Raw genomic sequence first — 115,343 nt, forward strand, 5'->3', positions numbered from 1 at the left:
GGTCAAATGACAAAAATGGACTCATGGGTCTCTTTTATCCTTGGTTTAGTAGAAGCAAGAACATACATCAAGCTAACTTCAAAGCAAACGACAAAGGTCGAAGTTTACTTTAAAAAAGCCAAGTTTGTACGAATTTGCAGCAAACGAATCTAAAAAATCGAATTTTATGATTTTTTTTAAAATTACTATTGCAACCTCGAAAATCATTCAATAGAATGCGCACCACTTATGCCGACTTAGCTCAGTAGGTAGAGCAACTGACTTGTAATCAGTAGGTCACCAGTTCGATTCCGGTAGTCGGCACCATTCTTTCCTTTAGTAGTCTGAATGGCTTGAAAATTTGGAGGGGTTCCCGAGTGGCCAAAGGGAGCAGACTGTAAATCTGCCGGCACTGCCTTCGATGGTTCGAATCCGTCCCCCTCCACCATATTCTTTAGGAAATAGCTCTCAGAGTTACGTGTTGCGGGCATCGTATAATGGCTATTACCTCAGCCTTCCAAGCTGATGATGCGGGTTCGATTCCCGCTGCCCGCTCCACTCTAATTTGAGTGCTGATATAGCTCAGGTGGTAGAGCGCATCCTTGGTAAGGATGAGGTCGGCAGTTCGAGTCTGCCTATCAGCACCAGCTCTCAAGTTTATTTCCTTTTGATATTAGATTTACCAATTATCTTTTTTTGGTTGCGTGGTCAATTTGGGCCACCTAAATCCGTACCTAGAGGGACCACTCATGTCTAAAGAAAAATTTGAACGTACGAAACCGCACGTTAACGTTGGTACTATCGGCCACGTTGACCACGGTAAAACAACTCTAACTGCAGCTATCTGTACTACTCTTGCTAAAGTTTACGGCGGTGTAGCTAAAGACTTCGCATCTATCGATAACGCTCCAGAAGAGCGTGAGCGCGGTATCACAATCGCAACTTCTCACGTTGAGTACGACACTCCAACTCGTCACTACGCACACGTTGACTGTCCAGGACACGCGGACTACGTTAAAAACATGATCACTGGTGCTGCACAGATGGACGGTGGTATCCTAGTTGTTGCTGCGACAGATGGCCCAATGCCACAAACTCGTGAGCACATCCTACTAGGCCGTCAGGTTGGTATCCCATACATCATCGTATTCATGAACAAATGTGACATGGTTGACGATGAAGAGCTACTAGAACTAGTAGAAATGGAAGTTCGTGAACTTCTATCTGAATACGATTTCCCAGGTGATGACCTACCAGTTATCCAAGGTTCTGCACTAGGCGCACTAAACGGCGAAGAGCAGTGGGAAGCGAAAATCGTTGAACTAGCTGAAGCGCTAGATACTTACATCCCTGAGCCAGAGCGTGCGGTAGATCAGCCATTCCTAATGCCTATCGAAGACGTATTCTCAATCCAAGGTCGTGGTACAGTAGTAACTGGTCGTATCGAGCGTGGTATCCTAACTGTAGGTGACGAAGTTGCTATCGTAGGTATCAAGGAAACAACTACTACAACATGTACTGGTGTAGAGATGTTCCGTAAGCTTCTAGACGAAGGCCGTGCAGGTGAGAACGTTGGTGCACTTCTACGTGGTACTAAGCGTGACGAAGTTGAACGTGGTCAAGTACTAGCGAAGCCTGGTTCAATCACTCCACACACTAAGTTCGAATCAGAAGTATACGTACTGTCTAAAGATGAAGGTGGTCGTCACACTCCATTCTTCAAAGGCTACCGTCCACAGTTCTACTTCCGTACAACTGACGTAACTGGTGACATCCAGCTACCAGAAGGCGTAGAAATGGTAATGCCAGGTGACAACGTACAGATGACTGTTGAGCTAATCGCACCAATCGCAATGGACGAAGGTCTACGTTTCGCGATCCGTGAAGGTGGCCGTACAGTAGGTGCTGGTGTTGTTGCTAAGATCTTCGACTAATTCATAGCGAATTAGCGATGCTTTCGGAAAATCTTGAATTAGATTTGACGAACCAGTAGCAAAAAGGGCATCATTTGATGCCCTTTTTCTGCACTCAACATTATTTTTGCTGTTTTCTTGTTCAGAAGTGGGTTGGGCGCAGAGCAAGATTAAGCAAAGATGCTTAATCTTAAGAAGAGTACGCTGATTTTTTCAGCGATATGGAGTTTGCCCTGCAACAGCGGGGTTGTTGTCGTCTATATTAAGACTTGTAACAGGTTGGTTTTATGAAAGCAAATAATGCTGAAACTCCTGATAGCTCAAACGCAGCAGATACGTTTAAGTGGTTAGCCGCTTTCGTATTGGCAGCTGCCGCTGTTGTGGGTAATTACCTGTATGGTGAAATGTCTGTAGTGGTTCGTGCTGCAGGCGTTGTTGTTCTTATTGCAGCTGCCTTAGGCGTTGCAGCAACAACGACTAAAGGTAAAGCAGCGATCAGTTTTGCAAAAGAATCGCGTATGGAAGTACGTAAAGTTGTTTGGCCTACTCGCCAAGAAACCATGCAAACAACACTGATCGTTTTAGCTGTAAGTATTGTAATGGCTCTAGTGCTATGGGGTATTGACGGAATTATGGTTCGTCTAGTAGCTCTAGCAACTGGGGTATAGAGGGTTTTTATTCATGAGTGAAGCTCCAAAAAAACGCTGGTATGTGGTTCAAGCCTTCTCTGGATTTGAAGGTCGTGTAGCTCAATCTCTGCGCGAGCATATCAAAATGCACGGCATGGAAGAGCTATTCGGTGAAGTACTGGTTCCTACTGAAGAAGTAGTAGAAATGCGCGCGGGTCAGCGTCGCAAATCTGAGCGTAAGTTCTTCCCAGGTTACGTCCTTGTTCAGATGATTATGAACGATGAATCATGGCACCTAGTACGCAGTGTGCCGCGTGTCATGGGCTTCATTGGTGGTACCTCAGATCGTCCGGCACCTATCACGGATAAAGAGGCTGACGCGATTCTTAATCGTCTTGAGAAAGCGAGTGAAGCGCCTCGTCCACGTACAATGTACGAAGCGGGTGAAGTGGTACGTGTTAACGAAGGTCCATTTGCTGACTTCAACGGTACTGTTGAAGAAGTGGATTACGAGAAGAGCCGCCTGAAAGTGTCTGTCTCGATCTTTGGTCGTGCGACACCAGTTGAGCTTGAATTTGGTCAGGTTGAAAAGCTGGACTAAGACTCTTTGTTAAAGAGTATAAAAAATCACCTTTTTAGGGTTGTATAAGGCGCGGATTATGACTATAATTTCGCGCCTTTTTACTTCAAGTGAAGTAAAAAGTTTCTTACACAAACGGGGAGCTGATCCGCGATTAGCGTTTGTACCCAAACTTAGGAATTATCATGGCTAAGAAAGTTGAAGCTTACATCAAGCTACAAGTTGCTGCTGGTATGGCTAACCCTAGTCCACCAGTAGGTCCTGCACTAGGTCAACACGGTGTGAACATCATGGAATTCTGTAAAGCGTTCAACGCAAAAACAGAATCTATTGAGAAAGGTCTACCAACTCCAGTAGTTATCACAGTATACAGCGACCGTTCTTTCACGTTCGTAACTAAGACTCCACCTGCTGCTGTTCTTCTTAAGAAAGCTGCTGGCGTTAAGTCTGGTTCAGGTCGTCCAAACACTGAAAAAGTTGGTACTGTAACTGACGCTCAAATCCAAGAAATCGCAGAAACTAAAGCTGCTGATATGACTGGTGCTGACATCGAAGCGATGAAGCGTTCTATCGCTGGTACTGCTCGTTCAATGGGCCTAGTGGTAGAGGGTTAATAAGATGGCAAAACTAACTAAGCGCATGCGCGTAATCCGCGAAAAAGTTGACGTAACTAAAGAATACGAAATCAACGAAGCTGTTGCTCTTCTTCAAGAACTAGCGACTGCGAAATTCGTTGAGTCTGTAGACGTTGCTGTTAACCTAGGCATTGATGCTCGTAAATCTGACCAGAACGTACGTGGTGCAACTGTACTACCTCACGGTACTGGCCGCGAAATCCGCGTTGCAGTGTTCACTCAAGGTGCTAACGCTGAAGCAGCTAAAGAAGCTGGCGCAGATATCGTAGGTATGGAAGATCTTGCTGAGCAAGTTAAGAAAGGCGAAATGAACTTTGACGTAGTTGTTGCTTCTCCAGATGCAATGCGCGTTGTAGGTCAACTAGGTACTATCCTAGGTCCTCGCGGTCTTATGCCAAACCCTAAAGTTGGTACTGTAACTCCTAACGTTGCTGAAGCAGTTAAAAACGCTAAAGCTGGTCAGGTTCGTTACCGTAACGACAAAAACGGCATCATCCACACTACTATCGGTAAAGCAAACTTCTCTGCTGAGCAGATCAAAGAGAACCTAGAAGCACTTCTAGTTGCTCTGAAGAAAGCTAAGCCATCTTCAGCGAAAGGTACTTTCCTGAAGAAAGTAAGCATCTCTACTACTATGGGTGCTGGTGTTGCTGTTGATCAGGCTAGCCTGAACACTCAAGCATAATTTATTTGCTTAGGCGCAAAATTAGTGTATAATTTTGCGCCTAATATTTGTGGTTGGGGCTGAACTTTGGTTCTTTGAACTGTCTCCTAGTTCGAAATGAATTAAGACCCAGTCTCCGTCCAAGACCGTAGGTGTTTGTGTAAAAGCAAACTTAATTATCCTACGTAGATGGTGCCCGAACTGACAGAAAGCTCTATGTAATATAGTTAACTTTCTTCTGGGGAAGCACCTCAATAGCTCTCACTGTCGTGATGATAGTGAGTGGTGTAACGACAACCAGGAGTAAATCCAAGATGGCTTTAAACCTTCAAGACAAAAAAGCAATTGTTGCTGAAGTCAACGAAGCTGCCAGTGGTGCACTTTCTGCAGTTGTAGCTGATTCTCGTGGCGTTCAAGTTGGCGCGATGACTTCTCTACGTAAACAAGCTCGTGAAGCTGGCGTTTACATGAGAGTTGTTCGTAACACTCTTGCTCGTCGTGCGGTTGAAGGTACTGAGTACGAGTGTCTAACTGACACTTTCACTGGTCCTACACTAATCGCATTCTCTAACGAGCACCCAGGTGCTGCAGCGCGTCTTTTCAAAGACTTCGCTAAAGAGAACAAAGATTTCGAGATCAAAGCTGCTGCTTATGAAGGCGCTTTAACTGACGCTGAAGTACTAGCAACACTACCAACTTACGACGAAGCAATTGCACGCCTAATGATGTGCATGAAAGAAGCTTCGGCTGGCAAGCTGGCGCGTACTATCGCAGCTATCCGCGATCAAAAACAAGAAGCAGCGGCATAAGCCTTGCTTTTTACTGGTTGCTTAATAAACTTATTGTTGACTTAAAAGAGAATTGTTATGTCTATTACTAACGAGCAAATCCTAGACGCAGTTGCAGAAATGTCTGTAATGCAAGTTGTTGAACTAATCGAAGCAATGGAAGAGAAATTCGGTGTTTCTGCTGCTGCTGCTGTTGTAGCTGGCGGCGCTGCTGGCGGCGAAGCTGCTGCTGAGCAAACTGAATTCGACGTAATCCTAGAAGCTGCTGGCGGTAACAAAGTTGCTGTAATCAAAGCAGTACGTGGCGCAACTGGCCTAGGTCTTAAAGAAGCTAAAGCTCTTGTAGACGGCGCTCCAGCACCTCTTAAAGAAGGTGTTGAGAAAGCAGAAGCTGAAGCTCTTAAAGCTCAGCTAGAAGAAGCTGGTGCAACTGTTGCTGTTAAGTAATTATTGCATAGTTTCTTAGCCTAACGGCTAATTGGCTGGTGGTTTTTTAACCACCGGCCTTTTTGCGCTGTAGGGTATAGGCGAATTTTCCCGCTGTTTAAGCGCCTGATATCCATGCAAAAAACATTTCATTCTTACGAAATGAAATGTCACTACAGTAAACAGCTATATTAGTCACTGTCCCTTACCCCCCTTAAGTAACTAGGAGCGGGCGGACAGTTTGGGTCACTTATCAGCGAGCTGAGGAACCCCATGGTTTACTCTTATACCGAGAAAAAGCGCATCCGTAAGGACTTTGGTACTCGTCCACAAGTTTTGGACATTCCATACCTGCTATCGATCCAGCTCGATTCGTTCGACAAATTCATCGAACAGGATCCTGAAGGTCAATACGGTCTTGAAGCCGCTTTCCGTTCTGTATTCCCGATTCAGAGCTACAACGGCAATTCTGAGCTGCAATACGTTAGCTACCGTCTTGGTGAGCCAGTTTTTGACGTTAAAGAATGTCAAATCCGCGGTGTAACTTACTCAAAGCCACTACGTGTAAAACTACGCCTAGTTATCTTTGATAAAGACGCGCCAGCAGGTACTGTAAAAGACATTAAAGAACAAGAAGTCTACATGGGTGAAATTCCACTCATGACAGACAATGGTACCTTCGTAATTAACGGTACCGAGAGGGTTATCGTATCCCAGCTGCACCGAAGCCCAGGCGTGTTCTTCGACAGCGATAAGGGTAAGACCCACTCTTCAGGTAAAGTTTTATACAACGCACGTGTTATTCCTTACCGTGGTTCATGGCTTGATTTCGAGTTTGATCCTAAGGATAACTTGTACGTTCGTATCGACCGCCGTCGTAAGCTACCAGCATCGATCATCCTTCGTGCACTAGGTAAGTCGACAGAAGAAATCCTAGATCTCTTCTTCGAGAAAGTGAACTTCGAAGTGAAAGACCAAACTCTATTGATGGAGTTGGTTCCAGATCGTCTACGTGGTGAAACTGCGTCATTCGACATCGAAGCGAATGGTAAAGTTTACGTTGAGCAAGGTCGTCGCGTAACAGCTCGTCATATCCGCCAACTAGAAAAAGATGGTGTTGATCACATCGAAGTACCAGTTGAGTACATCGTAGGTAAAGTTGCATCAAAAGATTACATTAATGAAGCAACTGGCGAGATCATTGTTAACGCTAACCAGGAAATCAGCCTGGAAGCACTAGCGAACCTATCTCAGGCTGGCCACAAAGCGCTAGAAGTTCTATTTACGAACGATCTAGACCACGGTCCATTCATGTCAGAAACGCTACGTATCGACAGCACGGTTGATCGTATTTCTGCATTGGTAGAAATCTACCGCATGATGCGCCCTGGTGAGCCGCCAACAAAAGAAGCTGCAGAAGCTCTATTCGAAAGCCTATTCTTCTCTGAAGAGCGTTACGATCTATCGACTGTTGGTCGTATGAAGTTCAACAGCTCTATCGGCCGTGAAGATGCTCAAGAGCAAGGCACACTTGATGAAACTGATATCATCGAAGTGATGAAGAAGCTGATCGCGATCCGTAACGGTAAGGGCGAAGTGGACGATATCGACCACCTAGGCAACCGTCGTATCCGTTCTGTAGGCGAAATGGCTGAGAACCAGTTCCGTGTAGGTCTAGTACGTGTTGAGCGTGCAGTTAAAGAGCGTCTAAGCCTAGGCGATCTTGACGCAATCATGCCTCAAGACTTGATCAACGCGAAGCCAATTTCTGCGGCAGTTAAAGAGTTCTTTGGCTCTTCACAGCTTTCACAGTTCATGGACCAAAACAACCCGCTATCAGAAGTAACGCACAAGCGTCGTATTTCTGCATTGGGTCCTGGCGGTCTAACTCGTGAACGTGCTGGCTTCGAAGTACGTGACGTACACGTAACGCACTACGGTCGTCTATGTCCTATCGAAACGCCTGAAGGTCCAAACATCGGTCTGATCAACTCTCTATCTGCGTTTGCGCGTTGTAACGAGTACGGTTTCCTAGAGACACCATACCGTCGCGTTGTAGATGGCGTAGTAACAGACGAAGTAGATTACCTGTCTGCAATCGAAGAAGGCCAATTTGTTATCGCTCAGGCGAACGCTAAGCTAAACGAAGATGGTACTTTTGCAGATGAGCTGATCACAGCTCGTCAGAAAGGTGAATCTGGTCTACACCCTCGTGAGCACGCTCAGTACATGGACGTTGCGACAAACCAGGTTGTATCTATCGCTGCATCGCTTATCCCGTTCCTAGAACACGATGATGCGAACCGTGCATTGATGGGTGCGAACATGCAACGTCAGGCAGTTCCGACACTGAAAGCTGACAAACCGCTTGTTGGTACTGGTATTGAACGTAACGTAGCCGTTGACTCAGGTGTAACTGCAGTTGCGAAACGTGGTGGTGTAATCCAGTCAGTAGATGCTTCTCGTATCGTTGTTAAAGTAAACGAAGAAGAGCTAGTACCAGGTGAAGCTGGTATCGATATCTACAACCTGACTAAATACACACGTTCTAACCAGAACACATGTATTAACCAACGCCCATGTGTGATGCCAGGTGAACCTGTATCACGCGGTGACGTGCTTGCTGATGGTCCTTCGACAGACCTAGGTGAGCTAGCGCTTGGTCAAAACATGCGTATCGCGTTCATGCCTTGGAACGGTTACAACTTCGAAGACTCGATCTTAGTATCTGAGCGCGTAGTTCAAGAAGACCGCTTCACGACAATCCACATTCAAGAACTTACTTGTGTGGCGCGTGATACTAAGCTGGGCTCTGAAGAGATTACAGCTGATATTCCAAACGTAGGTGAATCTGCTCTGTCTAAACTAGACGAGTCAGGTATCGTTTACATCGGTGCTGAAGTTAAGGGTGGCGACATCCTAGTTGGTAAAGTAACACCTAAAGGTGAAACTCAGCTAACGCCTGAAGAGAAGCTACTACGTGCTATCTTCGGTGAAAAAGCATCTGATGTTAAAGATACTTCACTACGTGTACCTAACTCTGTATCAGGTACGATCATCGACGTTCAAGTCTTCACTCGCGATGGCGTAGAGAAAGACAAGCGTGCGCTTGAAATCGAACAGATGCAGCTTAAAGAAGCGAAGAAAGACCTAACTGAAGAATTCCAGATTCTTGAGGGTGGCCTTCTAAACCGTGTTAAAGCTGTATTGATTGAAGGCGGTTACTCTGAAGCGAAACTAGACACGACTGATCGTAAGAAGTGGCTAGAGCTAACGCTAGAAGATGACGCACTACAAACTCAGCTTGAGCAACTTGCTGAGCAGTGGGACGAGCTAAAAGCTGACTTCGATAAGAAGTTCGAAACTAAACGTCGTAAGATCACTCAAGGTGATGATTTAGCACCTGGCGTACTGAAGATCGTTAAGGTTTACCTAGCGGTTAAACGTCGCATTCAGCCTGGTGATAAGATGGCGGGTCGTCACGGTAACAAGGGTGTAATCTCTAAGATCAACCCTGTTGAAGACATGCCATACGATGAAAAAGGTCAGCCTGTAGACATCGTACTTAACCCACTGGGTGTACCTTCGCGTATGAACATCGGTCAGATCCTAGAAGTACACTTAGGTCTGGCAGCGAAAGGTATCGGTGACAAGATCAACCAGATGGTTAAAGAGCAGCAAGAACTAGCGAAATTCCGTGAGTTCCTACAAAAAGTTTACGACCTAGGCGACACTCGCCAGAAAGTAGACATTGCTTCTCTATCTGATGATGAAGTACGTACTCTGATCAAGAACTTGCGTGGCGGTCTACCTATCGCGACTCCTGTATTTGATGGTGCTCCAGAAGAGTCAATCAAAGCACTTCTTGAGCTAGCAGATCTACCAACATCAGGTCAGCTAACGCTATTTGATGGTCGCACAGGTGATGCGTTTGAGCGTCCTGTAACTGTTGGTTACATGTACATGCTGAAACTGAACCACCTTGTTGATGACAAGATGCACGCTCGTTCAACTGGTTCGTACAGCCTAGTAACTCAGCAGCCACTAGGTGGTAAAGCTCAGTTCGGTGGTCAGCGTTTCGGTGAGATGGAAGTATGGGCACTAGAAGCATACGGTGCTGCTTACACGCTACAAGAAATGCTAACGGTTAAGTCGGATGACGTTAACGGCCGTACTAAGATGTACAAGAACATCGTAGACGGTAACCACAGCATGGAACCTGGCATGCCAGAATCGTTCAACGTACTGTTGAAAGAGATCCGCTCGCTAGGTATCAACATCGAGCTAGAAGACGAAGAGTAATCCTTTCTCTCTTGATGAAAGTCGAGAGAATCAAAGCGATTATTTGGAAGAAGGTGCTCACTTTAGCGAGTGAGCTCCTTTTAACTCCTTACAGGAGCTGATTGTGAAAGACTTATTAAACTTTCTAAAAGCACAGCATAAGACCGAAGAATTTGATGCAATCAAAATCGGTCTATCTTCACCAGACATGATCCGTTCATGGTCTTTTGGTGAAGTTAAAAAACCTGAAACGATCAACTATCGTACGTTCAAACCTGAACGCGATGGTCTGTTCTGTGCGCGTATCTTTGGTCCAGTTAAAGACTACGAATGTCTTTGTGGTAAGTACAAGCGCCTGAAGCACCGTGGTGTTATCTGTGAGAAGTGTGGTGTAGAAGTTACACAAACTAAAGTTCGTCGTGACCGTATGGGCCACATTGAACTGGCTTCACCAGTAGCTCACATCTGGTTCCTAAAATCGCTACCGTCTCGTATCGGTCTACTGATGGATATCCCTCTACGTGATATCGAACGTGTTCTTTACTTCGAAATGTACGTAGTAACAGAACCAGGTATGACTGATCTAGAAAAAGGTCAGATGCTTACGGAAGAAGAGTATCTAGATCGTCTAGAAGAGTGGGGCGACGAGTTCACTGCTAAGATGGGTGCGGAAGCTATCAAGGACCTACTAGGTTCTATGGATATGCACGCTGAAGCAGAACAAATGCGTGAAGAGTTAGAGACAACAAACTCTGAAACTAAGCGTAAGAAAGTAACTAAGCGTCTTAAGCTGGTAGAAGCGTTCATCGCATCGGGTAACAACCCAGAGTGGATGATCCTAACAGTACTTCCAGTACTTCCGCCAGATCTACGTCCTCTAGTACCTCTAGATGGCGGTCGCTTTGCGACTTCTGATCTTAACGATCTATACCGTCGTGTGATCAACCGTAACAACCGTTTGAAGCGTCTTCTAGAGCTAGCTGCTCCGGACATCATCGTACGTAACGAAAAACGTATGCTGCAAGAGTCTGTTGATGCGCTACTAGATAACGGTCGTCGTGGTCGTGCGATCACAGGTTCTAACAAGCGTCCTCTGAAATCTCTTGCTGATATGATCAAGGGTAAACAAGGTCGTTTCCGTCAGAACCTTCTAGGTAAACGTGTAGACTACTCTGGCCGTTCTGTAATCACAGTAGGTCCATACCTTCGTCTGCACCAGTGTGGTCTTCCTAAGAAGATGGCACTTGAGCTATTCAAACCATTCATCTACAGCAAGCTAGAGACTCGTGGTCTTGCGACTACAATCAAAGCTGCTAAGAAAATGGTAGAGCGTGAAGAAGCGGTCGTTTGGGATATCCTAGACGAAGTAATCCGTGAACACCCAGTACTATTGAACCGTGCACCGACACTTCACCGTCTCGGTATCCAGGCGTTCGAACCAGTACTAATCGAAGGTAAAGCGATTCAGCTACACCCACTTGTATGTGCGGCGTACAACGCGGACTTCGATGGTGACCAAATGGCGGTTCACGTACCTCTAACTCTAGAGGCACAGCTTGAAGCTCGTACTCTGATGATGTCGACAAACAACATTCTGTCGCCAGCGTCAGGTGATCCGATCATCGTACCTTCTCAGGACGTTGTATTGGGTCTGTACTACATGACTCGTGAAAAGATCAACGTGAAAGGTGAAGGCATGTACCTTTCTGGCCCAGAAGAGGCTGAGAAAGCATACCGCACTAAACAAGCTGAGCTTCATGCACGCGTTAAAGTACGTATTACAGAAACCGTTGTAGACGAAGACGGCAACAGCACTACTGAAACTAAGATGGTAGATACCACTGTTGGTCGTGCAATGCTATGGCAAATCGTGCCAGCTGGTCTACCGTACAGCATCGTTAACCAAAAGCTAGGTAAGAAGCAAATCTCTAACCTACTTAATGAGGCGTACCGTAAACTAGGTCTGAAAGACACGGTAATCTTCGCTGACCAAATCATGTACACAGGTTTCGCATACGCGGCACTTTCTGGTGTATCTGTTGGTATCGACGATATGGTTGTACCAGCAGCTAAGTACACTGAAATCGCTGAAGCGGAAGAAGAAGTACGTGAAATCCAGGAACAGTACCAATCAGGTCTTGTTACTGCGGGCGAACGCTACAACAAAGTTATCGATATCTGGGCATCGACCAACGACCGTGTTGCGAAAGCAATGATGGAAAACCTTTCATCTGAAACGGTAGTTAACCGTGATGGTGAAGAGGAACAGCAAGAGTCATTCAACAGCATCTACATGATGGCGGACTCGGGCGCTCGTGGTTCTGCAGCACAGATTCGTCAGCTTGCGGGTATGCGTGGTCTGATGGCGCGTCCAGATGGTTCAATCATCGAAACGCCGATCACAGCGAACTTTAAAGAAGGTCTAAACGTACTTCAGTACTTTATCTCAACGCACGGTGCTCGTAAGGGTCTTGCGGATACGGCACTGAAAACAGCGAACTCGGGTTACCTAACTCGTCGTCTAGTAGACGTTGCTCAAGACGTTGTTGTAACTGAACATGACTGTGGCACTCACGAAGGTGTCGACATGATGCCTCACATCGAGGGTGGTGATGTTAAAGTTGCACTTTCTGAGCTTGCTCTTGGTCGTGTTGTTGCTGAAGACGTACTAAAACCTGGCACTGAAGACGTTCTTATTCCACGTAACACCCTAATCGATGAGAAGTGGTGTCAAATCATGGAAGAGAACTCAGTAGACAGCATGAAAGTGCGCTCTGTAGTAACGTGTGATTCTGACTTCGGTTGTTGTGCACAGTGTTACGGTCGTGACCTAGCACGTGGCCACCTAGTGAACCAAGGTGAAGCAGTAGGTGTTATCGCTGCTCAGTCTATCGGTGAACCAGGTACACAGCTTACCATGCGTACGTTCCACATCGGTGGTGCGGCATCGACAGCAGCGGCAGAGAACAGTGTTCAAGTTAAGAACAACGGTTCTATCAAGCTACACAACGCTAAATCTGTACTGGCAGATGACGGTAAGATCGTTATCACTTCTCGTGCGACAGAGCTAACTATTATTGATGAGTTTGGTCGTACGAAAGAGAAACACAAACTGCCTTACGGTACGCTACTAAGCAAAGGCGATGGCGATACAGTTCAAGCTGGCGAAACAGTTGCAAACTGGGAAGCACACACACTACCTATCATTACTGAGGTAGCAGGTCGCATCCAGTTCGTAGACATGATCGACGGCGTAACAGTATCTCGTCAAACCGATGACCTAACAGGTCTATCTTCAAGCGAAGTAACTGACCCAGCAGCTCGTCCTTCAGCAGGTAAAGATATGCGTCCAGCTATCAAACTTGTTGATGAGCAAGGTAACGATGTAATGATCCCTGGTACTGATATGCCAGCTCACTACTTCCTACCTGGTAAAGCGATTGTGAACATCGAAGATGGCGCAGCAGTAGGTGTTGGTGCGACACTAGCACGTATTCCTCAGAAGTCTGGCGGTAACAAAGATATCACCGGTGGTCTTCCACGAGTTGCTGACCTATTTGAAGCACGTAAGCCGAAAGAGCCTGCAATCCTTGCTGAGCACACAGGTACTGTGAGCTTCGGTAAAGAGACGAAAGGTAAACGTCGCTTAGTGATCACACGTGAAAGCGGTGAAGCTTACGAAGAGATGATTCCTAAGCATCGTCAGTTGAACGTATTCGAAGGTGAAAAAGTTGAACGTGGTGACGTGATCGCAGATGGTCCAGAGTCTCCACACGACATCCTACGTCTACGTGGCGTACACGCGGTAACGCAGTACATTGCTAACGAAGTACAGGAAGTTTACCGTCTACAAGGCGTTAAGATTAACGATAAGCACATTGAAACTATCGTTCGTCAGATGCTACGTAAGTGTACTATTACTCACTCTGGTGACTCTGAGTTCCTACCTGGTGAGCAGATTGAGTACTCACAAGTTAAGATTGCTAACCGTAACCTAGAAGCTGAAGGCAAAGAGCCTGCACGTTTCGAACGTGAACTACTAGGTATCACTAAAGCATCTCTAGCGACTGAGTCGTTCATCTCTGCGGCATCGTTCCAGGAGACAACTCGCGTACTAACAGAAGCAGCGGTTTCTGGTAAGCGTGATGACCTACGTGGTCTGAAAGAGAACGTAATTGTTGGTCGTCTGATCCCAGCTGGTACTGGTTTCGCATACCACCAAGAGCGTCAAGCTAAACGTTCTGAAGCGCAAGATGGTCCTTCTGCTGAGCAAGCAACGGATAACCTAGCGGCACTTCTAAACGCTGGTTTCTCTTCTGAAGAGTAAGCCATTTAACGAGTAATCGTTAGAAGCTTAAGAAAAAAGGCACCTTCGGGTGCCTTTTTAGTTTTTATCCTGCCTTTTTCTTCGAGAGGGTTCTTAGAGAAGGTAATAGTGATAAGGCTAGAAACAAAAAAGACCGACGATGATCGTCAGTCTTTTCTATCCTTCAGTCTCTGAATATTCGCAAACACTAAGCCCCTGGGGGCATAGACAGACTTTCTGCGATCTGCTGTATCAGATAGTCCTCGACTTCAAATCGAGTCTCAAGAATTTCGCCAATGAGACACATATCAGAATCGAAATCATCTAATTCATCATCTTCAGTAACTTCTGAGTACTTATCGTTAAAGTTCAATAGTGGTTCAGTTGTCAGGACTATTTGACCATAAGTTTGATTGATTTCATTGGTCACGACAAAGCCAGTCGCTTTCCAGCGATCCATAACCATGTCGTAGATTTTAAAATGGCCCTCGGAGATGTAATCAACGAGATGCTGACAGAAATCCTGCAATTCGGAAGGAGATGGGAGTTCAATAACATTGGTTTTCGAACAAGGTTGCAGTGCTGCAAGCTTACAATATTCAACAATCAGGGATTGTCTTGTCTCTAACCAGTGATCAATGACATCACTTGAGCCACCCCACTGATCTTGTGTTTGTTTGAATTTTTTTAGCATGACCATGCCCTCATGATCTGATCGCCTGTTGGCGAACGTATCCTTTGCAAAGCAAAGTTAGTAAAGTTATTACAAACTCTTGTCCTTACTAGAATTTAGAGTGCAAATTTACTTAACGACAAACTCTAGTATGAAATTAGATTGCCAGTAAAATGAACGAACTTCAAGCAAAGGGATGGTGTAATGTTAAGAAAAGGTGATGTTAACCGCGCGATAAATGCATACTGGTGTGTTGTTGCAGGAAGTGAAATTTGGCTGGTGGATGGTGCTGTGCCTTTCGGGTCTGCAGAGCAGTTATCACTGCCTGAAGTGAGTGCAAGGACCATTGGTGAGTATTCAGGTTCGCCCGTCATGTGGCTTAATTTGTCTGATCTGGAGCATGATCTACCATTAGTCTCACTACGCGACTGCCTGCATTTTCCTGAGCCATTATTTATGTTGTTAAGTAAAGCGGTCCAGTATGGGCACATGACGCAAAGTCTGCGTTTTTGCCCACAGTGCGGTGGAAGAAACTTTCTTAATAATAACCAGTTAGCTATGCAGTGTGGCGAATGCCGTACCCTCCATTATCCTCGAATATTTCCGTGTATTATCGTTGCTGTGCGTAAAGAGAATCAGATCTTATTGGCTCAACATCCAAGGCATCGAAATGGTATGTATACGGTTATTGCTGGCTTCTTAGAAGTCGGTGAGACATTAGAAGAGTGTGTGGCTCGAGAAATTCATGAAGAAACAGGAATTCTCGTTAAAAATATTCGTTACTTCGGCAGCCAGCCTTGGGCTTTCCCATCGAGTATGATGATGGGGTTTTTAGCTGACTATGAATCTGGAGAGTTAAGTCCAGACTACACTGAGCTGTCTGATGCACAATGGTTTGGTATCGACGAGATGCCGCCTGTTGCGCCTAAAGGAACGATTGCAAGAGCACTTATCGAACAAACGCTGAAAGATATAGACACTAATTATCTGATAAATAGATAAAAAAAACCCTCCGAGAGGGAGGGGGTAAGTAAGATGTCGTTATGAGATGCTGAGTACTGAGTACTCAGTTTATAATTGTAGTTTTCGCTAGCGAACAAATTTTTAACACTGATACCGATTGGGTGCAAATTAAGCATTGATTTAAAAGTTAATAACTTGATCCAGGTTGCAAAGCACACAGCTATTGGACTTAAATCAGTGATAGAATACCCTCTTTCACAGAAAGCCTAACAGTTGGAATTACGGAATGACTGAATTAAAAAATGATCGTTATCTGCGTGCGCTTTTAAAAGAGCCGGTAGATTACACGCCAGTATGGATGATGCGCCAGGCAGGTCGTTACCTACCAGAATACAAAGCGACTCGTGCAGAAGCGGGTGATTTCATGTCTTTGTGTCGAAATGCAGAATTAGCATCCGAAGTGACACTTCAACCATTACGCCGTTTTCCTCTTGATGCCGCGATCTTATTCTCGGACATCTTAACGATTCCAGATGCAATGGGGCTTGGTTTACGTTTTGCTGCGGGCGAAGGACCTGTTTTTGATAACCCAATTACATGCAAAGCTGACGTGGAAAGAATTGGTTTGCCAGATCCAGAAGGTGAACTGCAATATGTAATGAACGCAGTACGTCAGATCCGTAAAGACCTTAAGGGTGAAGTGCCGTTAATTGGCTTCTCTGGTAGCCCGTGGACTCTTGCTACGTACATGATCGAAGGTGGCAGTTCTAAAGCCTTCACCAAGATCAAGAAAATGATGTACGCGGAACCACAAACTCTGCACTTACTTCTAGATAAGCTGGCAGACAGCGTTATCGAGTACCTAAACGCGCAAATTAAAGCAGGCGCGCAGTCGGTAATGGTATTTGACACATGGGGTGGCGTATTAACGCCTCGTGATTACAATCTGTTCTCGCTACAATACATGCACAAGATCGTTGATGGTCTGATTCGTGAAAACGACGGTCGCCGCGTGCCAGTAACACTATTTACTAAGAATGGCGGCATGTGGCTTGAGCAAATCGCAGCAACGGGCTGTGATGCAGTTGGTCTAGACTGGACAATCAACATTGCAGACGCGAAAGCACGTATCGGTGATAAAGTGGCGCTGCAAGGTAACATGGACCCATCCATGCTTTACGCTTCGCCAGAGCGCATCCGTGAAGAAGTAGCGGATATCCTAGAAGGATTTGGTGATACGGGGACTGGTCATGTGTTCAACCTAGGTCACGGTATCCACTTGGATGTGCCGCCAGAAAACGCAGGCGTGTTTGTGGATGCGGTACACGAGTTATCTAAGCCATACCACAAGTAAGTTAGATTTTTTGAAATCAAATGCCGGCATTCAGTGCCGGTATTTTTTTACCTAAAATTCAGTTTTTCTATCTGAGACTCAAGGCTGTACAGCTCTAGTAGTATTTGGCCTACTATGATCTAATTGCTATTTAGTCTGTACGCTTATTTTTTAATTTTATTATAAACAATAGCTTAGCGGTTTGTGTTTGTGTGCTCATTTTCTTGTACAGATACAAAAGCAATTAGATCATGGGTAACCTAAAGCATCGAGTGAACGCGTTTTTTAAGGTATGGTACGACGTCAGATTCAAACCAAGGATTCTTCTTTAACCACAATGTATTGCGTGGAGATGGGTGAGGGAGCGGGATAAAGTCCGGTTCCCAATCTTGCCATTGCTGAACGGTTTGCGTGAGCGTCTTTGGTTTGTTGGTGAGATAGTACTGCTGCGAGTACTGACCAATTAGTAGAGTGAGCTCTATATTGGGCAGCTGCTCAAGAATCTTTCTATGCCAAGTGGGCGCACATTCTTTGCGAGGCGGTAAATCACCAGAGTTCCCTTTGCCTGGATAACAGAATCCCATTGGGACAATGGCAATTTTATTTGGGTCGTAGAAAACGTCTTTGTCGATATCGAGCCATTGGCGTAATCGATCACCACTTGGGTCATTCCAAGGTATCGAGGTTTTGTGTACACGTGTGCCAGGGGCCTGACCGATGATTAGGATGCGTGCCCCTTTTGCTGCTTGTACGACAGGGTTTGCGCCCAAAGGTAAATTATCCGCGCAGATCTGGCAGGCCCTCACTCGCTGCAATAGCTCGTCTAACGACATTCTTAGTAACCCTTTTCGAAATCCACTTGATAATTTAATGAAAACCCATCGCGCCAGCGTAGATAGTTGTCAGCAAAAATCTCGATGACTTGCTCGGGAAAACTCAGCGCAGCAATGTGTGGAGTGATGGTGACTTGCGGAAGTTTCCAAAACGGATGTTCTACCGATAACGGTTCTTGCTCAAACACATCTAAGAAGGCGTGTTCTACCCAACGGTTTTTCAGAGCGAAGAGCAATCCAGCCTCATCCAGTACGTCGCCACGACCTACGTTAAACAATAATGCCTGACTTAGTTGGCTGAGTGTTTGACGATTGAGTAACTGTTGCGTCTCCGGTGTACTTGGTAGGGTATTCACAACAATGTCGGCTTGTTCTAATGCCTTACTTAGTTCACTGATATGAAAGGTCTGATGAAACTCACCACCTGAGGTCGGAATACCTGTGCGGTTCATACCGATGGTTTTTATTCCCATTGCTTTAGCGGCATTGCCCAAATAACACCCAATACTACCAGTACCGAGAATCACCATGGTTTTACTTTGTAATGATGTATAGAGGTGAGGCTGCCATCGTTTGTTTTGTTGTTGCTGGTGGTATCGGTTGAAGTGGCGGTAATGGGCAATACTGTAACCCAGCACATACTCGGCAATTAATGGGCCGAAAATACCGCGTACGTTGGTCAGTGTGTAATCTTGGCGCAGATCCGGTGACATTAAAGCGTTCACCCCCGCAAATGTGGATTGCACCCACTCAATCTGTGAAAACTCGTCTAATCTATTGGATAGTAATGGCGGATCGGCAAGAACTATTTGAGCTTCCTCTGGCTTATCAGTGATGCTCAGATCTGGTAGCTTTCTCTCCGTCAATAACGTTTCGTAGGTGTCACGATGCTCTGAGAGCAGGAAAATCTGATTTGAATGCGGCATTAACTTTTTTCCCTGTGATGAATCAAGTACACTTTCGCTGTTTTTTTCTTCAATGATTGAGTGACTATGCTTAAGAATCCTCTTCAGGTTCGTTTAGAAAAACTAGAACCTTGGCAACAAATTACCTTTATGGCGTGTCTGTGTGAACGCATGTATCCAAACTATGCGATGTTTTGTGAGAATACAGAATTTGCTGACCCGCGTGCGTACCGAGCGATTCTTGATAGTGTATGGGAAATTTTGACAGTTAAGAACGCGAAAATTAACTTCGAACGTCAATTAGAGAAGTTAGAAGAGTTGTTCCCAAGTGCGGATGAGTTCGATTTTTACGGGGTTTATCCAGCGATGGACGCTTGTCAGGGTTTGTCTACGTTACTGCATGGTCTATTGGACCGCGACTACCTTTTCGATTCAATGCTTAAAGTGAGCCAACAGTCGGTACAAACCGTTGCTGATCTAGAGCAAGCGCAAGGTGCAGAGCTAATAACCAACGACAACCAGAAAGAAAATGAAGCCGTATGTGAAGAATGGGACGTGCAGTGGGCTATTTTCCGTCCACTGCGTGAAGCGGTAGAGCGTGACATCAGCTTGATTAAAGATTTACGTGAAGAGTTACGTGAAGAAGGCGTGAGCAACATCGGTATCGCACTTTAATCGTTGAATAGATAGAAAAAAGGCATCCTAAATGGATGCCTTTTTGTTTGCGGCGTTTGAGCGGTTATGCCCAATGCTGATTACGATTCTTTAGAGTCTGGTTTTGTCACTTCTTGAGTTTCTGGCTCCTTGTGATGCTTCTCCAGGTCTTCCTCTTCATCATCATCGCGGCTTTCGATTACGCCGTGCATTTCTTTCCAGCTTTCCCAGCGTTGGTAAGCCAGCTCTTGCATGTCGGTACTTTTATCCGCTTCATCGATGATTTCTTCACCCACGAGGTGTTCAAAAATATCCTCCAACGTCACCAAGCCTTGCACAGTACCGTATTCGTCAACGACAAGGGCTAGCTGTAGGCGATGAGTCATCATCTGGTCAAACACTTTCGGTAAAGTCGTGTTGTTTAGCACCACTTGAATCGGGCGCATGATTGCTCCCAGTTGTTTCTGTCCACAACCTGATTGTTGTAGTTTGAACAACTCAAGGCGGTGCACAAAACCAATGATGTTGTCCTTTTGTTCGCTATAAACCAATGGACGTGAGAAAGGTGTATCCTTGTGTTTTTCTAGGAACTCATTGATGGTCATCGTGGCATCGATACGGAATACCACAGGACGTGGCGTCATAACCTGCGTTACAGGTACATCTTGGATGCCAAGCAAGTTGCTTAATATTTTTGATTCACCCTCGGCAAATTCACCGCTTTCACGTGCCAGAATCGCCATTGCAGACAGTTCATCACGCATTTTCGGAGCTTCGTGGTTACGAGCAAGACGCTTGGTGATTTGCTCTGAAAACCATACGAATGGCGTGAGCGCCCATACCATCCAACGTAATGCGACTGCCGCGGTTGGCGCCAATTGACGCCAGTAAGTTGCGCCAATTGTTTTCGGTACGATCTCTGAAAGTACCAAGATCGCCAGTGTGAGCACTGCCGAAAAGATACCTAACGCTTCGCTACCAAATACCACCGCAGCTTGTGCACCAGCAGTGGCCGCGCCGATGGTATGAGCAATGGTATTTAGAGTTAGAATGGATGCCAATGGTCGGTCGATATCTGATTTTAGCTTAGCCAGTTGCCCAGCTGCGGGATGCCCCTGTTGATTGAGCTGCGCAATGTAGCTCGGACTGATACTCAGCAGTACCGCCTCCAGCACCGAACAGATAAACGAAATGCCGATTGCAATAGAGATATAAATGGATAACAGCAGCATAGTTGCCCTTGAATGTAGTTTGATAATGGTTATTTGCAGCTATTATAACCGCAAAAGTGCCTTATAAATTGGTCCAAATACCTTGGAAAGCAAGGGTTTTCAGGGGGTATGTGGTAACAAATTGTGAGTTATTACTCATATTATGGCTAAAAGTACGTCAGAAAATCGAAAGATCGCTTACAAACCTTTGCCAGATGGGGCATTTATGTTTTAGAGTGAGACGAATTCGATAACCTATGAGAAGGGAAACCTAATGAACAAGACCCAATTAATCGACTTTATCGCAGAGAAAGCAGACCTATCAAAAGCACAAGCAAAAGCTGCTCTTGAAGCGACTCTTGATGGTGTAACTGGTGCACTTAAAGAGGGTGACCAAGTTCAACTAATTGGTTTTGGTACATTCAAAGTAAACCACCGCGCTGCACGTACTGGTCGTAACCCTAAGACTGGTGACGAGATTCAAATCGCAGCAGCTAACGTACCTGCATTCGTAGCAGGTAAAGCGCTGAAAGAATCAGTAAACTAAGTTAGAATGCACCGAGGTATCCTGCCTCGGTGCAACTTCATGAAAAAACATCTACTCGCTTCACTTCTCTTATCTAGCTTTACCCTTTTTGGCTGTTCGTCGGTTGAAACTCCTAATTTAGAACAATTCACTCACTTCTCTGGCGGCAAAGTTGCTGGAGACGCAAGTAGCTTGTACTGGATGACCGAGAAACTCACTCGCGTGAGTACGGCTGCTGATTACGTGACGATGGGGGATAATGGCTGGTTTCAAAGTGACTACCGTTGGGATGACGGTGAGCTTCGAGAGTTGATTCGAAAAGGTGAGCAAGTTGATACCAAGCAAGAGTTGGTGCCTTTTCAAATCCACATCCGTTTTAATAAAGATGGCGAAGCGGTTTACCAACAATATCGCGTTAATCGTAAAGTCTTACCACTTCAGCATGAACAATTAGAACGTTACAAGACAGAAGCGAATGATGTAGTGGCGTCGGTTAAGGCGCAGTCTCGTAACAGTCAGAGCCTCATTCAAGGTTATTGGAATGGCCAATCGTTTGAAACCTGCAAAGGTGAAGCGTTCTCGACACTCGAGTTTAATCAGACGTTGCCAAAATTTATTATCGAGCGTCTCTCATCTGTAGACAGTTACGTGGCTTTTGTCGGCAAGCAGTCACGAAATAAAGCAACGGTTGATGAACTGTTGATGCTCAATGATGATGACTTTGATTGTGTACCACGACCAGCATTACTCGCTGAGTAAGCTTGGTGAGACTTACTTGCTGACAGAGTAATAAAAAAGGCGCTGAATGCGCCTTTTGTTTTTTAGCCAACTTAAGTTGTTTTTATTTTTCTTGCTCACGTGCAATCGCACGGTAGCCGATGTCACTGCGATGGAACATGCCGTCCCAACTGATCTGTTTTGCAAGCTCGTAAGCGCGTTGCTGCGCTTCTGATACGCTATTGCCAAGTGCGGTTGCACAAAGAACACGACCGCCGTTTGTTACGATGTTGCCATCTTTATTGTCTGTACCCGCGTGGAAGACTTTCTCGCCTTCAATTTCAACTTGTGGCAGACCAGAGATCACATCGCCTTTGTTGTACGCTGCTGGGTAACCACCGGCTGCGAGCACGATACCAATCGACGCACGTGGATCCCATTTTGATTCCACTTGATCCAGTTTTTGGTCAATCGCAGCCAAGCAAAGATCAACCAGATCCGATTCCATACGCATCATGATTGGTTGTGTCTCTGGATCACCGAAGCGGCAGTTGTACTCGATCACTTTAGGCGTACCATCTTTGTCGATCATCAGACCCGCGTATAGGAAACCTGTGTATGGGTTACCTTCAGACGCCATGCCACGTACCGTTGGGTAAATGACTTCTTCCATGATGCGGTTGTGAATTTCTGGTGTTACCACAGGAGCTGGCGAGTACGCGCCCATGCCACCAGTGTTAGGACCTGTATCTTTGTCACCTACGCGTTTGTGATCTTGGCTGGTGGCCATTGGCAGAACGTTCTCACCATCCACCATCACGATGAAGCTTGCTTCTTCGCCATCTAGGAACTCTTCGATAACCACGCGGCTGCCTGCGTCACCAAATGCGTTGCCTGCTAGCATGTCTTTGATTGCGTCTTCGGCTTCTTCTAGCGTCATTGCCACAATCACGCCTTTACCAGCCGCAAGGCCGTCGGCTTTCACCACAATCGGTGCACCTTGCTCACGTACGTAAGCAAGCGCTGGTTCAATTTCTGTGAAGTTTGCGTATGCACCGGTTGGGATTTGGTGACGAGCAAGGAAGTCTTTAGTAAATGCTTTAGAGCCTTCAAGCTGCGCTGCGGCTTGGGTAGGACCAAAGATTGGTAATCCCGCTTCGCGGAACGCATCCACCACACCAATAACCAATGGTGCTTCTGGGCCAACGATAGTCAGTTCAATCGCCTTCTCTTTGGCGAAAGCAACAAGGCCAGCGATGTCTTCTACATCGATGTTTACGTTCTCTAGTTTTGGCTCTAGTGCTGTACCTGCGTTGCCTGGAGCAATGAAAATAGCCTCAACATTTGGGTTTTGCGCTGCTTTCCAGCCTAGCGCATGTTCACGACCGCCTGAACCAATGATTAAAACTCGCATATGAAAATCCTTAATCTTATAAATACCGTTTGCTCAAACTCAGATATTTCGCAAAGACCTGAGTATGGCCTCTCTAATTCAATGGGACGAGGACAAGGCGACAAGTGAACTTATTCCTATGAGCATAGTATGCTATGTGATTAGGATAAGTGAACGCCGTCAACGCAGTTATCGTCCCAGTGAAGACGAGAGGATTAGTGGCGGAAGTGACGCATACCGGTAAAGATCATCGCCATGCCGTGTTCGTCTGCCGCTGCGATAACTTCGTCATCACGCATAGAGCCACCTGGCTGAATTACGCACTTAATGCCGGCTTCTGCTGCGGCATCGATACCGTCGCGGAATGGGAAGAAAGCGTCAGATGCCATTACGCTACCGGAAACTTCTAAGCCTTCATCTGCGGCTTTGATGCCGGCAATTTTCGCTGAGTAAACGCGGCTCATTTGGCCTGCGCCTACACCGATAGTCATGTCGCCTTTCGCGTAAACGATCGCGTTAGATTTCACGTATTTCGCTACTTTCCAGCAGAATAGGGCGTCTTTTAGCTCTTCTTCTGTCGGCTGACGTTTAGACACGACTTTAAGATCGTCTAGGCTTACCATGCCTTGGTCGCGGTCTTGAACCAGTAGACCACCGTTGACGTGTTTTACGTCAAAGCCCGTTGTCTTCGTTGACCACTCGCCACACTCTAGTAGACGTACGTTCTTCTTCGCTGCAACGATTTCAATCGCTTCAGCAGAAACAGAAGGTGCGATAATCACTTCAACGAATTGACGCTCAACGATAGCGCTAGCCGTTTTTGCATCTAGCTCTTGGTTGAATGCAATGATGCCGCCGAACGCTGACGTTGGGTCAGTTTGGTAAGCGCGGTTGTACGCTTCGAGGATGTCTTTACCTAGCGCAACGCCACATGGGTTGGCGTGTTTTACGATTACACATGCAGGCTCGTTGAACTCTTTCACACACTCAAGTGCTGCATCAGTGTCTGCAATGTTGTTGTAAGAGAGGGCTTTACCTTGGATTTGGCGAGCAGTAGAAACAGATGCTTCTTGTGGGTTTGCTTCAACGTAGAATGCGGCTGCTTGGTGGCTGTTCTCACCGTAGCGCATGTCTTGTTTTTTCTCGAATTGCTGGTTGAAAGTACGTGGGAATTTAGACTCTTCATCACCTTCTTTGTTCTCACCGTAAGATGGAACCATAGTGCCGAAGTAGTTTGCGATCATGCCATCGTAAGCAGCAGTGTGCTCGAATGCTGCGATAGCAAGGTCGAAACGAGTCTCTAGTGTTAGAGATTTCTCGTTCGCGTCCATTTCAGCGATAACGCGATCGTAATCATGAGCGTTCACAACGATAGTCACGTCTTTGTGATTTTTCGCTGCAGAGCGAACCATCGTTGGGCCGCCGATATCGATGTTTTCAACCGCGTCAGCTAGTGTACAGCCTTCTTTTGCAACGGTTTCTGCGAATGGGTATAGGTTAACAACGACCATGTCGATTGGATTGATGCCATGTTTTGCCATCACGTCGTCATCTTGACCACGACGACCAAGCACACCACCGTGAACTTTCGGGTGAAGCGTTTTAACGCGGCCGTCCATCATTTCTGGGAAACCTGTGTAGTCAGAGACTTCTGTTACTGCGATGCCTTGTTCGGCAAGTAGGCGTGCTGTACCACCAGTAGATAGGATATCGACACCGCGCTCAGCAAGAGCTTGTGCAAACTCAACAATACCTGTTTTGTCTGATACGCTGATAAGCGCACGGCGAATAGGACGAGCGTTATTCATGCTTCCATTTTCCTCAAATTCACGGAGTTAAAGATGTTTGCCAAAAATGAACTTGTTTTTACCTCTTGGGGTAAAATATTGGCCAGTTTTGGTAAAGACCTTTGCCGGATGTTTTCTGGTTAGAAAACAGTCTCCACATTTGATGGCGCGTATTCTAACCAATTTATTACAAAAAAGCTCGCGCAATCGTTTGGCATCTCAAAAATAATTGTGAAAAAGAGGTTCTTTAGCTTTAAAAGTAACGAGATAGTTAATAGGGAAAGTTATGTTTCAGATAGGTGAACTGGCAAAACGTTGTGGTGTGACGGCAGATACGCTGCGTTTTTATGAGAAAAACGCGCTGATAAAGCCCGCAGGTCGAAGTGAATCAGGTTATCGTCTCTATAATGAAGAGAATCAAAAGCAGGTACACTTCATCCTTAAAGGTAAAGAGCTGGGCCTGAGCCTGGATGAGATTAAAGAGCTACTAGAAATCAAACTAGAAGCGACAGAACACAGCTGTGCAGAGGTTAAAGCTATTACTTCTGCTAAGTTAGAGCTGATTGATGGAAAAATTAACGAGCTAACGAAAATTCGTCGAGCTTTGAAGAAGATCAATGATGCTTGCTGCGGTCATACGGACGATGATGCTACTCATTGTTCTATCCTTGCAGCACTTGAGTAGTCTCATTTCTGCATCACTTAACTTAAGTTTGCATTTTTGGCGGCTTGCTTTTCTAGGTGCACGCCGTTTTCCCACCTATAATCTCGCCTTTAGTTACCTGTAGGAATTGACCATTGTTTGATTCCTGCCGTAGCGCTGTCTGTAGATACGAGAGTTTTCATACATGGTTGGAGTCTATTTTCAAATCAATGACTGGGTTTTAAGCGTTGATGAAAATAAGCTGTATCGACAAGATAGGGAAGTTACTGTTGAGCCACGCTTAATTAATCTTCTGCATTTCCTAGCGGAGCATGCGAATGAGGTGTTCAATCGTGAGGAATTGATCCAATACGTTTGGGCAGGGGCGATTGTGACCGATCAAGTGGTGACTCAGTCCATTTTTGAGTTGCGTAAATTACTGCGGGACGGTCGGGAAGAAAATACCAGCTACGTCATTACAGTGCCGAAACGTGGTTACAAGCTGGTGGCGAATGTGACCCCAATGACACTAGAGGAATTCCTCGCAAGTCGTCATTGTGATTCAGAAACTCTTCCTCCTATTGTTGAAGAATCAGAAGAAGATACTCTACCTATCGCACCTGCCGTCACCTTTCCTGCTGGCCCTCTGACTCGCGCGGTCTGTGAGATGTCTAAAGAGAAAAAGGCCCCTCAGAAAAAAAATAAAATCAGTCCGTGGCGCCTTGGGATCATGAACTTCATCTGGATCAGTGTCTTGGTTGTGGTGATGGGCGTGTTTACCTACAAGCAATCGGAAGTGCGTATTACTCAAGCCATCGATACTCACCTTATCGAATTCAAGTTTCAAGATAACTTCACGAGCGAAGGGTTAAGCTACGACTTGGCAGACGGGTTTGCCCAAAAGTTGATGTCCGACATTGCTCAAGTGAGCGATTACCGAGTCATGCTAAAGAAGGCGTCGTTTACCTCGGGTATTGTGCCGGGCAAATCGGTTGTGGTGCGGGTTCGTGAAAATGAGGGTGGCAGCTTTTTAGAGGTGGAATATCGCAATAACTCATCTGAAAAGGTGTTGTTTAGTCGTCAATACGCGTTAACCAGCAGCCATTTAAAGACTGTGCTTCAACAAGCGTCGTTAGACTTGATGCAAGTCCTGAAAGTACCGGATGCCAAGCTGAAATCCACGATGCTGGTGGCGGGAATGCCGATAAACCCGGATGCTTTGGAGCTGTTTGTTCAAGCTAACCATTATCTCAATGTCTCGGATGCCAAGCAGTTTCGCCAAGGCGTCAACTTGATGGAAAACATTTTAGAAATTGAGCCAGATAACGCTTACGTTCAGGCAGAGTTATTAATTGCTTACCACGTGCAGAAGGTGCTCGATTTTTCACAGGAGTTGAAGAAAGGGCGAGTGCAGCAGTTGAGTGACGCACTAGAAACTAACGTAAAAATGATGGTTGGGCCAATTCAACCGCGAATTTATGAAGCTTTAGCCCTGCACGAAACCATTATTGGTGACATGGCCTCAGCCAAGCAGCATCTTGGGCAGGCTTTGAGGTTACGTGATTCGGTGCTGTCTTATGTGATTCGTGGTAAACACGCTGAATTGGATGGTGATCTGGATTTGGCCAGTGAGTCTTACAGCGAAGCTTTCTATATTGATACGTCGGTTGAGACGTACCTGCTGTGCGAAAACTTGGTCTTCCCAAGTAACATGAAGGCGATTGATTACGCCATGTATCGCGCTGTTCACCCTTCTGTCGTTCGAATGCTTTAATTCTCTCTCACTCTACGTCAGTTTAATACTAGCCCCTCATTTCGGTGAGGGGCTTTTTTGTAGCTGTCGAAAAGTGAAAAGGGTGGGCGGTGGGGTAATGACTTACGAAGGAGCCAGTAACGCAAGCTTGCAACGGGAAGACATATCCGGTTTTCTTCTCTATCTCTATCTCTATCTCTATCTCTATCTCTATCTCTATCTCTATCTCTATTGATTGTATGGAGTGTCTGGCTGAGTTATGTGGCGAGAATGATTTTGATGCTTTCTTGCAGGCGAGATGAATATTGATGTGGGTCAAAAAGCGCGATCAGGGAGAGATTTATGGAATCAACAGGTTCAGGGAATCAACCCTTCGGGACGGGGAAGTTGATTGAGGTTGATAATTTTTATCGCGATTACCAACGAGTTGATGAAAGTTTATCTATCGGTAGAAGGCTTGATATTTTTCTTATAACTGCATGAATAATATAGTTTTATGTTTTTGTGTTTATCATGTTTATCTCAACTTGATGTTGATTAACTAATCATTTTATTGATAACGCCAAGTTTATTTTTTTCCCGATTTTTGGGCGTAGTCTTCACTTCGAAATTTAGCGAGGTCGAGCAGGTATCTACTTCATAGCATCTCGCTAATAACCGTTCAGTTTGAGTCACGTTGACTTGAGTAGAATAGATTTGGAGATGTTATGTCATCGAATACGAAAAAAATCGGCCTAATTGCCTGTACGGGTGTAGTAGCCGGTAACATGATGGGTAGTGGTATTGCACTGTTACCTTCTAGCCTAGCTTCAGTAGGCTCTGTTTCAATTTTCAGTTGGTTGATCTGTTTGATCGGTGCACTGAGCCTTGCGTTTGTTTACGCTCGTCTGGCAACCAAAAACCCTCAAGAAGGTGGTCCTATCGCTTACGCTGGCGAAGTTTCACCTGTCTTTGGTTTCCAAACGGGCGTGCTTTATTACCACGCGAACTGGATTGGTAACCTAGCTATTGCTATTACAGGTGTTTCTTACCTTTCAGTATTCTTCCCTGTGCTTAATGACCCAATCCCAGCAGGTATTGCGACGATTGCATCGGTATGGATCTTCACTTTCGTTAACCTACTTGGTGGTAGCTGGGTAAGCCGTCTATGTACGCTTGGTCTTGTTCTAATCCTCATTCCTGTTGTTGGTACAGCGGCGTTTGGTTGGACGCACTTCGACACTGCGCTATACAGCCAAAACTGGAACGTATCTGCGGGTACGGATAGCCATGCGATTGTGACTGCGGTTCTTATCTGTCTATGGTCATTCGTTGGTGTGGAATCAGCAGCAGTATCGACAGGTATGGTAGAAAATCCTAAACGTACTGTACCGCTAGCAACCATGCTGGGTACTGGTATCGCAGGTGTGATTTATATCCTATCAACTCAAATGATCAGCGGCATGTTCCCTGCTTCTGAAGTTGCGGCATCAGGTGCGCCATTTGCATTGGCAACCACTGAGCTATTCGGTAGCTGGACAGCCCCATTCGTATCAGCATTCACAGCACTAGCATGTTTCACTTCGCTAGGTTCTTGGATGATGCTGGTGGGCGAGGCTGGTAAACGTGCAGCAAGCGATGGCAACTTCCCTAAAATCTACGGCGAAACTGACAAAAACGGTGTGCCTAAGAAAGGTCTAATCCTTGCGTCAATCAAGATGACAGCATTAATGGTTGTACTGATGTTCTTCAGCTCTAAAACAGCACACGCATCAGACCTGTTCAACCAGCTAACGACTGATGCAGTTCTACTAACTATGCTGCCTTACTTCTACTCAAGCATTAACTTGATTCGCTTCGAAGGTATGACAACACGTAACGGCTTCGTAATGCTGTTCTCTGGTGTAGCTTGTCTGTTCTGCTTCATTGCCCTTGCTGGTGCAGAAGGCGGTACGCTAACAGCAACCTTCATCGTGTCTCTCGTTATCTTGATGTTCTACAGCAAAAAAGCCGGCTTAGCTCAGTACATGAAGCTACACGCTGACGACATGCCTGCTCAAGCAAGCAACTAATCCCCAAACGCTGGCACTTCGGTGCCCGCCAATAAAAAACAAATTCACTCGGCGCTCACCTTACTCACTGCCTGTAAATGGCAGAGAGCGCCTTCATTCGCCTTGGAGATGTCCAAATGAATATTTTCGCTATCTTGAACCACATGGGTGTGTTCTTTAAAGAAGAGCCAGTTCGTCAACTTCACGCTGCTCTTGAGAAAGCGGGCTACGAAGTGGTTTACCCAGTAGATGATAAAGACTTGATCAAAATGATTGAGATGAACCCACGCATTTGCGGTGTGCTGTTCGACTGGGATAAATACTCACTAGAGCTATGTGAACGTATTAGCCAAATCAACGAAAAACTGCCTGTTCACGCATTTGCTAATGAACAGTCTACTCTCGATATTTCACTAACAGACCTACGTCTAAATGTGAGCTTCTTCGAGTACGCTTTAGGTATGGCTGACGACATCGCTATCAAAATCAACCAAGCGACAGAGGCATACAAAGATGCCATCATGCCTCCATTCACTAAAGCGCTATTCAAATACGTAGAAGAAGGTAAATACACCTTCTGTACTCCAGGTCACATGGGTGGTACTGCATTCCAGAAAAGCCCTGCTGGTAGCATCTTCTACGATTTTTACGGTCCAAATACATTTAAAGCGGACGTATCAATCTCAATGCCTGAGCTAGGTTCTCTACTAGACCACTCAGGTCCACATAAAGATGCAGAAGAATACATCGCACGCACATTCAATGCAGACAGCTCGTACATCGTAACTAACGGTACGTCTACATCGAATAAAATCGTTGGTATGTACTCAGCGCCTGCGGGCAGCACAGTACTGATTGACCGTAACTGTCACAAATCTCTGACTCACCTAATGATGATGAGTGACGTTACTCCAATCTACTTCCGCCCAACCCGTAACGCATACGGCATCCTTGGTGGTATTCCACAAAGAGAATTCAGCCGCGATGTCATTGCAGAGAAAGTGGCGAAAACACCAGGTGCAACTGCGCCATCTTACGCGGTAGTGACTAACTCAACTTACGATGGCCTGTTGTACAACACGCAATTCATCAAAGAGTCGCTAGATTGTAAACATATCCACTTCGACAGTGCTTGGGTGCCTTACACTAACTTCAACCCAATTTACGAAGGTAAATGTGGTATGAGTGGTGAAGCGATGCCAGGCAAAGTGTTCTACGAAACACAATCAACACACAAACTGTTGGCAGCGTTCTCACAAGCTTCAATGATTCACGTGAAAGGTGACTTTGACAAAGAATCTTTCAACGAAGCATTCATGATGCACACTTCAACTTCACCTCAGTACGGCATTGTGGCTTCTACTGAAACTGCAGCGGCAATGATGCGCGGCAACACTGGTAAGAAGTTGATGCAAGACTCTATCGATCGCGCAATCCGCTTCCGTAAAGAGATTAAACGTCTAGAAGCAGAAAGCGACAGTTGGTTCTTCGATGTATGGCAACCAGAAAACATCGATACCACAGAGTGTTGGAAACTAGATCCTAGCGACACATGGCACGGCTTCAAGAACATGGATGACAACCACATGTATCTTGATCCAATCAAAGTAACGCTACTAACTCCGGGGATGAATAAAGAAGGCGAACTAGAAGAATCAGGTATTCCTGCTTCGCTGGTGGCTAAATTCCTAGACGAGCGCGGCATCGTGGTTGAGAAAACAGGCCCATATAACTTGTTGTTCCTATTCTCAATCGGTATCGACAAATCAAAAGCAATGCAATTGCTACGCGGTCTGACTGAATTTAAACGTGGCTACGACTTGAACCTAACCATCAAGAGCTTCCTTCCTTCGCTATATAACGAAGACCCAAGCTTCTATGAAGGCATGCGCGTTCAAGAACTAGCACAAGCAATTCACGACCTAACTAAGAAATACAACCTACCAGAGCTAATGTACAAAGCGTTCGATGTACTTCCAGAAATGAAAGTAACACCACACGCAGCATGGCAAGAAGAGCTTCGCGGTAACGTAGAAGAAATCAAACTGGAAGAAATGGTGGGTCGCGTAAGTGCGAACATGATCCTTCCTTACCCTCCAGGTGTGCCACTAGTACTTCCTGGTGAAATGGTGACTCAAGAGTCTCGCCCTGTACTGGACTTCCTAGAGATGCTTTGTGAGATCGGTGCGCATTACCCAGGTTTCGAAACCGACATCCACGGTCTGTACCAACAAAAAGATGGTAGCTACACCGTAAAAGTATTGAAGAACTAAGTTCCTCTCGAAGATGACGCCATTGGGAATGCAAGCATGCTCCACTCTTACGAGCTCAATGTGTCATCGAACAACCACGACATTTAGATATCCCCTAGCTAATCTGTCGTAAAAGAGAAGGGCAAGGATGCTCTGATCTTTTCTTCTATATAGAAGAAGCAATTTCCAAGACTTCACCTGAAGTATCCCAAGTAAAAAGCAAAGACCAAAGAGCAGTTCGTCATCGTTCTGCTCTTTTTTATCTTTTATACAGCAGGACGAAGAGAAAAAGCACGTTGAGCGAAGACCATTTGCGTCAATTGCATCAAATTTGAAGATCTTAATTCAGGTAGAGACGCCCTTTTCTTGAGGAAAGATCCTTTTAAATGAGAGAAAATAGCCAAGATCGCTTGGTATATATACAAAGTGATTGCTATTTGTTCGGTTGAAAGTTTTTTTGCAAAAAACGCTTGTACTAATTTCTCAACTCCCTATACTGCGCATCCACCGACACGGAGTGAGACGAAAGTCACACAGCGAGTCGGAAGTGAGAGAAAAAGAAATTTGAAAAAATGCTTGACTCTCTCACGGTGCGGAGTAAGATACGCACCCCTAACGACGAGCAACTAAGTTGCTGGATAAGTTAGAAAAGCTCTTTAAAAATATAAACCTATCAATCTGTGTGGGCACTCGTTGATGATAATCCAATTAGAAGCTTCGGCTTCAAATTAGGTTTCAATGATACGAAGTGACCATTGAGTCTTCGGACTCAGCACAGTCAATTCAAACATTACTTTAGCTATTTATTAGCAAAGGAATGTTCAGTATTCATTGAGCCGACAAAATCTTAAATTGAAGAGTTTGATCATGGCTCAGATTGAACGCTGGCGGCAGGCCTAACACATGCAAGTCGAGCGGAAACGAGTTGTCTGAACCTTCGGGGAACGATAACGGCGTCGAGCGGCGGACGGGTGAGTAATGCCTGGGAAATTGCCCTGATGTGGGGGATAACCATTGGAAACGATGGCTAATACCGCATAATAGCTTCGGCTCAAAGAGGGGGACCTTCGGGCCTCTCGCGTCAGGATATGCCCAGGTGGGATTAGCTAGTTGGTGAGGTAAGGGCTCACCAAGGCGACGATCCCTAGCTGGTCTGAGAGGATGATCAGCCACACTGGAACTGAGACACGGTCCAGACTCCTACGGGAGGCAGCAGTGGGGAATATTGCACAATGGGCGCAAGCCTGATGCAGCCATGCCGCGTGTATGAAGAAGGCCTTCGGGTTGTAAAGTACTTTCAGCAGTGAGGAAGGTTCATGCGTTAATAGCGTATGGATTTGACGTTAGCTGCAGAAGAAGCACCGGCTAACTCCGTGCCAGCAGCCGCGGTAATACGGAGGGTGCGAGCGTTAATCGGAATTACTGGGCGTAAAGCGCATGCAGGTGGTTTGTTAAGTCAGATGTGAAAGCCCGGGGCTCAACCTCGGAATAGCATTTGAAACTGGCAGACTAGAGTACTGTAGAGGGGGGTAGAATTTCAGGTGTAGCGGTGAAATGCGTAGAGATCTGAAGGAATACCGGTGGCGAAGGCGGCCCCCTGGACAGATACTGACACTCAGATGCGAAAGCGTGGGGAGCAAACAGGATTAGATACCCTGGTAGTCCACGCCGTAAACGATGTCTACTTGGAGGTTGTGGCCTTGAGCCGTGGCTTTCGGAGCTAACGCGTTAAGTAGACCGCCTGGGGAGTACGGTCGCAAGATTAAAACTCAAATGAATTGACGGGGGCCCGCACAAGCGGTGGAGCATGTGGTTTAATTCGATGCAACGCGAAGAACCTTACCTACTCTTGACATCCAGAGAACTTTCCAGAGATGGATTGGTGCCTTCGGGAACTCTGAGACAGGTGCTGCATGGCTGTCGTCAGCTCGTGTTGTGAAATGTTGGGTTAAGTCCCGCAACGAGCGCAACCCTTATCCTTGTTTGCCAGCGAGTAATGTCGGGAACTCCAGGGAGACTGCCGGTGATAAACCGGAGGAAGGTGGGGACGACGTCAAGTCATCATGGCCCTTACGAGTAGGGCTACACACGTGCTACAATGGCGCATACAGAGGGCGGCCAACTTGCGAGAGTGAGCGAATCCCAAAAAGTGCGTCGTAGTCCGGATCGGAGTCTGCAACTCGACTCCGTGAAGTCGGAATCGCTAGTAATCGTGGATCAGAATGCCACGGTGAATACGTTCCCGGGCCTTGTACACACCGCCCGTCACACCATGGGAGTGGGCTGCAAAAGAAGTAGGTAGTTTAACCTTCGGGAGGACGCTTACCACTTTGTGGTTCATGACTGGGGTGAAGTCGTAACAAGGTAGCGCTAGGGGAACCTGGCGCTGGATCACCTCCTTATACGATGATTATTGCGATGAGTGTTCACACAGATTGATGGTTTTGAAGCGAAAGCTTCGAGCTATTATTGCTCTTTAACAATTTGGAAAGCTGACAAAACAACAATTTATTGTTGTTTGTAAAGTTCTCAAAGTATTCATTTATGAATACAACTAAAAACACATTCAAGTGTTCTTGGAATTTGAGTCCGGCAAAATCGATATGTCTCTCGCTCATTCAAATAATGAGAGACAACTTTGGTGATTTGATTATCAACTCGAAACTCCTTCGGGTTGTATGGTTAAGTGACTAAGCGTACACGGTGGATGCCTTGGCAGTCAGAGGCGATGAAGGACGTATTAACTTGCGATAAGCCCAGATTAGGTAGTAAAAACCACTTGAGTCTGGGATTTCCGAATGGGGAAACCCACTTACATAAGTAAGTATCGTTATGTGAATACATAGCATAACGAGGCGAACCGGGGGAACTGAAACATCTAAGTACCCCGAGGAAAAGAAATCAACCGAGATTCCGAAAGTAGCGGCGAGCGAAATTGGACTAGCCCTTAAGCTTTATAGGCGTCAGGTGAACAAGCTGGAAAGCTTGGCGATACAGGGTGATAGCCCCGTAACTGACGACGCATATTCAGTGAAATCGAGTAGGGCGGGACACGTGATATCCTGTCTGAATATGGGGGGACCATCCTCCAAGGCTAAATACTACTGACTGACCGATAGTGAACCAGTACCGTGAGGGAAAGGCGAAAAGAACCCCTGTGAGGGGAGTGAAATAGAACCTGAAACCGTGTACGTACAAGCAGTAGGAGCAGGCTTTTGTCCTGTGACTGCGTACCTTTTGTATAATGGGTCAGCGACTTATATTCAGTGGCAAGGTTAACCATCTAGGGGAGCCGTAGGGAAACCGAGTCTTAACTGGGCGTTCAGTCTCTGGATATAGACCCGAAACCAGGTGATCTAGCCATGGGCAGGTTGAAGGTTGAGTAACATCAACTGGAGGACCGAACCGACTAATGTTGAAAAATTAGCGGATGACTTGTGGCTAGGGGTGAAAGGCCAATCAAACCTGGAGATAGCTGGTTCTCCCCGAAAGCTATTTAGGTAGCGCCTCGGACGAATACTACTGGGGGTAGAGCACTGTTAAGGCTAGGGGGTCATCCCGACTTACCAACCCTTTGCAAACTCCGAATACCAGTAAGTACTATCCGGGAGACACACGGCGGGTGCTAACGTCCGTCGTGGAGAGGGAAACAACCCAGACCGCCAGCTAAGGTCCCAAATTACTACTAAGTGGGAAACGATGTGGGAAGGCTCAGACAGCCAGGATGTTGGCTTAGAAGCAGCCATCATTTAAAGAAAGCGTAATAGCTCACTGGTCGAGTCGGCCTGCGCGGAAGATGTAACGGGGCTAAGTAGTAAACCGAAGCTGCGGCAATGCACTTTGTGCATTGGGTAGGGGAGCGTTCTGTAAGCGGTTGAAGGTGTGTGGTAACGCATGCTGGACGTATCAGAAGTGCGAATGCTGACATGAGTAACGATAAAGGGGGTGAAAAACCTCCTCGCCGGAAGACCAAGGGTTCCTGTCCAACGTTAATCGGGGCAGGGTAAGTCGACCCCTAAGGCGAGGCCGAAAGGCGTAGTCGATGGGAAACGGGTTAATATTCCCGTACTTCTTACAATTGCGATGGGGGGACGGAGAAGGCTAGGTGGGCCTGGCGACGGTTGTCCAGGTTCAAGTGCGTAGGCTGAGAAATTAGGTAAATCCGGTTTCTCTTAAGGCTGAGACACGACGTCGAGCTACTACGGTAGTGAAGTCATTGATGCCATGCTTCCAGGAAAAGCCTCTAAGCTTCAGATTGTAAGGAATCGTACCCCAAACCGACACAGGTGGTCGGGTAGAGAATACCAAGGCGCTTGAGAGAACTCGGGTGAAGGAACTAGGCAAAATGGTACCGTAACTTCGGGAGAAGGTACGCTCTCGACGGTGAAGTCCCTCGCGGATGGAGCTATTGAGAGTCGCAGATACCAGGTGGCTGCAACTGTTTATTAAAAACACAGCACTGTGCAAAATCGCAAGATGACGTATACGGTGTGACGCCTGCCCGGTGCCGGAAGGTTAATTGATGGGGTTAGACTTCGGTCGAAGCTCTTGATCGAAGCCCCGGTAAACGGCGGCCGTAACTATAACGGTCCTAAGGTAGCGAAATTCCTTGTCGGGTAAGTTCCGACCTGCACGAATGGCGTAATGATGGCCACGCTGTCTCCACCCGAGACTCAGTGAAATTGAAATCGCTGTGAAGATGCAGTGTACCCGCGGCTAGACGGAAAGACCCCGTGAACCTTTACTACAGCTTGGCACTGAACATTGACCCTACATGTGTAGGATAGGTGGGAGGCTTTGAAGCGCAGTCGCTAGATTGCGTGGAGCCGTCCTTGAAATACCACCCTTGTAGTGTTGATGTTCTAACGTCAACCCCTTATCGGGGTTGCGGACAGTGCCTGGTGGGTAGTTTGACTGGGGCGGTCTCCTCCCAAAGCGTAACGGAGGAGCACGAAGGTGGGCTAATCACGGTTGGACATCGTGAGGTTAGTGCAATGGCATAAGCCCGCTTGACTGCGAGAATGACAATTCGAGCAGGTGCGAAAGCAGGTCATAGTGATCCGGTGGTTCTGAATGGAAGGGCCATCGCTCAACGGATAAAAGGTACTCCGGGGATAACAGGCTGATACCGCCCAAGAGTTCATATCGACGGCGGTGTTTGGCACCTCGATGTCGGCTCATCACATCCTGGGGCTGAAGTCGGTCCCAAGGGTATGGCTGTTCGCCATTTAAAGTGGTACGCGAGCTGGGTTTAGAACGTCGTGAGACAGTTCGGTCCCTATCTGCCGTGGGCGTTGGAGAATTGAAAGGGGCTGCTCCTAGTACGAGAGGACCGGAGTGGACGAACCTCTGGTGTTCGGGTTGTGTCGCCAGACGCATTGCCCGGTAGCTAAGTTCGGGATCGATAACCGCTGAAAGCATCTAAGCGGGAAGCGAGCCTTGAGATGAGTTCTCCCTGATACTTTAAGTATCCTAAAGGGTTGTCGTAGACTACGACGTTGATAGGCAGGGTGTGTAAGCGTTGTGAGGCGTTGAGCTAACCTGTACTAATTGCCCGTGAGGCTTAACCATACAACACCCAAGGGGTTTTGATGGACTCAATGAAAGAACATTGAATGTGTAAGAACGAGAATTAAAAAACAGCTTTCCGAATTAAAGAATTTGCTTGGCGACCATAGCGATTTGGACCCACCTGATTTCCATGCCGAACTCAGAAGTGAAACGAATTAGCGCCGATGGTAGTGTGGGGCTTCCCCATGTGAGAGTAGGACATCGCCAGGCTTTATTTTGCACTTGCTTAAGATTTAAGCAAGTCACCATAAAGTTCTAATCTTTTTAGAGTTTTATGTTGACTTTCAAAGTGGAAAGCGTATTATACGCACCTCGCTTAAGTGCTAAGGCACTGAAAGCCAAGCTCTTTAACAATATAGACCTATCAATCTGTGTGGGCACTCGTTGATGATAATCCAATTAGAAACTTCGGTTTCAAATTAGGTTTCAATGATACGAAGTGACCATTGAATCTTCGGATTCAGCACAGTCAATTCAAACATTACTTTATGTAATGTTCAGTATTCATTGAGCCGACAAAATCTTAAATTGAAGAGTTTGATCATGGCTCAGATTGAACGCTGGCGGCAGGCCTAACACATGCAAGTCGAGCGGAAACGAGTTATCTGAACCTTCGGGGAACGATAACGGCGTCGAGCGGCGGACGGGTGAGTAATGCCTAGGAAATTGCCCTGATGTGGGGGATAACCATTGGAAACGATGGCTAATACCGCATGATGCCTACGGGCCAAAGAGGGGGACCTTCGGGCCTCTCGCGTCAGGATATGCCTAGGTGGGATTAGCTAGTTGGTGAGGTAAGGGCTCACCAAGGCAACGATCCCTAGCTGGTCTGAGAGGATGATCAGCCACACTGGAACTGAGACACGGTCCAGACTCCTACGGGAGGCAGCAGTGGGGAATATTGCACAATGGGCGCAAGCCTGATGCAGCCATGCCGCGTGTGTGAAGAAGGCCTTCGGGTTGTAAAGCACTTTCAGTCGTGAGGAAGGCGGCGTCGTTAATAGCGGCGTTGTTTGACGTTAGCGACAGAAGAAGCACCGGCTAACTCCGTGCCAGCAGCCGCGGTAATACGGAGGGTGCGAGCGTTAATCGGAATTACTGGGCGTAAAGCGCATGCAGGTGGTTTGTTAAGTCAGATGTGAAAGCCCGGGGCTCAACCTCGGAATAGCATTTGAAACTGGCAGACTAGAGTACTGTAGAGGGGGGTAGAATTTCAGGTGTAGCGGTGAAATGCGTAGAGATCTGAAGGAATACCGGTGGCGAAGGCGGCCCCCTGGACAGATACTGACACTCAGATGCGAAAGCGTGGGGAGCAAACAGGATTAGATACCCTGGTAGTCCACGCCGTAAACGATGTCTACTTGGAGGTTGTGGCCTTGAGCCGTGGCTTTCGGAGCTAACGCGTTAAGTAGACCGCCTGGGGAGTACGGTCGCAAGATTAAAACTCAAATGAATTGACGGGGGCCCGCACAAGCGGTGGAGCATGTGGTTTAATTCGATGCAACGCGAAGAACCTTACCTACTCTTGACATCCAGAGAACTTTCCAGAGATGGATTGGTGCCTTCGGGAACTCTGAGACAGGTGCTGCATGGCTGTCGTCAGCTCGTGTTGTGAAATGTTGGGTTAAGTCCCGCAACGAGCGCAACCCTTATCCTTGTTTGCCAGCGAGTAATGTCGGGAACTCCAGGGAGACTGCCGGTGATAAACCGGAGGAAGGTGGGGACGACGTCAAGTCATCATGGCCCTTACGAGTAGGGCTACACACGTGCTACAATGGCGCATACAGAGGGCGGCCAACTTGCGAGAGTGAGCGAATCCCAAAAAGTGCGTCGTAGTCCGGATTGGAGTCTGCAACTCGACTCCATGAAGTCGGAATCGCTAGTAATCGTGGATCAGAATGCCACGGTGAATACGTTCCCGGGCCTTGTACACACCGCCCGTCACACCATGGGAGTGGGCTGCAAAAGAAGTAGGTAGTTTAACCTTCGGGGGGACGCTTACCACTTTGTGGTTCATGACTGGGGTGAAGTCGTAACAAGGTAGCGCTAGGGGAACCTGGCGCTGGATCACCTCCTTATACGATGATTATTGCGATGAGTGTTCACACAGATTGATACGGTTTATAAAGTAAAGAGACGATACTGGGTCTGTAGCTCAGGTGGTTAGAGCGTTCGCCTGATAAGCGAGAGGTCGGTGGTTCGAGTCCACTCAGACCCACCAATTTCTTTTCCAAGAAATTGGCTACAGTATCGACATCTTGATGGGGCTATAGCTCAGCTGGGAGAGCGCCTGCCTTGCACGCAGGAGGTCTGCGGTTCGATCCCGCATAGCTCCACCATCTTTAAGCGCATTCAATGAGTGCTTTTAAAAATGGTTTTCATCAGAAAATCTAGCTCTTTAACAATTTGGAAAGCTGACAAAACAACAATTTATTGTTGTTTGTAAAGTTCTCAAAGTATTCCTTATGGAATACAACTAAAAACACATTCAAGTGTTCTTGGAATTTGAGTCCGGCAAAATCGATATGTCTCTCGCTCATTCAAATAATGAGAGACAACTTTGGTGATTTGATTATCAACTCGAAACTCCTTCGGGTTGTATGGTTAAGTGACTAAGCGTACACGGTGGATGCCTTGGCAGTCAGAGGCGATGAAGGACGTATTAACTTGCGATAAGCCCAGATTAGGTAGTAAAAACCATTTGAGTCTGGGATTTCCGAATGGGGAAACCCACTTACATAAGTAAGTATCGTTATGTGAATACATAGCATAACGAGGCGAACCGGGGGAACTGAAACATCTAAGTACCCCGAGGAAAAGAAATCAACCGAGATTCCGAAAGTAGCGGCGAGCGAAATTGGACTAGCCCTTAAGCTTTATAGGCGTCAGGTGAACAAGCTGGAAAGCTTGGCGATACAGGGTGATAGCCCCGTAACTGACGACGCATATTCAGTGAAATCGAGTAGGGCGGGACACGTGATATCCTGTCTGAATATGGGGGGACCATCCTCCAAGGCTAAATACTACTGACTGACCGATAGTGAACCAGTACCGTGAGGGAAAGGCGAAAAGAACCCCTGTGAGGGGAGTGAAATAGAACCTGAAACCGTGTACGTACAAGCAGTAGGAGCAGGCTTTGTCCTGTGACTGCGTACCTTTTGTATAATGGGTCAGCGACTTATATTCAGTGGCAAGGTTAACCATCTAGGGGAGCCGTAGGGAAACCGAGTCTTAACTGGGCGTTCAGTCTCTGGATATAGACCCGAAACCAGGTGATCTAGCCATGGGCAGGTTGAAGGTTGAGTAACATCAACTGGAGGACCGAACCGACTAATGTTGAAAAATTAGCGGATGACTTGTGGCTAGGGGTGAAAGGCCAATCAAACCTGGAGATAGCTGGTTCTCCCCGAAAGCTATTTAGGTAGCGCCTCGGACGAATACTACTGGGGGTAGAGCACTGTTAAGGCTAGGGGGTCATCCCGACTTACCAACCCTTTGCAAACTCCGAATACCAGTAAGTACTATCCGGGAGACACACGGCGGGTGCTAACGTCCGTCGTGGAGAGGGAAACAACCCAGACCGCCAGCTAAGGTCCCAAATTACTACTAAGTGGGAAACGATGTGGGAAGGCTCAGACAGCCAGGATGTTGGCTTAGAAGCAGCCATCATTTAAAGAAAGCGTAATAGCTCACTGGTCGAGTCGGCCTGCGCGGAAGATGTAACGGGGCTAAGTAGTAAACCGAAGCTGCGGCAATGCACTTTGTGCATTGGGTAGGGGAGCGTTCTGTAAGCGGTTGAAGGTGTGTGGTAACGCATGCTGGACGTATCAGAAGTGCGAATGCTGACATGAGTAACGATAAAGGGGGTGAAAAACCTCCTCGCCGGAAGACCAAGGGTTCCTGTCCAACGTTAATCGGGGCAGGGTAAGTCGACCCCTAAGGCGAGGCCGAAAGGCGTAGTCGATGGGAAACGGGTTAATATTCCCGTACTTCTTACAATTGCGATGGGGGGACGGAGAAGGCTAGGTGGGCCTGGCGACGGTTGTCCAGGTTCAAGTGCGTAGGCTGAGAAATTAGGTAAATCCGGTTTCTCTTAAGGCTGAGACACGACGTCGAGCTACTACGGTAGTGAAGTCATTGATGCCATGCTTCCAGGAAAAGCCTCTAAGCTTCAGATTGTAAGGAATCGTACCCCAAACCGACACAGGTGGTCGGGTAGAGAATACCAAGGCGCTTGAGAGAACTCGGGTGAAGGAACTAGGCAAAATGGTACCGTAACTTCGGGAGAAGGTACGCTCTCGACGGTGAAGTCCCTCGCGGATGGAGCTATTGAGAGTCGCAGATACCAGGTGGCTGCAACTGTTTATTAAAAACACAGCACTGTGCAAAATCGCAAGATGACGTATACGGTGTGACGCCTGCCCGGTGCCGGAAGGTTAATTGATGGGGTTAGACTTCGGTCGAAGCTCTTGATCGAAGCCCCGGTAAACGGCGGCCGTAACTATAACGGTCCTAAGGTAGCGAAATTCCTTGTCGGGTAAGTTCCGACCTGCACGAATGGCGTAATGATGGCCACGCTGTCTCCACCCGAGACTCAGTGAAATTGAAATCGCTGTGAAGATGCAGTGTACCCGCGGCTAGACGGAAAGACCCCGTGAACCTTTACTACAGCTTGGCACTGAACATTGACCCTACATGTGTAGGATAGGTGGGAGGCTTTGAAGCGCAGTCGCTAGATTGCGTGGAGCCGTCCTTGAAATACCACCCTTGTAGTGTTGATGTTCTAACGTCAACCCCTTATCGGGGTTGCGGACAGTGCCTGGTGGGTAGTTTGACTGGGGCGGTCTCCTCCCAAAGCGTAACGGAGGAGCACGAAGGTGGGCTAATCACGGTTGGACATCGTGAGGTTAGTGCAATGGCATAAGCCCGCTTGACTGCGAGAATGACAATTCGAGCAGGTGCGAAAGCAGGTCATAGTGATCCGGTGGTTCTGAATGGAAGGGCCATCGCTCAACGGATAAAAGGTACTCCGGGGATAACAGGCTGATACCGCCCAAGAGTTCATATCGACGGCGGTGTTTGGCACCTCGATGTCGGCTCATCACATCCTGGGGCTGAAGTCGGTCCCAAGGGTATGGCTGTTCGCCATTTAAAGTGGTACGCGAGCTGGGTTTAGAACGTCGTGAGACAGTTCGGTCCCTATCTGCCGTGGGCGTTGGAGAATTGAAAGGGGCTGCTCCTAGTACGAGAGGACCGGAGTGGACGAACCTCTGGTGTTCGGGTTGTGTCGCCAGACGCATTGCCCGGTAGCTAAGTTCGGGATCGATAACCGCTGAAAGCATCTAAGCGGGAAGCGAGCCTTGAGATGAGTTCTCCCTGATACTTTAAGTATCCTAAAGGGTTGTCGTAGACTACGACGTTGATAGGCAGGGTGTGTAAGCGTTGTGAGGCGTTGAGCTAACCTGTACTAATTGCCCGTGAGGCTTAACCATACAACACCCAAGGGGTTTTGATGGACTCAATGAAAGAGCATTGAATGTGTAAGAACGAGAATTAAGAAACAGCTTTCCGAATTAAAGAATTTGCTTGGCGACCATAGCGTTTTGGACCCACCTGATTTCCATGCCGAACTCAGAAGTGAAACGAAATAGCGCCGATGGTAGTGTGGGGCTTCCCCATGTGAGAGTAGGACATCGCCAGGCTTTAAATTTTGGACACTTGCTGATTACAAGCGAGTGATACCACTGCGGAGTGGTAGTTCAGTTGGTTAGAATACCGGCCTGTCACGCCGGGGGTCGCGGGTTCGAGTCCCGTCCACTCCGCCACTTATATTAAGCCTCAGTCGAAAGACTGGGGCTTTTTTCGTTTTGGTTACCCGACTTACCTTAACCCCATTTCCATATTGAAACCTTGCATTGAGAGGCAGGCTCCTCTCTCGAAATGCTTTCTAAGCCCTGTCATGACGAGTTGATGCGCAATTCTATGCGGTTTCTGCTGAACCGGGTCCCAGTCTCGAGCGCTAGTTTTGAGCCCCTGTGCTTACTTACCAAAGCTTCCTTTATTATTACCTGGAAAGTTTATTCACTAGGTTATGTTATTTTCAGGGGTGATTTCTTTGCTTTAGATGTTGTGATTTAGCCACCGGCGCTCATTAAAATAAGCTCAGCGTATTTAAAACTTTCCTAACATGGATTTTGTTTGTAGATCTATTTAAGCCAGTGTCTGCCTTAAAGGATATTTGCTACTTCTTCCCCTCTAACCGTCTCCAACCGATAAAGCCACCACTACGTACGTATAACGTGAGCGGTATAGGTGCTCTCATAGCTGTGTTTGCTGAGTAAGTCGTTCACCTGGCACATTGACTGAGGAAAGGTCTTCTTTCAGTGGACCTTCGTGTAAGTCACGATAGTTCTAATAATTATCTGGTACTTTTTATTCTAAAGGTGTACGCTTCACATCGAATGTTTTTTCGACAGTAAACCATGTTATATCTCTTGTTTAAAAGCTTTGTAAGAAGGCTGAACTCCGTGCAAAAAACGCGATGAAGTGTTGCTCGGAGTCTTAAATTAATCTTCATCAGGTGTTTTATGCGTATAACTTCGCTGAAGTTATACGCAGGCGTCTGTACACCTGATAAAAGAGAAGAGATGGCCGGTGATATTTCATCATCGGCCTTTTTGTATCTGTTAAGCAGCTACAAAGCATTATCCAGTATTGAAATAAGGGCCGGTATTGATCACCGGCCCTTTTTATTTGGTTAAAAACATGAGTATTTTACAAGTTAAAAATTTGTCTTATCAGATCGCTGATAAGAGTTTATATAACAACGTGACATTTCGAATTAACGTGGGAGAGAAAATAGGTATCACTGGAGCGAATGGCGTTGGAAAAAGCACCTTATTAAAACTGCTTATCGGTGAATTATCTGCAGATAAGGGCTGCATTGACTGGTTACCAAACCTTGAGGTGGGGTATTTAGAGCAACATTTTAAGATGGATAATGCGCTGAAGGTTTATGAATGCTTAAAGAGTGCTTTTGAGAACTTATACGCTGCCGAGCAGAAGCTTTGGACTTTGTATCAGGCGATGACCGAGTCTCACTCTACATCTCTTTTAAGCCAAGTCGCCCAACTACAGGCATATTTAGAAGATGAAGACTTCTATGCAATTGATACCAAAATTGAACAAGTTGCTGTAGGTCTTGGCATTTATCAATTTGGCTTAGATACACCGCTTGTCTCGCTAAGTGGGGGTCAAAGACACAAGGTCCTTTTAGGGAGGTTGTTACTCCGCAACCCCGATGTGTTAATTCTCGACGAGCCGACAAACTATCTTGATGCTCTGCACATTGAATGGTTGGTCACGTTTCTCAACGAGTACACTGGCACTGTTTTACTGGTTTCTCATGATATTGACTTCCTTAATCAAGTAGCGACCAGTATTTGTGATATTGATTATCAAACGGTCCGAAAATACAGCGGCACTTATGTCAAAGCAATGCAGCAAAAGAATCACGACGGTGCTTTGTTAGAAAAGCAATATAAGGCTCAGCAAAATGAAATTCGAAAGTTAGAGCAATTTATTGCCAAAAATGGCGCTGGAGTTAACGCGAGTCTTGCTAAGGGACGCAAGAAAAAACTGGATAAAATCGAACGTATTCAACTGAATCATATAGAGAAAGTATCGATGTTTGACTTTGCTCACCAGCCTATTGGGCAACAGTATGTGATTGACGCAAAAGCGTTGAAGATAGGTTATCAGCAGCCTCTGCTTCCTGCGCTTGATATCACGTTAGCGCGCGGGGAGAAGTTGGTCGTTTCTGGTTTTAACGGCGTAGGTAAGTCGACTTTGCTTAAAACCCTTATGGGGGAGATCGAGCCGCTCTCTGGTGAGGTGGTATTGGCAAAAGGTGCAATGATTGGGTATTTTTCTCAAGATTTGTCTTGGCGTCACCCTCAGCACACGCCTGAGCAGGAGCTATGCTCTTGTGATCCAACGATATCAAGCAAAGAATCACGCAAGATATTAGCTCGCTTTGGGGTCACCGGAGATAAGACGCAGCGCCACCTAGATACATTAAGTGGAGGTGAGCAAACTCGCGTGAAACTTTGTTGTTTATCAGTCCAGAAATGCAATGTTTTGCTGTTGGACGAGCCAACGACACATTTGGATAGCAGCAGTAAAAATGCGCTTAAAGAGGCTCTCCAGCGCTTTTCTGGTAGTGTGATTGTGGTATCTCATGAGAAGGCGTTTTTACAATCTTGGCCTGATAGAGTTTTAGATATTTCGTTGCTCACTTATGCTGAATCGGAAACAGAACAGGAGGTGGAGCTATGATGCAGTCCATGATCCTATTTCTTGTTGCTTTTCTTGTTGGTGCTGATGAGTTGATGCTTGGATCTATTCTTGAACCTATCGGAAATGATTTAAGTGTTCAACCGAGTCAGGTTACGTTATTTATTACGGCATATAGTTTAGCTATAGCAATTTGCGCTCCTTACCTGGGACGTTTATCAGACCGGGTTGGGCGTATTCGTATCATGTTGCCTGCTTGCTTCGTATTTGGGGTTGCGTCTATTACGACGGGCATAGTTCATGATTTTGAACTTGCGATTGCAAGTCGAGTGATCACAGGTATTGCAAGTGCAGGCATGTTGCCAATTGCATTTGCGTTGGCGGGAGACGCGAAGGGTAATAGAGCGATGCGTCAAATTGTGATGGTTCAGGCGGGATTAACGCTGGGTATGATAACCAGCCCAGCGATCGGAGCATTGCTGACCCAGCTTTTATCATGGCGTGCCGCTTTTATTATTTTGGGCGTTGCGGCTCTTCTTGTCGGTGCCATGAGCGTAGTGTTCATGAACAACAAGCATAATGAGTCCAAGAAGTCAGATACTCTGCCACCTATCACAGACGTCATTCATCTTCCAGGCGCGTTGAGGGCGATTCTAGCGATGTGTTTAGGCCTAGGGGGAGGTATTGGTGTATTTAACCTGATAGGCCTTCATATTCGAGATACCAGCGAGTTGGCGCTCGGTTGGGTGGGCGCTATTTATGCTGTTCTAGGGATCGTGAGTGTGGTTGGAAATATGTGCGTGGGGAGAGCTTGCCGTTGGCTTGGTAGCTCTCGAGCCGTTATGCGAGTGGCTTTAATGGTGTGCATACCTTGCAGTGCATGGGTGTTCTCAAATGAGATGAGTACGGTGACTGCTTATCTTCCAGCTCTAGTGCTCTGGTCTCTTGCTGGAGGGGTAGGCTCTCCGGCGTTACAAGCACATATAGCAAGCTTATCTGATGAACATCGAGGTGTGCTGATGTCTTCTGGAATGAGTATGATGCACTTTGGTGTCGCGATTTGGTCTGCCTTGGCGGGCTTTGCTTATTCTGTAGGTCATGAATGGGTCGCTGTCGTGGCTTTGTTATTGTTTGGCTCAGCGGTAGTTATATTAAAGCCAGTTGGTAATGCTGAACAAAATGAGCGTTATTCGTAGTGTTTTAGTAGATAAAGAAAAGCCGTTACCTAAAAAGGTAACGGCTTGTTCCAAATACTTTTTGAAAGCCGGTCTTAGTTCATGCCGTATTTCTTAAGTTTTTTGCGAAGAGTACCGCGGTTGATACCCATCATAGTTGCCGCGCGAGTTTGGTTACCGCGAGTGTACTGCATGATGGTATCTAGTAGTGGCTGTTCAACTTCAGCTAGAACTAATTCGTATAGTTCTGTTACTTCCTGGCCGTTTAGTTGAGCAAGGTAGTTTTTAAGAGACGCTTTAACAGAGTCACGTAAAGGCTTCTGAGTAATCTGGTCTTGTGACGTTACTGTAGTTACTGTTAATGCTTCTGAAGTCAGATTTTGTTCGAACATATTCGGTCTAGCTCTTCTCTTAATTATGATGCAACGTTATCAAAATAACCTTCTAACGCCTCAATTTGCAGCGGAGCTGCGTCGATAGCGTTGAAGGTACGGCGAAACTCACTTGCCTGTTCATGCTCTTTCAGGTACCACCCAACGTGCTTGCGCGCGATACGTGGACCTAAGAACTCCCCATAAAATTCATGCAGAGCATTTACATGACCAAGCATAATGGTTTTCACTTCCTCAGTTGGAAGCTCATCCATTGTGGTGCCGTTTTCCAAATAGTGATGGATTTCCTGGAAAATCCAAGGACGACCCTGGGCAGGGCGTCCAATCATTAAAGCGTCCGCACCGGTGTACTCCAGTACAAATTTGGCTTTCTCCGGGCTATCGATATCACCGTTCGCGATAACCGGAATTGAAATCGCCTCTTTTACCGCTTTAATGCTGTCATATTCGGCCTCACCTTTGTACATACATGCTTTCGTTCTGCCATGCAGAGCAAGAGCTTGTATGCCGCAGTTTTCGGCTAATTTAGCGATCTGGACACAGTTCTTGTTGTCTGTATCCCAGCCAGTTCGAGTCTTTAACGTTACAGGAACGTCCACTGCATTCACGACCGCTTTCAAAATCTCTTCGATAATGTTTGGGTATTGAAGCAGAGCAGAGCCCGCTAGCTTCTTATTCACTTTTTTTGCCGGGCAGCCCATGTTGATGTCGATGATTTGTGCACCGTTCTCAACACTGAATTGAGCTGCGTCCGCCATAAGCTGTGGATCGGAACCCGCAATCTGTACAGAGCGAATGCCCGATTCGCCCTCGTGTACCATGCGCTGTTTCGACTTTGACGTTCCCCATAGTTTTGGGTTAGCAGACATCATTTCACTGACGGCCATTCCCGCACCATAACGAAGACACAACTCGCGAAACGGTCTATCCGTTACACCAGCCATAGGGGCTACGATTAGATTGTTCTTAAGTTGATAGTTTCCGATTTTCAAAACGTCATCACAGTTCTGTACCAGCAAGGGCGCGCATTTTACGCATTTTTTCACTGCGTGAAAAGACTAATATTTGAGCATTTACAAATTGTTTTTGTAAATTGTATGAATTTCAAACAATTAGCTCTGAAAACCTTGTCTAGCCTTGCTTACGACCAGAGATGCGACACCATTCACTTTGCTCAACAATCGGGTCAATGTGAAGCTCGTCACGGTAATAGTTCGCAACATCTTCGGCTTGAGTGTCTAATACGCCAGACATTGCAAGGTCGCCATTTGGTTTAACTAGGCCTTTAATGATTGGTGCAAGTTCACGCAGTGGGCCAGCAAGAATGTTAGCAACAACCACGTCTGCAATCAGACCTTCTGGTTGGTTTTGAGGAAGGTAAACTTCTAGTTTGTCGGCAACGCCGTTACGCTCTGCGTTGTCTTTCGAAGCAAGCAGTGCTTGAGGATCAATGTCGATCCCTATCACTTTTTCAGCGCCCAGTTTGATCGCCGCGATCGCCAGAATGCCAGAGCCACAACCGAAGTCGATAACGGTCTTACCGCTTAAGTCCATGCTTTCTAGCCACTCAAGACAAAGTGCTGTTGTAGGGTGAGTACCCGTACCGAATGCAAGGCCAGGATCCAACATAACATTAACAGCGTCAGGATCTGGAATGTCGCGCCAGCTTGGACAAATCCATAGGCGTTCACCAAATTTCATTGGGTGGAAGTTTTCCATCCATTCGCGTTCCCAGTCTTTATCTTCAAGCTGTTCTACTTTGTAAGCAAAATTGTCAGCCAGCATATTGCTCGCTTTAATTTGGTCGATGATGAAGTTAGTGTCTGCTTCTGCATCATACAGTGCCAGAATATCAGTATCGCCCCATAAGCGAGTTTCGCCAGGTAGAGGTTCGAATACAGGTGTATCCTGCGCGTCTAAGAATGTAACAGACAGCGCGCCAGTCTCTTCCATTAGCATATCGCCGATTTGCTCAGCGTTTTCATTGGTCGCGTTGAGTTTGATTTGAATCCAAGGCATTGGTTTTTGCTCTTAAAGTGAATGAAGTGGCGCAGAGTTTACCAGAACTCTACGATTTGTTTGAGTATATACCCAAATAAGCCGATTTATATGTTGAGCCGTTCGCGTACATATAAAACAAAAATGCCCACGGGAGTGGGCATTTTTTAAGACGTTTGCTTAGGTTTATTGTAAGCCAAGCTTCTTCTCTAGGTAGTGGATGTTTGCACCACCGTGTTGGAAGTTTTCGTCATTCATAATGGAGAATTGCAGTGGCACGTTAGTTTTGATGCCTTCGATGATCATCTCACCCAGTGCGTTCTTCATGCGCGCAATCGCCACATCACGGTTTTCACCGTACGTGATTAGCTTACCAATCATTGAATCGTAATGAGGTGGTACTGTGTAACCAGAATAGATGTGTGATTCCCAACGCACACCCATACCGCCAGGCGCGTGGAAACGCTCGATCTTACCTGGAGATGGTAGGAAGCGTTCTGGGTCTTCTGCGTTGATACGGCACTCAATCGCATGGCCACGGATCTTAATGTCATCTTGAGTGAATGACAGAGGTTGACCCGCTGCAACGCGAAGCTGTTCTTTGATTAGGTCGATGCCGGTAACCATTTCTGTTACTGGGTGTTCTACCTGAATACGAGTGTTCATTTCGATGAAGTAGAATTCACCGTTCTCGTACAGGAATTCGAACGTACCTGCGCCGCGGTAACCAATTTCGATACATGCACGAGTACAACGTTCACCGATGTACTTACGCATCTCTTCAGTGATACCTGGTGCTGGCGCCTCTTCCACTACTTTTTGGTGACGACGTTGCATTGAACAATCACGCTCACCAAGGTGGATTGCGCCGCCTTGACCGTCAGCGATAACTTGCACTTCAACGTGACGAGGGTTTTCTAGGAATTTCTCCATGTAAACCATATCGTTGTTGAATGCTGCTTTTGCTTCAGCACGCGTCATTGCAATCGCTTGGATTAGGTCTTTTTCTGCGCGAACGACACGCATACCACGGCCACCGCCGCCACCAGACGCTTTGATGATGACTGGATAACCGATGCGTTTAGCAAACGCCTTGTTTTTCTCTTCGTCGTTGTCCAGAGGACCGTCAGAGCCAGGTACACAAGGAACGCCAGCTTTCTTCATTGCGTTGATAGCCGACACTTTGTCACCCATCAGGCGGATAGTGTCTGCTTTTGGACCAACGAAGATGAAACCACTGCGCTCAACTTGCTCAGCGAAGTCTGCGTTTTCTGACAAGAAGCCGTAACCAGGGTGAATGGCAACGGCCCCTGTTACTTCTGCTGCAGAAATAATTCGTGGGATATTTAGGTAGCTGTCGATACCACGAGCAGGGCCGATACATACGGTTTCGTCTGCGAGTAGTACGTGCTTAAGATCGCGGTCAGCTGTCGAGTGAACAGCGACGGTCTTAATACCTAATTCTTTACAAGCGCGAAGAATACGAAGTGCAATTTCACCTCGGTTCGCGATGACTACTTTGTCTAGCATAAGGCAAGCCCCGCTTATTCGATTACAACAAGAGGTTGGTCGAATTCAACTGGTTGGCCGTCTTCAGCTAGGATCGCTGTAACAACGCCAGATTTGTCCGCTTCGATTTGGTTCATCATTTTCATTGCTTCAACAATACATAGCGTATCGCCAGCATTTACTTTCTGACCCACTTCTACGAATGCTTTAGAGTCTGGGCTTGGAGAACGGTAGAAAGTACCAACCATTGGAGAAAGAACTTGGTGACCTGCAGGCGTTGCAGCTGCTGGAGCTTCTGCTGCTGGCGCTTCTGCTACTGGTGCCGCTGCTGCTGGAGCAGGTGCCGCTACTGGAGCTGCTGCGTAGTGAACTGGTGCTTGAGGGGCTGCAGTGCCGTGACGACTGATGCGTACTGACTCTTCACCTTCAGAAATCTCTAGCTCAGCAATGCCAGACTCTTCAACTAACTCAATTAGCTTCTTGATTTTACGAATATCCATCTTTTCTTTCTCTTTTATCTTGTGATTAAGACAACCCTCGTGGGGTTGCAGAGTGTTAGGGTTACTTTGCCTGTAGCTTATTAATCGCTGCAGACAGAGCGAATTCATAACCTTGTGCGCCTAAACCGCAAATCACGCCTTCTGCTTTATCTGACAGATAAGAGTGATGACGAAATGGTTCACGTGCGTGCACATTTGATAAGTGCACCTCAATAAATGGGATGGCGACGCCAAGTAATGCATCTCGCAGTGCCACACTGGTATGAGTGAAAGCCGCTGGATTGATGATGATGAAGTCAATCTTGCCATAAGCAGCATGAATGGCTTCAATCAGTTCGTACTCACGATTTGATTGTAGGTGTTCCAGTTCCACCCCAGCGTTATGAGCTTGCTTTGTAAGAGCATCCACAACTTGTGCTAAGGTGCTGTGACCATAGTGTGTCGGTTCGCGCAGACCCAATAGGTTAAGATTTGGTCCGTTTAGAACAAGAATCCGTGACTTTGCAGACATTATGTTGCTATCTTCCCTTATCGTGAGTGGAACGTTTATATTCCCAAATATACGATAGTTCAGCACGATTTTTTTGTTAAAACCGAGCAAATTTTAAAAAATCGACCAAGATTATAGCTAATTCATAGCAATTAGCAGCAATTTACTGGTCTAATCTCCTAATAGCTACCTTCGTTTCTGTAACCAAGTTAACAAAAACAACATAATTGCCATGTTCTTTGTGTGGCTAATTTGTGCGCAAAAGCAAAAAAACCGCCATGAGTTATGGCGGTTTTTAAAGTGCTTTTAAAACAGTTGGTTGAATTTATGCCAATTCTGCTTTCTCTGCGATAAGTTTGTCTACCACGCTTGGATCGGCAAGCGTTGACGTGTCTCCGAGGTTGCTTGTATCGCCCGTTGCAATCTTACGCAGGATTCGACGCATGATCTTACCAGAGCGAGTCTTCGGTAAGGAATCCGTCCAGTGCAGTACATCTGGTGTCGCGATTGGACCAATCTCTTTACGCACCCAATCTTTAACTTCTTTGTGCAGCTCAGCTGACGGGAATTCACCATCGTTCAATGTAATGTAAGCGTAGATAGCTTGGCCTTTGATGTCATGTGGAATACCAACAATCGCCGCTTCTGCAATCTTGTGGTGCGCCACTAGCGCTGATTCAATTTCAGCGGTACCCATACGGTGACCCGACACGTTTAGTACGTCATCAACACGGCCAGTGATCCAGTAGTAGCCGTCTTCGTCACGACGCGCACCATCACTGGTGAAGTACATCCCCTTAAAGGTTGAGAAGTAGGTCTGTTCAAAGCGCTCATGGTCGCCGTAAACCGTGCGCATCTGGCCTGGCCAAGAATCAAGGATAACCAAGTTACCTTCAGCAACGGTATCTTCAAGAATGTTGCCCATATTATCGACAAGAGCAGGCTGGACGCCGAAGAATGGGCGAGTCGCAGAGCCTGGTTTTAGATCGGTTGCCCCTGGTAGTGGCGCAATCAAGATGCCGCCAGTTTCCGTTTGCCACCAAGTATCGACGATAGGTGAGTTCTCGTTACCAATCGTTTTGTAGTACCACTCCCACGCCTCTGGGTTGATTGGTTCGCCCACTGAGCCCATGATGCGCAGGCTTGAACGAGATGTGCCTGCAACCGCTTCATCACCTTTTGCCATTAGCGCACGAATCGCGGTTGGGGCGGTGTATAGAATGTTGACTTGGTGTTTATCAACCACTTCACTCATTCGGCTTGTGCTTGGGTAGTTTGGTACACCTTCGAATAAGATGGTCTTCGCCCCATTTGCAAGTGGACCGTAGATTAGGTAAGTGTGACCGGTAATCCAACCCACGTCCGCGGTACACCAGAAGGTTTCGCCTGGTTGGTAATCGAACACATATTTGAAGGTCATCGCCGCGTAAACGAGGTAACCGCCTGTTGTGTGTAGTACGCCTTTAGGTTTGCCTGTTGAACCTGAAGTGTAAAGGATGAAGAGCGGATCTTCGGCTTTCATCTCTTCTGGTGGGCAAACGTCAGAAACGTTAGCTGTTGCTTCGTGCCACCAAACATCACGGTGTTCATGCCATTCGACATCACCACCTGTACGTTTAAGCACCAACACTTTATTGATGGTTTTTACGTCTGGGTTAGTTAGTGCTTCGTCCACGTTCTTTTTCAGAGGAACGGCACGCCCGCCGCGCACGCCTTCATCAGCGGTGATCACGACTTTTGCGTCAGAGTCGATGATTCGGCCGGAGAGTGCTTCTGGTGAGAAACCGCCAAATACAACGGTATGAACCGCACCGATGCGGGTACAAGCGAGCATAGCCACTGCGGCTTCTGGAACCATTGGCATGTATAAACACACCACGTCGCCTTTACGTACGCCTTGCTCTTTCAATGCGTTGGAGAACTTACATACTTCTTTGTGCAGTTCGTTGAAAGTGAGTGTTTTGTCGTCGGCTGGATCATCGCCTTCCCAGATGATTGCGACGTCATCCCCGTGTTCTTCGAGATGACGGTCAATACAGTTAGCCGAGACGTTCAGTGTGCCATCTTCAAACCAACGAATGTCTACATGACCAGTATCGAAAGAGGTGCTTTTTACTTTGGTGAAAGGTTTGATCCAATCAACGATTTTGCCGTGTTCGTTCCAGAAGCCCTCTGGATCGGTTACCGACTGCTGATACATGGCTAAGTAAGTATCATTATCCGCGTGTGTATGAGTTTTAATATTTTCTTTTACCGGATAAACGTGGGCTTCGCTCATGGCTTCTCTCCTTGTGCCTTATTTCTCGGCCTTACACCAATCTAGATAAGATTTTGAATATGTTTTTGTAGGGCTGTTTTTTGGTTCTAAATAACTTGGTCGTGGTAATGACGACGTTGTGCTTATAACTGTCAGTCACTGCGCGTATTTCCACAATTAGACTTTAGGATGAGAGTGAAGGAAGCGCCGTGAAATCGCTGAAACAAAAGTATTTCTGGGAGCTAGGTCAACTGATTTTTATGTATATGGCGCGGTTAGGTTGGGCAAATCGCCTTTCGTTAAGCGAACAAAGACCAAAGCGGCAGAAATCGCATCTTGTAAAGCGTCGTGTTTATCTTGGATAGGAAGTTCGAGGTGTTTACAAATCGCATCCAGACTTAAGTCGAAATAGGCATTCGGCAAATGTCTTTCCAGCTTGTCGTGATAAATCTGACTGACCTCGATGAGCGGGTTAGGAAGTGGAAAGCCAAGTTGCCTCAGACAAGCAAGATCTAAGATCTTTTTATCGTAACGAATGTGATAACCGACAAGTGGTCGGTTGCCGATAAAGTCGAGCAGCTCGAGCAGCGCCTCTTTTTCGCTAATCCCGTCGACTAAGTCTTGGTGGCGAATTCGATGAATTTTGACTGAGCCAGAATCGAGCGATTGCGGCGCGCGTAAGCGGACTTCAAATGGCTGACTAGTGATGATGCGGTTGTCGATGATCTTCGTGGCCGCAATGGTTACCAACTCGGCACGATTTGGATCAAGGCTGGTGGTTTCGCAGTCGAGAGAGACGTATTCCGTTTTATCGGGCGTGCAAAAAAGCGACTGATAAGGAGATCCTTTCAGTTTGTAGTGCCAGTATTTGCGTTGTAACCAGTTCATTGCCTACGCCTCTGTATGATTTATGAAAATCATGGTTAATCACGAATTTGATAGTGGAAGCCTAAAAATTGCTTAAATTTTTTCACTACATGTAAGCTGTGGCGAAGTAAATCACGCTCGGTTCTATCCAGTTGTTTAATATCAATGTTATTCAATGCTTCTTGCTTTTTGAGTTGTTGATTAAGGCGAACCTTAAAGAACAATTTCAGTGCTTCGTTGAGGTTATCTGCCGTTTCAGGCTCTAAGATGCGTTTTTTCCGAAGTGCTTCAATGCGTTCAAACGTGTTCTTCTCCTCAATGGCATATTCCAAAGACAAGGTGCGAATGCCGTGCACAATTGGGAAAATGCCGCCGCGTTTAATATCTAACCCGTCCTTAGCACTTTTTACGTTGCCAAACAGAGTTAGGGGCACAGAAAACTGCAAGGCAGGGCGAGTAAAATCAGACAGTATCAACATGCGATCTTTCATTGTGTCGCGAAGGTGGGCCGCGATTGGAGCCAGCAGCTCGCGATTTCCCGCAACAGCATGGGCGTCACTGAAAATGGCTAAGTCCATGATTTGTTGTGGTTCGGCTTTGGCTATCCAGCGGTCTAAGGTGTTTATCCACTCTTGCTGCGTTTTGACCCATTTCGGGTTGTTGACCATGACTTTACCCGGGCAGAGTGGGTAGCCGAGCTGTTGTAGAGTGTGCGTGAAGGATTGCATCACTTGTTCGCAATGAGGCCATTCCAAACCATCTTGAATAATTAGAGCATTGTCTTGGTCTGTCTTGAGAATTTGTTCTCCTCGACCTTCTGAGCCGAGCACGATTAAGCAGCAATGATCGTGCAAGGCTGGTGGAACCACTAACTCGAACGCTTTTTCGATAATTTGCTCGTTCACGGCGGAAATCAGCTCCATGATAAAGCGAGTGCGGATGCCGTTTCTCAATAAGCTCTCGACCAATTGACGTTGGCGGTTTGAGGCTAATGCGAGCTCTTCCACACTGCTTGCTCTGGCAATACTGAGCGTTAACACGTGAGAGTGGGTGGAGAACGCGCTGAGAATTTGGGTCATATCCAGCATGCCGACGGCTTGGTTGCCATCACATACCATGAGACGTTTCATTCGATTTCGGGTCATGGTGATCATGGCATTGAATAAAAAATCACCATCATCAACGTGATAGACAGGAAAGGTGGCGATATCACCAACAGGGGTATTGAGTGCGCTGCCATCTAACATCACGGAGTGCAGCATGTTGGTTCGCGTCACGATGGCGTATGGATGAGCCGAGGGCCATTTTTCTAATCGCGGATCGTCATCATTGAGTTTGACAAGTGCTGCATCGATCCCATTTGCTTTTAGGGTGTGCGTCACCTCGTTAATCGGCGTATTTGGCTCAAGGATCATCGGTGGGTGATAAATGCTGCGGTCCACTTTGGTGAGGATAAACTCTGCCAAGTTTTGTTGTTGGTGAGCGGCTTCGATGAGTTCTTGTCGCTTTGATAAATTGTTATCGAAATAGGCCGCAAACTGACCATTCTCGTTGTAAAGCGCCAGAAAGACGTCTTTCGGCAGCAGATAGGAGAGTGTGTCCTCAAGAGCGATGTATTGATGACGTATGTTGTCTTCAAGTAATGAGCGCACATCAAACATATCGTCGTTGGCATAATGCGCGAACACTTCCTGCTGATCTTGGGAGCGTTCTTCTACCGCGCCTTTGATCAGAATATGTAAGTGAGGGTTTTTCTGTCCGCAAGATAAAATAACATCTCGAGCTCGATAGTAGGCAACGTCCAGAGACGAGCGCAGTCGTGTCTGTTGTGCTTCGGTTAAGCGGTCGAACGGTGGAGATTGCATGTTAAATTTGTCAGGCATGAGAACACCCAATGATGGAAGGAACACTCTCTAAGTCTGACAAATTTCCTACTGGAAGCCAGACGACTTTGGTCTAAATCACGATGATTTCGCTTTAAGATGGCCAATGTCGCAAAGTTAGTATTCCATCGAGGAAACGATAAGTTGCCTATTCTTCCCTTTTTATAATACGCATAGCGATCCATAATTCCCGGTTCGAACGTTGATGTTCCCGTTTTAGGATATTAGTAATGTTGAAACCTTCTCCGTATGGCTGGATTTCCCAGTACTTTCTCGGATTCTTCTTTGCGTATGGCGTATATCTGCCATTTTGGTCACTTTGGTTTAAGGAGCAAGGTGTCTCTTCGACCGACATCGGTTTGCTAGTTGGGTTAGGTCTTGCGACACGTTGTGTCGCCAATATCGTGATCACCCCACGAGTGCACAAAGTTGAACACCTTATGCCTGCTTTACGTTGGTTGAGTTTCGCTGCCCTCCTTTTTGTTGGATTTCACTTTTTTACAGGTGGCAGTTTTTGGTTAATGGCGTTAGCGACGGTGCTATTTAACCTCTGTTGTGGACCGATTGTTCCATTATCGGACGCGATGGCAAACTACTACGCACGTCTGAAAATGCTCGACTACGGCCGTACGCGCTTATGGGGCTCGATCGCCTTTATCGCGGGTTCGACGGCCGTGGGTTATCTGGTGGCTGAATTTGGCTCTGATATGATCTTGTACACGGCGATGGCCGGGATATTAGTTTCGTTGCTATTTTCAATGCGTATGACTAACCCGATGCCCGTTACGCTTGATGGGCAAAGCGCGGAGCGTCCAAAACTGAGTGCTCTTTTGACAGACAAGCCGATACTTAAATTCTTAGTGTTGGTGTCATTAATTCAGGGCAGTCATGCGGCTTACTACGGTTTTAGCGCTATTCACTGGAAAGCCGCAGGTCATTCGGAAGATGTGATTGGCTATCTGTGGAGCTTGGGTGTTGCAGCCGAAGTGGCAGTGTTTGCGCTGAGCAAGCGTTTATTTGTCGGTTGGTCAATGCGTGCGTTATTTGTTGTTGCTGCCGTTGGTGTGATGTTGCGTTGGGGCATTACGGCATCGACAACGTCGATTGTTGCTTTGGTGATTGTTCAATTATTGCATGGCGTGACCTTCGCAACGGCACACATTGCTGCGATTCAATATATCCAAAACTCGGAAGAGAATAAGATAGTGGCGCTGCAAGCATTGTATAACGCGATTCCGCTAGGCGCATTCATCGCACTGATGACCGTGTTGAGTGGTTGGGGTTATGAGCACTGGGGACCACTTGTGTTCTGGGGCATGGCCGCGATGGGGTTATTGGCATTGTTCATCAAGCTAGAACCACAAGAGCCACATCATGTGGTCGATGTATCAGACAAGTCACTGGAAACACAGAATTAGACTTCTGTGACAAAGGTTAAAAACTAAGCTTTGTCTCCGTTGTGAAAGCAGTGTTAAATGAAACCTCTCCCTAATGGAGAGGTTTTTTTATTCTCTTGCTTTAAAACGGCAAGAAAGGCAAGAAAGGATATCGGATGCAAGGATGGCTGGTGGTTCCCGTTTCTTTGGCGTACTTGGGAGCCTTATTTATCATCGCGTGGTACGGCGACATTCAGAAAAGGTGGTTAGCACGCTGGCGGCCGTGGATTTATAGCCTTTCCATTGCGGTGTACTGTACATCGTGGACCTTCTACGGCACGGTCGGGCAGGCCAGCACTAACCCTTGGTCTTTCTTGCCCATCTATATTGCCCCCATTTTAGTGTTTACCATCGGATGGCGCGTTTTAGCTCGGCTTATTTTGATTGCTAAACGGGAACACATCACGTCGATTGCTGATTTTATAGGAGCTCGTTACGGCAAATCTCAAGGTTTGGCCGTAGTCGTTACACTCATTGCGGTTGCGGGAATTTTGCCGTACATCGCTTTGCAGTTGCGTGGTATCACCATGGGGCTAGAAATCATTGCCCCAGAACTGGCTACCGATTTTGGTTATCAAAACGATAGCGTGTCGTGGTTTGTCGTGGTCGCACTGGCAATTTTTACGATGCTATTTGGTACCCGGCACATTGATAACACGGAACACCATCGTGGGATGATGATGGCGATTGCCTTCGAATCGATTATCAAACTGTTGGCGTTTTTAGTGGTCGGTGTATTCATTGTTTGGTTGGCGATGAACACCGAGAATTTGAGCTTAGTTGATGTTGCCGCACAGACGTATCAGTCACCGAATATTCCGACGATATTGATTCATACCGTACTCACGATGCTGGCGATTGTTTGTCTTCCACGACAATTCCATACGATGGTGGTGGAAAACGAACGCGCGCAAGATTTGCATGTTGCTCGTTGGTTGTTTCCCATTTATCTGATCTTGATGGGGATTTTTGTTTTACCTATTGCGTGGGTAGGGCAAGGTTTGTTGAGTGGTGCTTCGCCTGATACTTATGTGATCAGTGTGCCAATGTCGGTAGGGGCGAGTGAAATCGCTTTGCTTGCATTTTTAGGCGGCACTTCGGCGGCCAGTGGCATGGTTATCGTGTCGACGATTGCCTTAGCGATCATGGTATCGAACGACTTGGTTATGCCACTACTATTGCGTCGCATGCGATTGACGCAGCGTAACCATCATCACTTCTCTGAATTATTACTGCGGATCCGCCGTGGTCTGATTTTAGTCCTACTAATTGGCGCCTGGGGTTTTTATCAAGCGTTAGATACCATTCACTCACTTTCAGCGATCGGCTTTCTCTCATTTGCGGCGATCACGCAATTCGCGCCTGCGCTGGTGGGCGGTATGTACTGGCGTCAAGGGAATAAGAAAGGTGTGTATGTTGGCTTGGCGGTAGGCTTTACCATTTGGCTGATTACGTTAATGAGCCAAACGGACATGCTTGCCGGGAATGCCAGTAACAACTTTTTGATTTGGTTGATCACCCCACCAGAGGTATTGGCTGGCTTTGACATTGCGATTTCAGATTGGGGGATGATCCTCAGCGTGGTCGCCAATGCAGTGTGTTTTGTCGTGGTTTCTATGACTACACGACCAAGCCTAAGTGAGCGCTTACAATCGGCATCATTCGTTGGTACGCCATTGCCTGAAAGCGAAAACATGAGCCTATACCAGAGTCGTGTTACGGTTGCGGAACTAGAAATGCTAGCGTCTAGGTTTGTTGGGCGAACGCGAGTAAAAGCGGCTTTTCAAGCGTATTGGAGCCAGCAACGAGAAGAGCTAATGCCGAATCAGCAGGCGCCATCTTCTCTGATTCGACATACCGAACGTGTATTAGCCGGGGTATTCGGCGCTTCTTCTGCTAAGTTAGTACTCACTTCTGCGTTGCAGGGAAGAAACATGCAGCTTGAAGAGGTGGCGACTATCGTCGATGAAGCCTCTGAACTGTACGATTTTAGCCGAGGCCTACTTCAAGGGGCGATTGAACATATCGGCCAAGGTATTGCGGTGGTCGATAAGCAATTACGCTTGGTGGCTTGGAACCAACGCTACTTAGAACTCTTTGAATTTCCGCCAGGCTTGATCCAAGTTGGGCGACCGATTGCGGATGTGATTCGGCACAATGCAGAGCAAGGTTTATGTGGCCCAGGCGATCCTGATGACCACGTCCGTCGCCGTGTGTATCACCTTGAGCAAGGGACTCGGCACACCTCTTCTCGGGTCCGCCCCGATGGTCGCGTGATTGAGGTACAAGGTAACCCAATGCCAGGTGGTGGCTTTGTGATGAGCTTTACCGACATCACCGTATTCCGAGATGCAGAGCAAGCGCTGAAAGACGCCAACGAGACATTGGAAGAAAGGGTACGTCTGCGGACTCGGGAATTAGAACAACTTAACAAGCAGCTGGTGGCAGCGACGCAACGCTCCGATTTGGAATCGAAGTCCAAATCACGGTTCTTGGCGGCAGTAAGCCATGACTTGATGCAGCCACTCAACGCTGCGCGCCTGTTCGCTTCTTCATTGTCGGAAGTAGCCAAAGACAGCGAAGCCAAAAAGCTGTCGGCTCACATTGAGAGTGCTTTAGAGGCGGCCGAAGACTTAATTGGAGACTTGCTGGATATTTCGCGTTTGGAGTCGGGCAAGCTGGAAGTCAACGTGCACGGCTTTGCGTTAAATGATGTGTTGTCGAATTTGAATGCTGAGTTTAGTGCGTTAGCCAAACAGCAAGGTATAGAGTTCACCATGATTCCATCCTCACTCATGGTGAAATCGGATCCCAAACTGCTGCGCCGTGTGGTGCAAAACTTCCTGACCAATGCGTTTCGTTACAACCCGAATGGCAAAGTCGCACTCGGTGTTCGCCGCGTGAAAGGGCGAGTGCGTATTGATGTATGGGATAATGGAGTGGGGATTGAAGAAGAGAAGCAGCAAGAGATTTTTGAAGAGTTTAATCGCGGAACTCAAGTTCGTTCCGACCAAGGTCTCGGACTTGGTTTGGCGATTTCGAAAGGAATTGCTCAGGTACTTGGGCATGAAATTTCGATGCGCTCTTGGGTTGGAAAAGGCAGTGTTTTTTCCATCACCCTAGATAAAGCTGATCATGTTCAGCCTCATCCAGTTCACGTGGCGATGAATAAGCAATCTGAACTTGGTCATCTGAGAATCCTTTGTGTCGATAATGAGCCTGACATTCTAGTCGGCATGGAAAACTTACTTTCCCGATGGGGTTGCGATACACGAGTTGCGATTGATTTAGTTGAAAGTCTACAAGCGCTTGAGGATGGTTGGATTCCGGATGTAATTTTCTCCGATTACCGACTTGATGATGGTCGTACTGGTTTAGAAGTGCTACAGCAATGCCGCCTGAGATTAGGCCACAGCTTTGAAGGCGTCATCATCAGCGCGGATCGCACCGATGATATGCTTGATGGCATCAAAGCAAATGGGTTCAGCTTTATTGCTAAGCCAGTTAAGCCGCTTAAGCTGCGTTCGGTGCTCAATCGAGTCGCTTAGGATTGGAGTGTTTGAAAAATAGCTATAAAAAGAGACCTCCGAATGGAGGTCTCGATGTTTGTAATCTTCGTTGATAGGCTGAGTTTGCCGTTTATTCTGCGACGCCGCCTTGGGTCAGTTTGGCTGGATTAAGCAATCGCTCTAGTGTGGCTCTATCTAAATCGGTTTCTTCTTCTGCGACATCAATAATCGCACGCCCCTGCTTATAGGCTTTTTTCGCGACTTCTGCCGCTTTTAGGTAACCAATGACCGGGTTGAGGGCCGTGACCAAAATTGGGTTTTTGGCGAGCGCTACATCCAAGTTATCTTGACGAACTTCGAATGTTGCAATGGCTTTATCAGCTAAAGCCGTTGCGCTGTTAGCGAGCAACTCGATGCTCTCCAATACGTTATGAGCAATGACAGGTAGCATGACGTTTAGTTGGAAGTTACCAGCTTGGCCCGCGACGGTAATCGTGGTGTCATTACCAATGACTTGCGCTGAGGCCATAGCTGCGGCTTCTGGGATCACAGGATTTACTTTGCCAGGCATGATGGAAGAACCCGGTTGCAAGCCTTGTAATTCAATCTCACCTAAACCAGCCAATGGGCCTGAATTCATCCAACGAAGATCGTTTGCGATCTTCATGATCGCAACTGCTGCTGTTTTGAGCTGTCCCGACAGAGCGACGATCGCATCTTGACTGCTTAAATTGAAAAAGAAGTTATCACTGGCCGTGAACTGAATACGAGTTGACTGGGTTAGGTTGCTAGCGAATAAGTTTGCAAAGCGTGGATCGGCATTGATCCCCGTTCCAACTGCCGTACCACCTTGGGCTAAGGCTTTTACCGCTGGCAGTGCTTGCTCAATCGCTTGCTTAGCATGGTCGATTTGGAACTGCCAACCGCCAAGCTCTTGAGCAAAGGTTATAGGCATCGCGTCCATTAAGTGAGTGCGCCCGGTTTTTACAACATCTTTCAGTGCTTGCTGCTTAGAATGTAGTGCTTGGCTGAGGTGTGACAAGGCCGGAAAGAGCTGTTTTTCAATGGCTAATGCTGCGCTAACTTGAATTGCGGTTGGCACCACATCGTTACTGCTTTGTCCCATGTTGACGTGATCATTAGGACTGACGGTACCGCCTAGATGCTGGGAGGCCAGTGTTGCAATCACTTCATTCGCATTCATATTTGAGCTGGTGCCTGATCCGGTTTGAAATACGTCAATTGGGAACTGCTCAATATGATTGCCCTCGATAATCGCCTGAGCTGCGTCAGCAATCGCATTAGCGATATCACCTTCAAGCAGCCCCAATTGTGCGTTGGTGAGTGCCGCAGTCTGCTTGATGTGTGCCAACGCTTGGATGAAGCCAGATGGCATCTTATGTTGACTGAATGAGAAGTTATCGACGGCGCGCTGAGTTTGGGCTTGGTAGAGTGCATCTGCTGGGACTTTCACTTCGCCCATACTGTCAGTTTCTATGCGGAATTCGGTGCTCATGGTAGGGATCCTTTTGGTTAATCGAGTGAGATTTGAATCAGGCGTAATTGTTGTTGTAATGCGAGAAATTTCACGTCGCCTTGTTCAAACTGATAGTAATAGCGTTTGAGACAGAATAATGGCGTATGGATAGAATCGAGACAGACACGACGGAAGATACGACTGCGAGTGGAGTCTTGAATTGCGTCTAGTAGATGGAAATAAACCTGACGCAAAAACAGCTCACACAACAATAGATTTTCTTCATCGGCATCGTGTTCATAGCAGGAAGACAACACCATTCCCCAATGAATATAGTCATGAATTACGTCTGGCTCAAAGCCGTGTGGTGCGGCGAGAAGGAATCTATCTTGTGCTTTAAAAAATGCGTTGAAGATGTCCCGTTTGTTGTCCATAACCACCTCCCGTTTAATGTAATGATAATTATTATCAATTAAGTGGTGGGTTGGCAACCCTTTTTAGAGTAAGAGGTTGTTGAAGAAAGACTTACGGAAACAAAAGCCGACGTAAAAGCGTCGGCAGAGAGGGAATTATTTAGTCCTGAGGTGACAATGAGGTATCGACGTTTTGGATATCGGTGTCTTTATCTGTGGCCATTACTCTGTAAATAAGGTTTCGTACTTCACAAACGCGGTTTGTGTTTCGCCGTAATAAAGTGTGCCTCCAGATTGAATGACGACTCTTAACCAACTTTTTGCGGATGCTGGTCTTGGTAAGGTAATGTACCAACTTTTTCCAGCCTGATCGGCGGGCTTCATATCAATCGGCTGAGCATTTTTCTCTTCGTCATTAACGATGGAAACTTTGACCCCTTCGAGTGGATAGGCGGCATTGAGTGACAATTCTAAGCCATTTTTCGTGAGCTGTTCTGAGCGAAACTTCACTTTAAAGTCGCCATTTTCCATGTCACACAGTCCACTGGTGTAACGACAGTTAGACTTACTCGCGAGTTTGTAAGTTTCCCCTTCTTGTGCCGCGTGGGGTTTCTCGCTGAGTGCCATATCGGTGCCGAAGTAGGCGATCAAAGAAAGAATCGGCGCAATCAGCAGAGCGAGAATAAAGTGCTTGTTTTTGAACATAAAATACTAATTCCATCAATTATCTGTTCATTTTAACTGGCTAAAATCATTAATAACTTCGTTAATGATTTTGAAGGTAGAGCAACTAGCTTGCTGCAATCTTTGCCTTGTTCTAAACGATTGTTTCTGCGTTCCCCGAACATATAACCAATGCCATTCCTGTGCTTCCTTGCTACGGCTCAGGGAATCTAATTATTAGAATAAGTTAGGTGAATAAAAAAGCCCCAAGTGGGGCTTTTGTGGCTTGCGTTATATTTTAGTGATCCACGGCATCGCCTGCACCAACAGGGACACGAACGTGTTCAACAAGATCTTTAACTTCTTGAGGTGTTTCCGCTGTAACTTTCGATACCGCGAATGCCACGATGAAGTTAAATAGGGCGCCGATAGCACCAAACGCGTTTGGCTCAATACCTAGGAACCAGTTGGTTCCCCAGCTTTCTAGATATTTCCAGTCAGCAACGAATAGGATGCCTTTGTGCTGGAATACGTAGAACAGTGTGATACTGATACCGGCAATCATACCGGCGATTGCACCTTCTTTATTGATGCCTTTGCTGAAGATACCCATCATCAACGCAGGGAAGATGGATGAGGCGGCAAGACCAAAGGCGAGCGCCACCGTACCAGCTGCAAAGCCTGGAGGATTCAATCCGAGATAGCCTGCGGCTGCGATTGCCACCGCCATCGAGATTCGGCTGGCAAGAAGCTCCTTCTTCTCGGATATGTTCGGATTTATAACCCCTTTAATTAAGTCATGGGAAATCGCCGACGAAATAGCAAGCAACAGACCCGCTGCTGTGGATAGCGCTGCAGCGAGGCCACCAGCGGCTACGAGTGCAATGACCCAGTTTGGTAGCTTAGCGATTTCTGGGTTTGCTAGTACCATGATGTCACGGTCAACTCGCAATTCATTGGTGTCAGGGTTTGAGGTGTACTCGATCAGGCCATCGCCATTCTTATCATCAAAGCCTAATAGACCTGTTGTTTCCCAGTTTTTGAACCAATCAGGGCGCTCATCATACGCAAGGTGTTGGCCCGGAGCTGGGTTAACGGTATCCATTAGGTTTAGACGAGCCATTGCTGAAACTGCTGGCGCTGTTGTGTATAGAATAGCGATGAACACAAGTGCCCAGCCTGCAGAAGTACGCGCATCACGTACCTTAGGTACCGTAAAGAAACGGATGATAACGTGTGGTAGACCCGCAGTACCGATCATCAATGACATGGTGTAAACGAACATGTTTAGTGTGCTACCGCGAACCTGCGTAGTGTATTCACTAAAGCCGAGTTCGGTCACCACTTGGTCGAGCCTATCGAGAAGATAAACATCGGTGCCTTGAATGGTACTCCCGAGGCCAATCTGAGGTAGCGGGTTACCTGTAAGTTGCAGAGAGATAAAGATTGCAGGGATAGTGTAAGCAAGAATGAGTACGCAATATTGAGCAATCTGCGTGTAAGTGATGCCTTTCATACCGCCAAGTACGGCGTACATGAATACGATACACATACCAATCAGTAGGCCTGTTGAGTAATCAACTTCTAGGAAGCGACCGAAGGCAACGCCAACGCCTTTCATCTGGCCGATAACATAAGTGACCGATGCGATGATAAGACAGATAACCGCCACGATACGTGCCGTGTTCGAGTAGAAGCGTTCACCAACAAACTCTGGCACCGTAAACTTACCAAACTTACGTAGATAAGGGGCGAGTAACAGTGCAAGCAGTACGTAACCACCCGTCCAACCCATTAGGAATACGGAGCCGCCGTAACCCATAAAGGCAATTAGGCCCGCCATTGAGATGAACGATGCCGCCGACATCCAGTCAGCAGCGGTTGCCATACCGTTAGCGATTGGGTTGACCCCGCCACCTGCGACATAGAACTCTTTGGTTGACCCCGCACGCGCCCAGATCGCAATACCGATGTAGAGGACGAAGGTTGCACCAACAACCAGGTAGGTAATAGTTTTCAAATCCATCTGAGTTACTCCTTACTCATCTACGCCGAATTCACGGTCGATTTGGCGCATCTTCCATGCGTAATAGAAAATAATACCTAGGAAGGTGTAGATGGAGCCTTGCTGAGCAAACCAGAAACCAAGTTTGTATCCACCTAATTGAAATTGATTAAGTACGTCGACAAATAAAATGCCGCAGCCGAAAGACACTACGAACCAGATGACCATAAGGCCAATCATGAGCTTCACGTTTTTGTCCCAATAGGCTTTGGCTCTTTCTTCGCTTTCAAATGCCATTGCCGTCTCCTTACGATTGGTATTGTTGTTAAAAAAATGTTTCAACATGTACATTAGCAAGGTGTTGCCAAGAACTCTTTTCAACTTTAGTCGGGGTATGAAAAATAAAAAACTCCCGTGATATGGTCGCTTAGAGAGAAGTTAGGGTTATTTATTAATGTTAAAAAGCTGTTAAATTAGCCAAAGGTCTAAGGAGAGAAATGATAAAAAGCACGAATAAGAGACGTGATTAATTTTTTCTTCATTGATTTTAGCGATCCTTAACAGAAACATTCTGCGTTCTTCTTTTTATCAATCAGCGAAAAAATTGGCGTGAAAAATTCACAAGTAATTTATTTACATAAAGTTTTCGTACCAAATCACCGTTTTAGCGCACAATAAAGTAATATAACTGAGTCATTCTCGTACAACCTCGCGCTTTGGGACGGTTTAAGGAGGAGGCAGATTAAGGCATTAACTTATTAACGAAGTCGCCTTAGCTCATCACAAGCATATCGTTTTTCATTAAGGGAGGGTGAGAATGGACGCAGACACCATTAACAGTTTTTTTCTTATAGGTGCGTTGTTAATCGCACTTAGCGTTCTTTTAAGCCCAGTTTCCTCTAAGTTGGGAATCCCAATTCTTTTGGTATTTTTAGCCGTTGGAATGCTGGCGGGGGAAGACGGTTTAGGCGGTATTTTATTTGATAATTTTTCGATCGCTTACTTGGTCAGTAACCTCGCATTAGCCATCATTTTGCTCGATGGTGGTATGAGAACACGGGTTGCCAGCTTTAGGGTGGCGTTATGGCCTTCGGTGTCCTTGGCAACGTTTGGGGTTGCGATCACCACTATTTTGACCGGACTGATGGCAACGTGGTTATTCGACTTAGACTTGCTGCAAGGTATATTAGTTGGCGCGATTGTCGGCTCCACAGATGCTGCCGCGGTTTTTTCTCTACTCAAAGGTCGTAGTCTTAACGAACGTGTTGGCTCAACGCTGGAAATTGAATCCGGCACCAATGATCCTATGGCGGTGTTTCTGACTGTTACTCTGATTGCTATTTTAGCGAACCCAGATGCAGATTTGAGTGTGGGCTTTTTGGCGCTCAGTTTTCTTAAGCAGTTTGGTATTGGCGCTTTACTCGGTTTTGCTGGTGGCTGGATTTTGTGGAAGGTCATCAATCGTAATCAACTGCCGGATGGCTTATATTCGATTTTAACCGTCAGTGGTGGCTTGCTGATTTTCGCTTTATCTAATGCATTAGGTGGCAGCGGTATTCTGTCAATTTATCTGGTTGGTTTACTGCTAGGTAATCGTCCAACACGCAGCCGCCATTCCATTCTTCATGTGCTAGATGGCATGACGTGGCTAGCTCAAATCGGTATGTTCCTCGTGCTTGGTTTATTGGTTACGCCTTCCAACTTGCTCTCTATTGCGTTGCCTGGTTTGGCGCTGGCCTTTGGGATGATTTTATTTGCCCGTCCAATCTCGGTTTGGATCGGTTTACTGCCATTCAAGAGTTTCACACCACGTGAAAAGTGGTTTGTTTCTTGGGTGGGCTTGCGCGGTGCTGTCCCAATTATTCTGGCGGTATTTCCAATGATGGCAGGATTGCCAGATGCGCAGTTGTACTTCAATTTGGCGTTTTTCGTGGTAATGGTCTCTTTGATTGTACAAGGTGGCACATTGACTAAAGCGATGTCTCTGGCGAAGGTAGAGCTACCTTCTAAACCTGAGCCAATTTCACGCACAGGTGTGGAGATTTACCCAACTAGTGAGTGGGAACTGTTTATCTATAAGCTTAAAGCGGATAAATGGTGTATTGGTGAACCATTGCGTAGTCTTTCGATGCCGGATGGAACGCGCATCGCCGCAGTATTTCGCAATAAGGCGTTATTGCATCCGTCAGGCAGCACGCGCCTCGAAGAAGACGATACCTTGTGTGTGTTGGCGCAAGAAAAGGATTTGGATGCTCTGAGCTTGCTATTCAGTGAAGCGCCTGAGAAAGCGTCATTGGCACGATTCTTTGGTGATTTCTTCCTAGATATTGAAGTGAACCTTGCCGATATTGCGATGATGTATGGCTTGAACTTGGGCGATGAGTCACTCGATAAAAGCTTAAGAAACCTTGTAGAAGAACAATTGGGGAGTACACCAGTGTTAGGGGACCAATTCGAGTGGCAAGGCTTGCAATGGATCATTGCCGATGTCGTTGACCAACAAGTCACCAAAGTAGGTATCCGTTTGCCAAGCGAGCAAAGCCTGCTCGCTGACGAGGAGTGAGCCTAGTCGTTCATCTCCGTTAGCATGATGACGGCTTGTGTGCGGTTTTTTACGCCGAGCTTGCGGAAAATCGCCGTCATGTGTGCTTTGATGGTGGCTTCTGAAACATTCAATTCGTAGGCGATTTGTTTGTTCAGTAAGCCATCTGACAACATCCCCAACACCTTATATTGCTGTGGCGTTAGCGCGGCAATCTTCTCCGCTAAGTCATTACATGCCGCGTTATTGGTGATCAGCCCTTCAGGAAAATACGGGTCGCCATTGAGCACTTGATTGAGAGCATTCACCAATTCGCGCATGTCGCTCGATTTAGGAATAAAACCAAACGCACCATGGCTTTTCACTTGTGTCACGATAGCTGGCTCTTCACTAGCCGAGACGACGACGATTGGTAAGTCTGGGTGCTCTGCTCGCAAGTGAATCAAGCCAGACATACCATTTGCTCCTGGCATTTTGAGATCCAATAGCACCAAATCTGGCTCTTCTTCTCGCTCTAACAAAGCCAGTAGTGCGTCGAGTGAGTCCGCTTCAAGCAAATTTGCCCCACTGATTGCCATGTGGATAGATTGAAACAAGGCATTACGGAAGAGTGGGTGATCATCTGCAATGATGATGGTGTAGGTCGAATCCATGACGTTAAACACTTTTGACTATTTCGTTAAATTTATTATTGTCCAGCTTTGAGATAGTGGACAATATTTATTCGCTAAAAGTCTGAACCAAATCGACTTTTATTAGGAAAATTGCATATAAGCGCAATTTTCTCATTCAAATCTGGGTAATAAAAAACGCCAGTGGTCATCACTGGCGTTTGAATATCTGATGATCAGAATTGTTGGATGTGCTCTAAGAAAGGCTCGGCTTGCATAAAGCCGGTTAAACGCGCGTTTGAAATGTGTTCGCCATTCGCATCCCAGAACTCGATGGTTGGCAAGCCAAGCACGTTCATGTGTTTGAGTAACTCAATATCTTGCACTTGGTTCTTGGTTACATCAGCTTGCAGAAGAACAAAGTCTTTTAGCTTGGCTTCGACGCTTGGATCATGGAAGGTGTACTTCTCAAACTCTTTACACGCCACACACCAATCGGCGTAGAAGTCGAGCATCACAGGTTTGCCAGCTGCTTTGGCTAGCGCTAGTTGTTCTTCCAACTCTGCAACATTGGCAATGCGTGTAAAGCTTACGGAAGTTTGTTGAGCTTGCGTTGCGTTATTACCAAACCAGTAATTTAATACTGGCTGTGCTGACGCGAGCAAACCCAATACGGCGATGATGCCAACGGCGCTTTGTTTCCAGCCACCAAACTCCAAGCTGTTTTTCACATGATACAGCCAACCAAAGGCAGCGATGCCCAGTGTTGACCACAGAATTGTTGACCACATTTCTGGCATGATGCGTTCCAACAAGAAGATAGGCGCAGCAAGCAGAATAAAGCCGAACAGCGTTTTCACGCGGTCCATCCAACCGCCGGCTTTTGGTAGCAACTTGTTGCCAAATACCGCTACAAGGATCAACGGAATACCCATGCCCATCGCCAGCGCGTAAAGGGCGACCCCACCAGTGAGTAAGTCGCCACTTTGTGCGACGTAAAGCAGCGCACCAGAGAGTGGGGCGGTAGTACACGGAGAACAAACCAAGCCAGATATTGCCCCCATTGCAAACACGCCAGCACTGCTACCACCTTGCTGCTTGTTACTTAAGTTATTCAGCCACGTTTGCACGCTGCTTGGTAACTGCAATGAGTACAGACCAAACATCGACATAGCTAATGCGATGAACAGTACACTCAAACCAATCAGCACATAAGGGTGTTGCATCGCCGCTTGGAACTGCATGCCCGCAGACGCCACTACAAGGCCGAGCAGCGTGTAAGTCAGCGCCATGCCTTGTACGTAAACAAATGACAAACCAAGCGCACGACGTTGGCTCAGTTTGCCGCTACCAAGCACGATGCTGGTGAGAATGGGATACATCGGCAGTACACAAGGGGTAAATGCTAGACCCACACCAAGTGCCAAAAACAACAACGGCGTCCACCACTTGTCGGCTAGATTCGCGGCTAAGCTATCTTGCTCACTGACTGGTACTGAAGTGGTGGTTGATTTTGTTGTTGGCTGTGCTTGTTCTGTCGCTGGTGCCTTGGCAGTCGGTGCTACGGTGTCGGAACTGGATGAAGAAAACGCGCTGATTGGAATCTCACGTGTTTCTGGTGGGTAACAGAAGCCCGCTTTCGCACAGCCTTGATATTGCACAAGGACGCGCGCGCCCTCTTGCCAATTACTCAGTGGGATATTGACAAATAGTGGTGTGGTATAGATATGCACATCACCAAAGAATTCATCTTTATGTGGCGTGCCGTTTTCCATTTGCAGTTCGCCCAGTGAGATGTTCTCACCAGACACAGATAAACGCTCTTGATACAGGTAATAACCATCGCGTACCTGCCAATCGAGCATCAATTTGTCGTCTTGCTGGTAGAAATTAAACGGAAATGCCTGATCGACCGGAACAAAGCTGTCGCTGCTGCTACCAAAACTGTTGTTCTGGCTATTGGTAAACTGGTCTTTGCCAAATAAAGCTAAAGACGGAGTGGAAAAGGTAATGAGCCCTAAGAGTAAAACGGAAAGTAATGCGCGCATAAAAGAGTCAATTCATCTTAGATAATTGCCGTTAGTGTAACTCAATCAGACCCGGAGGCGAGTCAATAAGTTTCATGAAAATGAAGATTTATTGAGCATAAATCAAGACAACAGGCAATAAAAAAGGGAGCCGAAGCTCCCCGAGTAAGACTCTGTTTCTACTAGATCAGTAGACCACCGAATGCGAAGCCAAGTGCTACCGCAGAAGCAATGGTTACCACACCAGGTACAAAGAATGGGTGGTTGAATACGTACTTACCGATACGAGTTGAACCCGTGTCGTCCATCTCAACCGCTGCTAGAAGCGTTGGGTAAGTTGGCAGTACGAATAGCGCACTTACTGCTGCGAAAGATGCAACGGCGGTTAGTGGTGCCACACCGATAGCAAGTGCTGCTGGCATCAGCGCAACCGTGGTTGCACCTTGCGAGTAAAGCAGCATAGACGCGAAGAATAGAACAAGCGCTAGCATCCATGGGTAGTCTGCTAGTAGTGCTCCAGCGACTTCTTTGATGCCGTCAACGTGCGCGTTAACGAACGTAGAACCTAACCATGCCACACCAAGAACACACACACACGCTGTCATACCAGAGCGGAATGTTGCTGCGGCTGGAATTTTGCCAGCGTCGATTTTACAGCTCATTACGATAGCTGCCGCGGCTGCTAGCATTACCGTCATGATAGCTTCGTTACGACCTAGAGCAGGGTTCTCGATAAGGCCAACAGAGCCAGAAATTGCTGCTGCGTAACACACTACGAATGCGATTGCGCCTAGGAAGATGAACGTCGCTTTCTTCGCTGTTGGTAGGATTTCGCGTTTTGCTTCTGTATTTAGCTTGATTAAGCCTTTTTCTAGACGCTCTTGGTATTCAGCATCGTCTTTTAGCTCACAGCCCATGAAGTTCGCCACGAACGCACCGATCATGCACGCGATGAACGTGGTTGGGATACAGATTGCTAGTAGTGTTAGGTAGTCAACGCCAAATGGGTGCAGCATTGCCGCAAACGCTACAACAGCCGCTGAGATTGGCGAGGCAGTGATCGCGATTTGCGATGCGACAACCGCAATAGACAGAGGACGAGAAGGGCGCACACCTTGACCTTTCGCGACTTCTGCAATTACTGGCAAAGTAGAGAATGCCGTGTGGCCAGTACCCGCCATTAATGTCATTAGGTAAGTTACGATAGGCGCATAAAAGGTGATGCGCTCAGGATGCTTGCGCAAAAAGTTTTCAGCAACTTGCACCATCCAGTCTAAACCACCTGCCACTTGCATTGCTGCGATAGCCGTGATGACCGACATGATGATCAAAATTACGTCAACGGGAATGTAAGCTTGGCTTGTTGGCACGCCTAAGATCAAAGACAACGCAATGACCCCAGCACCACCGGCAAAACCAATGCCGATACCACCGATTCTTGCCCCCAAATAGATGAAGAGCAGAACCACGAAGAGTTCGACCATGACCATATTGATACCTCTTTAGTTTTTATTTGATTCTGATTTTTTGAACACTCAGGAACAGGAGTAAATGCTCAGAGAATTAGAACCCAGTGGCCTAATGGCAATAAAAGCATATAAAAAATGTGGTTAACCGTATGAGAGCCTAAAAAAGGGGCCTGAGTGGCCCCCTTCTAATTAGTTATTACTCGTAGCGTTTCGCTTTGTAAGTTGGATGCATGAAGTTTTCGACTGACAAGATTTCATCAAGCTCTTCTGCGGTTAGCAGGCCGCGCTCTAGCACAACTTCGCGAACACTCTTACCGGTTTCCGCACAAATCTTACCTACGATGTCACCTTCGTGGTGGCCGATGTATGGGTTTAGATAAGTGACGATACCGATAGAGTTGTAAACGTAGTTTTCACAAGTCTCTTTGTTGACCGTGATGCCGTCGATACATTTATCACGTAGGTTCACACACGCATTGTGTAGTAGAGAGATAGACTCAAACATGCTTTGTGCGATAACTGGTTCCATTACGTTTAGCTGTAGCTGACCGCCTTCTGCTGCGAAAGAAACCGTGTTGTCGTTACCTAGAACTTTAAAGCAAACTTGGTTTACTACTTCTGGGATAACTGGGTTTACTTTTGCTGGCATGATTGAAGAACCTGCTTGCATTTCAGGTAGGTTCAATTCATTTAGACCAGCGCGTGGGCCAGAAGAAAGTAGACGAAGGTCGTTACAGATCTTCGATAGTTTCACCGCTAGACGTTTTAGTGCACTGTGCGTCATTACGTATGCGCCACAGTCAGAAGTCGCTTCGATAAGGTCTTCTGCCGCAACAACGTCAAGACCTGTTACTTCCGCTAGGTGTTTTACTGCAAGAGCTTGGTAGCCAGTCGGTGTATTTAGACCTGTACCGATTGCGGTTGCGCCTAGGTTGATTTCTAGGAGTAGTTTAGAGGTGTAATCTAGAGCACGAATCTCTTCGTTTAGTGTTACTGCCCAAGCGTGGAACTCTTGACCTACAGTCATCGGTACCGCGTCTTGTAGCTGAGTACGACCCATTTTCAGTACATCTTTAAACTCAATTGCTTTAAGTTCGAATGCGCCTTTTAGGTACTCAATTGCTTCCATTAGTTTGTGTACGCTGTTGTAAACCGCGATACGGAAACCTGTTGGGTACGCACAGTTGGTTGATTGGCTCTTGTTTACGTGGTCATTTGGGTTAACAAATTCGTATTGACCTTTCTCTTTACCCATTAGCTCAAGCGCAACGTTTGCGATCACTTCGTTTGTGTTCATGTTCACGGAAGTGCCCGCACCACCTTGGAATACGTCTGATGGGAACTGATCCATGCACTTGCCAGTTTCTAGGATCAAATCACACGCTTCGATGATGTAGTTTGCAACGTCTTTTGGAATCGCACCAAGTTCTTTGTTTGCCAACGCCGCTGCTTTTTTGGTCATTACCATACCGCGTACAAATTCTGGTACGTCAGAGATGGTCATATTAGAGATGTTGAAGTTCTCGATCGCACGTAGCGTATGAATACCGTAGTACGCATCTGCAGGGACATGACGTTGACCTAATAGATCTTCTTCAATACGAGTGGCTGGGTTTGCTGTTTTTGGAGCATCAGATAGGGTAGCCATAGCAGGATCCTTAGATGATAATTCTGATAATAAAGTTATTTATTAGCCATTTCTGCAATCTAGAATCCATTCATCAGAATTTTTGGCTGGAAAATCCGTCCTGACTTATGTGGCACATGATACTGCACCTAGCGCATAAAAATAGTAACTAGATCACCTTTTTCGTTTTTCATGAGTCAATAATTTGCAAAGTATGAACGGGTTATTAATAACCCTTTATGGGTACTCGATTTTCCTCGACAAACATGGGTTTTTAGAGTTCGAAATTAGCACTTTAAAAGCACGAAAAAATCGGTATGCAATTGAATGAAACACTCCACTACCACTTTTTCTGCGTAGGAAGAGACCAGTATGAACACGCTTTTTTACAACGATTCGTTTGAGCTTAGTCTGCTTTTACCATTACACTGAATTAAACAAAGGAGGGCGTGTGTTTCCTATCTTATTATTGGCGTTTATTTTTGTCCCGATCATTGAAATCGGCTTATTTATTCAGGTGGGCGGCTTTTTAGGTTTGTGGCCGACTATCGCATTAGTATTAATCACGGCATTTGTCGGTGCATCGTTGGTGCGCAGCCAAGGCATCCAAACTCTGATGTCTGTGCAGGGGCGTCTGGAACAAGGTGAAATTCCAGCCCAGCAAATTTTTGAAGGCGTAATGCTAGCGGTGGCTGGCGTGCTGCTGTTAACACCGGGCTTTATGACCGATGCTCTTGGTATGCTGGTGTTGCTTCCTGCGCCACGCGCCGCGATTGCCAAATACTTGATGAGTAAAATGGTGGTGAAAACCATGCATGGTGGTGGCTTCCAAGGTGGTTTCTCTAACCAAGGGCCATTTGAGCAAGACCCGTTCCGCCGTGACCCATTTGATTCCCAGTCAGACGATGGCAATACCTTTGAAGGGGAATACGAGCGTAAAGACGATGATGATCGCAACAAGCTCAACTGATTGAGTCAGAGAGTAAAGAAAACAAAAGGGCGCACGAGCGCCCTTTTTTGTGTCTGAAAATCGTGGTGCTTACAACGCGCCTTCAAACCCCATTTGACGCCATGCTTCAAAAGCAATGATCGCAACGGCGTTCGAAAGGTTTAGGCTGCGCGCATCTGGCATCATTGGAATGCGGATACGCTGCTCCATTGGCAAGCTATCGATGATTTCAGCAGGCAAGCCACGAGTTTCTGGACCAAACATCAATACGTCACCTGCTTGGTATTGTGCATCAACGTGGTGACCTGTGGTTTTGGTGGTGCAGGCAAACAATCGGTAGTTACCTTGTTTCTCTTTCTCTAAATATTCTAAGAATGCTTGATAGTTCTTATGACGCGTTACGCGAGCTAAATCATGGTAATCCAAACCAGCGCGGCGGACTTTCTTCTCTTCAAGATCGAAACCCAGAGGTTCAATTAAGTGAAGGTTTGCACCGCAGTTGGCACAAAGTCGAATGATGTTGCCGGTGTTCGGCGCGATTTCTGGTTCGTATAAAGCGATATCAAACATGGTATTGAAATAGAGTTGGTCAAATAGAGGGGCAGTATATACCCAAGTCAGCAAGATATGCGAGATTCAGCAAGATTGACCTGGGTATGAAAGCAGTCATTAGCGCGGCCGCTAATACCGTAAGTATCGATGCTCTTTATAATAGAGCGTGAGCGTAATTTTCTTCAACCGCTCGCCAATTAACGACGTTCCACCATGCATCAATGTATTCTGGGCGACGGTTTTGGTAGCTGATGTAATACGCGTGCTCCCACACGTCAAGAGCGAGAATTGGCTCGCCGCGTACATCCACTACGTCCATCAGAGGGTTGTCTTGATTGCTGGTGGACGTAATGTGAATCTCACCATCTTTTACGATCAACCATGCAAAGCCAGAACCAAAAGTATTAATCGCGGCTTGGGCAAACGCTTCTTTAAATTGCGCAAAGCTACCAAATTTATCGTTAATTGCCTGAGCAAGTGCGCCTTGAGGCTCACCGCCACCGTTTGGTGACATGCAATTCCAATAAATGATGTGGTTGTAGTAGCCGCCGCCATTATTACGCACTGCAGGGCTGAGCTTAGAGATATTGTCAAAGATCTCGTCTAATGACTGAGTTTCGAGCTCGCTCCCTTCAACGGCACTTACGAACTTATCGAAATAAGTCTTGTGATGTTTGCTGTAATGCACTTCCATCGTTTTCGCGTCGATGTAAGGCTCTAGTGAATCGTACGGGTAAGGCAGAGCGGGAAATGTATGTGACATAGTAAATCCTCCTTAATTGGAAAATTCACTTTAATGCTAACGATAATTATTATCAACTTTGATCTTTGTAAGGGTATTCGAAGGCGTTCCCACCCAATTTCTAAAGTGAAGATGAAGCCGTGAATCTCTCACTCTAGAAATAGGGTGTGGCTTACTGTTAGCTCATCGGCTTGAAGTTAACGATTGATAGGTAAGGTGATACTCATGCGCAATCCGCCTAACGGACTTCGACTGGCGACGATCGTTCCACTGTGCTGGCGGATGGCACTTTCGGTAATGGTTAGGCCGAGACCCGTGCCGCCGGAGTGGCGATCGCGGGCAGTCGAAACGCGATAAAACGGGCGAAAAATCGCAGCTAATTCTTCTTCTGGAACGCCCTCGCCATTGTCATCAACCGTGATATGCAGCGTATCATCATCGGCCTTGATGTCGATTTTTACCTCATCTTTCCCGTAATAAATGGCGTTACGAACGATGTTTTCCACCGCACTCATCAGCAGTTTAGGATTGCCGGAGATACTTCGTTTTGGCAGTTCAGAATAGTGTAGGTGCTTGCCCATTTGCTCAGCTTCAAACTGCGCATCTTTAATGATCTCTTCCCACAAACTTTCCAGTGGCTGCGTTTCGCGAGTCATATGGCTGTTCGCCTGCATGCGAGACAGTTCAAGCAATTCGCTGATCATCTGTTCCAAGCGTTGCGCTTCGGTATCGATACGAGTCAGTTCTGGGCTTTCACCCTGCTTACGCGTCGCTAATGCGCTCGCCATGCGTAGGCGAGTTAAAGGTGAGCGCAACTCGTGAGAGATGTCGGATAGCAGGCGTTGTTGTCCTGAAATCATCTGATTGACCGCCTCGACCATCTGGTTGAAGCTGCTGCCAGCCTGACGAAACTCTGCCGTGCCTTTTTCTAAATTTGGGTCTGTGACAAATTCGCCTTTCGCGACACGTTGAGCGGCGGCTTCAAGACGACGCGCTGGCTGACTCAATGCCCAAGCAAGCCATAACAGCAAGGGTGTACTAACCAGCATGACCGCGAGCAATAGCTGGAATGGGTGATCAAACAGACGCAAGAGTAGTGGTGGTGGCTCATTCCACTTGAAGCCCACATACATCAAAATATCGGAGCCAGCCAAAGTTATTGGGATTGGACCTGCAATCATGTATCGACCATACAGTTTCTGCTTTGGCTGGTTGTAATCTTCGATACTGGTGACAAAGTTTTGCATGGCACGCAATTGGAAGTTACTGCGTTTTTCTGTCGTAAGAACATTACCGCTGTAGTCAGAAAAAAATACGCGCGGACGAGGGTCATGCTTACCGTGACGGTTACCCTCGATACGAAATAGTATTCGACCTAAATCAGTTTGCTGACTGTATTTTTGTTGGATTGCGTCACGCGTTTCTACCATACGTTTATAGTGCTCTTCTGGAATGTCGCGAGCTTTGCGAGGGTCCAAATGTGGCAGTGATAGCACAGCTATCAACACCAATAACATAGTGAACCAAAAAATGGCAAAGATGCGCCCATACAAGCTATTGATGTTTGGCAGTTTGATGCGTGATAGGCGCATTAATCCTCCTCAAGCAGCATATAGCCACGACCACGCAGGGTTTTGATTCGCGGCTTGCCATTGCTCTGATCTGGTAATTTTTTACGTAAGTTCGAAACATGCATATCGATCGCGCGATCAAAAGCGGCGAGTCGTTTACCAAGCACATCTAAGCTCAATGTTTCTTTAGTTAGCACTTGTCCTGGGTTTTGCACAAAGTGGGTCAACAGAGCAAACTCGGTTGCTGTGAGATCGAGCAACTGTTGATCGCAGTATGCTTCTTGTTTACCTGGGTAAAGACGGAGCTCTTGATACTCAATGCAATCGCTGTTTTTGGTGTTTTTCTGTGTGCTGCTGGTACGGCGTAAGATCGCACGGATACGAGCTAACAGTTCACGGTCACTAAAAGGTTTCGGTAAATAATCATCCGCGCCTAGCTCTAAACCGATCACGCGGTCAATTTCTTCCCCTTTAGCGGTCAGCATCAAGACAGGGGTTTCCCAGTTTTCACGCAAGCGTTTAAGGGTTTCCATGCCATTTAGCTTCGGCATCATGACATCCAACAAAATCAAATCAATCTTATCATTTACCGCAGCTAAGCCTGCTTCGCCATCATTTGCTTCGCTGACGTCAAATCCTTCGAAACTGAGTACTTCTTTTAATAAGCTGGTTAGCTCGATATCGTCATCAATTAAAAGAATGTTTGCCATGGGGGCACCTATAGTAAGTTACCGATAGCTTAATATTACATTGGAATGATGTGCTGCGAAGAGGGTAAAAATCACTCTTTACGATTCTTTACGCTCCCTATACGTCGCTTTACCTAGTGGGTCGTATTCTATACTCAAGCGCTGTGAGAACAGCTCAGAAGAATCACTCACCTGTGTAAGGAATCAAATTATGAAATCTGCAAAAAAACTTGTGTTAGCTGCTGTTGTTCTACCTCTTACTCTTGGCGCAGCAAGCGCGCTCGCTTACGGTGGTAAAAACCATCATCAAGGCCCGCGTGATGAATGTGGCATGGGAATGGACCGCGGCATTATGCGTGATTTGAATTTGACGGATGCTCAAAAAGATCAGCTTAAGTCTTTCCGTGAAGCAAACCGCGCACAGATGAACGGCAAATATTCTGAAAATCGCGAAGCCCGTATGGCTGAGCGACAAGCACACCACGCAAAAGTGCAGTCACTCTTACTAGCGGATAGTTTTGATGAAGCGCAAGCGACCGCATTAGCAAAAGAAATGGTTGAGCGCCAAACTGAGCACCGTGTGCAAATGCTAGAAAGAAAGCACCAAATGCTGAGCGTATTAACGCCAGAACAAAAAGCAGAGTTTGTGAAGTTGCAAAATGAACGCATGCAAGAGTGTGGCGACAGAATGCATAAGCGCATGGAAAAATACCGCAATAATTAAGTCATGAATTGATGTTATACAAAGAGGCAGCCATTGGTTGCCTCTTTTTGATCTGGTTATTTCATGGGCATTCAATATACTCAACGTATGGTTTGAGTTAACTCTTTGATTATGAAACAGCAATATGCACGTTTAGTGACGACCGCAGCTTGGACTGCAACTATTGTGGCGACTCTTCTCTTGATTGTAAAAGTCATCACGTGGTGGGTAACCGGCTCAGTTAGCCTATTGGCATCACTTATCGACTCAATGTTGGATATCGCCGCGTCGGTGGTAAATCTCGTTGTTGTCCGTTATGCCTTACAACCAGCAGACCGCGAACATACGTTTGGGCATGGTAAAGCTGAGTCTTTAGCGGCCTTAGCTCAGGCTATGTTTATTTCGGGGTCGGCGGTGTTTTTGATCCTGAACGGGATTGACCGATTTTTCCGCCCACACGCACTGCATGCGCCGGAGCTCGGTGTTTATGTATCGCTGTTTGCGATAGTGGTCACACTTGGCTTGGTGATGTTCCAAAAACATGTGGTACGCGTGACAGGGAGCCAAGCAATCGCGGCGGATTCTCTGCATTATCAGACTGATTTGTATATGAACGCTGCGATCATGGTGGCTCTGGGACTCAGCTACTTTGGCGTGACGCAAGCGGATGCGGTGTTTGCGATTGGCATTGGTGTCTTCATTCTTTACAGCGCCTTCAAAATGGTCAGCGAAGCGATTCAGACGTTATTAGACCGAAAGCTGCCGGATTCCGAATTGGAGCAAATCCGCAATGAATGTTTGAATGTGAAAGGGGTTCTTGGGGTTCATCAACTGCGTACCCGTATGTCAGGGCCGACACGCTTTATTCAGTTGCACTTGGAGTTAGACGATAACTTACGTTTAATCGAAGCGCACTATATTGCCGATAAAGTTGAGGAAAACCTTTTAGCTTTGTTTCCTGATGCGGATGTTTTGATCCATCAAGATCCATTGTCTGTCGTTTTTGGGCCAGAGAAAGAGCAAAAAGCGCAAGATTGGTAGGGCTCGAAAAATCCATAAGTGCCTGACGACAAACAGGCACTTATTGACTATCTTTCCATCAATACTTATTAAGATTCGTGATCCTGATGTGAATCAACAAAGTTTCATAGAGAAACTGTAATACTCTTACATAAGTAGAAAAGTTACATAAAAAAGTGCGTTTTCATTGGTAATCCTGTAGAGGAAATGTAACATAACGCACAGTTCTGGATTATGCAGGTTGCTTGGTAACAAGGGGCCTAAAAGAAAATTAAATAATTGATTGCCAAAGATCGAGGGTGAGCATGATTAAGAAGATCGGTGTTTTAACAAGTGGCGGTGACGCACCTGGTATGAACGCGGCGATACGCGGCGTAGTACGTACAGCACTATCCGAGGGATTGGAAGTATTCGGTGTGTACGACGGCTACCTAGGCCTATACGAAGGCCGCATCGAGAAGCTAGATCGTTCTAGCGTTTCAGATGTGATCAACAAAGGTGGTACGTTCCTAGGTTCTGCACGTTTCCCTGAATTCAAAGAAGTGGAAGTGCGTGAAAAAGCGATTGAGAACCTGAAAAAACATGGTATTGATGCGCTAGTCGTGATCGGTGGTGACGGTTCGTACATGGGTGCGAAGAAACTGACTGAAATGGGTTACCCATGTATCGGTCTGCCAGGCACAATCGACAACGATATCGCTGGTACTGACTACACAGTGGGCTACCTAAGTGCACTAAACACAGTTATCGATGCGATCGACCGTCTACGTGATACTTCTTCATCTCACCAACGTATTTCAATTGTAGAAATCATGGGTCGTCACTGTGGTGACCTAACTCTGATGTCTGCAATCGCGGGTGGTTGTGAGTACATCATCACTCCAGAAACTGGCCTAGACAAAGACAAGCTGATCAGCAACATCCAAGACGGCATCGCAAAAGGTAAGAAACACGCAATCATCGCGTTGACTGAGCTAATGATGGATGCCAATGAACTGGCTCGTGACATCGAAGCGGCGACAGGTCGTGAAACTCGTGCAACAGTACTTGGTCACATCCAACGTGGTGGTCGTCCAACGGCATTTGACCGCGTTCTAGCATCTCGCATGGGTAACTACGCTGTTCACCTACTGCTTGAAGGTCATGGCGGTCGCTGTGTAGGTATCGTGAAAGAGCAACTTGTTCACCACGACATCATCGACGCGATCGAAAACATGAAGCGTCCAGTACGCAACGATCTATACAAAGTTGCTGAAGAACTGTTCTAAGCAAGTTTGAAATAGATAAAGAAAAACCGCGGCTTTCGCGGTTTTTTTGTATTTGAGTATCAGCAAAAGGAAGCTGACGCATCGGACAAAATCTTACGAAGCGCTGCTCTGTTCAATGAGCGTCAATTTACGTTCGCGCAGTGCAAACATATAGCCAAGTAGGCCACCTAACGTATTCCCCACTGCGATACCTATAAACAAGCCTTCAATACTGTAAATTTGGCTTCCGATCCATGCCGATGGCAGGGTAAACACAAACAAACGCATAAAGCTCCATTGGAATGCTCGTAATGGTTTGTGCATCGCATTCAACCCACTGATTAACATCATCACAATGCCTTGAAAACCATAACTGAACGGCACCACAAGCAGGTAATGCCACAGCAGATTTTTAACTGCTTCTTCCTGCGAGAACAATGCCGCTAGAGGAATACTCAATGGCACCATCATCAAGAAGATAAACCCTTGGAACACCACCGCAAAACGCATGCTGATAAATAAGCCGGAAAAGGCGCGTTGAGGGTTTTTCGCCCCTAAGTTTTGTGCCATGAATGGCGTGAGTGCTGAGGTCAGAGACATCAAGACTAGGATCAAAATAGACTCAATACGCTGCGCCGCACCGTAAGCCGCAACTGCTGCCGTACCGTGGCTGGATAAAAGCATCATCAAAATTGCGCCCGACAATGGATTCATCGCGTTCGACAGTGCGGCAGGAGTGCCGATTTTTAACGTTTGCTGCCAATCTTGTTTCAGCAAGGACCATTGGGGTTGAGCGAGCAACTTTTCGCGTTTAACTAGCACATAGAGTGAGCCACATAGTGCACCTAACCAGCTAAAAGCACTGGCTATTGCCGCACCTTGGATGCCAAGCTCGGGGAATGGGCCAAGTCCGAAGATCAGTAGTGGATCGAGCATGCCGTTAATCAAGCCCGCCAACATCATGATTTTGGCGGGTGTTTTTGTATCCCCAGATGCTCGTATCGCGCTATTGCCCGCCATTGGGATCACCAACAATGGAATGGTGAGATACCACACCTGCATGTACTCTTCGATGAGTGGAATTAGGTCGTCGGCTGCGCCAAGAAAGCGGAACAATGGTGCAATGGTGGCAAAGCCAATCGAAGAGGCGATAGCCACGAGTAACACCGCTAACAACAAACCGTGAGTGGTAAACCGAGCGGCTTGTGGGGCGTGACCTTGTCCAAGTAAGCGACCAATATTGGTCGAAAGACCCATCCCTATCCCCATCGTGATGCAGTTAACCGCAAAGGTTACAGGGAAGGTATAGCTGATCGCCGCTAGCGCTTGAGTACCAAGCAACGATATAAAAAACGTGTCCACCAAGTTAAACATCAAAATCGCGATCATGCCCATGGTCATGGGGACGGTCATTTTCCGCAGCGTTTCAGGAATGGGTGCGGTCAACAAACCATGCTTATCGGTCGCTTGGGGTTCCAGCTTGTTATTTTCCTGCATGTATGACAACTATGTGGTGAGCAAACTGCAAGGATACAAGAAAGCGAGATGCTGGGCGAGTGAGCATTTCGAACGCAAACCGTTGCTTAGTTGTTCGTTATTTTAACTAAGTCACAAAAATTTTGTGCCACCCCCTTGGGATCGCTGCTTCGACCCCTTATATAGGGATCACGTGTCTGGGGCTACAGTCCCTAAGGACAATTATCAAATAAACATGGAAATTTTCAGGAGAGACGACCGATGAACATTCGTCCATTACATGACCGAGTTATCGTTGAACGTAAAGAAGTTGAATCTAAGTCTGCTGGTGGCATCGTTCTGACTGGTTCTGCTGCAGAAAAATCAACTCGCGGTGTTGTTCTAGCTGTGGGTAAAGGCCGCATCCTAGAAAACGGCACAGTACTGCCGCTGGACGTTAAAGTTGGTGATACTGTTATCTTCGCTGAAGGTTACGGTACAAAAACTGAAAAAATCGACGGTAAAGAAGTGCTTGTCATGTCTGAAAACGACATCATGGCGATCGTTGAATAATAGCAATCATTGAGTAATTTTTTGCTCAGATTCAATTACGAAATTACACACAAAGAATTTTAGAAAGGAAATCAAAGATGGCTGCTAAAGACGTTAAATTTGGTAATGACGCACGAGTTAAAATGCTAGAAGGTGTAAACGTTCTGGCTGACGCAGTAAAAGTAACACTGGGTCCTAAAGGACGTAATGTCGTTCTAGACAAATCTTTTGGTGCACCGACTATCACGAAAGATGGTGTATCAGTAGCGCGTGAAATTGAACTGGAAGATAAATTCCAGAACATGGGCGCACAAATGGTTAAAGAAGTTGCGTCTAAAGCAAACGACGCGGCAGGTGACGGTACAACAACAGCAACAGTACTAGCACAATCTATCGTAAACGAAGGTCTAAAAGCAGTCGCAGCGGGTATGAACCCAATGGACCTTAAGCGCGGTATCGACAAAGCAGTAGCAGCAGCAGTAGAGCAACTAAAAGAGCTTTCTGTTGAATGTAACGACACGAAAGCGATCGCACAGGTTGGTACTATCTCTGCAAACTCAGACGCAAGCGTAGGTAACATCATTGCTGAAGCAATGGAGCGTGTGGGCCGTGATGGCGTTATCACTGTTGAAGAAGGTCAGGCGCTACAAGATGAGCTAGACGTAGTTGAAGGTATGCAGTTCGACCGCGGTTACCTATCTCCTTACTTCATCAACAACCAAGAGTCAGGTAGTGTTGATCTAGAAAACCCATTCATCTTGCTAGTTGATAAGAAGATCTCAAACATTCGTGAACTTCTTCCAACGCTAGAAGCTGTAGCGAAAGCGTCTCGTCCACTGCTTATCATCGCAGAAGATGTAGAAGGCGAAGCGCTAGCAACATTGGTTGTCAACAACATGCGTGGCATCGTGAAAGTTGCAGCAGTGAAAGCACCTGGCTTCGGTGACCGTCGTAAAGCAATGCTACAAGACATCGCGATCCTAACTGGCGGTACTGTGATTTCTGAAGAAATCGGTCTAGAGCTTGAAAAAGTAGCACTAGAAGATCTAGGTCAAGCGAAGCGTGTTTCTATCACGAAAGAAAACACGACTATCATCGATGGTATCGGTGAAGAAGAGATGATCTCTGGCCGCGTAGCTCAAATTCGTCAACAAATCGAAGACGCAACTTCAGACTACGACAAAGAGAAACTACAAGAGCGCGTAGCGAAACTGGCTGGCGGTGTTGCAGTAATCAAAGTTGGTGCAGCAACTGAAGTTGAAATGAAAGAGAAGAAAGACCGTGTAGAAGATGCGCTAGCCGCAACTCGTGCAGCGGTTGAAGAAGGTGTTGTTGCTGGTGGTGGTGTTGCACTTATCCGCGCGGCATCTAAGATTGCTCACCTAACGGGTGACAACGAAGAGCAAAACGTTGGTATCCGCGTTGCACTACGTGCAATGGAAGCGCCAATCCGTCAAATCACGAAGAACGCAGGTGAGGAAGACTCAGTGGTTGCGAACAATGTGAAAGCGGGTGAAGGCTCTTACGGTTACAACGCGGCAACAGGCGAATACGGCGACATGCTAGAGATGGGGATTCTAGACCCAACGAAAGTAACTCGTTCTGCGCTACAGTTCGCAGCATCGGTTGCGGGTCTGATGATCACGACTGAAGCAATGGTTACTGACCTACCGCAAAAAGACGCACCAGCGATGCCTGACATGGGCGGCATGGGTGGCATGGGCGGTATGGGCGGCATGATGTAAGCCAGCTTATCTCTTTGCTCTAAGGGAATCCTTATAGCGGAAAGATAACCGACCAAACTTTTAAAAGTCGAGGCATTTGCCTCGACTTTTTTATGCGCGTTATCCGAGAAATATAACATTCTGATGTGGCTTCGATTGTGAGAGGCGAGTTCAAGAAATGTCAGTGGAAAAACATGAAAATAGAAGCGATAAAATTTTTTCTTTTGAGTCAGATGGTTAAATCTGACCTACCGCTAACACTTTTTGAACGTGGATAGCGCAAAATCTGAACATTACACTATGTTGTAAATTGTTGCTTCCCATCATGGAGATGAAAATGAAAAAGCTTATGACGTCATTGGCGGTTGCAGCCGCTATCGCATCACCAGTTGCTCTTGCTGACAGTACACCTGTGATGTTCTCTACTATCGACAACACAAACGCACCTTCTAACTCGTCAGTTGGTGGTGTTCGTTTAGCTGTGTTGCATGGACAGGTGAATGAGGTTAAAGGTGTCGACTTTTCACTGCTTGGTATGTCAGAAACGGATCGTACGACAGGTGTGAACTTCGGTTTGTTTTTTGGTGCAGCAAAGGTAAACCAAGAAATGAAAGGTGCGTCTTTAGGCTTAGTTAACTGGAACCAAGGTCAGACGACGGGTGTTAACTTGGGTGCTGTCAACATTACGAACAATGTAAAAGGCTTGAACTGGAGCGCGGTGAACTATTCTGAAGGCTACACCATGGCGGATGTGGGCTTAGCGAGTATCTCTAAAAAGTCTAACTTCCAGTTTGGCTTCTTCAACATGACCGATCAAATTGATGGCGTACAAATTGGTCTTTTGAACTGTGCGGATAACGGTTTCTTCAAGTGTTTCCCACTCATCAACTTCGCTAAATAATCCCTGAGCAAGTCAGAATCTTTAGATACCGAAAGCCCTCGATATTCGTCGAGGGCTTTTTAATTACTGATGGGGTGAAGCGAGTTTATCGGCGCGTTAACTATTTAATTAAGCGGGATGAGGTTTTGCGTTGTTGAATTCTTTGGTGAACCCCTCGGCGCAATGCTTTGATGTGGTTTTCTGCTTTATCCACGCCCAGTAACACCGTTAAAGCCAGTAGGGTAATGACCACCGACTGCGTTAAATAACCCAAGCCGATCATCAACCCTAATCCTGCCAGTACCCAAATAACCGCTGCGGATGTAACGCCGTGGATTTTTCCATCGAGTGTCATCATCACGCCTGCGCCCAAGAAGCCGACGCCAGTAATAATCTGACCAAGTACGCGTGCTTGATCGAGCGTATTTGGCGATAACGATACTGCCATCGACATAAACAGGTAAGTGCCTGAAATAATAAGAATTGCCGTGCGAATGCCAACAGGTTTACCACGAGTTTGGCGTTCGATACCGATCATTAGCCCATTAATGGCACAGCATAGTAGGGCAGGCCAGCTGAATGGGCCAAGATCGAAAATTTGTTCGAGTGCTGTATGCATCTTGACCTCCAAAAGAGCGGAGTATGCATAGACTTACCGTGCAAAGCGAACAAAAAGGAACGGTCGTGACGACAAATTTAATTGAGCGTCAGGACCTATTCTAAATGCAAATCTAATGGCGTTTTACTTGGCCTGCCACCAATTTCTCGTGTCAGTTTTGGTACCAGATAACCCGATACACGTGTGATGAGTCCGCGCATAATGGCTTTTGCTTCTTCGTCCGAAATAAAGTAGTGCGCCGCGCCTTGCACCTTATCAAGAACGTGGAGGTAATAAGGCAAGATACCCGCGTCAAATAAGGCTTCACTTAACGCCACTTGAGCTTCTACCGAATCATTCACGCCTTTCAGCAGAACGCCTTGGTTTAGAAGCGTAACGCCTGCTCTTTTGAGCTTGAACATCTGTTCAGCAAATTCGTCATTGATTTCGTTGGCATGGTTGATGTGAGTCACGAGGATGATTTGTAACCTTGATGCTTGCAGCAGTTGGCATAGTTCATCAGTGACGCGAGCTGGAATCACCACAGGTAAACGGCTATGAATACGCAGACGTTTGATGTGAGGTATTTGAGCAATATGCTCTAAAAGCCAATGAATTTCATCGTCTTTTGCCATTAATGGATCACCACCTGAGAAGATGACTTCGTTCAACTCTGGTTGCTGCGCCATGTACTCTAAGCACTTTGTCCATGCCTGCTTGCCGCTTTTATTTTCTTGATATGGGAAATGACGACGAAAACAGTAACGGCAATTTACCGCGCAGCCACCTTTGACAATCATTAGGGCGCGGTTGCGATACTTGTGTAGCAGACCAGGGATTTCATTATCCTGCTCTTCTAACGGATCGTTGGAATAGCCCGGATGTACTTCAAATTCGTCACTTAATGGTAAAACCTGACGTAAAAGAGGGTCTTTAGGGTTGCCTTTCTCCATCCTATCGACAAAACTTTGCGGTACACGCTGTGCAAACAGCTTGCGCGCGGCAAACCCGTCTTGCCACGGTGAAGGATCTATTTCCAGTATTTCGAGCAATTTTGCAGGATCAGAGATCCCATTCGCCAACTGTTTGAGCCAGTTTTGCTCAACAGATTCGACTTTTCGGGTTATTATGTGCGGCATTGAATTTAGCTCTAAGAATGTAAGAGGAAAAAATGGCTACAGTTAGCACCAATGAATTTAAAGGCGGTCTTAAGTTAATGCTTGATAACGAGCCTTGTGTAATTCTGGAAAACGAATACGTTAAACCAGGTAAAGGCCAAGCGTTCAACCGCGTTAAAATTCGTAAACTTCTTTCTGGTAAAGTGCTAGAGAAAACATTCAAGTCTGGTGACACTTGTGAAGTGGCAGACGTAATGGATATCGACCTAGATTATCTATATTCAGACGGCGAATTCTACCACTTTATGAACAGTGAAACGTTTGAACAGATCGCAGCAGACGCAAAAGCGGTAGGTGACAACGCTAAGTGGTTGGTAGAAAACAACACTTGTATGATCACACTTTGGAACGGTAACCCAATTACTGTTACTCCACCAAACTTCGTTGAGCTAGAAGTGGTAGACACAGATCCAGGCCTGAAAGGTGATACTCAAGGTACTGGCGGTAAACCAGCTACGCTATCAACTGGCGCTGTTGTTCGTGTTCCTCTGTTCATCTCAATTGGTGAAGTGATTCGCGTTGATACTCGTACGGCTGAATACGTAGGCCGTGTCAAGTAAGCACTTTAGATTGATTGTTTGAAAGGTCGCTTCGGCGGCCTTTTTTATTGCCTGTAATTCTCTCTTGAATGTCCCTGCATAGAAAATCGATATCCTCCGCAAATTTTCGATGATTTTGTATTATTCGTAAAAATCTTATTTATTTCATGAATCTGTCGATTATTCCTTAATGTAACATTTTGATACATTAGTTCTTGTTGTTGAGTTGCATAGCAATCTGATTTTTATCGATTTAACTCAGTAACAATCCAAAAAGGAGAACAAAATGGAAAGCAGAGGCTTAGGAAGGGGTTTAAAGGTGGAAGAAAGACGTCAGTTACTACACAAAGGATTGAAAGCTGCGGTGTTTGGCGTACCGCTGTTGGCAATAGGCTTAACGATTAATAGCTCTGTGCTGATGACCGATGAAGGTTACAGCTACGTGCATCAGAACAATATCACTGGTGAGTTGGATGTGTTTACTGAACCTGGCATTCATTTTCGCATGCCATTTCTGTCCAAAATCACCAAGTATGACCAAGTGATCACTGTGTCATTCGGTAACAGCAAGGGCGAAGATTTTTATCAACGTCTTGATGCGATTCAGGTTCGGTTTGCCGACACCTACATTGGACAGATCCCCGTAACATTCCGCTTTAAGCTCAGTAATGACCCTGAAGCGGTTAAGAAGATGCACAAAGAGTTCCGTAACAACAGTAACTTGATTGATGCGCTGCTTGTAAAGAACGCACGTAACGTGACGGTGATTACTGCTACCCAATACACGGGTGAAGAGTTTTTCCAAGGTGGTTTGAACCAGTTCAAATCGAAACTTGGCGATCAGTTGCGAGAGGGGATTTATCTAACAGAGCGACGTCAGGTTGAAGTGGAAGAGTTGGATCTTGCGCCTGTTGGGGCGAATCAGGCCAATGCGAACCAACTACAGCGCACCAATCAACTGGTTTGGAAAACGGTGCCAGTTGTAGATAAAACCGGGCAACCAATTCGTCAAGACAACCCGTTACAACAATACGGCATTCAAGTGACGCAGGTGACCATTGGTGATCCACAGCCAGAAAAGCAATTGGATCAGCTATTGGCGGATAAAAAGCGTTTAGTGGCGGATCGTATTCGCGCGATTCAGGAGCAAGAAACGTCAAAAGCACAAGCAGAGACCGAGCAGTTACGCAAAGAGATTCAGCGAACACGTGAAGTGCAAGACGCTCAGCGTGGTAAAGAACTCGCTATTATTGCTCAGCAAAAAGAAGTGGAAGTTGCACGTCAGATTGCAGAGCGTGAAATCGTTGAAGTGGAAAAAACCAAACGACTTGCTGAAGTCGAGAAGGAGAAAGAGCTAGCTATCGCAGAGGCTAACTTAGCCATTCAAAAGGCGAACGCACTTTCTGCTGAGTTTGAAGCTAAAGCGATATTGGCGAAAGGTCGTGCAGAATCTGAAGTCCTAAAAGCGAAGTACTCGGCGTTAGGGGCAAACCGTGAAGTTTACTTGGCAGAGTTGAATCGAGACGTAGCGAACTCGTTGTACAACAACTTGCAAAACTTCCAAGTTCAGATGCCACAAAACTACATTGGTGGTAGCGAAGAAACGGGCTTGAAAACAAACCTAGATGTGATTACTGGCTTTGGCGCCCTGGGTCTTATGGACCAAACGAAGAAGGTCATACAGCAATAAGATCATGGGTGGTCAAAAGCTTAACAAGCAAAAAGATCATAGGTAACCAAAAGCAATAAAAAAGCTGGCATAGAGCCAGCTTTTTCTTTTTGGTCAGTATCTTAAATCATGAAGATAAAGATAACGGCTAGTGCAGTAATGAGGCCTGCAAATGCATAGCATGCAATTTTACCTATCACACCAGTGTGGAATTTAAGGTCGTGCATGCCGTGGTGTACACGGTGCATCGCATGCCACATTGGTAGAGCTAGGGTGCCAATGATGAATAGCGCACCGATGATACTGGTTGCGAATGCAGAGACACGCTCGTAGCTCATCGCTTCCGCGTCAATCACGCCTAGTGGTACCAAGATACCTAGCACAAGAACGGTGATTGGCGTGATCATCGCGAACCAAGTACCACCTGCGCCAAACAGACCCCACCAGATTGGCTCATCAGAACGTTTTGGTGATGTGTTTACACTATAATTCGGTTTCATTGCTCAGCTCCTTACACCACGATGAGAACGATCAGTGAGATGAACGCAACCGCGGCCCACTGAGTCAATACGATGATTTTCTTGTCCACCAGTTTGCCTTTCAAACGAATTGGCATTACTTGCGGCATCATGCTGAAGAAAGTTTGAGCGTGGAATAGGCTACCTAGTAGTGCAACGATGTTGATTGCGACTACGATTGGGTTTGCCATAAAATCCAACCAACCTTGCCATGCTTCAGGGCCTTTCACCAAGCAACCTAAACCGAAAGTTAGGAACAGAGTGAATAGGATCAAAGGCAGCACAGTCGCTTCACGTAGCATGTAGAAGCGGTAGAAAGGATGGTTCTTCCACCAAGTGCGTTTTACTTCACGAACGTAAGGTTTACGATTGCTCATCCTTATGCCTCCACTTTCTTTGGTGAACCATCAGGTTTCAACATAGCAATCACGAAGTCCATAGAAGACTCCACTTTGCCTTGGTTTACTGCCGCTGCTGGGTCAACGTTCTTCGGACAAACTTCAGAACAGTAACCAACAAACGTACAACCCCAAGCACCGTTTTCACCGTTGATAAGCTTCATGCGCTCATCTTTACCGTTGTCACGGCTGTCTAGGTTGTAGCGGTGCGCTAGCGTTAGTGCCGCAGGACCGATGAACTCAGGGTTTAGACCAAACTGAGGGCACGCCGCGTAGCATAGACCGCAGTTGATACAACCAGCGAACTGCTTGTATTTCGCCATTTGCTCTGGCGTTTGCAAGTTCGTACCGTCTTCTGGTTTGCGGTCGTTACCAATGATGTACGGTTTGATTGCTTCAAGACGTTCGATGAACGGTGTCATATCAACAATCAAGTCTTTCTCGATTGGGAAGTTCGCTAGAGGCTCGATAGTCACACCGTCTGGGTAATCACGTAGGAAGCTCTTACAAGCAAGCTTCGGTACGTTGTTCACCATGATGCCGCAAGAACCACAGATCGCCATACGGCAAGACCAACGGTAAGATAGATCTTTGTCTAGGTGATCTTTAATGTAGCCCAGTGCGTCAAGCACAGACATGGTTTCATCGAATGGCACTTCGAATGTTTGCTTGTATGGTTCTGCATCTTTTTCTGGGTCATAACGCAGAATGTCTACTTTTTGAATGCGATTTGCTGACATTATGCTTGCTCCTCTGCGTTCTTCTCTTCAGCCGCTGCTTTTTCTGCTGCTTCACCGTATAGACGAGCTTTTGGTTGTGACTTAGTGATAGTCACATTGCTGTAATCGATACTTGGCGCTGAATCTGGTTTGTAGAAAGCAAGTGAGTGTTTTAGGAAGTTCACGTCATCACGTTTTGTACAACCGTCGTCCAGACGTTGGTGCGCGCCGCGAGACTCTTTACGTAGAATCGCAGAGTGAACCATCGCTTCTGCGACTTCTAGGCCGTAACCCACTTCAATTGCGTACAGAAGATCAGTGTTAAACACTTTGCCTTTGTCTTTAATGCTGATGCGTTTGTAGCGTTCTTTTAGTTCGGTGATCTTGTTAATGGTTTCTTGCATCAAATCTTCTTGACGGTAGATACCACAACCCGCTTCCATGGTATGACCCATTTCAGTACGGATGTTTGCCCAGTTCTCATCACCTTCTTGGTTCATCAGTTTGGCGATGCGCTCTTCAACTGCTTTCACTTGAGCATCGATTGCAGACTCGTTCCAACCTTTGAATTCTTCAGCGCGTTTCACTGCGTTTTCACCCGCTACGCGACCAAATACCACAAACTCAGCCAATGAGTTAGAACCTAGACGGTTTGCACCGTGAAGACCAACAGACGCACATTCACCAACCGCGAATAGACCTTTAATGCGAGTTTCACAGCCGCCGTTTGTCTCGATACCACCCATGGTGTAGTGAACCGTTGGACGAATTGGAATTGGCTCTTTTGCAGGGTCTACGTTCACGTAAGCTTTTGCTAGCTCACAGATGAATGGTAGACGCTCTTGTAGGTACTCCTCACCAAGGTGGCGAAGGTCTAGGTGCACCACGTCACCCAGTGGGTGTTTGATGGTGTTGCCTTTCTGTTGTTCGTGCCAGAAAGCTTGAGAAACTTTGTCACGAGGACCCAGTTCCATGTATTTGTTCTTCGGTTGGCCAACTGGAGTTTCAGGGCCCATGCCGTAATCTTGTAAGTAACGGTAGCCGTTCTTGTTAACGATGATACCGCCTTCACCACGACAACCTTCCGTCATCAGGATACCTGTGCCAGGAAGACCGGTTGGGTGGTATTGAACGAATTCCATATCACGTAGAGGAACGCCGTGACGGTAAGCCATTGCCATGCCATCGCCCGTTACGATACCGCCGTTGGTGTTACAGTGGTAAACACGGCCCGCGCCACCTGTTGCTAGAACAACAGATTTTGCTTTGATAGTAACAAGCTCGCCTTCAGACATGTGAATAGCAATCAGACCTTGAACTTCGCCTTCATCAACAAGCAGATCCACCACAAAGTACTCATCAAAGCGTTTGATGTTGCTGTACTTCATGGATGTCTGGAATAGCGTATGAAGCATGTGGAAGCCAGTTTTATCTGCAGCGAACCAAGTACGTTCAACCTTCATACCACCAAAGCGGCGTACGTTGACTTCACCGTTCTCTTTACGACTCCATGGGCAACCCCATTGCTCCATTTGGATCATTTCGCGAGTCGCGTTCTCTACAAAGTATTCAACAACGTCCTGTTCACATAGCCAGTCACCACCGCCAACAGTGTCGTTGAAGTGGTTGTCTAAGCTATCTTCATCCTTGATAACTGCTGCTGAGCCACCCTCTGCAGCGACCGTGTGGGAGCGCATTGGATAAACTTTAGAAATCAGAGCGACTTCTAAGTCTGGGTTTGCTTCAGCCGCTGCAATAGCAGTACGAAGACCAGCGCCGCCTGCGCCGATGACTGCGATATCTGTGGTGATAATTTGCACAGTTATCCTCCAGTGTGTGATTGCGGAAATCCGCTTGTTATTGTCATTACGAGGTGCTCTTTAAAAAGAACTCCCCAAAAGTAGTAGGGTTAGTGTAGATGAGCCACATGGCAGAAAAATTGATGTAATTGGGTTTTTGCTTCGGTAATGCACTTAAGGGCATAGAATTTATAGGTTATGTGACTGCTATCACGGCATCGAGGTTTTGGCCCTCAAGCATTAACATTAGGGATGTTAAACCTGTGTTGCGTGACATTAACCGCATGGATAATAGGATTTTAACTGAGTGTTTTTTGTGCTGCGGCACGAGTAATACTTGCCTCAAATAGGCGAGCACGTTAGTAAAAAGAAGAAGGGATATTCCTCTCTTCTTGAAGAGTAAAAAGCATGTAGAATGAGACTTTCCTCGCTGAATTAAAGTTTGAGAGACTTGTTATGCAAACCAACTGGCAACCTACTGCTTCCATTGACCAACTTCGTCAACGTGCGACGTTAATCGCGTCGATTCGCCAATTCTTCGCTGATCGACAGGTGATGGAAGTCGACACGCCAGCCATGAGTCACGCAACCGTGACCGACATTCATTTGCATACTTTCCAAACCGAGTTTGTTGGCCCGGGTTATGCCGATGGTAGCAAGCTGTTCTTTATGACCAGCCCTGAATTCCACATGAAGCGTCTGCTGGCGGCTGGCAGCGGTTGTATTTATCAAATCAACAAAGCATTTCGTAACGAAGAAAATGGTCGTTACCACAATCCAGAATTCACGATGTTGGAGTGGTATCGCGTTGGCTTTGACCATCATAAATTGATGGATGAAATGGATGATCTGTTGCAACTGGTATTGAAGTGTGGCGCAGCGCAGCGCATGACGTATCAACAAGCCTTCATTGATGTGTTGGGTGTGTGCCCACTAGAAGGCTCGATGACGGAGCTGAAAACGGCGGCAAGCAAGCTGGGTTTGAGTGACATTGCAGAGCCTGAAGAAGATCGCGATACGTTACTGCAATTGCTATTTAGCGTGGGAGTCGAACACAAAATTGGTCAGGATGTGCCTGCTTTTGTGTACGACTTCCCGGCATCACAGGCGGCGCTTGCGAAAATCAATCCTCAAGACCATCGTGTTGCGGATCGCTTTGAGGTGTATTTTAAGGGAATTGAGCTGGCAAATGGGTTCCATGAGCTCGATAACCCGAAAGAGCAACTGGCGCGTTTTGAGCAAGATAACGCGAAGCGTCTCGACATGGGTTTAAAACCGCAGCCAATCGACTATCATTTGATCTCCGCATTGGAGGCAGGGTTGCCAGATTGTGCGGGTGTTGCGTTAGGCATCGATCGTTTGATCATGCTAGCGCTCGGCTGTGACCACATTGATCAAGTGACGGCTTTTCCATTCCCAATCGCATAAGGATATTCAATGAACTTGGCTGCTGCACGTTTGGTCATTCTCAGCTACGCAATACTGATCGCTTACTTATCGTTGAGCTCGGGCGAGTTGCAAGATTGGGGCAACATTGCGTATCTTGATAAAATGCAGCACGCCATGGCGTACAGCGGATTTGCGTTTTTAGGTTGCTTTTGCGTGTGGCGTTGGCGTCAACGTTGGGCGGTGGCGATTGGTATCTTATTATTTAGTGCTGCCATCGAATGGCTACAAGGGTATGTCGGCAGACAAACCTCTTGGTTAGACCTTGTCGCCAACTCAACGGGTATTCTAACTGGTCTGTTATGTTACCGTATTTGGAGCCTCTATCGACCTAGGTTGGTGAAGTCGCTATACTCGATTCGTTAATGAAGAGGGAACACGATAACAATGAAAACGCGCGACAAAATCGTCTACGCGGCACTGGAGTTGTTCAACCAACATGGTGAGCGCAACATCACCACCAATCACATTGCCGATTACATCGAAATTAGCCCTGGTAATCTGTATTACCACTTCCGCAATAAGCAAGAAATCGTTCGTGAGATCTTTGCGCTTTATTCAGCAGAACTTTTAGAAAGATTTACCCCTATTCAAGGTTCGCAAGAGAGCCTGACTATGCTGAAGAGCTACCTAGACTCTATTTTTACCTTGATGTGGAAATACCGCTTTTTCTACGCAAACCTACCAGAAATCTTGTCACGAGATGAACAGCTACACGAGCAGTACATCGATGTGCAAGAGAAGCTGCAAGCGAACCTCATTGCGATCATGCAAGAGTTTGTATCGCTAAAGCTGCTTAATGTTGATCAACAGCAGTTGAAGTCACTGGTGTGTACGTTGCATTTGATTGCGTGTAGCTGGTTGGCGTATCAATCTGCAATGGCTTCGAAAACCAGCATCACTGAGCAAATGGTGAAGCAAGGGATGTTGCAGATGCTTAATGTCGTTAAGCCATTAGCAACTGAGCAGGGCTTAGAGCAGCTACTGTTATTGGAAGATGCGGTCAGCAATCTACACAGTTAAACGCCAAACTGCTTAATATTTCGAGAGTCACTCTCATTTTCGAGTCGTGGCTCGAGTTGACTTGTCAAATATGCCACGCACAATAGTCCTCATACCGTTCAGCCCTCTCTGGGATATGACTCTCGATAAAGGAACTATCGCTCCATGAATTACGACATTTTTAATGGCGATGCTGATGGCATCATTGCGCTTCTACAATTACGCTTGGCTGATCCTATCGAGGCTCAGTTAATTACTGGTGTAAAGCGCGACATCAAGCTGGTGGAAAAAGTAGACGTGCAAGCGGGTGATGAGCTAACGGTGTTAGACATTTCGATGGAAAAGAACATGGTAGGCCTAGAGCAAGCATTGGCTCAAGGCGCGCACGTGTTTTACGCCGATCACCATAAGGCGGGTGATATTCCTCAGCATGGCAACTTGGATGCGCACATCGATCTCGATGCCAACATGTGTACGGCTTTAATTGTCGATCAATTGCTAAATGGACGTTTTCACACATGGGCGATTACGGCGGCTTATGGCGATAACATGATCGCGAAAGCAGATGAATTGGCTGACAAGGTCGGATTGTCACACGATCAGAAAGCGCAGCTTAAAGAGCTTGGCACTTTGATTAATTACAACGGTTACGGTTCGAAAGTGGATGACTTACATTTCCATCCTGCGGATTTGTACCAAGCCTTGCTGAAGTACACGTCGCCATTTGATGTAATTGAAGATAAAACTTCGCCTTACTACCAACTGCAGTCTGCTTACCAACAAGATATGGATGCCGCTCTGGCAGTGCCTGCCACGCATGAGAGCGGTAAGCTAAAGCTGTTCGAGCTACCAAACACGGCCGCATCACGTCGAATCAGCGGTGTGTATGGCAACTGGCTGGCAAATCAAAACCCAGATTCTGCTCATGCAGTACTCACCGAAAATGCAGATGGCACTTACACGGTCTCTCTACGTGCCCCGTTGAACAACAAACAAGGCGCCGTTGCCGTGTGTGGACAGTTTCCAACTGGTGGCGGCCGAGAAGCGGCGGCAGGCATCAACACATTAAGCAAAGATGATGTAAGTGCTTTTATTGATGCGGTAGAAACGTACTACGCATAGCATTTGCCAAAATATGAATACAAAAAAGGAGCCGAGTGGCTCCTTTTTTATTATAAGTCGATGAGTCAGATAATCAGCGCTTCAACCAAGATTTCGGGTTTTGCGCTTCACTGTTGCGGCGAATTTCGAAGTAGAGTGATGCGCGATCTTGCCCGCCAGTATCACCCGCAAGAGCGATCACTTCGCCAGCGGTCACGCGATCGCCTTCTTTTTTCGTCAACGCTTGGTTGTAGCCGTAGAGCGTCATGTCGCCTTTGCCGTGGTCAAGCAATACCACTAAGCCATACCCGCGTAAATACTCAGCAAATACGACAGTCCCCGGATAAACGGCTTTCACTTGTTGACCGTAATTGGCCGCAAGCACCATTCCCTTCCAGTTTACTTGCCCGGTTTGGCGAGTACCGAAGTTGTGTAATACACGACCTTTGAGTGGCCATGGCAGTTTACCGCGCTGTTTGCCCAGTCCGTCCATTGGCACGGCATTACGCTTAGCCGCTTTGGCGATCTCGGCTTTTAGGCGTGTTTCGTTGCGCTGCAGTTCAGCAAGGTAGCGTTTATCGTTCTTGATACTGCTCTGAATTTTATTCAGGGTTTGCTTACGTTTGGATTGTGTACTTGCCAGCGCCGTACGTTTCTCAGATTGCTGTTTGAGTAACGTCTCGATTTGCTCTTTTTCTAGCTCAAGCTGGTTTTTGTTGTGTGCCAATTCTTGAGTGGTTTTGGTGATTGCATCAATCACTTCCGCACGCGCTTTGGCTAAGTGCTGGAAGTATTGACTCATGCGGTCTTCTTCCACACCTTGATTCAACAAGTGACCATTGGCTTTCGCTCGTTCGGTCACGTAATACGTTTGCAGCAACTGTTTGAGCTCTTCCTCTTGCTCTTGGCGCTGCGCTTCTTGCAAGGCAATTTTCTCTTCTAGCTTGTCTATGTTTTTGTCTGCTTGTGCCAGCTCAGATTTGGTTTGTCTTATTTCGCGTTCAAGTTTAGAAATGCCAAGTTCTTGCTCCTTGAGCGATTTTTGTAGCTCATTGAGTTGCTTTTCTTGGGAAGAGAGAGATTTGCGTTGACGGCTTATCTCACTTGATACGCCTTTGAGCTCTTGTTGACTAGCGGCAGAAGAGGTGAGGGGATATGTGGCAGATAAAGCACAAGTTAATAAAATAGCCGAGCGTAGAACAGGGTGATTTTGTTTTCGCACTTGAGATTTACCTACCACGTTGTTGTCAAAGGTTTGTTGACGATTAAATACCATCTCCATGGATAAAGCTTTGTGATTTACCATTAAAGCCTTGATCCATATCGAGAGAAGGTTTGTCCGTTTTTGGACGACCGACGATTTTCGCAGGAACCCCCGCCACGGTTGTGTGTGGTGGTACTGCTTGCAATACCACAGAGCAAGAGCCGATTTTCGCGCCTTCGCCCACTTCGATATTGCCAAGAATTTTTGCACCTGCACCAATCATCACACCTTCACGGATTTTCGGGTGACGATCGCCGCACTCTTTACCCGTACCGCCTAAGGTAACGTCTTGTAGAATTGAGACGTCATTATCGATAACTGCAGTTTCACCGATGACAATACCCGTTGCGTGGTCGAGCATTATGCCGCTACCAATGCGTGCTGCCGGGTGAATGTCTACCTGACACGCAACCGAAATTTGGTTTTGCAGGTAGGTGGCCAGTGCATGGCGCCCTTGTTTCCATAGCCAGTTTGCCACGCGGTAGCCTTGCAGAGCGTGGTAGCCCTTTAAGTACAGCAGCGGCATAGAGTACATCGAAACTGCAGGGTCGCGATTAACCGTGGCACAAATGTCACAAGCGGCACAATCGGTAATGGTTGGGTCGGCAGAGAACGCTTCTTCTACCACTTCACGTACTGCCATTGCTGGCATCGATGCCGTGTTTAACTTGTTTGCCAAAATGTAGCTGAGCGCGGCACAGAAACTTTCATGCTTGATGATGGTGGCATGGTAAAAGCTGGCCAGCATTGGCTCTTGCTCTGACATTTCGCGGGCTTCTGAGACAATTCTGTTCCAGACTTTTTGTTTTTCGCAGTGTTTCATTCTCAATATCCTGAGTGGTTCTTCCGTGACCCGACAACTTCTATTCTTCTCAGATGAGGTGCGAAGGGGCGTAGAGTGCTACTTTCCTTCGGCTTTTTTGTCACGAGCAAGTAAATCTTGCGCTGCCAGGCGTGCATCCTTCCCTTGATACAATACTTGATAAATTTGATCAACAATTGGCATCTCAACACCCATGCGTTGAGAGAGCATCCATACTTCTTTCGTGTTGCGGTAGCCTTCTACGACTTGGCCAATTTCTTCTTGTGCCGTGTCGACGTCTTTACCTTGACCTAGCGCTAAACCAAAGCGGCGGTTACGTGATTGGTTGTCGGTACACGTTAGGACAAGGTCGCCTAAACCAGCCATACCCATGAAGGTTTCTGGTTTTGCACCAAGCGCAGCACCAAGACGACTCATTTCGGCCAAACCACGAGTAATCAATGCAGTACGCGCGTTGGCTCCAAAACCGATGCCGTCAGACATACCTGCACCAATTGCGATAACGTTTTTCACCGCGCCGCCCAATTGCATGCCGATAAAGTCACTATTGGCGTACACGCGGAAGGTTTTGCTGCAGTGGATTTTTTCTTGTAGGTCAGCGACAAATTCAGCATCTGGAGAAGCAACTGAAATTGCAGTAGGCATGCCCATCGCGAGCTCTTTGGCGAACGTTGGGCCAGACAATACAGCCAGTGAGTAGTTTTCACCGATAATGTCATAAGCGACGTCTTTCAGCAGACGACCCGTTTCTGGCTCAAGACCTTTGGTTGCCCAGCAGATACGAGAGTCTTCACGTAAGAAAGGCTTACAGCTGTTCAGCACGATGCCAAAAACATGGCTTGGAACCACAACCAATAAATCTCGGCTTGCTTGTACGGCTTTTTCTAAATCCGATTCAATGATCAAGCTTTCAGGGAAATCAACACCAGGTAAGAAAGCGTGGTTCGCGCGATCCGCTTCTAAACGTGCCATGTGCTCAGGCTCGTGTCCCCAAAGGACTACGTTCGCGCCGTTACGAGCGAGTGAGATCGCCAGAGAGGTACCGTATGAACCTGCGCCAATCACCGTCATTGCGATGTCTTTACCGTAAGCATTGTTTGTATTTGCTTGTGTCATGCTACCGCCTAATTGTCTTTCTACTAGTAGAATCTAGTTCCTAATCGTCAAATTTTACGCCTTCTGGCGATTAGGAACTAGGAACTTTTGTCAGAAATAAAAAATGCACATTGCATCGGATGGTAGACGCTCTGTGCATTTTATTAGAGTCGGTGACGTCAGCACTCAGGCTATTCGTCACTTACAAAACGTGAATTACGCTTCAGCTTCGCCTTGTTGAGCTTGCTGTTGTAGGTAGTTCATGAATAGCGCGTCGAAGTTAACTGGCGCTAGGTTCAGTTGAGGGAACGTACCTTTAACTACTAGGCTTGAGATAGTTTCACGAGCATATGGGAATAGGATGTTCGGGCAGAATGCGCCTAGGCAATGTGCTAGTTGGCCTGCTTCCATTTGCTCAGCAGTGAAGATACCACCTTGTTGAACTTCACATAGGAACGCTGTTTCTTCTTCGTTCTTCACAGTTACAGTTAGACGTAGAACCACTTCGTAAACGCCTTCACCAAGCTCACGGCTTTGAGTGTCTAGGTCTAGTTTAACGTCTGGGTTCCATTCTTTTTGGAAGATTACTGGAGAGTTTGGCGCTTCGAAAGAAACGTCTTTTAGGAAGATGCGTTGAATTGCGAAGTTTTGTTGTGCTTCTTGAGGTGCTGCTTCAGCCATTTTTTAATCCTTAAATAAATATTTGTAGAGCCTAGAAACGTCTAAACTCAGAAAACTGGTATGTCCCGAGACTAACTGAGCCAATCTACCTTGACTAGATGAAGCGTGTATTACGTGCAAAGCGTCACAACTTAATGCTTCAACTGCTTTCAATTTGCTCAGTTTATTATCCACGAAGCTTGGCAAAAACACGCTTGGTGCGTACCTTGTATTTTGCCTCTGCCACGTTATCGAAGCTGCCGGGTATTACTTTTTACCACGTACTAAAGGCAGGTTCGCTTCGTTCCATGCAATCAAGCCGTTCTTCAGTAGGCTTACTTTTTCAAAGCCTGCTTTTACTAATAGGTTCGCGCTTTCTTGAGCGTTTTGCCCTGTCTTGCATACCACAATGATTGGGTCTGATTTGTGGTTTTCAAGGCTACCAAAGTTACCCGCTTTGATATCTGACGGTAAAATGTGAAGTGAGTCGGTGATATGACCTTTTTTGAACTCGTCCTTTGTGCGGATATCCACTACAACGCCGTTTTCACGGTTCATAAGATGAGTCAGTTGGTTTACGTTGATTTCTTTGTATGCGGCCGTCGCTGACTTCACGATGTTCATGATAAAGGCGACAAGAAGACCTACCCAAACCAAAGATAGAATCATGTTCTGTTGGAAAAATTCAATGTACTCTTGCATGTCTTGAGCTCTTACGCTGTTGGCGGAAAAATAAAGCAGGAGTATAGCGGGGTTAAGCCTCTTAGGCGAGAGGGTTAAAATTTTCTAACGAATAATTGAGATCTCTATAAACCCTTTATGTTATTGCCATCCGTGCCTTGGACTATGGTGGCTTGATTGTTTTTGCCTATTGGATTTATCGACTTAAGTGACTTTTGTTTTACCGAAAAAAGCGAACAATAGGTACTAACCAATCTTGTTCGATAATGCTTTAAATAAGCGCTGTTTCAGGTGCAAAAACAAGAATCAGAAGCGTAAGAAAACCGAACCTAGACTGGGGTGTACAAAGCGTATTAGGAATGACTATGCTTGTGGAACACGTTTGTCGGCACTGACTCGTTGTTCGCTTAACTTGTAAGATAGCAACAATAAATCGCAAACATTATTTGATCTTAACCTACAGTTTTGGTTAAAAAGTGTAGTAAAATTACGCTAGTTTTGTTTCAAGGTTAGATAGGGCAGCGAGGCCCTACGCCAAAAGTTACTTAAATTTGATGAGGTCATCACTATGTCAGCTAAGAAGCCACTGGCTCTAGTTATCCTTGACGGTTACGGTTACCGTGAAGACACAGCAAGTAACGCAATTGCGAATGCGAAAACACCAGTAATGGATGCTCTGATTGCGAATAACCCACACACTCTAATCTCTGCTTCAGGCATGGATGTTGGCCTTCCTGATGGTCAAATGGGTAACTCAGAAGTTGGTCACACTAACATTGGCGCAGGTCGCGTTGTATACCAAGATCTAACTCGTATCACTAAATCGATCGCTGACGGTGAGTTTGCTGAAACACCAGCGCTTGTTGAAGCAGTTGATGCTGCTGTTAAAGCAGAGAAAGCGGTACACATCATGGGTCTGATGTCTCCAGGTGGCGTACACTCTCATGAAGACCATATCTACGCAGCGGTTGAAATGGCAGCGGCTCGTGGCGCTGAGAAAATCTACCTACACTGTTTCCTAGACGGTCGTGACACGCCACCACGTAGTGCTGAAAACTCGCTACAACGTTTCCAAGATCTATTCGCGAAACTAGGTAAAGGTCGTGTTGCTTCTCTAGTAGGTCGCTACTACGCTATGGACCGTGACAACAACTGGGATCGCGTTCAAGTGGCTTACGATCTTCTGACTCAAGCGAAAGCTGAGTTTACAGCAGAAACCGCCGTTGCTGGTCTAGAAGCCGCTTACGCTCGTGAAGAGAACGATGAGTTCGTGAAAGCGACTGCAATTAAAGCGGAAGGCGAAGAAGACGCAATCATGCAAGACGGTGATGCGGTTATCTTCATGAACTACCGTGCTGACCGTGCTCGTCAAATCACTCGCGCATTCGTGCCTGACTTTGATGGTTTTGAGCGTGCGGTATTCCCGGCAGTTAACTTCGTTATGTTGACTCAATACGCGGCAGATATCCCTCTAGCAATCGCATTCCCACCAGCGTCTCTAGAAAACACGTACGGTGAGTGGCTGTCTAAGCAAGGTCAAACTCAGCTACGTATCTCTGAAACAGAGAAATACGCACACGTGACTTTCTTCTTCAACGGCGGTGTTGAAAACGAATTTGAAGGCGAAGAGCGCCAGCTTGTTGCTTCTCCAAAAGTAGCCACTTACGACCTTCAGCCAGAAATGAGCTCCCCTGAGCTTACAGAGAAACTGGTTGCGGCGATCAAGTCTGGTAAGTTCGACACTATCATCTGTAACTACCCGAACGCAGATATGGTTGGTCACACTGGCGTTTACGAAGCAGCTGAGAAAGCAATCGAAGCGCTAGATGAAAGTGTTGGCAAAGTAGTTGAAGCAATCAAAGAAGTTGGCGGTCAGCTACTGATCACTGCGGACCACGGTAACGCAGAAATGATGGTTGACCCAGAAACGGGTGGTACTCACACAGCGCACACTAACCTACCGGTTCCTCTTATTTACGTAGGTGATAAAGCGGTTGAGTTCAAAGAAGGCGGCAAACTGTCTGACCTTGCACCAACCATGCTTTCTCTAGCAGGTCTAGAAATCCCAGCAGAAATGACGGGTGAAGTGCTAGTTAAATAATTAACTAACTGCTCAGAATGACAAAAGCCCGAGTTTAAACTCGGGCTTTTTTGTATCTGGCAACAAGGGCTGGTCTGTAAGGTTATTGAACCAAAATGCCAGCACCAATCACAGCTAGGGCTGCGCCCAACCATGCAAATCGGTTTGGTCGGCGTTTAGTGTAAATCCAGAGTAGCGGTAGCAACATAATTGGCGTGGTTGAAGATAGCAGTGCAACCATACCTACATTTCCTTCTTGCAGTGCGTATAAGATCAGCGTCATGCCGACGGCCATCGCCAAGAAACCGTTAAGCGCAGTAATACCAAATATTCGCCAAGTAATGTGTTGTGTCGAGCGAGCGATTTTGACCCCCAGAACTAACAACATGCTGTGGGCGAAAAATGCACTGATCATTCGAATAGCAGAAGCCGCAACGGGGTCAATGCTGGTTTGCATTACTGGCTTGGCGATGATGCCGCCCAATGCTTGGCACATTGCTGCGGTTAAGCCAAGTCCAATGCCCACCCAGATGTTACCTTTAATTTCTTCCAAGACGTTATTCACTTGGCCTCTTCGACCAAAGAATATCGCCATCACCACGCCGCTAAATACCAATGATGCGCCCAGTAGTTCTATTGTGGTCATGACTTCACTAAATAAGAAGTAGCCCAAAATGGCCGAGAATACCGCATGGCAGGAAAACAGTAGTCCGGCTTGTCTTGGTCCCATACGATTCAAGCACGCAAACAGAGCGGTATCACCGATGAAAATTCCAATCAGACCCGACGCCATCATTGGCGTTACATGTTCCCAAGAAACCGTTAACCAGCCGCCAGTTATCCAGGCCATTGTTGATAAGATCACGGCCGTACAGCCCATGCGCCAGCGGCTGTAAGAAAAAGCGCCTAGGTGTTGTGCAGGAATGACAGAAATAAGGCTAGAAACTGCCCACAGAAAAGCGGCACATAAAGCAAGCCATTCGTAACCCATGATGTGTCGACGTCCTTGTAGAGTAGAGGAGTCTTAATATGCACGAAATTTAATGGATGTAAAAGTTGCTCTGTGAGGGCAATAGCTGGCGAACAGCTCCATGACAACAAGCTCTGTCACGGAGCTTATCGATTAAAACAGCACCAGAACTGCGCCATACACGATAAATAGACCAATCAAACCAAGAATCAGCCCCACTTTCGCCATGTCTTTGCTCTCGATTAGGCCTGTTGAATAAGCCAAAGAGTTTGGTGGCGTGGAAACCGGTAAGATCATGCCAAGTGATGCGGAGAATGCGACGACAACCAGTAAACCTTGTAGGCCACCAACCGCAATAAGGCTTGGCATGGATGTACCAATAGCGGCAGCAATAGGCATTAATAAGTTTGCCGTTGCGGTATTAGACATAAAGTTCGCCATTAACCAACATACTACCGATAGGGCAAAGACAACGGCAAATGGTGATAGTAAGCTGTAATCAATGGCGTGTGCCAATGCTTCGGCTAAACCCGTTTTGTCTAAGGCAATACCAATTGCGATACCACCAGCAACCAGCCATAGCACGTCCCAGTTAATCAGCTTGAGTTCTTCTTTTCCCATAATGCCCGTTAACGTGAACACCGCCAGCGGGATAATCGCAACAACATACGTGTTCATGCCGTGCACTTTTGTCGTCATCCAAAGCACAATGGTTAGTGCAAAAGTGATGTAGACGACGATCGCGCGCCAGCTCTTTTTGAACGTACCATCCAGCTTTAGTTTCATTTCTGGTTCGCTGGACGGAAACAGCTTCTGCAACAAAAACCAAGCAACAGTGAGTTGTATCAGCACAAATGGTAGGCCCATTGTCATCCAGGATAAGAAGTCTATGGCGTTTTCTCCGGTGAGGTATTGGAGCGCTATTGCGTTAGGTGGCGTGCCTATCGGAGTTGCAATGCCGCCAGTATTCGCGGCAATTGGAATGCACAGCACCAGCGCTTTAATCCCTAGATCCCCTTTAGGTGCAGAAGCGACGATTGGACCGAGCAGCGCCAACATCATGACCGTCGTGGCAGTGTTGGACATGAACATTGAAAAAACGGCGGTAATGAGCATCAAACCCAGCATGATGAACTTAGGTTGTGTGCCGAATGGTTTTAGTAGTACTCGGGCGAGATTGTTGTCGAGTTCGTATTTGGAAGCTGCGATGGCGAGGGCAAACCCACCCATAAAAAGAATAATGATCGGTGAAGAGAAGGCCGAGAAAATATCTGTGTAAGCAATTAACTCTCCCAAATCATGCCCCGCTGGTGGATTGCGAAATAGATGCAAACCTTTATCCGATATCATGATCAGTTCAAGAGCGATAATAAGAATGGACGTAGCAAAAACGGGGACCGGCTCAAGAACCCAAAGTAGGGCAGCAAGAAGAAAAATAGCCAACAGGCGATGCTGAATTAAAGTGAGATCATCAATAGGAATAGCATCAATCGGCATCATCAAAACACCGAGCGGAATTAAAAAGCATACCAGCAATTTCGCCAGCGTGTTTACACTCATCTTTGGCATTGGCTGCCCCTCTAAATATTCATCCTAAGCGCAGGATAATTGATTGTGGAATGAAGGTCTTAGAGGCAGGTATGAGTTTGAGAAATAGAGGCTAAATTTTGAACGGAATTTTGCTTTTTATCAATAAAAAGAGCCCTTGAGAAAGGGCTCTTTTAACGGGGTTTTGCTTATTTTTTCAAGGCGTAAGGTGTGCCCATTACGGTTGGCTTACCGTTTTCCATACTTGCGTCAAACTCAATCGCGTCTTTGGCAAACAGGTTAATAACAGTAGAACCCAGTTTGAAGCGGCCCATCTCTTCGCCTTTTTTCAAGATCACGGCCTTGTCACCCTCAGCTGGGTAATCCCATTTGTAGACAGTATTGCCACGAGGCGGAGTGATCGTGCCAGCCCACACTTGCTCAATGCTGCCAACAATTGTCGCACCAACAAGTACTTGTGCCATTGGACCAAACTCAGTGTCAAAGATACACACCACACGCTCGTTACGTGCGAATAGATTTGGAACGTTTTCTGCCGTAAGTGGGTTTACCGAGAACAGGTCACCAGGCACGTAAATCATTCGGCGCAGTGTGCCGTCACACGGCATGTGTACACGATGGTAATCGCGCGGAGACAGGTACAGCGTGGCAAAAGATCCATCTTTAAATTCGTTTGCTAAATTCGCGTCACCGCCCAGCAGTTCTTGCGCTGAGAAGTGATGACCTTTTGCTTGGATAAGTTGACCATCTTCAATAGGGCCAAATTGGCTAACACAAGCGTCGGCTGGGTGAGTGATGACGTTTTCGCCTTCAGAAATTGGGCGTGCGCCCTCTTTTAGCTCACGAACGAAAAACTCGTTGAACGTTTTAAAATGCTTAGGATCTGAGTGCTTCGCCTCATCCATGTTCACATTGTATTGTTTGATAAACCAACGAATAACTGCTGTTGTTAGACCGCTAGCTTTTGCTGAAGCCAGTTTACCCATTAGGCGAGTGAGGCCGTGTTGTGGGATCCAGTACTGCAGTCCAACTTTAAACTTGTCCATCTTTAATTCCGATACTTCTGTTAGATTCGCGCTTTAGGGCGCGTGATGTTACTGAAATTTAATTTGCTTGTCAGTATTAGGTGAAGACTTTTTACACAGTTACAGTCTTAACTTAATTACAGATCGGCTTTCTTATTGCGTGAATACTGACGGTTTGCTTTGTTTTCAACCATGCTTTCCAAAATGCGATGGTAGTTTTCAAAGCGAGTTTCGTTGATTTCCCCTTTCTCAACAGCTTCACGTAGAAGGCAGCCAGGGTCGTCATTGTGCTTACAATCTCTGAACTTACAACCGCCTAAGTATGGTCGGAATTCAACGAATGCTTTCGTTACTTCTTCTGCTTCCAAATGCCAAAGCCCAAATTCACGCACTCCAGGCGAGTCGATCAAGTCGCCACCCGTCGGAATATGATACAAGCGCGCTGCTGTCGTGGTGTGTTGGCCTAAACCTGAGTTCTCGGAAACTTCGCCTTCTTCCACTTCGCTCTCTAGTTCCGGCATTAACGCGTTGACTAAGCTAGATTTCCCTACGCCTGATTGACCAACAAAGATATTAATTCGGTCACGCAGCAGGGTTTCTAGTTCAGCAATGCCTTCTCCAGACTTCTTGCTGACCAGAAGCACTTTATAGCCAATGCGTTCATATTCTTTGAGCCATTCTTCATACATTGCACGATCATCGGCTTCTAGAAGATCGACTTTGTTTAAGACCAGCAATGGTGCGATATTCAGTGTTTCTGATGCTACGAGGTAACGGTCAATAATATTCAGTGATAGCTCGGGCAGTACCGAGGAGACAATGACCATTTGATCAATATTGGCAGCTACGGGCTTTAGGCCATCGTAGTAATCTGGACGAGTGAGCACTGAAGAACGAGGTTCTACCGCTTCAACAACGCCAGAAATGCCAGCCATAGACTCCAAGCCTTCGCGCCATAAAACTCGATCGCCAGATACTAAAGATTCGATACCACGGCGAAGGTTACAGCGTTGAATCTCGCCTGTTTCAAGGTCTTCAATATCCGCATGCTGGCCAAAACGAGTGATCACTAGACCTTGTTTGCTTGCGCCTAGCATGTTTTCATCCCACTGGATGGACTCTTCTTGCTTTTTTAAACGCTTTTGTTGGTTGCTGCGTACGCGTCGCACTTGACCTTTGGTTAACTTTTTCTTCTTTGCCACAATTCTGTACTTTATGTGAATTTACTCAAATGGTTGAGCCGTGATCTTGGCTCTGAGTGAGTATCGTGTTTCCCGTATTTTGAGGTATAGTACCTCTTTTATCGATAAACAAATAGGCGGCGTAACCATGTCCTTTAGCGATCAAAACCTAATTTGGGTTGATTTAGAGATGACAGGGCTTGATCCTGAAACGCACAAAATCATTGAAATTGCTTCTATTGTCACGGATAGCGAACTAAATATTTTAGCTGAAGGTCCAGTATTAGCGATTCATCAGCCGGAAGAAGAGCTAGCGAAAATGGACGATTGGTGCACCAATACGCATACGGCAAGCGGCTTGGTGGAACGCGTTCGCAACAGTAAAATCTCAGAACAAGATGCGGTCGCACAAACCATTGAATTCTTAGAAAAATGGGTGCCGAAAGGGGCGTCGCCAATATGTGGTAACAGCATTGGGCAGGATCGTCGCTTCTTGTACAAACACATGCCGGAATTAGAAGAGTTCTTTCATTACCGATATGTTGACGTTAGCACTCTTAAAGAATTGGCGCGTCGTTGGCAACCTGAAGTATTAAATGGGTTCACAAAACAGGGAACACATTTGGCCTTGGACGACATTCGCGAGTCGATTGCAGAACTTAAGTACTATCGTGGTACTATTTTCAAGATTTAACTGTTAAGGTTGCGATCCAAATTGTTGTAATTTATATCGCTTTTGATTGCTTTTTCATCGTTCAGTAAAAAAATAAAGTTTTTTTGAAGGAAGGACTTGCATCACAAAAAAATGCTCTTATAATTCGCAGCCCTAAACAGCGGAAACGTTGTTGATGCGACACTAGCTCAGTTGGTAGAGCGCAACCTTGCCAAGGTTGAGGTCACGAGTTCGAACCTCGTGTGTCGCTCCAGTTTCATAGTTCTCACGGTACTTAACGGTGACACAATACGGACGCGGGGTGGAGCAGCTTGGTAGCTCGTCGGGCTCATAACCCGAAGGTCGTCGGTTCAAATCCGGCCCCCGCAACCAAATTCTATTAATAGCGACTGCTGTTGATATGCGACACTAGCTCAGTTGGTAGAGCGCAACCTTGCCAAGGTTGAGGTCACGAGTTCGAACCTCGTGTGTCGCTCCAGTTTTATAGTTCTCACGGTACTTAACGGTGACATAATACGGACGCGGGGTGGAGCAGCTTGGTAGCTCGTCGGGCTCATAACCCGAAGGTCGTCGGTTCAAATCCGGCCCCCGCAACCAAATTCTATCAATAGCGACTGCTGTTGATATGCGACACTAGCTCAGTTGGTAGAGCGCAACCTTGCCAAGGTTGAGGTCACGAGTTCGAACCTCGTGTGTCGCTCCAGTTTTATAGTTCTCACGGTACTTAACGGTGACACAATACGGACGCGGGGTGGAGCAGCTTGGTAGCTCGTCGGGCTCATAACCCGAAGGTCGTCGGTTCAAATCCGGCCCCCGCAACCAAATTCTATCAATAGCGACTGCTGTTGATATGCGACACTAGCTCAGTTGGTAGAGCGCAACCTTGCCAAGGTTGAGGTCACGAGTTCGAACCTCGTGTGTCGCTCCAGTTTCATAGTTCTCACCGTACTTAACGGTGACACAATTCGGACGCGGGGTGGAGCAGCTTGGTAGCTCGTCGGGCTCATAACCCGAAGGTCGTCGGTTCAAATCCGGCCCCCGCAACCAAATTCCATTAATAGCGACTGCTGTTAATATGCGACACTAGCTCAGTTGGTAGAGCGCAACCTTGCCAAGGTTGAGGTCACGAGTTCGAACCTCGTGTGTCGCTCCAATATATAGCCCTCATCGTGCTTAACGGTGACGAAATGCGACACTAGCTCAGTTGGTAGAGCGCAACCTTGCCAAGGTTGAGGTCACGAGTTCGAACCTCGTGTGTCGCTCCAATATATAGCCTTCATCGTGCTTAACGGTGACAAAAGCGACACTAGCTCAGTTGGTAGAGCGCAACCTTGCCAAGGTTGAGGTCACGAGTTCGAACCTCGTGTGTCGCTCCAGTTTCTTTTTTATAAATGAAAGCAAAGCCTTCATCATCAACAAAGATGAAGCACTCGGACGCGGGGTGGAGCAGCTTGGTAGCTCGTCGGGCTCATAACCCGAAGGTCGTCGGTTCAAATCCGGCCCCCGCAACCAAATACAAGACGATAGATTGAATGCTTATTTATTAGCACAATCCTAAGTCGTCGACGGATGCGCCGCTTGATTCAATTCCTGCTTCTCGCAACCAATCACATCGCTCTTTTCATAATGCTGCGAAGCATGAATCCCCAAAAACTAAATTTTATCCGCATCATATGATGTCGGACGATTTCGTTTGTGTTTAAAACACGATATGAATCGGCTGGCGTACAAGCATGATGAGGTTCTGCATGTTTTATCTACTTTAATTAACAGAGTTATCCACATACGTCGTTCTGTGGATAAGTTAGTTGATAAAGTGTTTTTAGCTTGACTTTTTGCGATGGAGAAGAAAGATCTTTTCGCTGAAGGAAAGTCGAAATAATAACGAAATATTGATTAAGTCTTTGTTAAATAAGAGAAAAATAAGTTTTTTGTCGGATCGGATACGTTAAAATACGATCATTAACTGGTATTTTTTTGATCCTAGTCATTTCTCCAAGCTGTGTTTAACTTTTTTCTGCTAGCTTGTTTTTCTTGAATCTCAAATTTTTTTCCACATTACAAAATTGAGAACAAGGTCATGAATTGAACATGTAAAAGTGCTTTCAATCTCTTGCATATAGACTACGCACTATGCGTCTCTTGGTAGCCCCTTCTCGACGATTCTTATTAAGCGCTGCTTTTTCGTCTCTGTAGATGCTTTATTCTCAATGGGGAGTTGATTCAGTTGCTCGGCCAAAGCCCATTTGATGTGTTCATCAAGTAATTTATTTTCACCTTGTCGACTTTCTAACGCATCAATGACTCGTTGACTGTATTCTGCATTACCAAGTGCGACAGCAATATTACGCAGCCACTGTATATGACCAATGCGACGAATAGCGGAGCCTTCCATATTTTTTAGAAAAGTCGCTTCATCCCAGTTAAACATGTCTACGAGATCCGGGTTTTTGAAACTATCGCGACGATGGAAATCACTCTGCTCCGTTATGTCGGCGTAGCGATTCCATGGGCAAACCAATTGGCAGTCATCACAGCCATAAATGCGGTTACCCATTGGCTTGCGAAACTCTTCAGGGATCACGCCATCGAACTCGATGGTGAGGTAAGAGATGCAGCGTCTAGCATCAACAACTTTGTCTTCAACGATGGCTTGTGTTGGGCATGAGGTAATGCATGCTTTACATTTACCGCACTGATCAACGCTTGGCTCGTCAACGGGAAGTGGCAAGTCGATAAGTAACTCGCCTAAAAAGAACCACGAGCCACAGTCTTGATCTAAAATCAGGGAATGTTTCCCTGTCCAGCCTAAGCCTGCTTTTTGGGCGAGTGGTCGCTCCAATATTGGTGCGGAGTCGACGAAAGGTCGGTAACCATACTGACCAACTTCTTGTTCAATAAGTTTGCCAAGTTTATTCAGTTGTTTTCTGACGAGCTTGTGATAATCACGCCCTAATGCATAGCGACTAATATAGGCATGATTTTTATTCGCTAGGTTCGAAGCGAATTGTGCTTCTGGTGGTAGGTAGTCCATCCGAACGCTGATCACACGAACGGTTCCCGGGAGTAGCTCATTGGGTCTAGCTCGCATCATACCGTGACGAGCCATCCAGTCCATTGAGCCGTGATAGCCTGCATCGAGCCATTTTTGCAGTGCGGCTTCATGCTCACTCAGATCAACGTCGCAGATCCCAACTTTTTGGAAGCCGAGCTCTTTTCCCCAAATTTTGATTTGTTGTGCGAGTTGTTCGTAGTTCATGCTAACCACCGGAATAAAAGGGGGGCGGATCTTAACGGATCTCTGGCTTTGGTGCTACCCAGTTAGAGACGTTTTTGATGCTGTGAATACTGCTTATTGAAGTCATTTGCATATATTCTAAATCTAGGTCGATACTAAGGTGATTAAGATACCGTTCCTTGGATACTTTTTTCGCACATATGACATTTGAAAGCTTGTCTCTCAAAACCAACACGGTTTACTATTCCTGTTCTTTTGATTTTTATATAGTCAACGATCATTAGTTAGAGAAGCATCAATGAGCACGAAACAATTCAATTTAAAAGATGAGCACGAAACGGTTGCACTAGGTACCGCTCTGGCTCACCTTTGTTCGCAACAAACCACAATTTATCTGCATGGTGATTTGGGTGCAGGTAAAACAACCTTTAGTCGTGGTTTTGTCCGTGCTCTTGGCCATCAAGGTAACGTGAAAAGCCCAACTTATACTCTAGTCGAACCGTATCAGTTGGATCAGTGGCAAGTGTACCATTTCGATCTTTATCGTCTTGCGGATCCTGAAGAGCTTGAGTTCATGGGGATTCGAGATTACTTCACAGATGATGCAATTTGCTTGGTTGAATGGCCTGAAAAAGGGCATGGTTTGTTGCCACAACCGGATCTTGATGTGAACATTCGCTACCAAGGTGAGCAGCGTGTAGCCGAACTAACAGCTAATAATGATTATGGTGTGCAGTTACTCAGTCGATTGGAGCTATGTTGAGTTTTTCAAATTTTAGAGTAGTGGCGACGTTTGTCGCCACTTTTCTCCTTCTCATCCCCAATTTAGCATTTGCTAACGTCGTTAAGAGTTTTCGAGTTTGGCCTTCTCCTGATGAAACGCGTGTTGTCATCGATTTAGGCTCGGAAGCTGACTATTCCTATTTCTCTTTATCCGGACCGGATCGTCTTGTCGTGGATTTAAAAAGCACGACCATGCAGGCCAAACTGCCTGTTACTGTTACGGACAGCCCGGTTTTAAAGCTAGTTCGAAAAAGCTCTCCGCCAGAGAAGGGCACCTATCGTTTGGTGTTTGAACTGAAAAAGAGCGTTCAAGCGGAATTGTTTAAATTAAGCCCAACACCTGGCGGGCAATATGGTCACCGTTTGGTGATTGACCTGCCGCACGGTAAGAAAGCATCGACTTCAGCCTCTAAACCGAGCAAGCCAGCGGCGACCAGTAAAGACATGAGTTCAGTACAACGAGCTCAAGAAGTCTTGATCGTTATCGACCCTGGTCACGGTGGTGAAGATCCTGGCTCTATTGGCCCTTCACGCCGTAAGTATGAAAAAGATGCAGTATTAAGTATTTCACGAAAAATTGCTGCTCAGCTCGATGCTACGCCTGGGATTAAAACGCGTATGACACGTACCGGAGATTACTTTGTGAATCTAAACCGTCGTGTAGCCATTGCCCGTGAAAATGATGCGCACTTACTGATTTCCATTCACGCTGATGCGTTTACATCACCGAAGCCTCGCGGAGGTTCGGTTTTCGTGCTGAATACCCGTCGTGCAAATACTGAAATTGCTCGCTGGGTTGAGAACCATGAGAAACAATCTGAAATATTAGGTGGTTCGGGTAATGCGTTCTTCACTAAAACCAAAGATCGTAACGTGAACCAAACTTTGTTGGACTTGCAGTTTAGTCATTCACAAAAAGAAGGGTATAAGCTGGCAACAGAAATCCTTGGTGAGATGGGGCGTGTTGCGCACCTGCATAACACCAAGCCGATTAATACTAGCCTTGCTGTTTTACGCTCTCCGCAGATTCCGTCTGTATTAGTGGAAACGGGCTTTATTTCTAACCCAACAGAAGAGCGGTTGCTGTTTCAACGAGCGCACCAAGATAAGTTAGCTCAGGCGATCACCAAGGCGGTCGTTAAGTACTTAAAAGATAATCCACCAGAGGGTACGGTATTCTCGCCTTCAGCGAAGCCAATGGTGCATACCGTAAAACGTGGCGAGTCGTTATCGGTGATTGCGAATAAATATGGGCTTAGCTCTAAAGCGCTGATGTCGGCAAACAACTTGAAGTCGACTGGGTTGGCAATTGGTCAGAAGCTCAAAATCCCTTCTGCTGGCACGATTAAAGTGCCAAGTAAACCGATTACTGTTGAGACAGAAACCATTATTCACAAGGTTAAGTCAGGTGAGTTCTTAGGTAAGATCGCGAGTCACTATAAAGTGAAGGTTTCAGATATCCGCCGTGAGAACAACTTGAAGTCAGATACCTTGTGGGTAGGACAAAAGTTGAAGATAACCGTCGCTGTCAAAGATAAGCCGATCCGTAAGCACAAAGTTTCTCGAGGTGAATACCTTGGTAAAATAGCGTCCAAATACGGAGTCAGCGTTTCGAGCATTCGTAAAGCGAACAACTTACGCTCTGATCAGCTGGCGGTTGGGCAAGTTCTTATCATTCCAA

Annotated in this window: 87 protein-coding genes, 19 tRNA genes and 6 rRNA genes (2 of these 112 only partly in view); 66 read left to right on the forward strand and 46 right to left on the reverse strand. The window is 46.6% G+C overall.

The genetic code is table 11. The features are described from left to right. Positions 1 to 25, reverse strand: partial view of a type I pantothenate kinase gene (coaA, locus tag ACZ5ZC_RS17985; protein WP_005398335.1) — the start only. 899 nt of this gene lie to the left of the window's left edge; only the first 25 of its 924 coding nucleotides appear in the window; it begins with the start codon at positions 23 to 25; its stop codon lies beyond the left edge, outside the window. Between the two features lie 205 nt (positions 26 to 230). Here coaA and ACZ5ZC_RS17990 point away from each other — a divergent pair. From ACZ5ZC_RS17990 to rpoC, 13 genes are all read left to right on the forward strand, one after another. After that, positions 231 to 306 (forward strand) — tRNA-Thr (locus tag ACZ5ZC_RS17990). 36 nt (positions 307 to 342) lie between these two features. Next, positions 343 to 427 (forward strand) — tRNA-Tyr (locus ACZ5ZC_RS17995). A 35-nt stretch (positions 428 to 462) separates the two neighbouring features. Further along, positions 463 to 537: transfer RNA gene (locus ACZ5ZC_RS18000), tRNA-Gly, on the forward strand. A gap of 13 nt (positions 538 to 550) precedes the next feature. Beyond that, positions 551 to 626 (forward strand) — tRNA-Thr (locus ACZ5ZC_RS18005). Positions 627 to 728: 102 nt separating this feature from the next. Then, complete coding sequence (gene tuf / locus ACZ5ZC_RS18010; protein ID WP_012841309.1) at positions 729 to 1,913, forward strand: elongation factor Tu; 1,185 nt, start codon at positions 729 to 731, stop codon at positions 1,911 to 1,913. Positions 1,914 to 2,179: 266 nt separating this feature from the next. Continuing rightward, positions 2,180 to 2,560: a preprotein translocase subunit SecE gene (secE, locus tag ACZ5ZC_RS18015; protein WP_005397258.1), complete on the forward strand. Its 381-nt coding sequence runs from the start codon at positions 2,180 to 2,182 to the stop codon at positions 2,558 to 2,560. A gap of 13 nt (positions 2,561 to 2,573) precedes the next feature. After that, entirely contained in the window at positions 2,574 to 3,122 is a 549-nt protein-coding gene (gene nusG, locus ACZ5ZC_RS18020; RefSeq protein WP_005384681.1) for a transcription termination/antitermination protein NusG, read from the forward strand. A gap of 164 nt (positions 3,123 to 3,286) precedes the next feature. Beyond that, positions 3,287 to 3,715 (forward strand): 50S ribosomal protein L11, encoded by a 429-nt coding sequence (gene rplK / locus ACZ5ZC_RS18025; protein ID WP_005384682.1) that lies wholly within the window; start codon positions 3,287 to 3,289, stop codon positions 3,713 to 3,715. Positions 3,716 to 3,719: 4 nt separating this feature from the next. Further along, the gene (rplA, locus tag ACZ5ZC_RS18030; RefSeq protein ID WP_005384683.1) at positions 3,720 to 4,421 is read left to right on the forward strand and encodes a 50S ribosomal protein L1; all 702 of its coding nucleotides are present in this window, start codon (positions 3,720 to 3,722) and stop codon (positions 4,419 to 4,421) included. 293 nt (positions 4,422 to 4,714) lie between these two features. Further along, positions 4,715 to 5,209 (forward strand): 50S ribosomal protein L10, encoded by a 495-nt coding sequence (gene rplJ, locus ACZ5ZC_RS18035; protein ID WP_005397270.1) that lies wholly within the window; start codon positions 4,715 to 4,717, stop codon positions 5,207 to 5,209. 57 nt (positions 5,210 to 5,266) lie between these two features. Then, positions 5,267 to 5,635: a 50S ribosomal protein L7/L12 gene (gene rplL, locus ACZ5ZC_RS18040; RefSeq protein WP_005397273.1), complete on the forward strand. Its 369-nt coding sequence runs from the start codon at positions 5,267 to 5,269 to the stop codon at positions 5,633 to 5,635. 252 nt (positions 5,636 to 5,887) lie between these two features. Next, on the forward strand, positions 5,888 to 9,916 hold the full coding sequence (gene rpoB / locus ACZ5ZC_RS18045; RefSeq protein ID WP_005397275.1) for a DNA-directed RNA polymerase subunit beta: 4,029 nt from the start codon (positions 5,888 to 5,890) through the stop codon (positions 9,914 to 9,916). Positions 9,917 to 10,019: 103 nt separating this feature from the next. Further along, positions 10,020 to 14,222, forward strand: a complete 4,203-nt coding sequence (rpoC, locus tag ACZ5ZC_RS18050; RefSeq protein WP_005397277.1) for a DNA-directed RNA polymerase subunit beta' — start codon at positions 10,020 to 10,022, stop codon at positions 14,220 to 14,222. A 187-nt stretch (positions 14,223 to 14,409) separates the two neighbouring features. On the opposite strand, the gene ACZ5ZC_RS18055 is transcribed toward rpoC, so the two are convergent. After that, on the reverse strand, positions 14,410 to 14,901 hold the full coding sequence (locus ACZ5ZC_RS18055) for an Rsd/AlgQ family anti-sigma factor (RefSeq protein WP_031780615.1): 492 nt from the start codon (positions 14,899 to 14,901) through the stop codon (positions 14,410 to 14,412). Between the two features lie 177 nt (positions 14,902 to 15,078). Between ACZ5ZC_RS18055 and nudC the strand changes: the two genes are divergently transcribed. Together nudC and hemE are read left to right on the forward strand one after the other, a co-directional pair. Then, positions 15,079 to 15,876 carry an NAD(+) diphosphatase gene (nudC, locus tag ACZ5ZC_RS18060; protein WP_464932171.1) on the forward strand — a complete coding sequence of 266 codons (798 nt, stop codon included), beginning with the start codon at positions 15,079 to 15,081 and terminating at the stop codon, positions 15,874 to 15,876. Positions 15,877 to 16,123: 247 nt separating this feature from the next. After that, a complete protein-coding gene (hemE, locus tag ACZ5ZC_RS18065) occupies positions 16,124 to 17,191 on the forward strand; it encodes a uroporphyrinogen decarboxylase (protein WP_464932172.1) in 1,068 nt (355 codons plus the stop codon). 239 nt (positions 17,192 to 17,430) lie between these two features. On the opposite strand, the gene ACZ5ZC_RS18070 is transcribed toward hemE, so the two are convergent. After that, entirely contained in the window at positions 17,431 to 18,003 is a 573-nt protein-coding gene (locus ACZ5ZC_RS18070; protein ID WP_464932173.1) for a uracil-DNA glycosylase family protein, read from the reverse strand. Positions 18,004 to 18,005: 2 nt separating this feature from the next. Then, positions 18,006 to 18,929 (reverse strand): D-2-hydroxyacid dehydrogenase, encoded by a 924-nt coding sequence (locus ACZ5ZC_RS18075; RefSeq protein WP_464932174.1) that lies wholly within the window; start codon positions 18,927 to 18,929, stop codon positions 18,006 to 18,008. 66 nt (positions 18,930 to 18,995) lie between these two features. Here ACZ5ZC_RS18075 and ACZ5ZC_RS18080 point away from each other — a divergent pair, with 66 nt between their 5' ends. After that, positions 18,996 to 19,583: a YjaG family protein gene (locus ACZ5ZC_RS18080; RefSeq protein ID WP_054868379.1), complete on the forward strand. Its 588-nt coding sequence runs from the start codon at positions 18,996 to 18,998 to the stop codon at positions 19,581 to 19,583. A gap of 80 nt (positions 19,584 to 19,663) precedes the next feature. Here ACZ5ZC_RS18080 and ACZ5ZC_RS18085 read toward each other — a convergent pair whose 3' ends face one another. After that, positions 19,664 to 20,794, reverse strand: a complete 1,131-nt coding sequence (locus tag ACZ5ZC_RS18085; RefSeq protein WP_104969901.1) for a hemolysin family protein — start codon at positions 20,792 to 20,794, stop codon at positions 19,664 to 19,666. Between the two features lie 253 nt (positions 20,795 to 21,047). On the opposite strand from ACZ5ZC_RS18085, the gene hupA reads away from it, so the two are divergent. Both hupA and ACZ5ZC_RS18095 read left to right on the forward strand, forming a co-directional pair. Then, entirely contained in the window at positions 21,048 to 21,320 is a 273-nt protein-coding gene (gene hupA, locus ACZ5ZC_RS18090) for a nucleoid-associated protein HU-alpha (protein ID WP_005382524.1), read from the forward strand. 39 nt (positions 21,321 to 21,359) lie between these two features. After that, entirely contained in the window at positions 21,360 to 22,058 is a 699-nt protein-coding gene (locus ACZ5ZC_RS18095) for a DUF1481 domain-containing protein (RefSeq protein ID WP_248382293.1), read from the forward strand. Positions 22,059 to 22,140: 82 nt separating this feature from the next. Here the strand turns inward: ACZ5ZC_RS18095 and purD are convergent, their stop codons facing one another. Beyond that, positions 22,141 to 23,430, reverse strand: a complete 1,290-nt coding sequence (gene purD, locus ACZ5ZC_RS18100; RefSeq protein ID WP_054868376.1) for a phosphoribosylamine--glycine ligase — start codon at positions 23,428 to 23,430, stop codon at positions 22,141 to 22,143. A 194-nt stretch (positions 23,431 to 23,624) separates the two neighbouring features. After that, positions 23,625 to 25,217 carry a bifunctional phosphoribosylaminoimidazolecarboxamide formyltransferase/IMP cyclohydrolase gene (gene purH / locus ACZ5ZC_RS18105; RefSeq protein WP_054868375.1) on the reverse strand — a complete coding sequence of 531 codons (1,593 nt, stop codon included), beginning with the start codon at positions 25,215 to 25,217 and terminating at the stop codon, positions 23,625 to 23,627. A 265-nt stretch (positions 25,218 to 25,482) separates the two neighbouring features. Between purH and zntR the strand changes: the two genes are divergently transcribed. From zntR to ACZ5ZC_RS18185, 16 genes are all read left to right on the forward strand, one after another. After that, complete coding sequence (zntR, locus tag ACZ5ZC_RS18110; protein WP_005397290.1) at positions 25,483 to 25,881, forward strand: Zn(2+)-responsive transcriptional regulator; 399 nt, start codon at positions 25,483 to 25,485, stop codon at positions 25,879 to 25,881. Between the two features lie 163 nt (positions 25,882 to 26,044). Further along, a complete protein-coding gene (cadC, locus tag ACZ5ZC_RS18115; RefSeq protein ID WP_104971041.1) occupies positions 26,045 to 27,613 on the forward strand; it encodes a lysine decarboxylation/transport transcriptional activator CadC in 1,569 nt (522 codons plus the stop codon). A 321-nt stretch (positions 27,614 to 27,934) separates the two neighbouring features. Further along, positions 27,935 to 28,075, forward strand: coding sequence for a hypothetical protein (locus ACZ5ZC_RS18120; protein WP_256965648.1), 141 nt, complete (start codon positions 27,935 to 27,937; stop codon positions 28,073 to 28,075). A gap of 224 nt (positions 28,076 to 28,299) precedes the next feature. After that, positions 28,300 to 29,643: a cadaverine/lysine antiporter gene (gene cadB, locus ACZ5ZC_RS18125; protein WP_005397292.1), complete on the forward strand. Its 1,344-nt coding sequence runs from the start codon at positions 28,300 to 28,302 to the stop codon at positions 29,641 to 29,643. A 116-nt stretch (positions 29,644 to 29,759) separates the two neighbouring features. Then, positions 29,760 to 31,895 carry a lysine decarboxylase CadA gene (locus ACZ5ZC_RS18130; RefSeq protein WP_464932175.1) on the forward strand — a complete coding sequence of 712 codons (2,136 nt, stop codon included), beginning with the start codon at positions 29,760 to 29,762 and terminating at the stop codon, positions 31,893 to 31,895. Positions 31,896 to 32,723: 828 nt separating this feature from the next. Continuing rightward, positions 32,724 to 34,276, forward strand: a 16S ribosomal RNA gene (locus tag ACZ5ZC_RS18135). Positions 34,277 to 34,554: 278 nt separating this feature from the next. After that, positions 34,555 to 37,445 (forward strand): 23S ribosomal RNA (locus tag ACZ5ZC_RS18140). 93 nt (positions 37,446 to 37,538) lie between these two features. Beyond that, positions 37,539 to 37,655 (forward strand): 5S ribosomal RNA (gene rrf / locus ACZ5ZC_RS18145). Positions 37,656 to 37,970: 315 nt separating this feature from the next. After that, positions 37,971 to 39,523 (forward strand): 16S ribosomal RNA (locus ACZ5ZC_RS18150). A gap of 66 nt (positions 39,524 to 39,589) precedes the next feature. After that, positions 39,590 to 39,666, forward strand: a tRNA-Ile gene (locus tag ACZ5ZC_RS18155). Positions 39,667 to 39,708: 42 nt separating this feature from the next. Continuing rightward, positions 39,709 to 39,784, forward strand: a tRNA-Ala gene (locus ACZ5ZC_RS18160). A gap of 263 nt (positions 39,785 to 40,047) precedes the next feature. After that, a 23S ribosomal RNA gene (locus ACZ5ZC_RS18165) occupies positions 40,048 to 42,937 on the forward strand. Positions 42,938 to 43,030: 93 nt separating this feature from the next. Further along, positions 43,031 to 43,147: ribosomal RNA gene (gene rrf / locus ACZ5ZC_RS18170) — 5S ribosomal RNA — on the forward strand. The 16S, 23S and 5S rRNA genes sit together here with 3 tRNA genes alongside, the layout of an rRNA operon. A gap of 46 nt (positions 43,148 to 43,193) precedes the next feature. Next, positions 43,194 to 43,270, forward strand: a tRNA-Asp gene (locus ACZ5ZC_RS18175). A gap of 940 nt (positions 43,271 to 44,210) precedes the next feature. Next, positions 44,211 to 45,782: an ABC-F family ATP-binding cassette domain-containing protein gene (locus tag ACZ5ZC_RS18180; protein WP_150918184.1), complete on the forward strand. Its 1,572-nt coding sequence runs from the start codon at positions 44,211 to 44,213 to the stop codon at positions 45,780 to 45,782. Further along, complete coding sequence (locus ACZ5ZC_RS18185; protein WP_464932176.1) at positions 45,779 to 46,936, forward strand: MFS transporter; 1,158 nt, start codon at positions 45,779 to 45,781, stop codon at positions 46,934 to 46,936. Before ACZ5ZC_RS18180 ends, ACZ5ZC_RS18185 begins: the two co-directional genes overlap by 4 nt. Before the next feature lie 74 nt (positions 46,937 to 47,010). Here ACZ5ZC_RS18185 and fis read toward each other — a convergent pair whose 3' ends face one another. The 9 genes from fis to ACZ5ZC_RS18230 all read right to left on the reverse strand — a co-directional run bounded on the left by fis (position 47,011) and on the right by ACZ5ZC_RS18230 (position 56,811). Continuing rightward, the gene (gene fis, locus ACZ5ZC_RS18190; RefSeq protein WP_000462885.1) at positions 47,011 to 47,307 is read right to left on the reverse strand and encodes a DNA-binding transcriptional regulator Fis; all 297 of its coding nucleotides are present in this window, start codon (positions 47,305 to 47,307) and stop codon (positions 47,011 to 47,013) included. Between the two features lie 23 nt (positions 47,308 to 47,330). Continuing rightward, complete coding sequence (dusB, locus tag ACZ5ZC_RS18195; protein ID WP_464932177.1) at positions 47,331 to 48,299, reverse strand: tRNA dihydrouridine synthase DusB; 969 nt, start codon at positions 48,297 to 48,299, stop codon at positions 47,331 to 47,333. A 139-nt stretch (positions 48,300 to 48,438) separates the two neighbouring features. Beyond that, the gene (gene prmA, locus ACZ5ZC_RS18200) at positions 48,439 to 49,326 is read right to left on the reverse strand and encodes a 50S ribosomal protein L11 methyltransferase (protein ID WP_005397838.1); all 888 of its coding nucleotides are present in this window, start codon (positions 49,324 to 49,326) and stop codon (positions 48,439 to 48,441) included. A 165-nt stretch (positions 49,327 to 49,491) separates the two neighbouring features. Continuing rightward, on the reverse strand, positions 49,492 to 50,835 hold the full coding sequence (accC, locus tag ACZ5ZC_RS18205) for an acetyl-CoA carboxylase biotin carboxylase subunit (protein WP_005397839.1): 1,344 nt from the start codon (positions 50,833 to 50,835) through the stop codon (positions 49,492 to 49,494). 14 nt (positions 50,836 to 50,849) lie between these two features. Further along, positions 50,850 to 51,314: an acetyl-CoA carboxylase biotin carboxyl carrier protein gene (gene accB / locus ACZ5ZC_RS18210; RefSeq protein WP_005397840.1), complete on the reverse strand. Its 465-nt coding sequence runs from the start codon at positions 51,312 to 51,314 to the stop codon at positions 50,850 to 50,852. 61 nt (positions 51,315 to 51,375) lie between these two features. Beyond that, on the reverse strand, positions 51,376 to 51,825 hold the full coding sequence (gene aroQ / locus ACZ5ZC_RS18215) for a type II 3-dehydroquinate dehydratase (protein WP_005397842.1): 450 nt from the start codon (positions 51,823 to 51,825) through the stop codon (positions 51,376 to 51,378). Between the two features lie 304 nt (positions 51,826 to 52,129). Then, entirely contained in the window at positions 52,130 to 54,082 is a 1,953-nt protein-coding gene (acs, locus tag ACZ5ZC_RS18220; RefSeq protein WP_124009035.1) for an acetate--CoA ligase, read from the reverse strand. A gap of 237 nt (positions 54,083 to 54,319) precedes the next feature. Continuing rightward, entirely contained in the window at positions 54,320 to 54,949 is a 630-nt protein-coding gene (locus ACZ5ZC_RS18225) for a 3'-5' exonuclease (protein WP_005382363.1), read from the reverse strand. A gap of 35 nt (positions 54,950 to 54,984) precedes the next feature. Then, positions 54,985 to 56,811, reverse strand: a complete 1,827-nt coding sequence (locus tag ACZ5ZC_RS18230; RefSeq protein ID WP_464932178.1) for a DUF294 nucleotidyltransferase-like domain-containing protein — start codon at positions 56,809 to 56,811, stop codon at positions 54,985 to 54,987. Positions 56,812 to 57,041: 230 nt separating this feature from the next. On the opposite strand from ACZ5ZC_RS18230, the gene ACZ5ZC_RS18235 reads away from it, so the two are divergent. Then, positions 57,042 to 58,229 (forward strand): 3-phenylpropionate MFS transporter, encoded by a 1,188-nt coding sequence (locus tag ACZ5ZC_RS18235; protein WP_464932179.1) that lies wholly within the window; start codon positions 57,042 to 57,044, stop codon positions 58,227 to 58,229. A 134-nt stretch (positions 58,230 to 58,363) separates the two neighbouring features. After that, complete coding sequence (locus ACZ5ZC_RS18240; RefSeq protein WP_464932180.1) at positions 58,364 to 61,795, forward strand: hybrid sensor histidine kinase/response regulator; 3,432 nt, start codon at positions 58,364 to 58,366, stop codon at positions 61,793 to 61,795. Between the two features lie 91 nt (positions 61,796 to 61,886). Here ACZ5ZC_RS18240 and ACZ5ZC_RS18245 read toward each other — a convergent pair whose 3' ends face one another. The 5 genes from ACZ5ZC_RS18245 to ACZ5ZC_RS18265 form a co-directional block, all read right to left on the reverse strand. Then, complete coding sequence (locus ACZ5ZC_RS18245; RefSeq protein ID WP_464932181.1) at positions 61,887 to 63,272, reverse strand: class II fumarate hydratase; 1,386 nt, start codon at positions 63,270 to 63,272, stop codon at positions 61,887 to 61,889. Between the two features lie 17 nt (positions 63,273 to 63,289). Further along, complete coding sequence (locus ACZ5ZC_RS18250) at positions 63,290 to 63,667, reverse strand: hypothetical protein (protein WP_005382370.1); 378 nt, start codon at positions 63,665 to 63,667, stop codon at positions 63,290 to 63,292. A 201-nt stretch (positions 63,668 to 63,868) separates the two neighbouring features. Further along, positions 63,869 to 64,351, reverse strand: coding sequence for a hypothetical protein (locus ACZ5ZC_RS18255; protein WP_464932182.1), 483 nt, complete (start codon positions 64,349 to 64,351; stop codon positions 63,869 to 63,871). A 256-nt stretch (positions 64,352 to 64,607) separates the two neighbouring features. Further along, positions 64,608 to 66,335, reverse strand: a complete 1,728-nt coding sequence (locus ACZ5ZC_RS18260) for a sodium:solute symporter family protein (RefSeq protein WP_005397550.1) — start codon at positions 66,333 to 66,335, stop codon at positions 64,608 to 64,610. Positions 66,336 to 66,347: 12 nt separating this feature from the next. Next, positions 66,348 to 66,611, reverse strand: a complete 264-nt coding sequence (locus ACZ5ZC_RS18265; RefSeq protein WP_005397548.1) for a DUF4212 domain-containing protein — start codon at positions 66,609 to 66,611, stop codon at positions 66,348 to 66,350. A gap of 520 nt (positions 66,612 to 67,131) precedes the next feature. On the opposite strand from ACZ5ZC_RS18265, the gene ACZ5ZC_RS18270 reads away from it, so the two are divergent. Next, complete coding sequence (locus tag ACZ5ZC_RS18270; protein WP_047010251.1) at positions 67,132 to 68,877, forward strand: potassium/proton antiporter; 1,746 nt, start codon at positions 67,132 to 67,134, stop codon at positions 68,875 to 68,877. Positions 68,878 to 68,879: 2 nt separating this feature from the next. On the opposite strand, the gene ACZ5ZC_RS18275 is transcribed toward ACZ5ZC_RS18270, so the two are convergent. From ACZ5ZC_RS18275 to aspA, 4 genes are all read right to left on the reverse strand, one after another. After that, on the reverse strand, positions 68,880 to 69,509 hold the full coding sequence (locus ACZ5ZC_RS18275; RefSeq protein ID WP_005397542.1) for a response regulator: 630 nt from the start codon (positions 69,507 to 69,509) through the stop codon (positions 68,880 to 68,882). Positions 69,510 to 69,703: 194 nt separating this feature from the next. Further along, positions 69,704 to 71,515 (reverse strand): protein-disulfide reductase DsbD, encoded by a 1,812-nt coding sequence (locus tag ACZ5ZC_RS18280; RefSeq protein WP_104974719.1) that lies wholly within the window; start codon positions 71,513 to 71,515, stop codon positions 69,704 to 69,706. 161 nt (positions 71,516 to 71,676) lie between these two features. Then, positions 71,677 to 72,984, reverse strand: a complete 1,308-nt coding sequence (locus tag ACZ5ZC_RS18285; RefSeq protein ID WP_005382378.1) for an anaerobic C4-dicarboxylate transporter — start codon at positions 72,982 to 72,984, stop codon at positions 71,677 to 71,679. A gap of 175 nt (positions 72,985 to 73,159) precedes the next feature. After that, on the reverse strand, positions 73,160 to 74,611 hold the full coding sequence (gene aspA, locus ACZ5ZC_RS18290) for an aspartate ammonia-lyase (RefSeq protein ID WP_005397540.1): 1,452 nt from the start codon (positions 74,609 to 74,611) through the stop codon (positions 73,160 to 73,162). Between the two features lie 430 nt (positions 74,612 to 75,041). On the opposite strand from aspA, the gene ACZ5ZC_RS18295 reads away from it, so the two are divergent. Continuing rightward, a complete protein-coding gene (locus ACZ5ZC_RS18295) occupies positions 75,042 to 75,560 on the forward strand; it encodes an FxsA family protein (RefSeq protein WP_005397539.1) in 519 nt (172 codons plus the stop codon). A 69-nt stretch (positions 75,561 to 75,629) separates the two neighbouring features. Here ACZ5ZC_RS18295 and trmL read toward each other — a convergent pair whose 3' ends face one another. From trmL to ACZ5ZC_RS18315, 4 genes are all read right to left on the reverse strand, one after another. Continuing rightward, complete coding sequence (trmL, locus tag ACZ5ZC_RS18300) at positions 75,630 to 76,109, reverse strand: tRNA (uridine(34)/cytosine(34)/5-carboxymethylaminomethyluridine(34)-2'-O)-methyltransferase TrmL (RefSeq protein WP_005382381.1); 480 nt, start codon at positions 76,107 to 76,109, stop codon at positions 75,630 to 75,632. Positions 76,110 to 76,245: 136 nt separating this feature from the next. Next, a complete protein-coding gene (locus ACZ5ZC_RS18305) occupies positions 76,246 to 76,854 on the reverse strand; it encodes a superoxide dismutase (RefSeq protein WP_005397537.1) in 609 nt (202 codons plus the stop codon). 176 nt (positions 76,855 to 77,030) lie between these two features. Continuing rightward, positions 77,031 to 78,425: an envelope stress sensor histidine kinase CpxA gene (gene cpxA / locus ACZ5ZC_RS18310; RefSeq protein WP_048626677.1), complete on the reverse strand. Its 1,395-nt coding sequence runs from the start codon at positions 78,423 to 78,425 to the stop codon at positions 77,031 to 77,033. Continuing rightward, complete coding sequence (locus ACZ5ZC_RS18315; RefSeq protein WP_005397534.1) at positions 78,425 to 79,114, reverse strand: response regulator; 690 nt, start codon at positions 79,112 to 79,114, stop codon at positions 78,425 to 78,427. The genes cpxA and ACZ5ZC_RS18315 overlap by 1 nt, the downstream gene beginning before the upstream one ends. Before the next feature lie 190 nt (positions 79,115 to 79,304). On the opposite strand from ACZ5ZC_RS18315, the gene ACZ5ZC_RS18320 reads away from it, so the two are divergent. The 3 genes from ACZ5ZC_RS18320 to pfkA all read left to right on the forward strand — a co-directional run bounded on the left by ACZ5ZC_RS18320 (position 79,305) and on the right by pfkA (position 82,084). Then, positions 79,305 to 79,817, forward strand: coding sequence for a CpxP family protein (locus ACZ5ZC_RS18320; protein ID WP_054868163.1), 513 nt, complete (start codon positions 79,305 to 79,307; stop codon positions 79,815 to 79,817). A gap of 111 nt (positions 79,818 to 79,928) precedes the next feature. Then, entirely contained in the window at positions 79,929 to 80,837 is a 909-nt protein-coding gene (gene fieF, locus ACZ5ZC_RS18325; protein WP_005397530.1) for a CDF family cation-efflux transporter FieF, read from the forward strand. Positions 80,838 to 81,121: 284 nt separating this feature from the next. Further along, entirely contained in the window at positions 81,122 to 82,084 is a 963-nt protein-coding gene (gene pfkA, locus ACZ5ZC_RS18330; protein ID WP_048626679.1) for a 6-phosphofructokinase, read from the forward strand. A gap of 93 nt (positions 82,085 to 82,177) precedes the next feature. Here pfkA and ACZ5ZC_RS18335 read toward each other — a convergent pair whose 3' ends face one another. Beyond that, positions 82,178 to 83,560, reverse strand: a complete 1,383-nt coding sequence (locus ACZ5ZC_RS18335; RefSeq protein WP_193448289.1) for an MATE family efflux transporter — start codon at positions 83,558 to 83,560, stop codon at positions 82,178 to 82,180. Positions 83,561 to 83,800: 240 nt separating this feature from the next. On the opposite strand from ACZ5ZC_RS18335, the gene ACZ5ZC_RS18340 reads away from it, so the two are divergent. The 3 genes from ACZ5ZC_RS18340 to ACZ5ZC_RS18350 all read left to right on the forward strand — a co-directional run bounded on the left by ACZ5ZC_RS18340 (position 83,801) and on the right by ACZ5ZC_RS18350 (position 86,695). Further along, on the forward strand, positions 83,801 to 84,091 hold the full coding sequence (locus ACZ5ZC_RS18340) for a co-chaperone GroES (RefSeq protein ID WP_005381516.1): 291 nt from the start codon (positions 83,801 to 83,803) through the stop codon (positions 84,089 to 84,091). 77 nt (positions 84,092 to 84,168) lie between these two features. Beyond that, a complete protein-coding gene (groL, locus tag ACZ5ZC_RS18345) occupies positions 84,169 to 85,815 on the forward strand; it encodes a chaperonin GroEL (RefSeq protein ID WP_005381509.1) in 1,647 nt (548 codons plus the stop codon). A 316-nt stretch (positions 85,816 to 86,131) separates the two neighbouring features. Beyond that, positions 86,132 to 86,695 (forward strand): VC2662 family protein, encoded by a 564-nt coding sequence (locus tag ACZ5ZC_RS18350; protein WP_005395435.1) that lies wholly within the window; start codon positions 86,132 to 86,134, stop codon positions 86,693 to 86,695. 100 nt (positions 86,696 to 86,795) lie between these two features. On the opposite strand, the gene ACZ5ZC_RS18355 is transcribed toward ACZ5ZC_RS18350, so the two are convergent. Next, positions 86,796 to 87,293 (reverse strand): MgtC/SapB family protein, encoded by a 498-nt coding sequence (locus ACZ5ZC_RS18355; RefSeq protein ID WP_005395427.1) that lies wholly within the window; start codon positions 87,291 to 87,293, stop codon positions 86,796 to 86,798. A gap of 95 nt (positions 87,294 to 87,388) precedes the next feature. Beyond that, entirely contained in the window at positions 87,389 to 88,411 is a 1,023-nt protein-coding gene (gene epmB, locus ACZ5ZC_RS18360) for an EF-P beta-lysylation protein EpmB (protein ID WP_054868162.1), read from the reverse strand. A 32-nt stretch (positions 88,412 to 88,443) separates the two neighbouring features. Here epmB and efp point away from each other — a divergent pair, with 32 nt between their 5' ends. Then, positions 88,444 to 89,010, forward strand: a complete 567-nt coding sequence (gene efp / locus ACZ5ZC_RS18365) for an elongation factor P (RefSeq protein WP_005395425.1) — start codon at positions 88,444 to 88,446, stop codon at positions 89,008 to 89,010. 265 nt (positions 89,011 to 89,275) lie between these two features. After that, complete coding sequence (locus tag ACZ5ZC_RS18370; protein WP_464932183.1) at positions 89,276 to 90,679, forward strand: SPFH domain-containing protein; 1,404 nt, start codon at positions 89,276 to 89,278, stop codon at positions 90,677 to 90,679. A gap of 101 nt (positions 90,680 to 90,780) precedes the next feature. Here the strand turns inward: ACZ5ZC_RS18370 and frdD are convergent, their stop codons facing one another. Genes frdD through frdA form a run of 4 tightly spaced genes read right to left on the reverse strand, consistent with a single transcriptional unit; the run spans position 90,781 to position 94,113 of the window. Beyond that, positions 90,781 to 91,158, reverse strand: a complete 378-nt coding sequence (gene frdD / locus ACZ5ZC_RS18375) for a fumarate reductase subunit FrdD (protein WP_005381493.1) — start codon at positions 91,156 to 91,158, stop codon at positions 90,781 to 90,783. 11 nt (positions 91,159 to 91,169) lie between these two features. After that, positions 91,170 to 91,553 carry a fumarate reductase subunit FrdC gene (frdC, locus tag ACZ5ZC_RS18380; protein ID WP_005395419.1) on the reverse strand — a complete coding sequence of 128 codons (384 nt, stop codon included), beginning with the start codon at positions 91,551 to 91,553 and terminating at the stop codon, positions 91,170 to 91,172. A 2-nt stretch (positions 91,554 to 91,555) separates the two neighbouring features. Continuing rightward, the gene (locus tag ACZ5ZC_RS18385) at positions 91,556 to 92,314 is read right to left on the reverse strand and encodes a succinate dehydrogenase/fumarate reductase iron-sulfur subunit (RefSeq protein WP_005381489.1); all 759 of its coding nucleotides are present in this window, start codon (positions 92,312 to 92,314) and stop codon (positions 91,556 to 91,558) included. Next, positions 92,314 to 94,113, reverse strand: a complete 1,800-nt coding sequence (gene frdA / locus ACZ5ZC_RS18390) for a fumarate reductase (quinol) flavoprotein subunit (protein WP_243328449.1) — start codon at positions 94,111 to 94,113, stop codon at positions 92,314 to 92,316. The genes ACZ5ZC_RS18385 and frdA overlap by 1 nt, the downstream gene beginning before the upstream one ends. Before the next feature lie 435 nt (positions 94,114 to 94,548). Between frdA and epmA the strand changes: the two genes are divergently transcribed. The 4 genes from epmA (at position 94,549) to ACZ5ZC_RS18410 (ending at position 97,662) form a co-directional block, all read left to right on the forward strand. Beyond that, the gene (gene epmA / locus ACZ5ZC_RS18395; protein ID WP_054868158.1) at positions 94,549 to 95,520 is read left to right on the forward strand and encodes an elongation factor P--(R)-beta-lysine ligase; all 972 of its coding nucleotides are present in this window, start codon (positions 94,549 to 94,551) and stop codon (positions 95,518 to 95,520) included. Between the two features lie 9 nt (positions 95,521 to 95,529). Next, entirely contained in the window at positions 95,530 to 95,904 is a 375-nt protein-coding gene (locus tag ACZ5ZC_RS18400; protein ID WP_005395414.1) for a VanZ family protein, read from the forward strand. Between the two features lie 21 nt (positions 95,905 to 95,925). Continuing rightward, positions 95,926 to 96,561: a TetR/AcrR family transcriptional regulator gene (locus ACZ5ZC_RS18405; protein ID WP_258680379.1), complete on the forward strand. Its 636-nt coding sequence runs from the start codon at positions 95,926 to 95,928 to the stop codon at positions 96,559 to 96,561. 144 nt (positions 96,562 to 96,705) lie between these two features. Then, positions 96,706 to 97,662, forward strand: a complete 957-nt coding sequence (locus ACZ5ZC_RS18410; protein ID WP_104969882.1) for an acetyltransferase — start codon at positions 96,706 to 96,708, stop codon at positions 97,660 to 97,662. Positions 97,663 to 97,735: 73 nt separating this feature from the next. On the opposite strand, the gene ACZ5ZC_RS18415 is transcribed toward ACZ5ZC_RS18410, so the two are convergent. From ACZ5ZC_RS18415 to ACZ5ZC_RS18435, 5 genes are all read right to left on the reverse strand, one after another. After that, on the reverse strand, positions 97,736 to 98,881 hold the full coding sequence (locus ACZ5ZC_RS18415; protein WP_047010262.1) for a murein hydrolase activator EnvC family protein: 1,146 nt from the start codon (positions 98,879 to 98,881) through the stop codon (positions 97,736 to 97,738). Between the two features lie 25 nt (positions 98,882 to 98,906). After that, positions 98,907 to 99,728, reverse strand: coding sequence for a serine O-acetyltransferase (gene cysE, locus ACZ5ZC_RS18420; protein ID WP_005395410.1), 822 nt, complete (start codon positions 99,726 to 99,728; stop codon positions 98,907 to 98,909). 78 nt (positions 99,729 to 99,806) lie between these two features. Continuing rightward, positions 99,807 to 100,844 (reverse strand): NAD(P)H-dependent glycerol-3-phosphate dehydrogenase, encoded by a 1,038-nt coding sequence (gene gpsA / locus ACZ5ZC_RS18425; RefSeq protein WP_006743122.1) that lies wholly within the window; start codon positions 100,842 to 100,844, stop codon positions 99,807 to 99,809. A gap of 195 nt (positions 100,845 to 101,039) precedes the next feature. After that, positions 101,040 to 101,504, reverse strand: coding sequence for a protein-export chaperone SecB (secB, locus tag ACZ5ZC_RS18430; protein ID WP_005395400.1), 465 nt, complete (start codon positions 101,502 to 101,504; stop codon positions 101,040 to 101,042). Between the two features lie 246 nt (positions 101,505 to 101,750). Continuing rightward, positions 101,751 to 102,185 carry a rhodanese-like domain-containing protein gene (locus tag ACZ5ZC_RS18435; protein ID WP_005395399.1) on the reverse strand — a complete coding sequence of 145 codons (435 nt, stop codon included), beginning with the start codon at positions 102,183 to 102,185 and terminating at the stop codon, positions 101,751 to 101,753. A 547-nt stretch (positions 102,186 to 102,732) separates the two neighbouring features. Between ACZ5ZC_RS18435 and gpmM the strand changes: the two genes are divergently transcribed. Further along, positions 102,733 to 104,265, forward strand: coding sequence for a 2,3-bisphosphoglycerate-independent phosphoglycerate mutase (gene gpmM / locus ACZ5ZC_RS18440; RefSeq protein WP_005395398.1), 1,533 nt, complete (start codon positions 102,733 to 102,735; stop codon positions 104,263 to 104,265). 82 nt (positions 104,266 to 104,347) lie between these two features. On the opposite strand, the gene ACZ5ZC_RS18445 is transcribed toward gpmM, so the two are convergent. The 4 genes from ACZ5ZC_RS18445 to rsgA form a co-directional block, all read right to left on the reverse strand. Continuing rightward, on the reverse strand, positions 104,348 to 105,235 hold the full coding sequence (locus tag ACZ5ZC_RS18445) for a DMT family transporter (RefSeq protein ID WP_150918205.1): 888 nt from the start codon (positions 105,233 to 105,235) through the stop codon (positions 104,348 to 104,350). Positions 105,236 to 105,367: 132 nt separating this feature from the next. Further along, positions 105,368 to 106,783: an SLC13 family permease gene (locus tag ACZ5ZC_RS18450; RefSeq protein WP_012841332.1), complete on the reverse strand. Its 1,416-nt coding sequence runs from the start codon at positions 106,781 to 106,783 to the stop codon at positions 105,368 to 105,370. Between the two features lie 167 nt (positions 106,784 to 106,950). Beyond that, positions 106,951 to 107,808 (reverse strand): archaetidylserine decarboxylase, encoded by an 858-nt coding sequence (gene asd, locus ACZ5ZC_RS18455; protein ID WP_054868153.1) that lies wholly within the window; start codon positions 107,806 to 107,808, stop codon positions 106,951 to 106,953. A gap of 116 nt (positions 107,809 to 107,924) precedes the next feature. After that, positions 107,925 to 108,989, reverse strand: coding sequence for a small ribosomal subunit biogenesis GTPase RsgA (gene rsgA / locus ACZ5ZC_RS18460; protein ID WP_005395388.1), 1,065 nt, complete (start codon positions 108,987 to 108,989; stop codon positions 107,925 to 107,927). Between the two features lie 127 nt (positions 108,990 to 109,116). On the opposite strand from rsgA, the gene orn reads away from it, so the two are divergent. The 13 genes from orn (at position 109,117) to ACZ5ZC_RS18525 (ending at position 111,153) form a co-directional block, all read left to right on the forward strand. Continuing rightward, positions 109,117 to 109,662, forward strand: coding sequence for an oligoribonuclease (orn, locus tag ACZ5ZC_RS18465; RefSeq protein WP_005395387.1), 546 nt, complete (start codon positions 109,117 to 109,119; stop codon positions 109,660 to 109,662). A 156-nt stretch (positions 109,663 to 109,818) separates the two neighbouring features. Beyond that, a tRNA-Gly gene (locus ACZ5ZC_RS18470) sits at positions 109,819 to 109,894 on the forward strand. Positions 109,895 to 109,936: 42 nt separating this feature from the next. Next, positions 109,937 to 110,013, forward strand: a tRNA-Met gene (locus ACZ5ZC_RS18475). Between the two features lie 30 nt (positions 110,014 to 110,043). Continuing rightward, positions 110,044 to 110,119 (forward strand) — tRNA-Gly (locus ACZ5ZC_RS18480). Positions 110,120 to 110,161: 42 nt separating this feature from the next. Beyond that, positions 110,162 to 110,238, forward strand: a tRNA-Met gene (locus ACZ5ZC_RS18485). 30 nt (positions 110,239 to 110,268) lie between these two features. After that, positions 110,269 to 110,344, forward strand: a tRNA-Gly gene (locus ACZ5ZC_RS18490). Positions 110,345 to 110,386: 42 nt separating this feature from the next. Continuing rightward, positions 110,387 to 110,463: transfer RNA gene (locus ACZ5ZC_RS18495), tRNA-Met, on the forward strand. 30 nt (positions 110,464 to 110,493) lie between these two features. Next, positions 110,494 to 110,569: transfer RNA gene (locus ACZ5ZC_RS18500), tRNA-Gly, on the forward strand. 42 nt (positions 110,570 to 110,611) lie between these two features. Beyond that, a tRNA-Met gene (locus tag ACZ5ZC_RS18505) sits at positions 110,612 to 110,688 on the forward strand. Between the two features lie 30 nt (positions 110,689 to 110,718). Further along, a tRNA-Gly gene (locus tag ACZ5ZC_RS18510) sits at positions 110,719 to 110,794 on the forward strand. A 36-nt stretch (positions 110,795 to 110,830) separates the two neighbouring features. Then, a tRNA-Gly gene (locus ACZ5ZC_RS18515) sits at positions 110,831 to 110,906 on the forward strand. A gap of 35 nt (positions 110,907 to 110,941) precedes the next feature. Continuing rightward, positions 110,942 to 111,017: transfer RNA gene (locus tag ACZ5ZC_RS18520), tRNA-Gly, on the forward strand. Between the two features lie 59 nt (positions 111,018 to 111,076). Beyond that, positions 111,077 to 111,153 (forward strand) — tRNA-Met (locus ACZ5ZC_RS18525). Between the two features lie 619 nt (positions 111,154 to 111,772). On the opposite strand, the gene queG is transcribed toward ACZ5ZC_RS18525, so the two are convergent. After that, the gene (gene queG, locus ACZ5ZC_RS18530; RefSeq protein WP_005395385.1) at positions 111,773 to 112,900 is read right to left on the reverse strand and encodes a tRNA epoxyqueuosine(34) reductase QueG; all 1,128 of its coding nucleotides are present in this window, start codon (positions 112,898 to 112,900) and stop codon (positions 111,773 to 111,775) included. A 277-nt stretch (positions 112,901 to 113,177) separates the two neighbouring features. On the opposite strand from queG, the gene tsaE reads away from it, so the two are divergent. Both tsaE and ACZ5ZC_RS18540 read left to right on the forward strand, forming a co-directional pair. Then, entirely contained in the window at positions 113,178 to 113,642 is a 465-nt protein-coding gene (tsaE, locus tag ACZ5ZC_RS18535) for a tRNA (adenosine(37)-N6)-threonylcarbamoyltransferase complex ATPase subunit type 1 TsaE (protein ID WP_005395381.1), read from the forward strand. Further along, positions 113,636 to 115,343, forward strand: the 5' portion of a protein-coding gene (locus ACZ5ZC_RS18540; RefSeq protein ID WP_085344841.1) for a LysM peptidoglycan-binding domain-containing protein. It continues 8 nt past the right edge of the window; the window shows 1,708 of its 1,716 coding nt (coding positions 1-1,708); the start codon lies at positions 113,636 to 113,638; the stop codon falls past the right edge of the window. Before tsaE ends, ACZ5ZC_RS18540 begins: the two co-directional genes overlap by 7 nt.

Source organism: Vibrio sp. JCM 18905, from assembly GCF_055393305.1.

Coding starts and splice junctions, on each gene's coding strand:
- tuf (WP_012841309.1), top strand. CDS start 729: ATGTCTAAAGAAAAATTTGAACGTACGAAACCGCACGTTAACGTTGGT.
- secE (WP_005397258.1), top strand. CDS start 2,180: ATGAAAGCAAATAATGCTGAAACTCCTGATAGCTCAAACGCAGCAGAT.
- nusG (WP_005384681.1), top strand. CDS start 2,574: ATGAGTGAAGCTCCAAAAAAACGCTGGTATGTGGTTCAAGCCTTCTCT.
- rplK (WP_005384682.1), top strand. CDS start 3,287: ATGGCTAAGAAAGTTGAAGCTTACATCAAGCTACAAGTTGCTGCTGGT.
- rplA (WP_005384683.1), top strand. CDS start 3,720: ATGGCAAAACTAACTAAGCGCATGCGCGTAATCCGCGAAAAAGTTGAC.
- rplJ (WP_005397270.1), top strand. CDS start 4,715: ATGGCTTTAAACCTTCAAGACAAAAAAGCAATTGTTGCTGAAGTCAAC.
- rplL (WP_005397273.1), top strand. CDS start 5,267: ATGTCTATTACTAACGAGCAAATCCTAGACGCAGTTGCAGAAATGTCT.
- rpoB (WP_005397275.1), top strand. CDS start 5,888: ATGGTTTACTCTTATACCGAGAAAAAGCGCATCCGTAAGGACTTTGGT.
- ACZ5ZC_RS18055 (WP_031780615.1), bottom strand. CDS start 14,901: ATGGTCATGCTAAAAAAATTCAAACAAACACAAGATCAGTGGGGTGGC.
- nudC (WP_464932171.1), top strand. CDS start 15,079: ATGTTAAGAAAAGGTGATGTTAACCGCGCGATAAATGCATACTGGTGT.
- hemE (WP_464932172.1), top strand. CDS start 16,124: ATGACTGAATTAAAAAATGATCGTTATCTGCGTGCGCTTTTAAAAGAG.
- ACZ5ZC_RS18070 (WP_464932173.1), bottom strand. CDS start 18,003: ATGTCGTTAGACGAGCTATTGCAGCGAGTGAGGGCCTGCCAGATCTGC.
- ACZ5ZC_RS18075 (WP_464932174.1), bottom strand. CDS start 18,929: ATGCCGCATTCAAATCAGATTTTCCTGCTCTCAGAGCATCGTGACACC.
- ACZ5ZC_RS18080 (WP_054868379.1), top strand. CDS start 18,996: ATGCTTAAGAATCCTCTTCAGGTTCGTTTAGAAAAACTAGAACCTTGG.
- ACZ5ZC_RS18085 (WP_104969901.1), bottom strand. CDS start 20,794: ATGCTGCTGTTATCCATTTATATCTCTATTGCAATCGGCATTTCGTTT.
- hupA (WP_005382524.1), top strand. CDS start 21,048: ATGAACAAGACCCAATTAATCGACTTTATCGCAGAGAAAGCAGACCTA.
- ACZ5ZC_RS18095 (WP_248382293.1), top strand. CDS start 21,360: ATGAAAAAACATCTACTCGCTTCACTTCTCTTATCTAGCTTTACCCTT.
- purD (WP_054868376.1), bottom strand. CDS start 23,430: ATGCGAGTTTTAATCATTGGTTCAGGCGGTCGTGAACATGCGCTAGGC.
- purH (WP_054868375.1), bottom strand. CDS start 25,217: ATGAATAACGCTCGTCCTATTCGCCGTGCGCTTATCAGCGTATCAGAC.
- zntR (WP_005397290.1), top strand. CDS start 25,483: ATGTTTCAGATAGGTGAACTGGCAAAACGTTGTGGTGTGACGGCAGAT.
- cadC (WP_104971041.1), top strand. CDS start 26,045: ATGGTTGGAGTCTATTTTCAAATCAATGACTGGGTTTTAAGCGTTGAT.
- ACZ5ZC_RS18120 (WP_256965648.1), top strand. CDS start 27,935: ATGGAATCAACAGGTTCAGGGAATCAACCCTTCGGGACGGGGAAGTTG.
- cadB (WP_005397292.1), top strand. CDS start 28,300: ATGTCATCGAATACGAAAAAAATCGGCCTAATTGCCTGTACGGGTGTA.
- ACZ5ZC_RS18130 (WP_464932175.1), top strand. CDS start 29,760: ATGAATATTTTCGCTATCTTGAACCACATGGGTGTGTTCTTTAAAGAA.
- ACZ5ZC_RS18180 (WP_150918184.1), top strand. CDS start 44,211: ATGAGTATTTTACAAGTTAAAAATTTGTCTTATCAGATCGCTGATAAG.
- ACZ5ZC_RS18185 (WP_464932176.1), top strand. CDS start 45,779: ATGATGCAGTCCATGATCCTATTTCTTGTTGCTTTTCTTGTTGGTGCT.
- fis (WP_000462885.1), bottom strand. CDS start 47,307: ATGTTCGAACAAAATCTGACTTCAGAAGCATTAACAGTAACTACAGTA.
- prmA (WP_005397838.1), bottom strand. CDS start 49,326: ATGCCTTGGATTCAAATCAAACTCAACGCGACCAATGAAAACGCTGAG.
- accC (WP_005397839.1), bottom strand. CDS start 50,835: ATGCTAGACAAAGTAGTCATCGCGAACCGAGGTGAAATTGCACTTCGT.
- accB (WP_005397840.1), bottom strand. CDS start 51,314: ATGGATATTCGTAAAATCAAGAAGCTAATTGAGTTAGTTGAAGAGTCT.
- aroQ (WP_005397842.1), bottom strand. CDS start 51,825: ATGTCTGCAAAGTCACGGATTCTTGTTCTAAACGGACCAAATCTTAAC.
- acs (WP_124009035.1), bottom strand. CDS start 54,082: ATGAGCGAAGCCCACGTTTATCCGGTAAAAGAAAATATTAAAACTCAT.
- ACZ5ZC_RS18225 (WP_005382363.1), bottom strand. CDS start 54,949: ATGAACTGGTTACAACGCAAATACTGGCACTACAAACTGAAAGGATCT.
- ACZ5ZC_RS18230 (WP_464932178.1), bottom strand. CDS start 56,811: ATGCCTGACAAATTTAACATGCAATCTCCACCGTTCGACCGCTTAACC.
- ACZ5ZC_RS18235 (WP_464932179.1), top strand. CDS start 57,042: ATGTTGAAACCTTCTCCGTATGGCTGGATTTCCCAGTACTTTCTCGGA.
- ACZ5ZC_RS18240 (WP_464932180.1), top strand. CDS start 58,364: ATGCAAGGATGGCTGGTGGTTCCCGTTTCTTTGGCGTACTTGGGAGCC.
- ACZ5ZC_RS18245 (WP_464932181.1), bottom strand. CDS start 63,272: ATGAGCACCGAATTCCGCATAGAAACTGACAGTATGGGCGAAGTGAAA.
- ACZ5ZC_RS18250 (WP_005382370.1), bottom strand. CDS start 63,667: ATGGACAACAAACGGGACATCTTCAACGCATTTTTTAAAGCACAAGAT.
- ACZ5ZC_RS18255 (WP_464932182.1), bottom strand. CDS start 64,351: ATGTTCAAAAACAAGCACTTTATTCTCGCTCTGCTGATTGCGCCGATT.
- ACZ5ZC_RS18260 (WP_005397550.1), bottom strand. CDS start 66,335: ATGGATTTGAAAACTATTACCTACCTGGTTGTTGGTGCAACCTTCGTC.
- ACZ5ZC_RS18265 (WP_005397548.1), bottom strand. CDS start 66,611: ATGGCATTTGAAAGCGAAGAAAGAGCCAAAGCCTATTGGGACAAAAAC.
- ACZ5ZC_RS18270 (WP_047010251.1), top strand. CDS start 67,132: ATGGACGCAGACACCATTAACAGTTTTTTTCTTATAGGTGCGTTGTTA.
- ACZ5ZC_RS18275 (WP_005397542.1), bottom strand. CDS start 69,509: ATGGATTCGACCTACACCATCATCATTGCAGATGATCACCCACTCTTC.
- ACZ5ZC_RS18280 (WP_104974719.1), bottom strand. CDS start 71,515: ATGCGCGCATTACTTTCCGTTTTACTCTTAGGGCTCATTACCTTTTCC.
- ACZ5ZC_RS18285 (WP_005382378.1), bottom strand. CDS start 72,984: ATGGTCATGGTCGAACTCTTCGTGGTTCTGCTCTTCATCTATTTGGGG.
- aspA (WP_005397540.1), bottom strand. CDS start 74,611: ATGGCTACCCTATCTGATGCTCCAAAAACAGCAAACCCAGCCACTCGT.
- trmL (WP_005382381.1), bottom strand. CDS start 76,109: ATGTTTGATATCGCTTTATACGAACCAGAAATCGCGCCGAACACCGGC.
- ACZ5ZC_RS18305 (WP_005397537.1), bottom strand. CDS start 76,854: ATGTCACATACATTTCCCGCTCTGCCTTACCCGTACGATTCACTAGAG.
- cpxA (WP_048626677.1), bottom strand. CDS start 78,425: ATGCGCCTATCACGCATCAAACTGCCAAACATCAATAGCTTGTATGGG.
- ACZ5ZC_RS18315 (WP_005397534.1), bottom strand. CDS start 79,114: ATGGCAAACATTCTTTTAATTGATGACGATATCGAGCTAACCAGCTTA.
- ACZ5ZC_RS18320 (WP_054868163.1), top strand. CDS start 79,305: ATGAAATCTGCAAAAAAACTTGTGTTAGCTGCTGTTGTTCTACCTCTT.
- fieF (WP_005397530.1), top strand. CDS start 79,929: ATGAAACAGCAATATGCACGTTTAGTGACGACCGCAGCTTGGACTGCA.
- pfkA (WP_048626679.1), top strand. CDS start 81,122: ATGATTAAGAAGATCGGTGTTTTAACAAGTGGCGGTGACGCACCTGGT.
- ACZ5ZC_RS18335 (WP_193448289.1), bottom strand. CDS start 83,560: ATGCAGGAAAATAACAAGCTGGAACCCCAAGCGACCGATAAGCATGGT.
- ACZ5ZC_RS18340 (WP_005381516.1), top strand. CDS start 83,801: ATGAACATTCGTCCATTACATGACCGAGTTATCGTTGAACGTAAAGAA.
- groL (WP_005381509.1), top strand. CDS start 84,169: ATGGCTGCTAAAGACGTTAAATTTGGTAATGACGCACGAGTTAAAATG.
- ACZ5ZC_RS18350 (WP_005395435.1), top strand. CDS start 86,132: ATGAAAAAGCTTATGACGTCATTGGCGGTTGCAGCCGCTATCGCATCA.
- ACZ5ZC_RS18355 (WP_005395427.1), bottom strand. CDS start 87,293: ATGCATACAGCACTCGAACAAATTTTCGATCTTGGCCCATTCAGCTGG.
- epmB (WP_054868162.1), bottom strand. CDS start 88,411: ATGCCGCACATAATAACCCGAAAAGTCGAATCTGTTGAGCAAAACTGG.
- efp (WP_005395425.1), top strand. CDS start 88,444: ATGGCTACAGTTAGCACCAATGAATTTAAAGGCGGTCTTAAGTTAATG.
- ACZ5ZC_RS18370 (WP_464932183.1), top strand. CDS start 89,276: ATGGAAAGCAGAGGCTTAGGAAGGGGTTTAAAGGTGGAAGAAAGACGT.
- frdD (WP_005381493.1), bottom strand. CDS start 91,158: ATGAAACCGAATTATAGTGTAAACACATCACCAAAACGTTCTGATGAG.
- frdC (WP_005395419.1), bottom strand. CDS start 91,553: ATGAGCAATCGTAAACCTTACGTTCGTGAAGTAAAACGCACTTGGTGG.
- ACZ5ZC_RS18385 (WP_005381489.1), bottom strand. CDS start 92,314: ATGTCAGCAAATCGCATTCAAAAAGTAGACATTCTGCGTTATGACCCA.
- epmA (WP_054868158.1), top strand. CDS start 94,549: ATGCAAACCAACTGGCAACCTACTGCTTCCATTGACCAACTTCGTCAA.
- ACZ5ZC_RS18400 (WP_005395414.1), top strand. CDS start 95,530: ATGAACTTGGCTGCTGCACGTTTGGTCATTCTCAGCTACGCAATACTG.
- ACZ5ZC_RS18405 (WP_258680379.1), top strand. CDS start 95,926: ATGAAAACGCGCGACAAAATCGTCTACGCGGCACTGGAGTTGTTCAAC.
- ACZ5ZC_RS18410 (WP_104969882.1), top strand. CDS start 96,706: ATGAATTACGACATTTTTAATGGCGATGCTGATGGCATCATTGCGCTT.
- cysE (WP_005395410.1), bottom strand. CDS start 99,728: ATGAAACACTGCGAAAAACAAAAAGTCTGGAACAGAATTGTCTCAGAA.
- gpsA (WP_006743122.1), bottom strand. CDS start 100,844: ATGACACAAGCAAATACAAACAATGCTTACGGTAAAGACATCGCAATG.
- secB (WP_005395400.1), bottom strand. CDS start 101,504: ATGGCTGAAGCAGCACCTCAAGAAGCACAACAAAACTTCGCAATTCAA.
- ACZ5ZC_RS18435 (WP_005395399.1), bottom strand. CDS start 102,185: ATGCAAGAGTACATTGAATTTTTCCAACAGAACATGATTCTATCTTTG.
- gpmM (WP_005395398.1), top strand. CDS start 102,733: ATGTCAGCTAAGAAGCCACTGGCTCTAGTTATCCTTGACGGTTACGGT.
- ACZ5ZC_RS18445 (WP_150918205.1), bottom strand. CDS start 105,235: ATGGGTTACGAATGGCTTGCTTTATGTGCCGCTTTTCTGTGGGCAGTT.
- ACZ5ZC_RS18450 (WP_012841332.1), bottom strand. CDS start 106,783: ATGCCAAAGATGAGTGTAAACACGCTGGCGAAATTGCTGGTATGCTTT.
- asd (WP_054868153.1), bottom strand. CDS start 107,808: ATGGACAAGTTTAAAGTTGGACTGCAGTACTGGATCCCACAACACGGC.
- orn (WP_005395387.1), top strand. CDS start 109,117: ATGTCCTTTAGCGATCAAAACCTAATTTGGGTTGATTTAGAGATGACA.
- queG (WP_005395385.1), bottom strand. CDS start 112,900: ATGAACTACGAACAACTCGCACAACAAATCAAAATTTGGGGAAAAGAG.
- tsaE (WP_005395381.1), top strand. CDS start 113,178: ATGAGCACGAAACAATTCAATTTAAAAGATGAGCACGAAACGGTTGCA.